General features: G+C 60.0%; 78 protein-coding genes and 2 pseudogenes. 42 read left to right on the forward strand and 38 right to left on the reverse strand.

The features are described 5' to 3' along the window. From ACDZ94_RS14560 to ACDZ94_RS14570, 3 genes are all read left to right on the forward strand, one after another. The coding region (locus ACDZ94_RS14560) for an RHS repeat-associated core domain-containing protein (protein ID WP_432750356.1) at positions 1-2,790 on the forward strand (2,790 nt) is incomplete at its 5' end. A gap of 1 nt (position 2,791) precedes the next feature. Further along, positions 2,792-3,205: a hypothetical protein gene (locus ACDZ94_RS14565; RefSeq protein ID WP_407017705.1), complete on the forward strand. Its 414-nt coding sequence runs from the start codon at positions 2,792-2,794 to the stop codon at positions 3,203-3,205. Next, on the forward strand, positions 3,189-3,596 hold the full coding sequence (locus tag ACDZ94_RS14570; RefSeq protein WP_407017706.1) for a hypothetical protein: 408 nt from the start codon (positions 3,189-3,191) through the stop codon (positions 3,594-3,596). The genes ACDZ94_RS14565 and ACDZ94_RS14570 overlap by 17 nt, the downstream gene beginning before the upstream one ends. Before the next feature lie 49 nt (positions 3,597-3,645). Here ACDZ94_RS14570 and hemB read toward each other — a convergent pair whose 3' ends face one another. From hemB to ACDZ94_RS14585, 3 genes are all read right to left on the reverse strand, one after another. Continuing rightward, positions 3,646-4,620, reverse strand: coding sequence for a porphobilinogen synthase (gene hemB, locus ACDZ94_RS14575; RefSeq protein WP_053255439.1), 975 nt, complete (start codon positions 4,618-4,620; stop codon positions 3,646-3,648). A gap of 131 nt (positions 4,621-4,751) precedes the next feature. Then, on the reverse strand, positions 4,752-5,594 hold the full coding sequence (locus ACDZ94_RS14580; RefSeq protein ID WP_221294390.1) for a PhzF family phenazine biosynthesis protein: 843 nt from the start codon (positions 5,592-5,594) through the stop codon (positions 4,752-4,754). A gap of 3 nt (positions 5,595-5,597) precedes the next feature. Further along, positions 5,598-6,296 carry a glutathione S-transferase N-terminal domain-containing protein gene (locus ACDZ94_RS14585; protein ID WP_064451767.1) on the reverse strand — a complete coding sequence of 233 codons (699 nt, stop codon included), beginning with the start codon at positions 6,294-6,296 and terminating at the stop codon, positions 5,598-5,600. Between the two features lie 251 nt (positions 6,297-6,547). Here ACDZ94_RS14585 and ACDZ94_RS14590 point away from each other — a divergent pair, with 251 nt between their 5' ends. Next, on the forward strand, positions 6,548-7,249 hold the full coding sequence (locus tag ACDZ94_RS14590) for a hypothetical protein (protein ID WP_064451766.1): 702 nt from the start codon (positions 6,548-6,550) through the stop codon (positions 7,247-7,249). A 58-nt stretch (positions 7,250-7,307) separates the two neighbouring features. Continuing rightward, complete coding sequence (locus tag ACDZ94_RS14595) at positions 7,308-8,363, forward strand: permease (RefSeq protein ID WP_064451765.1); 1,056 nt, start codon at positions 7,308-7,310, stop codon at positions 8,361-8,363. A gap of 128 nt (positions 8,364-8,491) precedes the next feature. Here ACDZ94_RS14595 and mnmH read toward each other — a convergent pair whose 3' ends face one another. The 4 genes from mnmH to ACDZ94_RS14615 all read right to left on the reverse strand — a co-directional run bounded on the left by mnmH (position 8,492) and on the right by ACDZ94_RS14615 (position 11,752). Next, positions 8,492-9,595 (reverse strand): tRNA 2-selenouridine(34) synthase MnmH, encoded by a 1,104-nt coding sequence (gene mnmH / locus ACDZ94_RS14600; protein ID WP_432750357.1) that lies wholly within the window; start codon positions 9,593-9,595, stop codon positions 8,492-8,494. Continuing rightward, positions 9,595-10,629: a selenide, water dikinase SelD gene (selD, locus tag ACDZ94_RS14605; RefSeq protein WP_432750358.1), complete on the reverse strand. Its 1,035-nt coding sequence runs from the start codon at positions 10,627-10,629 to the stop codon at positions 9,595-9,597. The genes mnmH and selD overlap by 1 nt, the downstream gene beginning before the upstream one ends. A 93-nt stretch (positions 10,630-10,722) precedes the next feature. Then, positions 10,723-11,472, reverse strand: coding sequence for a TerC family protein (locus ACDZ94_RS14610; RefSeq protein ID WP_128592216.1), 750 nt, complete (start codon positions 11,470-11,472; stop codon positions 10,723-10,725). Between the two features lie 28 nt (positions 11,473-11,500). Next, positions 11,501-11,752 carry a hypothetical protein gene (locus tag ACDZ94_RS14615; protein WP_128592218.1) on the reverse strand — a complete coding sequence of 84 codons (252 nt, stop codon included), beginning with the start codon at positions 11,750-11,752 and terminating at the stop codon, positions 11,501-11,503. Positions 11,753-11,886: 134 nt separating this feature from the next. Between ACDZ94_RS14615 and nhaR the strand changes: the two genes are divergently transcribed. Beyond that, complete coding sequence (gene nhaR, locus ACDZ94_RS14620) at positions 11,887-12,789, forward strand: transcriptional activator NhaR (protein WP_069552542.1); 903 nt, start codon at positions 11,887-11,889, stop codon at positions 12,787-12,789. Between the two features lie 4 nt (positions 12,790-12,793). Here nhaR and ACDZ94_RS14625 read toward each other — a convergent pair whose 3' ends face one another. Beyond that, positions 12,794-13,951: an MFS transporter gene (locus tag ACDZ94_RS14625; RefSeq protein ID WP_432750359.1), complete on the reverse strand. Its 1,158-nt coding sequence runs from the start codon at positions 13,949-13,951 to the stop codon at positions 12,794-12,796. A gap of 241 nt (positions 13,952-14,192) precedes the next feature. On the opposite strand from ACDZ94_RS14625, the gene sstT reads away from it, so the two are divergent. Continuing rightward, positions 14,193-15,413 (forward strand): serine/threonine transporter SstT, encoded by a 1,221-nt coding sequence (sstT, locus tag ACDZ94_RS14630; RefSeq protein WP_064451759.1) that lies wholly within the window; start codon positions 14,193-14,195, stop codon positions 15,411-15,413. 69 nt (positions 15,414-15,482) lie between these two features. Here sstT and ACDZ94_RS14635 read toward each other — a convergent pair whose 3' ends face one another. After that, positions 15,483-15,992, reverse strand: a complete 510-nt coding sequence (locus ACDZ94_RS14635) for a DUF1993 domain-containing protein (protein WP_053255427.1) — start codon at positions 15,990-15,992, stop codon at positions 15,483-15,485. A gap of 125 nt (positions 15,993-16,117) precedes the next feature. Here ACDZ94_RS14635 and ACDZ94_RS14640 point away from each other — a divergent pair, with 125 nt between their 5' ends. After that, positions 16,118-16,768 (forward strand): YceH family protein, encoded by a 651-nt coding sequence (locus ACDZ94_RS14640; RefSeq protein WP_432750360.1) that lies wholly within the window; start codon positions 16,118-16,120, stop codon positions 16,766-16,768. A 116-nt stretch (positions 16,769-16,884) separates the two neighbouring features. Here ACDZ94_RS14640 and ACDZ94_RS14645 read toward each other — a convergent pair whose 3' ends face one another. Then, positions 16,885-17,703, reverse strand: coding sequence for a shikimate 5-dehydrogenase (locus tag ACDZ94_RS14645; RefSeq protein WP_432750361.1), 819 nt, complete (start codon positions 17,701-17,703; stop codon positions 16,885-16,887). A 156-nt stretch (positions 17,704-17,859) separates the two neighbouring features. Between ACDZ94_RS14645 and ACDZ94_RS14650 the strand changes: the two genes are divergently transcribed. From ACDZ94_RS14650 to ACDZ94_RS14660, 3 genes are all read left to right on the forward strand, one after another. Then, the gene (locus tag ACDZ94_RS14650; protein ID WP_053255424.1) at positions 17,860-18,213 is read left to right on the forward strand and encodes a hypothetical protein; all 354 of its coding nucleotides are present in this window, start codon (positions 17,860-17,862) and stop codon (positions 18,211-18,213) included. A gap of 232 nt (positions 18,214-18,445) precedes the next feature. Next, positions 18,446-18,640 carry a hypothetical protein gene (locus tag ACDZ94_RS14655; RefSeq protein ID WP_053255423.1) on the forward strand — a complete coding sequence of 65 codons (195 nt, stop codon included), beginning with the start codon at positions 18,446-18,448 and terminating at the stop codon, positions 18,638-18,640. Between the two features lie 91 nt (positions 18,641-18,731). Next, positions 18,732-18,914 (forward strand): hypothetical protein, encoded by a 183-nt coding sequence (locus ACDZ94_RS14660; RefSeq protein WP_053255422.1) that lies wholly within the window; start codon positions 18,732-18,734, stop codon positions 18,912-18,914. Positions 18,915-18,933: 19 nt separating this feature from the next. Here the strand turns inward: ACDZ94_RS14660 and ACDZ94_RS14665 are convergent, their stop codons facing one another. Then, entirely contained in the window at positions 18,934-20,001 is a 1,068-nt protein-coding gene (locus ACDZ94_RS14665) for an AI-2E family transporter (protein ID WP_064451756.1), read from the reverse strand. Positions 20,002-20,358: 357 nt separating this feature from the next. Between ACDZ94_RS14665 and yegQ the strand changes: the two genes are divergently transcribed. Next, on the forward strand, positions 20,359-21,672 hold the full coding sequence (gene yegQ, locus ACDZ94_RS14670) for a tRNA 5-hydroxyuridine modification protein YegQ (protein ID WP_262667504.1): 1,314 nt from the start codon (positions 20,359-20,361) through the stop codon (positions 21,670-21,672). A 55-nt stretch (positions 21,673-21,727) separates the two neighbouring features. Here yegQ and ACDZ94_RS14675 read toward each other — a convergent pair whose 3' ends face one another. The 3 genes and pseudogenes from ACDZ94_RS14675 to ACDZ94_RS14685 all read right to left on the reverse strand — a co-directional run bounded on the left by ACDZ94_RS14675 (position 21,728) and on the right by ACDZ94_RS14685 (position 24,829). After that, positions 21,728-22,549 carry a methyl-accepting chemotaxis protein gene (locus ACDZ94_RS14675; protein ID WP_407017731.1) on the reverse strand — a complete coding sequence of 274 codons (822 nt, stop codon included), beginning with the start codon at positions 22,547-22,549 and terminating at the stop codon, positions 21,728-21,730. Positions 22,550-22,633: 84 nt separating this feature from the next. Further along, positions 22,634-23,407, reverse strand: a pseudogene (locus ACDZ94_RS14680) (cache domain-containing protein); the annotation flags it as partial. Between the two features lie 102 nt (positions 23,408-23,509). Then, on the reverse strand, positions 23,510-24,829 hold the full coding sequence (locus tag ACDZ94_RS14685; RefSeq protein WP_432751503.1) for a Na+/H+ antiporter family protein: 1,320 nt from the start codon (positions 24,827-24,829) through the stop codon (positions 23,510-23,512). Positions 24,830-26,257: 1,428 nt separating this feature from the next. Here ACDZ94_RS14685 and ACDZ94_RS14690 point away from each other — a divergent pair. Beyond that, positions 26,258-26,314: pseudogene (locus ACDZ94_RS14690) on the forward strand (hypothetical protein); the annotation flags it as partial. A 201-nt stretch (positions 26,315-26,515) separates the two neighbouring features. Continuing rightward, positions 26,516-27,220 carry a methyl-accepting chemotaxis protein gene (locus tag ACDZ94_RS14695; RefSeq protein ID WP_432751504.1) on the forward strand — a complete coding sequence of 235 codons (705 nt, stop codon included), beginning with the start codon at positions 26,516-26,518 and terminating at the stop codon, positions 27,218-27,220. 78 nt (positions 27,221-27,298) lie between these two features. Here the strand turns inward: ACDZ94_RS14695 and ACDZ94_RS14700 are convergent, their stop codons facing one another. Genes ACDZ94_RS14700 through ACDZ94_RS14710 form a run of 3 tightly spaced genes read right to left on the reverse strand, consistent with a single transcriptional unit; the run spans position 27,299 to position 29,606 of the window. Further along, entirely contained in the window at positions 27,299-28,618 is a 1,320-nt protein-coding gene (locus tag ACDZ94_RS14700; RefSeq protein ID WP_128591680.1) for a sensor histidine kinase, read from the reverse strand. Continuing rightward, positions 28,615-29,283: a response regulator transcription factor gene (locus ACDZ94_RS14705; RefSeq protein ID WP_064451750.1), complete on the reverse strand. Its 669-nt coding sequence runs from the start codon at positions 29,281-29,283 to the stop codon at positions 28,615-28,617. The genes ACDZ94_RS14700 and ACDZ94_RS14705 overlap by 4 nt, the downstream gene beginning before the upstream one ends. Further along, complete coding sequence (locus ACDZ94_RS14710; protein ID WP_064451749.1) at positions 29,283-29,606, reverse strand: PepSY domain-containing protein; 324 nt, start codon at positions 29,604-29,606, stop codon at positions 29,283-29,285. The genes ACDZ94_RS14705 and ACDZ94_RS14710 overlap by 1 nt, the downstream gene beginning before the upstream one ends. Positions 29,607-29,866: 260 nt before the next feature. Here ACDZ94_RS14710 and ACDZ94_RS14715 point away from each other — a divergent pair, with 260 nt between their 5' ends. Next, positions 29,867-30,946, forward strand: coding sequence for a patatin-like phospholipase family protein (locus tag ACDZ94_RS14715; protein WP_064451748.1), 1,080 nt, complete (start codon positions 29,867-29,869; stop codon positions 30,944-30,946). A 215-nt stretch (positions 30,947-31,161) separates the two neighbouring features. On the opposite strand, the gene ACDZ94_RS14720 is transcribed toward ACDZ94_RS14715, so the two are convergent. Continuing rightward, positions 31,162-32,754 carry an SGNH/GDSL hydrolase family protein gene (locus ACDZ94_RS14720; protein WP_221294385.1) on the reverse strand — a complete coding sequence of 531 codons (1,593 nt, stop codon included), beginning with the start codon at positions 32,752-32,754 and terminating at the stop codon, positions 31,162-31,164. Between the two features lie 205 nt (positions 32,755-32,959). Beyond that, on the reverse strand, positions 32,960-34,537 hold the full coding sequence (locus tag ACDZ94_RS14725) for an SGNH/GDSL hydrolase family protein (RefSeq protein WP_432750362.1): 1,578 nt from the start codon (positions 34,535-34,537) through the stop codon (positions 32,960-32,962). Between the two features lie 88 nt (positions 34,538-34,625). Between ACDZ94_RS14725 and ACDZ94_RS14730 the strand changes: the two genes are divergently transcribed. The 7 genes from ACDZ94_RS14730 (at position 34,626) to codA (ending at position 39,274) form a co-directional block, all read left to right on the forward strand. Then, complete coding sequence (locus tag ACDZ94_RS14730) at positions 34,626-34,733, forward strand: AlpA family phage regulatory protein (RefSeq protein ID WP_237140897.1); 108 nt, start codon at positions 34,626-34,628, stop codon at positions 34,731-34,733. Between the two features lie 63 nt (positions 34,734-34,796). Further along, on the forward strand, positions 34,797-35,153 hold the full coding sequence (gene queD / locus ACDZ94_RS14735) for a 6-carboxytetrahydropterin synthase QueD (protein WP_003190259.1): 357 nt from the start codon (positions 34,797-34,799) through the stop codon (positions 35,151-35,153). A gap of 67 nt (positions 35,154-35,220) precedes the next feature. Further along, entirely contained in the window at positions 35,221-35,394 is a 174-nt protein-coding gene (locus ACDZ94_RS14740; RefSeq protein WP_221294382.1) for a helix-turn-helix transcriptional regulator, read from the forward strand. 25 nt (positions 35,395-35,419) lie between these two features. Continuing rightward, positions 35,420-35,860: a GNAT family N-acetyltransferase gene (locus ACDZ94_RS14745; RefSeq protein ID WP_221294381.1), complete on the forward strand. Its 441-nt coding sequence runs from the start codon at positions 35,420-35,422 to the stop codon at positions 35,858-35,860. Positions 35,861-35,869: 9 nt separating this feature from the next. Further along, positions 35,870-36,493: an NUDIX hydrolase gene (locus tag ACDZ94_RS14750; RefSeq protein ID WP_064451743.1), complete on the forward strand. Its 624-nt coding sequence runs from the start codon at positions 35,870-35,872 to the stop codon at positions 36,491-36,493. A 157-nt stretch (positions 36,494-36,650) separates the two neighbouring features. Further along, entirely contained in the window at positions 36,651-37,919 is a 1,269-nt protein-coding gene (gene codB / locus ACDZ94_RS14755; RefSeq protein ID WP_432750363.1) for a cytosine permease, read from the forward strand. Between the two features lie 119 nt (positions 37,920-38,038). Beyond that, positions 38,039-39,274 carry a cytosine deaminase gene (gene codA / locus ACDZ94_RS14760; RefSeq protein ID WP_432750364.1) on the forward strand — a complete coding sequence of 412 codons (1,236 nt, stop codon included), beginning with the start codon at positions 38,039-38,041 and terminating at the stop codon, positions 39,272-39,274. 9 nt (positions 39,275-39,283) lie between these two features. Here codA and ACDZ94_RS14765 read toward each other — a convergent pair whose 3' ends face one another. The 5 genes from ACDZ94_RS14765 to ACDZ94_RS14785 form a co-directional block, all read right to left on the reverse strand. Further along, complete coding sequence (locus ACDZ94_RS14765) at positions 39,284-41,440, reverse strand: lipase family protein (RefSeq protein ID WP_432750365.1); 2,157 nt, start codon at positions 41,438-41,440, stop codon at positions 39,284-39,286. A gap of 14 nt (positions 41,441-41,454) precedes the next feature. Beyond that, entirely contained in the window at positions 41,455-42,237 is a 783-nt protein-coding gene (locus ACDZ94_RS14770) for a hypothetical protein (RefSeq protein ID WP_432750366.1), read from the reverse strand. Next, complete coding sequence (locus ACDZ94_RS14775) at positions 42,230-43,066, reverse strand: DUF4123 domain-containing protein (RefSeq protein WP_432750367.1); 837 nt, start codon at positions 43,064-43,066, stop codon at positions 42,230-42,232. Before ACDZ94_RS14775 ends, ACDZ94_RS14770 begins: the two co-directional genes overlap by 8 nt. Beyond that, positions 43,066-45,084: a type VI secretion system tip protein TssI/VgrG gene (gene tssI, locus ACDZ94_RS14780; RefSeq protein ID WP_432750368.1), complete on the reverse strand. Its 2,019-nt coding sequence runs from the start codon at positions 45,082-45,084 to the stop codon at positions 43,066-43,068. Before tssI ends, ACDZ94_RS14775 begins: the two co-directional genes overlap by 1 nt. Positions 45,085-45,385: 301 nt before the next feature. Next, positions 45,386-46,372, reverse strand: a complete 987-nt coding sequence (locus tag ACDZ94_RS14785; RefSeq protein ID WP_432750369.1) for a diaminopimelate epimerase — start codon at positions 46,370-46,372, stop codon at positions 45,386-45,388. A gap of 358 nt (positions 46,373-46,730) precedes the next feature. Here ACDZ94_RS14785 and ACDZ94_RS14790 point away from each other — a divergent pair, with 358 nt between their 5' ends. Continuing rightward, positions 46,731-47,882, forward strand: a complete 1,152-nt coding sequence (locus ACDZ94_RS14790; RefSeq protein ID WP_432750370.1) for an MFS transporter — start codon at positions 46,731-46,733, stop codon at positions 47,880-47,882. A 26-nt stretch (positions 47,883-47,908) separates the two neighbouring features. Here the strand turns inward: ACDZ94_RS14790 and ACDZ94_RS14795 are convergent, their stop codons facing one another. The 6 genes from ACDZ94_RS14795 to ACDZ94_RS14820 all read right to left on the reverse strand — a co-directional run bounded on the left by ACDZ94_RS14795 (position 47,909) and on the right by ACDZ94_RS14820 (position 53,502). Beyond that, the gene (locus ACDZ94_RS14795) at positions 47,909-48,457 is read right to left on the reverse strand and encodes a hypothetical protein (protein ID WP_064451735.1); all 549 of its coding nucleotides are present in this window, start codon (positions 48,455-48,457) and stop codon (positions 47,909-47,911) included. Between the two features lies 1 nt (position 48,458). Beyond that, on the reverse strand, positions 48,459-48,821 hold the full coding sequence (locus ACDZ94_RS14800) for a hypothetical protein (protein WP_156526268.1): 363 nt from the start codon (positions 48,819-48,821) through the stop codon (positions 48,459-48,461). A 127-nt stretch (positions 48,822-48,948) separates the two neighbouring features. Continuing rightward, entirely contained in the window at positions 48,949-49,326 is a 378-nt protein-coding gene (locus ACDZ94_RS14805) for a hypothetical protein (protein ID WP_237140896.1), read from the reverse strand. A 180-nt stretch (positions 49,327-49,506) separates the two neighbouring features. Then, positions 49,507-51,927: a TonB-dependent siderophore receptor gene (locus ACDZ94_RS14810; RefSeq protein ID WP_432750371.1), complete on the reverse strand. Its 2,421-nt coding sequence runs from the start codon at positions 51,925-51,927 to the stop codon at positions 49,507-49,509. 97 nt (positions 51,928-52,024) lie between these two features. Next, positions 52,025-52,978 (reverse strand): FecR family protein, encoded by a 954-nt coding sequence (locus tag ACDZ94_RS14815; protein WP_432750372.1) that lies wholly within the window; start codon positions 52,976-52,978, stop codon positions 52,025-52,027. A gap of 23 nt (positions 52,979-53,001) precedes the next feature. Next, positions 53,002-53,502 (reverse strand): sigma-70 family RNA polymerase sigma factor, encoded by a 501-nt coding sequence (locus ACDZ94_RS14820; protein ID WP_064451733.1) that lies wholly within the window; start codon positions 53,500-53,502, stop codon positions 53,002-53,004. 145 nt (positions 53,503-53,647) lie between these two features. On the opposite strand from ACDZ94_RS14820, the gene ACDZ94_RS14825 reads away from it, so the two are divergent. The 3 genes from ACDZ94_RS14825 to ACDZ94_RS14835 all read left to right on the forward strand — a co-directional run bounded on the left by ACDZ94_RS14825 (position 53,648) and on the right by ACDZ94_RS14835 (position 57,331). Beyond that, positions 53,648-54,448 (forward strand): glucose 1-dehydrogenase, encoded by an 801-nt coding sequence (locus ACDZ94_RS14825; protein WP_064451732.1) that lies wholly within the window; start codon positions 53,648-53,650, stop codon positions 54,446-54,448. Further along, entirely contained in the window at positions 54,441-56,267 is a 1,827-nt protein-coding gene (locus ACDZ94_RS14830) for a glycoside hydrolase family 15 protein (protein ID WP_064451731.1), read from the forward strand. The genes ACDZ94_RS14825 and ACDZ94_RS14830 overlap by 8 nt, the downstream gene beginning before the upstream one ends. A gap of 158 nt (positions 56,268-56,425) precedes the next feature. After that, positions 56,426-57,331: an alpha/beta fold hydrolase gene (locus tag ACDZ94_RS14835; protein WP_432750373.1), complete on the forward strand. Its 906-nt coding sequence runs from the start codon at positions 56,426-56,428 to the stop codon at positions 57,329-57,331. 156 nt (positions 57,332-57,487) lie between these two features. Here ACDZ94_RS14835 and ACDZ94_RS14840 read toward each other — a convergent pair whose 3' ends face one another. Then, positions 57,488-58,456: a GlxA family transcriptional regulator gene (locus ACDZ94_RS14840; RefSeq protein WP_064451729.1), complete on the reverse strand. Its 969-nt coding sequence runs from the start codon at positions 58,454-58,456 to the stop codon at positions 57,488-57,490. Positions 58,457-58,550: 94 nt separating this feature from the next. On the opposite strand from ACDZ94_RS14840, the gene inhA reads away from it, so the two are divergent. The 13 genes from inhA (at position 58,551) to ACDZ94_RS14905 (ending at position 75,303) form a co-directional block, all read left to right on the forward strand. Beyond that, positions 58,551-59,231: an isonitrile hydratase gene (gene inhA, locus ACDZ94_RS14845; protein ID WP_262667487.1), complete on the forward strand. Its 681-nt coding sequence runs from the start codon at positions 58,551-58,553 to the stop codon at positions 59,229-59,231. Between the two features lie 708 nt (positions 59,232-59,939). Then, complete coding sequence (locus tag ACDZ94_RS14850; RefSeq protein WP_064451727.1) at positions 59,940-61,379, forward strand: undecaprenyl-phosphate glucose phosphotransferase; 1,440 nt, start codon at positions 59,940-59,942, stop codon at positions 61,377-61,379. Beyond that, positions 61,379-62,839 carry a mannose-1-phosphate guanylyltransferase/mannose-6-phosphate isomerase gene (locus ACDZ94_RS14855; RefSeq protein WP_064451726.1) on the forward strand — a complete coding sequence of 487 codons (1,461 nt, stop codon included), beginning with the start codon at positions 61,379-61,381 and terminating at the stop codon, positions 62,837-62,839. The genes ACDZ94_RS14850 and ACDZ94_RS14855 overlap by 1 nt, the downstream gene beginning before the upstream one ends. Position 62,840: 1 nt before the next feature. Next, a complete protein-coding gene (locus tag ACDZ94_RS14860; protein WP_407017723.1) occupies positions 62,841-63,752 on the forward strand; it encodes a glycosyltransferase family 2 protein in 912 nt (303 codons plus the stop codon). Between the two features lie 29 nt (positions 63,753-63,781). Further along, positions 63,782-64,561 (forward strand): polysaccharide biosynthesis/export family protein, encoded by a 780-nt coding sequence (locus ACDZ94_RS14865; protein ID WP_064451724.1) that lies wholly within the window; start codon positions 63,782-63,784, stop codon positions 64,559-64,561. A gap of 14 nt (positions 64,562-64,575) precedes the next feature. After that, on the forward strand, positions 64,576-66,567 hold the full coding sequence (locus tag ACDZ94_RS14870; RefSeq protein WP_259762779.1) for a GumC family protein: 1,992 nt from the start codon (positions 64,576-64,578) through the stop codon (positions 66,565-66,567). Continuing rightward, positions 66,567-67,757: a glycosyltransferase gene (locus ACDZ94_RS14875; protein WP_432750374.1), complete on the forward strand. Its 1,191-nt coding sequence runs from the start codon at positions 66,567-66,569 to the stop codon at positions 67,755-67,757. The genes ACDZ94_RS14870 and ACDZ94_RS14875 overlap by 1 nt, the downstream gene beginning before the upstream one ends. Further along, complete coding sequence (locus ACDZ94_RS14880; RefSeq protein WP_432750375.1) at positions 67,747-69,075, forward strand: beta-galactosidase; 1,329 nt, start codon at positions 67,747-67,749, stop codon at positions 69,073-69,075. The genes ACDZ94_RS14875 and ACDZ94_RS14880 overlap by 11 nt, the downstream gene beginning before the upstream one ends. An 8-nt stretch (positions 69,076-69,083) precedes the next feature. Beyond that, complete coding sequence (locus ACDZ94_RS14885; RefSeq protein WP_432750376.1) at positions 69,084-70,301, forward strand: glycosyltransferase family 4 protein; 1,218 nt, start codon at positions 69,084-69,086, stop codon at positions 70,299-70,301. After that, positions 70,292-71,395 carry a glycosyltransferase family 4 protein gene (locus ACDZ94_RS14890; RefSeq protein WP_432750377.1) on the forward strand — a complete coding sequence of 368 codons (1,104 nt, stop codon included), beginning with the start codon at positions 70,292-70,294 and terminating at the stop codon, positions 71,393-71,395. Before ACDZ94_RS14885 ends, ACDZ94_RS14890 begins: the two co-directional genes overlap by 10 nt. Further along, entirely contained in the window at positions 71,392-72,825 is a 1,434-nt protein-coding gene (locus tag ACDZ94_RS14895; protein WP_064451718.1) for an O-antigen ligase family protein, read from the forward strand. Before ACDZ94_RS14890 ends, ACDZ94_RS14895 begins: the two co-directional genes overlap by 4 nt. Before the next feature lie 2 nt (positions 72,826-72,827). Beyond that, a complete protein-coding gene (locus tag ACDZ94_RS14900; RefSeq protein WP_432750378.1) occupies positions 72,828-74,237 on the forward strand; it encodes a lipid II flippase MurJ in 1,410 nt (469 codons plus the stop codon). 43 nt (positions 74,238-74,280) lie between these two features. Beyond that, positions 74,281-75,303, forward strand: a complete 1,023-nt coding sequence (locus ACDZ94_RS14905) for an acyltransferase family protein (protein ID WP_432750379.1) — start codon at positions 74,281-74,283, stop codon at positions 75,301-75,303. A gap of 120 nt (positions 75,304-75,423) precedes the next feature. Here ACDZ94_RS14905 and ACDZ94_RS14910 read toward each other — a convergent pair whose 3' ends face one another. From ACDZ94_RS14910 to ACDZ94_RS14925, 4 genes are all read right to left on the reverse strand, one after another. After that, a complete protein-coding gene (locus ACDZ94_RS14910; RefSeq protein ID WP_432750380.1) occupies positions 75,424-76,008 on the reverse strand; it encodes a DUF4174 domain-containing protein in 585 nt (194 codons plus the stop codon). A 164-nt stretch (positions 76,009-76,172) separates the two neighbouring features. Further along, a complete protein-coding gene (locus ACDZ94_RS14915) occupies positions 76,173-76,805 on the reverse strand; it encodes a glutathione S-transferase N-terminal domain-containing protein (protein WP_064451714.1) in 633 nt (210 codons plus the stop codon). A gap of 13 nt (positions 76,806-76,818) precedes the next feature. Then, on the reverse strand, positions 76,819-77,397 hold the full coding sequence (locus tag ACDZ94_RS14920; protein WP_064451713.1) for a GNAT family N-acetyltransferase: 579 nt from the start codon (positions 77,395-77,397) through the stop codon (positions 76,819-76,821). A gap of 71 nt (positions 77,398-77,468) precedes the next feature. Further along, positions 77,469-79,826, reverse strand: a complete 2,358-nt coding sequence (locus tag ACDZ94_RS14925; protein ID WP_432750381.1) for a DNA polymerase II — start codon at positions 79,824-79,826, stop codon at positions 77,469-77,471. 217 nt (positions 79,827-80,043) lie between these two features. Here ACDZ94_RS14925 and ACDZ94_RS14930 point away from each other — a divergent pair, with 217 nt between their 5' ends. Continuing rightward, a complete protein-coding gene (locus ACDZ94_RS14930; protein WP_432750382.1) occupies positions 80,044-82,278 on the forward strand; it encodes a TonB-dependent receptor in 2,235 nt (744 codons plus the stop codon). A gap of 176 nt (positions 82,279-82,454) precedes the next feature. On the opposite strand, the gene ACDZ94_RS14935 is transcribed toward ACDZ94_RS14930, so the two are convergent. Continuing rightward, positions 82,455-82,922, reverse strand: coding sequence for an SRPBCC family protein (locus tag ACDZ94_RS14935; protein ID WP_221294365.1), 468 nt, complete (start codon positions 82,920-82,922; stop codon positions 82,455-82,457). A 99-nt stretch (positions 82,923-83,021) separates the two neighbouring features. Between ACDZ94_RS14935 and ACDZ94_RS14940 the strand changes: the two genes are divergently transcribed. Continuing rightward, a complete protein-coding gene (locus ACDZ94_RS14940; protein ID WP_128591727.1) occupies positions 83,022-83,423 on the forward strand; it encodes a GFA family protein in 402 nt (133 codons plus the stop codon). A 1-nt stretch (position 83,424) separates the two neighbouring features. On the opposite strand, the gene mrdA is transcribed toward ACDZ94_RS14940, so the two are convergent. Beyond that, positions 83,425-85,317, reverse strand: a complete 1,893-nt coding sequence (mrdA, locus tag ACDZ94_RS14945; protein WP_064451708.1) for a penicillin-binding protein 2 — start codon at positions 85,315-85,317, stop codon at positions 83,425-83,427. Positions 85,318-85,451: 134 nt separating this feature from the next. Beyond that, positions 85,452-86,867 carry an aldehyde dehydrogenase family protein gene (locus ACDZ94_RS14950; protein WP_432750383.1) on the reverse strand — a complete coding sequence of 472 codons (1,416 nt, stop codon included), beginning with the start codon at positions 86,865-86,867 and terminating at the stop codon, positions 85,452-85,454. Positions 86,868-86,969: 102 nt separating this feature from the next. On the opposite strand from ACDZ94_RS14950, the gene ACDZ94_RS14955 reads away from it, so the two are divergent. Beyond that, entirely contained in the window at positions 86,970-87,860 is an 891-nt protein-coding gene (locus ACDZ94_RS14955; protein ID WP_262667473.1) for a LysR family transcriptional regulator, read from the forward strand. Positions 87,861-87,984 lie beyond the last annotated feature (124 nt).

Below are 87,984 nucleotides of genomic sequence, written 5' to 3' on the forward strand. Positions count from 1 at the left end.
CGCTGTGTCCGGCACTGGGCCAGCTTTTCGCAGATGGACACGCGGTATGCGTGGGATGACAACGGCCGGGTCACGGTTCAGAACGCTGATGGCAGTCGGGAAGTTTACGTCCACGATCAGCGGGCGCGGCTGGTGCAGCGCATTGATCCCGACGGTGCCGAGCACTTCAAATCCTACGATGACAAGGGCCGACTGACGGTCGAGCAGGACCCGTTGGGCGCGGTGACGGCGTATCAGTACGACGACGCCGGACGTTTGGTGGCGTTGTTTCCTGGGGAGGATGAGCCGACTTCCTACGAGCACGATAACGGGCTCGTACGGGTTGTACGGCGTGGTGAGGCGGTCTGGAAGTATGAGCGCAACGACCAGGGCGACGTCATTCGCAAGACCGATCCCGACGGCCACATTACGGACTACAGCTACAACAAATACGGGCAACTGACCGGGATTTGGTATCCGGATAACAGTTGTCACCGGCTGGTCTGGAATGAACGTGGTCAGTTGCTTGAGGAGCAGCTGCCGAATGGCGGTATCAAGCGCTATCGCTATGACGATCTTGGGCGCAAGGTTGCGCACGAGGATGAACAGGGCGCGCTGATTCAGTATCAGTGGGACAGCATGGGCCGATTGACTCGTGTGGTGTTGCCAGGCGGCGCGACGCGGGAATACAGCTACAACCCCTACGGAAAAATCACCGCCGAACGCAATGAATTAGGCCACCTCACTCGCTACGAATACGCCGACGGCCTGCACCTGATCAGCCGCCGTATCAATGCCGACGGCAGCCAGGTCAACTACCGCTACGACAACGTACGGTTGCTGCTGACCGCCATCGAAAACGAAGTCGGCGAAACCTACCAGCTCGATTACCACCCCAATGGCCTGATCCAGCAGGAAATCGGTTTTGACGGCCAGCGTACCGCCTACGCCTACGACCTCAATGGCAACCTGCTCGAGAAAACCGAATATGGTGATGACGGTAGTCAGCTCGTCACCGGCTACGAGCGAGACCACGCTGGCCGCCTTGTACGAAAAACCCTGCCCGACGGCAACCTTGTTGACTACGCCTACGACCGCCAAGGCAACCTTCTCAGCGTCGACGACGGCCACTGGGCGCTAGCCTACGAATACGACAGCCAAAACCGCCTCACCGCCGACCACCAAGGCTGGGGCACCTTGCGCTACGGTTACGACGCCTGCGGCCAGCTGCAAAACCTGCGTCTGCCGGACAACAACCGCCTCACCTTCAACCACGACAAAGGCGGCCACCTTTCCACCGTTGAACTGAATGATGAAACGCTCACGTCTCACCTGTTCAAAACCGGTCGCGAGCACCAGCGCCAACAAGGCCAGCTCCTCAGCAACTACCACTACGACGAGCAAAACCGCCTGCACACCCATGCTGTCAGCCAACAGCAACACACCCTCTACCAGCGCCAATACGACTACGACAAAACCGGCAACCTCACCCGCCTGCTCGATACCCGTAAAGGCCAACACGACTACCACTACGATCCCCTCGCCCGCCTGACCCGGGCCGATCACTCGCAAGGCGTGCAAGAACGCTTCGGCCACGACCCGGCAGGCAACCTGCTAATGCAGGATCGACCCGGCCCGGACATCGTGGCGGGGAATCGGTTGATGATCCAGGGCGATCATCATTACGACTATGACGCCTTCGGCAACCTGATCCGTCAGCGACGTGGCAAGGGCCATCAACTCGTTACTGAATACCGCTACGACTGCCAGCATCGGCTGATCGGCATTACCCAGCCGAACGGGAAAACCGCCAGCTATCGTTATGACCCGTTTGGGCGACGGATCAGCAAAACCGTCGACGACATAACGACAGAGTTTTTTTGGCAAGGCGACAAGCTGATTGCCGAGCATCACGCGGATCGCCATCGCAGCTACATCTACGAACCGGACAGTTTTAGGCCTCTGGCAATGCTGGAAGGCTTTGGTCCAAAAGACACCCAGCCCTTCCACTACCAACTCGATCATCTAGGCACACCGCAGGAGCTGACCGCGCCTGACGGTGAAATCGTCTGGTCGGCGCACTACCGCGCCTACGGTGAGATTGCCCGACTCGACATAGATAAAGTCGACAACCCGCTGCGCTTTCAGGGCCAATATTTCGATGCGGAAAGCGGGCTGCACTACAACCGCCATCGCTACTACAATCCGGATAGTGGTCGTTACCTGACGCCTGACCCGGTGAAGCTAGCGGGCGGGATCAACGCGTACCAGTACGTGCCCAACCCGACGGGGTGGATAGATCCGCTAGGCTTGAATACATGCCCTGGTGGAGACGGGTGTAAACCCGCAGACACGCCTGATGAGCCTTCGGCAAAAGCAAAAATTTACAAAAGCGAACCCGAACCACCGAAAACGAGCGATGAAGAGGAGTATTTATTTCGAGGGGATAGAAAACATCCACAAGAAGCCTTTAAAACTGGCTTTAAGAGTAAGGGAGAAAGCAATGACCTTTATCTGCACGCTCTAAACAGCAACGATCCACCAAGTAACTTTATAAGCACCTCTCCATCGAGGCTCACCGCTATAGATTTTGCAACCGGATACGGCACAAGAAAAGGTTATTTATACGTTATAAAAAGCATACCTGGTCATGACGTAAACTTAGAACTCGGTAAAATGACGCCATTCTCTAACGAGAAAGAATTCGCAGTCCATCACAAAATACACCCAGAGGACATTTTGGGCATGACACCTGTAAAGCGCGACGGAAGCTATGTAGGATACTCAATCCCAAATCCGAATAGGAAATAGTATGAATACGCAAACAATAAAGGTAATTATCGACAACAAAAGTTCGGAAGTCACCGTAAGATATGATCTCAAAAAACTTTCGATGACATTTTCCGAAGCTAACAACTTCAAGAAGACCTACAGGGGAAAGGACATCTATACTTGTTTAGCAAAAGTTAGAGCGGATTTCCCGCATATAGTATTCCTTTGTAAGGGCGCAAAAATAAACGTCATGCCCTCAAGGATGGCATCTCAAATGAGCGCCGGGCTTGTTGCATATGAAATGACACTAGGCAAACAAGCATCACGAGACGACATCGTCCATCTATTTGATTATGAAGAAAACAACCTAACAAACAACCCACAAGAACAGGTGGATTTCTTCAAAAACTGGCTAAAATCATTAGGTGCGGAGGACTATGAAAAATTCAGCTAAGTCAATTTCCAAAAAGAATATCTTCATCATCAACAACGGTATACGTGAAAATGCAGTAATCGAATATGAAGGAGGCAAGCCGACACTTCACCTACTGCTAAACGATGAAACACGAAAAAGCTACACAGCACTGGACCTGTATGATTGCTTCGGCTTATTGAGGGCAGACTTAAAAGATATAACGTTTTTATGCAAAGGCGCAAAAATTAACGTCCACACATCAGGTATGTCTTCACATATGTCAAATGGACTTATCGCTTATGAATTGACAATGGGGCAGGCAAACACTGAACTTGTGCATATCTTTGCGTTAGAGGAAAACAATCTCACCAACGATATACAGGAACAACACGACTTCTGCCAACGCTGGTCTGAATCGGTGCAGGTGTAGCTTGGAGCACCTGTGACGAGTCCCCCCGCCACAGGACCACGGACCGGAATCAGATCCCGGCCAACGCCAAATCCATCGCAAAATACGTAAAGATCAAATCCGCCCCCGCACGCTTGATCGACCCCAACGTCTCCCGCACCACACGCGCCTCATCAATCGCGCCCGCCTGGGCACCAAATTTGATCATCGCGTACTCACCACTCACCTGATAGGCCGCCACCGGCAAGCGCGAGGCTTCGCGAATGTCGCGGATGATGTCGAGGTAGGCACCGGCAGGCTTGACCATCAGCGCGTCCGCGCCCTCTTGCTCGTCCAGCAGCGATTCGCGCACGGCTTCGCGGCGGTTCATCGGGTTCATCTGGTAGCTTTTACGGTCGCCCTTGAGGGCGCTGCCACCGGCTTCGCGGAACGGGCCGTAGAGGGCCGAGGCGAATTTGGTGGAGTAGGCCATGATCGGAATATGGGTGAAGCCGGCGTCGTCCAGGGCGCGGCGAATCGCCTGGACCTGGCCGTCCATCGCTGCCGAAGGGGCGATCACATCGGCGCCGGCACGGGCTGCGGCCACGGCTTGCTTGCCGAGGTTGACCAACGTCGCGTCGTTGTCGACATGAGCACCGTGCATCACGCCGCAGTGGCCATGGTCGGTGTATTCGCAAAAGCAGGTGTCGGACATCACGATCATTTCCGGCACGGCGTCCTTGATGATCGAGGACATGCGCGAAACCAGGCCGCGTTCTTTCCAGGTGTCGCTGCCGTTGGCATCCAGGTGGTGGGACACACCAAAGGTCATCACCGATTTGATCCCGGCACGGGCAAAACGCTCGATCTCACCGGCCAGTTTCTTCTCTGGGATTCGCACCACACCCGGCATGCTGGTGATCGGTACGAAGTCGTCGATTTCTTCTTCGACGAAAATCGGCAACACCAGGTCGTTGAGGGTGAATTCGGTTTCCTGGAACAAGCCACGCAGCTCCGGGGAGCGGCGCAGGCGACGTGGGCGGGCTTGGGGGAACTGGCTGGTCATGGTTTTCCTGACTGGATGCTAAAACAGTAGAGGCAATAATCTTTGGGGCCAAAGCTTATGCCCCCAGGCCCCGGCAGTACAAACGCCAAGGGGCCAACAGTGTATTGCGCGGCCCGTAACAATTCATTGATCTAGAGCTGTACACGCCCTTCGATGCATACCGCTACCGCGCCGCCGATCCAGATTTCATCGCCGCGATGCTCGACGCGAATACGCCCGGCGCGCCCCATGGCAGTGCCTTGACTGACCACGTAACGGCTCGGCGCAAGGCCTTCACTGCGCAACCATTGGGCAAGACCGGCATTCAGGCTACCGGTGGCCGGGTCTTCCGGGGCACCATCGCCGGCGATAAAAGCGCGGACTTCGAAGTGCGTGTCGACATCGTCGCGCGCCGGGTCACACGGCGCGATGACGCCAATGGCCAACCCGTGCAGTTGCGCGTAATCCGGCTGCAAGCCCAGCACCTGGTCACGATCGGCCAGCATCAGCGCCAGCCAGCCCGCGCCATTGTCCACCCATTGGCTGCGCACAATGGCCTCGGGCGCCAGACCCAGCGCCAGGCGCACGCGCTCCAGCACAGGGGCCTCTACCGCGCCGGAACGCAATAACGGCGGCGCAATAAACGCCAACTCATCGCCCTCACGACGGACACGCACCAAGCCGATTTCGCACTCCTGGATGATCTCCTCGCCTTTCGGCATGCCGCCCGCTTGCAGCCAGGCATGGCAGCTGCCCAGCGTCGGGTGCCCGGCGAACGGCAGCTCGTTGAGCGTGGTAAAGATTCTCACCCGATAATCCGCCCGCGAATCACGCGGCGTCAGCAAAAACGTGGTTTCGCTGAGATTGGTCCAGTTGGCGAAGTCGGCCATTTGCTGGTCGGTAAGGCTGTCAGCGCCCAGCACTACGGCCAACGGGTTACCTTTGAGTGAGACGCTGCTGAATACATCCAGCTGCTTGAAATCGAAAGTCGGCATGCTTCAACTCGGTATGTTCAGGCCGCGGATCACCGCAGGGCGCGCAACAAAGCCGTCCAGCGCGCGCAGCACGTTAGGAAAATCGGCGATGCCCACCAGGTCGCCGGACTCGTAGAAGCCAATCAAGTTACGAATCCACGGGAACGTGGCGATGTCCGCGATGCTGTATTCGTCGCCCATGATCCAGGTGCGGCCCAGCAGGTGTTTTTCCAGCACGCCCAGCAAACGCCGAGACTCGGCGGCGTAGCGATCGCGCGGGCGTTTATCTTCGTATTCCTTGCCGGCGAATTTATTGAAGAACCCGACTTGGCCGAACATCGGGCCGATGCCCGCCATCTGAAACATCAGCCACTGAAGGGTTTCGTAGCGGGTGGCCGGGTCTTCGGAGAGCAACTGGCTGGTTTTTTCCGCCAGGTAAATCAGAATCGCGCCGGACTCGAACAACGCCAGCGGCTGACCGCTCGGGCCATTGGGATCGATGATCGCGGGGATTTTGTTGTTGGGGTTCAGGGACAGAAACTCAGGTGACATCTGGTCCTGGGTCTCGAAACTGACCTTGTGCGCTTCATAAGGCAGGCCCAGTTCTTCGAGCATGATCGACACTTTGACGCCGTTGGGCGTGGGCAACGAATACAGCTGCAAGCGTTCAGGGTGTTGGGCGGGCCATTTGCTGTTGATCGGGAAAGCGGCGAGTGCATTCATCGGAAAGTCCCCAGGCGGAAAGTCCTCATAATAACCACTGGCTCGGCGTCCTGCATGGGTCATGATTGCGCAACATAGCCGCGCTAATCTCGCGTGCTGACGAACCAAAGAGCGGATAAACACTCTTAAGTGCGCCATCAGGGTGAACGGAGACACTCGTTACAACGACACGGAAAACCGCAGGACGCCGGATGCGTCACTGGCGCCGGGCCTGTACGACTTAACCCCAAGCACGAAGACTCGACACTACAATGACAATCAAGCCTCTGTGCCTTGCTAAACGCCTTAAACGCTATTCATACATCATGTTGCCGCTGCTTCTGGTCGGCGGCGCAATCGGCCTGACGCTGGAGTCGCGGACCAGCCGCGCCGAACCGGTGGATGGCGTACAAACCCTGGTCTTCCTGCGTCACGGTGAAAAACCGGTCGGCGGCCTCGGCCAGCTCAACTGCCAGGGCCTGAATCGCGCGATGAACCTGGCGAGCGTATTGCCGGAAAAATTCGGCAAGGCCAATTACGTATTCGCCGCCAACCCGACACGCAACGTCGAGGAAGGTGAACACGACAATTCCTACAGCTACATTCGGCCGCTGATGACCATCAGCCCCAGCGCCATCAAGCTCGGCCTGCCGGTGAATATCAAGTTCTCAGCCAATGACACCAGCGCCCTCGCTGACGAGTTGGTCGAAGACAAGTACCACAACGCGATCATCTACACCGCCTGGTCCCATGGCTATCTGCCGGAGCTGATCAACAAGGTGGCCAGTGAAGCCTCGGGGGAAAAACACACCATCACTGAGGATTGGTCGGGCGATGACTACGACACGCTCTATGTCCTGACCTTGACCTGGCATAACGGCAAAGCGTCGCTGCTGAGCCGCAATTACAAGCAAGGCCTGAATAACGGCCAGCAGACATGCCCGGACGCAACTCAAGTCAGCGCAGATATCTGAAGCCTGGGCGCCACAGGCGTATGATGCCCCGCTATTGAACCATCTGCGGATCTGCACCATGCCCAACCTCATCTCCCACCAGCCCAACCGGGGCTGGTCCTTCTGGTGGAAACCAGCGCTGTTCGTGCTGGTGGCCTGCATAGGCCTCTACTACGTGAAGTGGTCGCCCTACTACCTCAAGGCGTTCGTGGCGGCGGATAACCACAGCATCGGCGCCTCGATTCTGAATGACCAGCAAAGCTCGCCACTGGCAGCGGCGCTGGCCTATGCCCAGGTATATTTCCTGGCGATCTGGAAGGCCGCCGTGCTGGCGGTCATCCTGGGCTCGCTGCTGCAAGTGTTGATTCCCCGCGACTGGTTGCTGCGCCTGTTCGGCCGCGCCGGGCTGGGTTCGACCGTGCGTGGCGGGCTGTTCGCCTTGCCGGGAATGATGTGCAGTTGCTGCGCGGCCCCGGTGGCGGCCGGCATGCGCCGTCAGCAGGTGTCGGTGGGCGCGGCCCTGGCCTTCTGGATCGCCAACCCGGTATTGAACCCGGCAACCCTGGTGTTCATGGGTTTTGTGCTGGGCTGGGGCTTTACCGCATTGCGGCTGGTCGCAGGTATTGTGCTGGTGGTCGGCGTGTCCCTGGTGGCGCAGCGGATTGCCCGGCCCGACCAAGTGCCTGAAGCCGCACTGGATGCGGTGGCCGACGTCAGCCAGGTCGAGTCGCAGCCGTTCCTGAGCCGTTGGTTACGCACCCTGTGGCAATTGTTCTGGAGCACGATCCCGATCTATATCGTCGCCGTGCTGGTGCTGGGTGCTGCGCGGGTCTGGCTGTTCCCCCATATTGACGGGGCCATGGCCAACAGCCTGATGTGGCTGGTGCCGCTGGCGATCGTCGGCACGCTGTTCGTGATTCCTACCGCCGCCGAGATCCCAATCGTACAAACCATGATGACCCTGGGCATGGGCACCGGGCCGGCCGTGGCCTTGCTGATGACCCTGCCCAGCGTGAGCCTGCCGTCACTGTTGATGCTGCGCAAGGATTTCGATGCGCGCGTGCTGGTGACGGTGGCCGGGCTGACCATGCTGATGGGCGTGGTGTGTGGGTTGATCGGGGCGGTCCTTCTTTAGATTTCTGGCGACATTGAGGGCCCTTTCACGAGCAAGCCCGCTCCCACATCCAACCGGGCTCATCCTGTAGGATTGCGATCGAAATGTGGGAGCGGGCTTGCTCGCGAAGAGGCCCTCAAACCCACCGATTATTCTCGCCTGGCACTCCGCTCGCGCAAATACTCCACCACCGCGCCCTGCTCCCCCGCGAACTCGATCCGTGCGCCTTTGCTTTCACGCTGGAAGGCGTACATCGGGTCGTAATACTCACGCAGCAACCCTTCGATCCACACCCGGTGCAAGTCCACCGCACCGCTGCGGGCCTGTTCAGCCAAAGCGTCCTGCAAAACAGCCTGCAAGCGCTGGAAGCGCTCGCCGCCCAGGCGTTTGTGGATATTGGCCAGGCTCTGGGTCAGGCGCTCGGCAAACAGCGCCGGGCCATTTTCTCCAAACACCTGGATAAACTCGGCGCACAGGTCGACCACGTAATCACGCAAGATCCTTTCGACCCGGCCTTCAACGCTGTCTTCCAGCCACACCATCGGGAACGCCTGCATGCCTTTGTACAATGGCAATGGCAGCGCACAGCTGCCGATCATGCGGCTCTCATCCTCAACGACAAATTGCTCGATACCCGCCGAGCGTTTTTTCAGCAGGTCCACCGCCAGGCGGTTTTCGAAGTCGATGTTGGACGGTTGTGTCGTGGCGCGCTTGCCGAAGCTGGAACCGCGATGGTTGGCGTGCCCCTCAAGGTCCAGGGCGTTATGCAACTGGCCAAGCACCTCGGTTTTACCCGTGCCGGTCATGCCGCCCAGCAATACGAAATCACACTCGGCGGTCGCTTGCTCCACGGTATCCAACAAAAAGGTACGCATGGCCTTGTAGCCACCGCCGACGCGGGGATACTCGATACCGGCTTCAGTCTTCAACCATTGCTGCACGATCTGCGAGCGCAGCCCGCCGCGAAAGCAGTACAAGTAACCGTCAGGATTGGCCTTGGCGAACTGCGCCCACTGTTCGATACGCTCGGCCTTGATTGCCCCCGAGACCAGCTCATGCCCCAGCACAATCGCGGCTTGCTGGCCCTGCTGTTTGTAACAGGTGCCGACCCGCTGGCGCTCGTCGTCAGTCATCAACGGCAGGTTGATCACCCCGGGAAACGCGCCCTTGATGAATTCGATCGGCGCGCGGGTATCCATCATCGGCCGGTCGTTGAGGAAGATGTCGCGGTAGTTGGTGATGTCGGTTGCCATCAAAACACCTCTACCGCGTGTGTCTGTCGCTCAACCAGTTCACCGATCGGCTCCAGGCTCAGGCCCAGCTCGGCGGCCACCGCGTGGAACTCAGCGTCACCTTCGGCGGTAACGGCGATCAGCAGGCCGCCACTGGTCTGCGGGTCGCACAGCACGCGTTTGTGCAGCTCCTGCAAGCGCCCGAGTTTGCTCGAGTAGCTGTCGAAGTTGCGCAAGGTGCCACCGGGCATGCAGCCCTGATCCAGGTAATCCTCGATCCCTGCAAGGCGTGGGACTTTTTCGTACTCGATGCGGGCCGTGAGACCACTGCCGTCAGCCATTTCCACCAGGTGGCCCAACAGGCCGAAACCGGTGACATCCGTCATGGCCGTGACGCCGGCCAACTTACCGAAGCGGCTGCCAGGTTTATTGAGTGTGCACATCCAGTCACGGGCCACGCCGACATCCGCCTCGCGCAATTTGCCCTTCTTCTCGGCAGTGGTGAGGATGCCGATGCCCAGCGGTTTGGTCAGGTACAGTTTGCAGCCGGCGGTAGCGGTGTCGTTGCGTTTCATATGGCGCTTTTGCACGATGCCGGTCACGGCCAGGCCGAAAATCGGCTCCGGGGCATCAATGGAGTGGCCACCCGCCAGCGGGATACCGGCGGCATCGCACACCGAACGGCCGCCACGGATCACTTCGCGGGCAACCTCCGGCGCCAGCACATTCACCGGCCAGCCCAGAATGGCAATGGCCATCAACGGGTCGCCCCCCATGGCGTAGATGTCGCTGATCGCGTTGGTGGCGGCAATGCGGCCGAAGTCAAAGGGGTCATCGACGATCGGCATGAAAAAGTCAGTGGTGGAAACCACACCGCGTTCGTCGTCGATGGCGTACACCGCCGCATCGTCGCGTGAGGTATTGCCGACCCACAGATTGGGGTCGAGGTTCTGCGCGCCGCTGCCGGCGAGGATCACTTCCAGCACCTGGGGCGAAATCTTGCAGCCGCAACCCGCGCCGTGGCTGTACTGGGTGAGGCGAATCGGCTCGTTCATGGTGGACCTCAAGGTAACAAGTGGGCGGATTCTATCAGACAGCAAAAAGCCGGCTGGACTCTTGGGAGTTCAGCCGGCTTTTGGGTTTAGCCGTTACTGCCGGGCAGCGAGCAAACGCTTATGGCGATTGCGCCGCGCGATGTTCAGGCACTCGATCACCGCCGAGAACGCCATGGCCGCGTACACGTAGCCTTTTGGCACGTGAGCGCCGAAGCCTTCAGCGATCAACGTCATGCCGATCATGATCAGGAAGCCCAGGGCCAGCATCACGACCGTCGGGTTGTCGTTGATGAACTTGGCCAGTGGTTCAGCCGCCACCAGCATCACGATAACCGAGGTCACCACGGCAATGATCATGATCGGCAAATGCTCGGTCATGCCCACGGCGGTGATGATGCTGTCGATGGAGAACACCAGGTCGAGCAGCAGGATCTGACCAATCGCCGCGGCAAAGCCGATGGTCACCACATTGCCGGTGGTCGCCTTTTCTTCCGGCTCAGGGTCCATGCTGTGATGGATCTCGGTAGTCGCCTTCCACACCAGGAACAGGCCACCGGCGATCAGGATCATGTCTTTCCACGAAAACGCCTGGCCGAAGATCTCAAATACCGGGGCCGTCAACTGCACGATAAACGCGATAGTGCTCAACAGGCCCAGGCGCAACACCAGCGCCATGCTGATACCGATACGCCGCGCCTTGGCTCGGTGCTTTTCAGGCAATTTGTTGGTGAGGATCGAGATAAAGATCAGGTTATCGATGCCCAGCACGATTTCCATGACGATCAAGGTGGCCAGTGCCACCCAGGCGGTGGGGCTGGCGGCCAGTTGTAAAAGGTAGTCCATAGGTCAGTCCTGACGTTGTGCTGGGGAATTAGGCTTCTTTGTTGCTCGTTTCAGGCTCTTTTTCTTGCTGATCAGCCTTTTTTTGCGGACTGATCAGGCCTTGCGTCGCCTCACTCAATGCCTGCTCGGCGGCTTTGTGGGTGTCATCGATGGCTTGTTTGGCCGACTCGGTGGCCTTGCCCAGCACTTGCTGGGCGCTTTTTTCGACCTGATCACACCCGCTGATCATCACCAATGAAAGCGCAAGTAAGGCCGCCGCGCCCAGGGAATTGAGTTGCATGCTGTATTCCTCGTTAGAACCAGTGGGTCCAAATAGTGGCCCCTCGATAGCGAGGCATTCTATGCAGCTGAACAGTTCAGGAAAATTCGTATTTTTCTCGCGTATACTTCGATTTTTACGAAGTGTAGACGACGATGCTCAATTATCGACAGCTGCATTATTTCTGGGTGGTGGCCAAGACCGGCAGCATCGTGCGCGCCTGTGAGCAATTGAACCTTACGCCCCAGACCATCAGCGGGCAGATCAGCCTGCTGGAGCAGACCTTCGGTATTGCACTGTTTCAGCGTGTCGGCCGCCAGCTTGAACTCACCGAAGCCGGGCGCCAGGCGTTGCCCTACGCTGAGCAAATGTTCCAGACCGGCAACGAACTGGAGGCGATGTTGCGCGCGCAGCCCAATGAACAGCAGATCCTGTTCAGGGTCGGCGTGGCGGATGTGGTGCCCAAATCCATCGTTTACCGGCTGATTGCACCTACGATGGAGCTGAGCGAACAAATCCGTATCACCTGCCGCGAGGACAAACTCGAACGTTTACTGGCAGACCTGGCGATCCAGCGTCTCGACCTGGTGATCTCCGACAGCCCCATGCCCACTCACCTGGACATCAAAGGCTACAGCCAGAAACTGGGGGAATGTGGCATCAGCTTTTTCGCCACCCAGGCGTTGGCCGACCAGTACGGTGGCGATTTCCCACAATGCCTGCAGGGGGCGCCATTATTGATTCCGGGGGCCGAGACAGTGGTGCGCAGCCGCTTGCAACGCTGGTTCGCCGAGCAGCAGATTCAACCAAAGATCATCGGTGAGTTCGATGACAGTGCATTAATGCAGGCGTTTGGCCAATCGGGCAGCGGAATCTTTATCGCCCCCAGCGTGATTGCCGACGAGGTAGTGCGCCAGTACGGGGTGGCGCTGATCGGCCAGACCGATGCGGTGACCGAGTCGTTCTATGCGATCTCGGTGGAGCGCAAGGTCAAGCACCCCGGCATCGTGGCGATTACCGAAGGTGCCCGACGCGAGTTGTTTACCGCCCTGCCCTGACGACTCAGGCGTTGGATGCGACCGGTTGCCTGGCGGTCATCAGCCACAACGCCAGCAAGATCGACACCAGGATAAACCCGGACGCCGCAAAGCCCAGGCTGCCAAGGCCGAGGGTGTCGATCACATGCCCACCGACCATTGCCCCCAGGCCAATGCCCAGGTTGGCCCCGGCGATATTCAACGACGCCGCAAACGCTGGCGCATGGGGCGCGGCCTTCATCAACCGCACGTGGCTGACCAGGAACATCGCCGCCTGGGTCACGCCCCACACGGCCATCGCCGCCGCGAGGCCGACAGTGGAGTGAATCGCCGGGACCAACGCCACCATGCCCGCGATCATGAACCCACAGAACACCATGGATGCGATCAATGGGTGGCGATCCACTGCGCGCCCGCCGAGTGAATTGCCGATCAGGCCCACCGCGCCAAACCCCATCAGGCACCAGCCCACCAGTGTGCCGTCGAACCCGGCCAGGCGCTCAAGGATGTCTGCCAGGTAGGTATAAGCGGTGAACATGCCGCTGAACACCAGCACTGACAGCAGGATATGACCCTGCATCAACGGGTTGCGCAGGATCTTGAATTGCGAGCGCAGCGTCACCTGGTCGTTCTTCGGCTGGGTCACCGGCAAGTAGATGAACAGCAGCAACGCCTTGGCCAACGCTACGACCGCCAGTATGGCAAACGCGGTACGCCAGCCGAACATGTCGGAAATCAACGTGCCGACCGGAATGCCGAACACCGTGGCACAGACGATGCCGAAGCCGATTTTTTCGATGGCTCGCCCGGCGTATTCGGGGCCAACAATGTCCACCGCGGTTTCGCTGGCCAAGGCCCAGAACACCGGTAACCCCAGCGCCGGTATCAGCCGCGCGAACGCCATCACCCAAATATTCGGCGCCAGCGCCGCCACGGTATTGGCCACGCCGAACATGATCAGGATGCTGATAAACAAGCGCTTGCGTGGGAAGCGCGCGCAGTACGCCGTCAGAAACGGACCGAACGCCGCCACGGTAAAGGCGAACAAGGTCACCAACAATCCCGCCTGGGACACGCTGACATTCAGGTCCCGGGCAATCGACGGCAGCAGGCCCACGATGACGAATTCTGTGGTCAATACAGTAAAGCCGGCGGCCGACAGCAGCAGGATGGGAAACAACATGAAAACTCCAGAAACGACGACATCAACGACAGCCCGAAGGGCTCGCTGACGGAGAGGAAAGATGAGAGAGGAGAATATTAACAGAGTATGTCTGGATTTTGCCAAAGCCTGCGGGTGTGGGTGACGCAATGCCGCACCGAACGGGACGCTTCCTACAGCATGTTAGACTCCGCACCTACTGCCTACAGCACTTTCCGCCTGCAATGCTGCGTTCTATTAAAAAAACTAGAGACAACTGTTTATGACTGCTGCCCCTTCCCTGTTGCAACGACTTCTGCGCGTTAGCCTGGTCACCCAAATTGTCTTCGGCTTGATTGCCGGGATCCTGTTGGCCCTGTGGATGCCCGAGGCTGCCCGCGCCACCGGCTTTATCGGCAAGGTGTTCGTCACCGCCCTGAAGGCCGTCGCACCGATCCTGGTGTTCGTGCTGGTCATGGCCTCGATCGCCAACCATAAACACGGCCAGGAAACCCATATCAAGCCGATCCTGTTCCTGTACCTGCTCGGCACCTTTGCGGCTGCCGTCGTGGCGGTGGTTGCCAGTACGCTGTTCCCGTCGTCCCTGGTGCTTGCCACCCATGACGTCGCGGTAAGCGCTCCCGGCGGCATCGGCGAGGTGTTGCAAAGCCTGCTGTTGAGCGTGGTGGATAACCCGGTGAGCGCACTGATGAATGCCAACTTTATCGGCATTCTGGCGTGGGCCATCGGCATGGGCATCGCGATTCGCCATGCTGGCGAAACCACCCGCACCGTGCTCGACGACCTGTCCAACGGCGTGACGCTGATCGTGCGCGTGGTGATTCGCTTCGCGCCGCTGGGGATCTTCGGCCTGGTGGCCTCGACCCTGGCCACCTCGGGTTTTGGTGCCCTGCTCGGCTACGCTCACCTGCTGGTGGTGTTGATCGGCTGCATGCTGTTCGTGGCATTGGTGGTCAACCCGGCCATCGTGTTCTGGAAGCTGCGCCGTAACCCCTACCCACTGGTGCTGATGTGCCTGCGTGAGAGCGGCATCACCGCTTTCTTCACCCGCAGTTCGGCGGCAAATATCCCGGTAAACCTGGCGTTGAGCAAACGCCTGGGCCTGCATGAAGACACCTATTCGGTATCGATCCCACTGGGCGCCACCATCAATATGGCCGGTGCCGCGATCACCATCACCGTGCTGACCCTGGCGGCCGTGCATACCCTGGGGATTGCCGTCGACCTGCCGACCGCCGTGTTGCTCAGCGTGGTGGCGGCAGTGTGTGCCTGCGGGGCGTCGGGCGTGGCCGGTGGCTCGTTGCTGTTGATTCCCCTGGCGTGCAGCCTGTTCGGTATTCCCAGCGAGATCGCCATGCAGGTAGTCGCCGTAGGCTTCATCATTGGTGTGTTGCAGGATTCGGCGGAAACCGCGCTCAATTCGTCCACCGATGTGCTGTTTACCGCCGCCGCGTGCCTGGGCCAGGAAGAACAGCCGGCTTAACCCTCAGGCGAAAAAAAGCCCGGGGCGGTTCGTTGCAGAACCGCCCCGGGCTTTTTTGTACCTGGGTGCTTAGAACGCGCCCATGTAATCGCGCTTGCCCACTTCTACGCCGTTGTGACGCAGCAAGGCGTAAGCGGTGGTGACGTGGAAGAAGAACTGCGGCAGGCCGTAGGTCAGCAGGTAGGACTGGCCGCTGAAGCGCTTCTCTTTCGGGGTGCCTGGGCGGGTGATGATCTCGATGCCTTCTTTGCCATCGATTTGCTCGGGCTTGATGGTGTCGACAAACGCCAGCACCTTGGCGATCAGCGCTTGCAGGTCGGCAAAGGTCACTTCGCTGTCTTCGTACTTCGGCACTTCAATCTCGGCCAGGCGTGCGGAAACGCCCTTGGCGAAGTCGACGGCGATCTGCACCTGGCGCACCAGCTGGAACATATCCGGGAACAGGCGCGCTTGCAGCAGTGCATTGGGCTCGATGTTCTTGGCGGTGGCATGGGCTTCGGCTTTGTTCAGCACATCGCTCAGGGCGTTGAGCATTTGCTTGAAGACCGGGATGGAGGCGGCGTACAGGGAAATAGTCATGACAGTCTCGCGGTGATGGCAGGGTGTGTAAGCAGCGGCGATTATAGACATGCCAGCCGCGTGTGCAGCTTGTCTTTTATTTTTTCAGGATTAGGCTAGGGGACTCACTGCATAGGGAAAGCGCGATGACCGCCGAGCACGCCACCGACACCCCAGAACCGCGCCTGAACAGCACGGAAATTCGCATCCTGGGCTGCCTGATCGAAAAACAGGCGACCAACCCGGAAACCTACCCCCTGACCCTTAATGCATTGGTGCTGGCCTGCAACCAGAAAACCAGCCGCGAGCCGGTGACGAACCTCAGCCAAGGCCAAGTCGGGCAAAGCCTGCGCGCGCTGGAAGGCCAAGGCTTTACACGCCTGGTCATGGGCAGCCGGGCCGACCGCTGGGAGCATCGCGTGGACAAGGCACTGGAGCTGGTGCCGGCCCAGGTGATACTGATCGGGCTGCTGTTTCTGCGCGGGCCGCAGACGGTCAATGAACTGCTGACCCGCAGCGGACGCATGCATGATTTTGAAGATGCCGAGCAGGTTGTACACCAGCTGGAGCGTTTGATTGCGCGCGAGCTGGCGCTGTTGGTGCCGCGTCAGGCGGGGCAACGGGAAGATCGTTATACCCATGCGCTGGGCGATCCGGCGGATATTGAAGTGATTCTGTCGGCGCGGGGTAATCCGGTGGAGCGGTCGGCCGGTGCCGTCTCTTCGGATCGTATCGAAGAACTTGAAGCCCGGATTGCAGCGCTGGAAGAGCGCCTTTCGCAGCTGGAACAGGCTTAACACGGTCAACAGGTGGGAGCTGGCTTGCCTGCGATGCAGACACCTCGGTACATCAGGTACACCGGGGTGACGCTATCGCAGGCAAGCCAGCGCCCACATGGGTTCTTCAGTGTTCTCTAGGCTCGGGCAAACGCCACGGCTTTTTCAAACTGCGCCTGCGTCGGCCGCACGCCGGTGTACAGCACAAACTGCTCCAACGCCTGGATCGCGATCACTTCCAGCCCGGTAATCACCCGCTTGCCCTGGGCACGCCCGCGCACAATCAGCGGCGTTTCGGCGGGGATCGCCACCACATCAAAGACGGTGTCCGCGGCATCCACTGCGCCAGCCTCAAAGGCTAACTGGTCGGCCTCCGCCCCGCCGGTCATGCCAATCGGCGTCACGTTGACCAACATCTGCGGGCGCAACTCACCCAATTGCGCTTGCCACTCATACCCCAGACCTTGTGCCAACGCCCGGCCTGCCGCCTCATTGCGCGCCACAATCACGCCGTTGGCATAACCACCGTCGCGCAAGGCACTGGCCACGGCCTTGGCCATGCCGCCGCTGCCACGCAGGGCAAAGGTCGCGTCTTTTGGCACTGCGTGTTTTTTCAGCAGCTGTTCGATAGCAATGTAGTCAGTGTTATAGGCCTTGAGATGGCCGTTGGTGTTGACGATGGTGTTGAGGGAAGTGATGGCCTTGACCGACTCATCCAGCTCGTCGACCAAGGCGATACTGGCTTCCTTGAACGGCATGGACACACCGCAACCACGGATGCCCAGCGCCCTAATACCACCGATCGCGCCGGGCAAATCCTGGCTGCTGAACGCTTTATAATAAAAATTCAAACCCAACTGTTCGTACAGATGGTTATGGAAACGCAAGCCAAAATTCCCAGGGCGCGCCGACAATGACATACACAGCTGGGTGTCCTTGTTGGGGTGCATCTGCATGGGTAACTCCTTTGAGTAAGCAATTCGGTACAGACCTTACACAACCTTTACCTATCGGCCGTGCTGTTTTTCAGAAATACGTTGTCTTAAAAGTATCCCCGCGACAATCCTTGAGTCTATTGATTGCAGACCACAAGCGCAGGGGCTAACCGAGGAATGACCATGATTCGTAAAATCCCCAAAATCGCCTTGCTTATCGGCGCACTCGCTATGGCAGGCCAAGCCTCCGCCCACGGTGGTGGTTGGGGTGGCCCGGCCGTATTGGGTGCTTTGGTCGGCGCAGCCGTAGTGGGCTCCGTGGTTGCCAGCCAATCCCAGCCGGTCTACGTGCAGCAACCGGTGTATGTCCAGCCGCAACCGGTTTACGCCGCGCCGCCGCCGGTCTACTACGCACCGCCACCACCGGTGTATGTGCAACAACAGGTTTACTACCGTCCGGCGCCGGTCTACTACGGCCCACCGCGCGGCTATTACGGCCCTCCCCACGGCTATTATGGTCGCGGCTGGTAACACGCAATTGAGATGACAGGTACAGGCCTCGCCTACACGCGGGGCCTTTTTTTGCCTGAAAAGTCCGGATTCATCCTGCCAAGGTCGCTCTGAGGACAATGGTCGACGCGTAATCGCACATGATTATGGCCAATGACCCCTTGCTCGAACGCGCCTCGCGCTGTCATGTTTGTGTCACGAAACACTCCCACTATCGACACTGTCCACCCAATAACAACAAGGACGACTGACCATGCCCACGCAAAACCCGCATCGAACCGCTGGCCTGTGTACGTCCAGCAAGGTCTACAGCGCACTGACCGAACTCAAGCACCTTGAGGGCCACCGCAGCGCAAAATTCCTGTCGCTGCTGGCGGAAAACCTGGTGCGTAAAGGCCTGCTCAGTGAACAGGAAGTGGTTTCCATGCTCGATCAAGTGGTGGATTGACGCCTGGCGTTAATGTCGACTATCGAGCCAGGTGATTTTTCCTACGGGCAAACAGCCAGTATGGTGACCTCCATAGCAATTGGAGGTACCTATGCCCACTGTTCAGATCATGTCCGTCATCGGCAGCGCAGTCCCCGCCCCTCTTCGTGAGCACGGGTTGCTTGCCTGTTGGTATCTGGTGCGCGATGGCGAGCCCATCAGCGGCCCGCTCACCTCGTTGTCCGCCGCCGAAAAACAGCTGCAGCAAGCGTCGAACTTCAGACTCCACGCATGAGCCTCACGCTCTGTAACGTCTAGGGCAACGGCAGCTTGACCCGTGGCTTGCTTTCCACGAACAGCGCCCAACTGGACATAAACAGCGCCGCTACCAGCGGACCGATCACAAACCCGTTCAGGCCAAACACAGACAGGCCGCCCAAGGTCGAGATCAGGATCAGGTAATCCGGCATCTTGGTGTCCTTACCCACCAGGATCGGGCGCAGCACATTGTCCACCAACCCAATCACGAAAACGCCGAACAGTCCCAGCACTACGCCCTGCCAGATCGAACCGCTCAACAGGAAGTAGGCAGCCACCGGCGCCCATACAATTCCTGCGCCGACCGCCGGCAACAGCGAAAGAAACGCCATCAGCACCGCCCAGAGCAACGCACTGGGAATGTCCAGAAACCAGAAAATCAAACCACCCAGCGCACCTTGGGTCACGGCCACCAGTACGTTGCCCTTGACCGTCGCGCGCACCACCCGGTTGAACTTGAGCTGCAACCGACGCTTTTGCGGCTCGGCCAGCGGCACCGCCGTGCGTACCTTGCGCACCAGTTCCGGGCCGTCGCGCAGCAGGAAAAACAGCAGATACAGCATGATGAAAAAGCTCACCAGGAAATCAAACGTACCCTGGCCGAAGCTGAATGCCTGGGTCGCAAAGAACTGGCTGCCCTGCATTGCACTCTTGACGATTTTTTCTCGCAGGCCTTCCAGGTTGCCCATGCCAAAGCGGTCAAGCAGGTGCTGGAAATAAGGCGGCAGCACGTTTTTGAACTGCTCGATATACCCCGCCACATCCAGTTTTCCGCTCTCGATATTTTTATAGAGCGTCGCGCCCTCTTGCACCAGCAGCACGCTGGTAATGATCACCGGCAGAATCGCAATGATCAGGCACACCGTCAGGGTGGCCAGGGATGTCAGGTTGCGGTTCCAGCCAAACCGCAGCTGCAGGCGCCGCTGCATAGGGGCAAAGATAATGCCGAGGATCACCGCCCAGAACACCGCGCCGTAGAACGGCAGCAATATCCAGATAAAGGCGATGGTGACCAGGGCCAGCAACAACAGCAGGGTTTTGAATTGCAGGTTCGTTTGGTTCATGTCCGGTCCATGTCAGAAAGCAAAGGGCCTTCGTAAGCCCTGTTGCTTAGTCCGCTGCGAAACCTGGGAGTGCCCTTGTTTATAGAACGAGCATAGACCGCATCGCTCGATGGCTTGAAGTATCCGACCGCGCCTCACTCAACAGAGCGCGTATTGCGTGGTGTGTACGCCGATGACCACCAGGCCATCCTTTTCGTAGCGCTGCGCCGAGGTCTTTACACACGGCCTGGAAGCCCTTGAGGTGTCGCGCGCGTGTCGCGAACCCGCTGGCGATACAAAGTCAGCAAAAGGACGATCTGGGTCAATAAAGCCCGCTGCTGGCTCCTTTACCCTCGCGACCTTTTGCGACTTGAGCCCATGCCCCCTGTGATCGCCCCCGAGCTGCTCGCCCCCGCCGGCACCCTGAAAAACATGCGCTATGCCTTCGCCTACGGCGCCGATGCGGTCTACGCCGGCCAGCCGCGCTACAGCCTGCGAGTGCGCAACAATGAGTTCGACCACGCCAACCTGGCACTCGGCATCCACGAAGCCCACGCGCTGGGCAAACGCTTCTACGTGGTGGTGAACATTGCGCCGCACAACGCCAAGCTGAAGACCTTCCTCAAAGACCTGGCCCCCGTCATCGCCATGGGCCCGGATGCGCTGATCATGTCCGACCCGGGGCTGATCATGCTGGTGCGACGCCACTTCCCCTTGATGCCCGTTCACTTGTCGGTGCAAGCCAATACGGTGAATTGGGCCAGTGTGGAGTTCTGGCAGCAGCAAGGCATCTGCCGGGTGATTCTGTCGCGGGAGCTGTCACTGGAAGAGATCGGCGAAATCCGCCAGCACGTGCCGGCCATGGAGCTGGAAGTGTTTGTGCACGGCGCCTTGTGCATGGCCTATTCCGGGCGCTGCCTGCTTTCCGGGTATATGAACAAACGCGACGCCAATCAAGGCACCTGCACCAATGCCTGCCGTTGGAAATACCAGGCGGTGCCGGCGATGGAAAACGCCACCGGCGATATCGTCCAGGCGTTTCAGCCTACGCTGGGTATTGGTACGCCGACCGATCAGGTGTTTCTGCTACAAGAAACCCACCGCCCGGATGAACAGATGCCCGCGTTCGAGGATGAGCACGGCACCTACATCATGAACGCCAAGGACCTGCGCGCGGTGCAGCATGTGGAACGCCTGGCCCACATGGGCGTGCATTCGCTGAAGATCGAAGGCCGTACCAAATCCCACTTCTACTGCGCGCGCACCACCCAGGTGTATCGCAAAGCCATTGATGATGCGGTGGCCGGCCGAGCCTTTGACCGTAACCTGATGACCGATCTGGAGTCCCTGGCGCAACGCGGCTACACCGAAGGCTTTTTGCGCCGTCATGTGCATGACGAATACCAGAACTACCAGAACGGCAGCTCGGTATCGGAACGTCAGCAGTTTGTCGGGGAATTGACCGGCGAGCGCCGGGGCGAGCTGGCCGAGGTCAAGGTGAAGAACCGCTTTGCCGTGGGTCATCACCTGGAACTGATGACCCCCGCCGGTAACTTTCACTTTGACCTGGCCACGCTGCACAACGCCAAGGGCGAAGCCATCGAGGTGGCGCCGGGGGATGGGCACACCGTTTATGTACCGCTGCCGGCGCAGATGGACCTGCAATTTGGCTTGCTGATGCGGGATATCTGACAGGGCGCCGGCTTGGTTTTAATGCCAAACAACCCTGCCTCCAAGCCAGGTCTGGTTAGATCCGGAACTGACCGACAAGCTGCCCCAACCGCTGGCCGAGGTCTGCCAGGCTACGAGAGGTCTGGGCGCCCAGTTGGGTTTCATCGGCCACGCTGTCCACCGCCACGGCGATTTGATGCACGCTGCGGTTGATCTCTTCGGCCACGGCGGTCTGTTCTTCCGCCGCGCTGGCAATCTGCGCGTTCATGGAATTAATCGTGCCGATCAACTGGGCCATGGTGTCCAGCGACGCCCCGGCTTCGTTGGCCCGGGCCGAGGTACCGTCGCCCGCATCGCTGGAGCGGCGCATCGACTCCACGGCGGCTTCGGTGCCTTTTTGCAGGCGGTCGATCATGCCCTGGATTTCCTGGGTGCTGGTCTGGGTGCGACTGGCCAGGGCACGGACCTCGTCGGCGACCACGGCAAAACCACGCCCGGCCTCGCCGGCCCGTGCGGCTTCGATGGCGGCGTTGAGTGCCAGCAGGTTGGTCTGCTCGGCAATCGAGCGGATCACGCCAAGCACGCTGACAATCGACGACACGTCCTGTTGCAGGCTGTCGAGGGACACGCCGCTGCTGCGAATATCGTTCACCAGCGCATGGATCTGCGCGATGCTGCCGTCCACCACACGCTTGGCGGCCTGGCCTTCCACGTCAGTTTGCTGCGCCGCCACGGAAGCACCCTGCGCACTGCGCGCGACTTCTTGCGCAGCGGATGACATCTGGTTGATCGCGGTGGCGACCTGATCGGTTTCGTGACGCTGGCGCTCCATGGCCTGCTCGGAACGCTGGGCCTGGTCCGATACCTGACTCACCAGGCCGGTGAGTTGCGCAGTCATCTCGGTGATCTGGCGCACCAGGCCGTGGATCTTGTCGACAAAACGGTTGAATGCGCCGGCCAGATCGCCCAGTTCGTCCTGGCTGGTAATGGCCAGGCGGCGGGTCAAGTCGCCCTCGCCCGCAGCGATATCGTCGAGGTTGGCTTTCATCAGGTTCAGCGGGCGCAGGATGGTATTGGCCGTCACCATACCCACGGCGGCAATCACCAACAGCACCACCACGGCCACGCCGAGAATGCTCAGCAGTACGCCTTCCATGCGTTTCTCGACCTTGGCCTCGACCACCGCCACCTGGCCTTCGATGCCGTCGAGGTTGACCGACGTACCAATCACCATGTCCCACTTCGGCAGGTACTCGGTGTAACCCAGCTTGGGCACCAATTCGGTCTGCCCCGGCTGGGTCGAGCTGTATTGCAGGTAGTGGGTGCCGTCTTTGCCGACCTTGACCAGGTCGCGGTTTACGTAGACCCCGTTGGGGTCGCGGTTATCCTTGAAGCTCTTGCCGACGCCGTCCGGGCTGTTGCCCTTGAACAGGCGAATGGTCTCGGAGTCGTAGCCGAAGAAGTAGCCGTCCTTGCCGTAGGTGGTGTTGGACAGCAATTTGACCACCTCAGCCCGCGCGGCGGTGTCGCCAGGCGCGGCGGCATCGTAGAGCGGCTTGATGGTGGTCATGGCCACTTCCACATAACTTTTCAGCGTGGTCTTGGCGTCGTTGAGCAGGCGCTGGCGGGTTTCATCTACCTCATTGCGCGCCTGGCCCTGCAGAATCCACACGGTGGTCAGGCTGATGACCACGGCAAACAACAACACCGGCACTACAGCGAGGGACAGGACTTTGGCCTTCAAGCTCAGACGCATGGCTTTTCTCTCTTATTCGTGGCGACTTGAGAGGTTAACGGCCAACCGAGAAATATCTGTAGGCCCCAGGTATGCGTGGCCAGCGCCTCCATTTGTGGGTTATCAGAGGGTCATGGCAGCCAGCCAGCCAAATGCCAATAAAGGGATGTTGTAGTGCAGGAACGTCGGCACCACCGTGTCCCAGATATGGTGGTGCTGGCCGTCGATGTTCAGGCCGGAGGTCGGGCCGAGAGTCGAGTCCGATGCAGGCGAACCGGCGTCACCCAGCGCACCGGCCGTGCCGACAATGCACACGATGGCCAGCGGGCTGAAGCCCAGTTGCACGCAGAGCGGTACGAAAATCGCGGCAAGAATCGGCACCGTGGAAAACGACGAACCGATGCCCATGGTCACCAGCAACCCCACCAGCAGCATCAGCAACGCGCCCACCCCACGGCTATGGCCGATGAATGCCGCCGATGCTTCCACCAGCGAACGCACGTCACCGGTGGCCTTGAGCACTTCGGCAAACCCCGAGGAGGCGATCATGATGAAGCCGATCATCGCCATCATTTTCATGCCTTCGGTAAACAGGTCGTCGGTTTCACGCCAGCGCACAATGCCCGACACCGAGAAGATCAGGAAGCCGGCCAGGGCGCCGATAATCATCGAGTCCAGCCACAGTTGAATGATGAACGCCGAAGCAATCGCCAGCCCGGCCACCAGCAAGGTCAGCGGGTTGTACTGCACCGCCACTTGCTCGACCCGCTCGATTTTTTCCAGGTCGTACACACGCTTTTTGCGATAGCTGACAAACGCCGCCACCAGCAGGCCGACCACCATGCCTAACGCAGGCAGGCCCATGGCGTGGGTGACGTTGACCTGGCTGATATCCACGCCGCTCTTGGCCACGTTGGCCAGCAGGATCTGGTTGAGGAAGATGTTGCCGAAGCCCACCGGCAGGAACATATAAGGCGTGATCAGGCCGAAGGTCATCACGCAAGCGATCAGGCGGCGGTCCAGTTGCAGCTTGGTCAGCACGTATAACAGTGGCGGCACCAGCAGCGGGATAAACGCGATGTGGATCGGCAAGATGTTCTGCGAAGCAATCGCTACCACCCACAACAGGCCGATCAACAGCCATTTGACGTGGCTGCCGCCGGTAGCTTCCTGACGATCGACCAACAGCAGCGCCTTATCCGCCAAGGCATGAGCCAAGCCGGACTTGGCAATCGCCACGGCGAAAGCGCCGAGCAAAGCGTAGGACAGCGCCACGGTCGCGCCGCCGCCCAAACCACCGTTGAATGCCTTGAGCGTGGCCTCGATGCCCAGGCCACCGGTCAAGCCACCCACCAGGGCGCCGACAATGATGGCGATGACCACATGCACGCGGGACAAGCTGAGCACCAGCATGGTGCCGACCGCGGCGATGACTGCGTTAATCATGGTTACCTCAAGACAGAAACATAAAAACAGGCATGCCCGCGCCCGTGCGGCCATTGGGTGGCGCCAGCGTGCAGGCTTTAAGAGGTCTTATTAGAGGGCGCGCACTTTGCAGCAGCCGGGCGCGCATGTCAAAAAACGGCGTCGTTTTTCAGCTTTCAATTGAACGTTTAAACAATAAAGAAACCGAAAAAGCGGCCGATAGCCTGACTCTCTGTGTTTTCAGGTTAAGGATGCTCCTCGATGTCCCTCAGACAGCTCTCCATACAATGGAAAATCACCCTGCTCGCCGGCCTGTGCCTGCTGGGAATCGTGACCCTGCTGGTGGGTCTGTCGCTGTATCGCATGGAGCAGAGCTCGCAACAGGTCAAAGCCTCCAGCATGCAGATGCTCGACGAATCCGCCCAGGCCCGCATCGAGGCGCAAGGTGAAGGACAGGCGCTGGGGATTCGCCAGCAATTCATGGATGCCTTCCAGTACGGCCATGGTTTTTCACGCCAGGTGCTGTTTTTGCGCGAACAGGCTGAAAAACGCTTTCTCGACGCCTTCGACACGCGCGAAGACCTGACCCGCCAGGTCAAGGCCGCGCTGCAGGCCAACCCGGATTTGCTCGGTTTGTCGCTGGTGTTCGAAGCCAATGCGCTGGACGGCAAGGATGAGTTGTTCGCCAACCAGGCGGAACTGGGCAGCAACGACAGGGGCCGATTCGCTCTCTACTGGTCGCAGCCGACACCCGGCAAACTGACCTCCATGGCACTGCCCGAAAGCGACATGTCCGACACCAGCACAGGCCCCAGCGGCGAGAAAGCCAACGCCTGGTTCACCTGCCCGCGCACCACCCTGAAACCCTGCGTCATCGAACCCTACTTTTATATGATCGACGGGCAAAACGTGCTGATGACCAGCATCGTCTTCCCACTGATGGTCAATGGCAAAGTCATCGCCTCGCTGTCGGCGGACATCAACCTCAACAGCCTGCAGGCCGTTAGCCAACAGGCCAGCCAGAAGCTGTATGACGGCCAGACCCAAGTCAGCATCCTCAGCCCCACTGGTTTGCTCGCAGGCTACAGCCCGGACGCCAGCAAACTCAGCCAGCGCCTGGACAAGGTCGACCCTGCCAGCGGTGCGCAATTGATCAACGCACTGGCCAGCAGCACGCAGACCCGCAGCCTGCGCGCCGACCACCAACTCAAGGTGCTGGCGCCCTTCACACCGATTCCCGGCGGCAAACCGTGGGGCGTGTTGCTGGATGTGCCGGAAAAAGTCCTGGTGGGCCCGGCCGAAACACTCAAGACGCAGCTGGACGCCGATAACGCCCGTGGCACCTTGCTGGAACTGAGCCTGGGCCTGCTGGCTGCAGTGATTGGCTTGATCCTGGTGTGGCTGATGGCTCGCAGCGTGACCCGACCGATCCTCGGAGTGGCACGCATGCTGGAAGACATCGCCAGCGGCGAAGGCGACCTGACCCGCCGCCTGGCCTATGACAAGAAGGATGAGCTGGGGCAACTGGCCGGCTGGTTCAACCGCTTCCTCGACAAGCTGCAACCGATTATTGCTCAGGTGAAACGCTCGGTGCAGGACGCCCGTGGCACCGCCGACAAGTCCGCCGCGATTGCCAGCGAAACCAGCGCCGGCATGGAGCAGCAATACCGCCAGGTCGATCAGGTGGCGACCGCCTCCCATGAAATGAGTGCCACCGCCCAGGACGTGGCCCGCAGCGCCGCCCAAGCGGCACAGGCTGCGCGCGACGCCGACCAGGCCACCCGTGAAGGGTTGACTGTGATCGACCGCACCACCACCAACATCGGCAACCTGGCGGCGGATATGAGTACGGCCATGGCCCAGGTCGAAGGCCTGGCAGCCAATAGCGAGAAAATCGGTTCGGTGCTGGAAGTGATTCGCGGGATTGCCGAGCAGACCAACCTGCTGGCGCTCAACGCCGCCATTGAAGCCGCGCGCGCCGGTGAGGCCGGCCGTGGTTTTGCCGTGGTCGCCGACGAGGTCCGCAACCTGGCGCGACGCACCCAGGAGTCGGTGGAAGAAACCCGCCTGGTGATCGAGCATCTGCAAAGCGGCACCACCGAGGTGGTCAGTTCCATGGGCAACAGCTATCGCCAGGCCCAGGGCAGTGTCGAGCAGGTCGGCCAGGCGGTCACCGCCCTGCGCCAGATCGGCGATGCCGTCACGGTGATCAGCGACATGAACCTGCAAATCGCCAGCGCCGCCGAAGAGCAAAGCGCGGTGGCCGAAGAGATCAACAGCAATGTCGCGACGATTCGAGATGTGACCGAGTCGTTGTCGGAACAAGCGAATGAATCGGCACGGGTGAGCCAGGCGTTGAACAGCCTGGCGAATCAGCAGCAGGGGCTGATGGATCAGTTCCGCGTATAAGCGAATGGCACAAACCCTGGGCCCGATGAAGGGCCCCTGTGGGAGAACGCCCCCTCCCACAGGTTGACCTGCATTGTGTCAGCTTTGGCGTTTGGGCAACTCGACGAGCACTTTTAGCCCACCCTGCTCACTCTCCTGCAATTGCAACACCCCGCCCCACACCTCGACGATATCCCGCACGATCCCAAGGCCCAGGCCATGGCCGTCGACCTGTTCATCCAGGCGGGTGCCACGGCTGAACACCTGGTCGCGCTGGGCCTGTGGAATGCCCGGGCCGTCGTCTTCGACCGCCAGCAGATAGCTGTGCGCGGTTTCGCTGACACTCAAGCGTATTTCGGCGTCCGCCCATTTACAGGCGTTGTCCAGCAGGTTGCCCAACAACTCCAGCAGATCTTCGCGGTCCCAGGGCAGTTGCAGGCCGGGCACAACGCGGTAGCTCAAATCCAGGTGTTCGCCGTGAATCATGTTCAACGTGGCCAGCAGGCCGGGCAGTTCCTTTTCGCAATCAAACAAGGTCCCCGGCAGCGTTTCACCGGCAAGACGGGCACGGTTGAGTTCGCGGTTGAGGCGTTGTTGCACCTGCTCAAGCTGGTCGCGCAGCAACTTGCTCAGGTGCGGGTGGTCTTTGAGCACCTCGCTCGACGCCGCACTCAACAACACCGCCAACGGGGTTTTCAGCGCATGGCCGAGGTTGCCCAAGGCATTGCGCGAACGCTTGAGGCTGTCTTCGGTGTGGGCCAACAGGTGGTTGATCTGCGCCACCAGCGGCTCGAGCTCCAGCGGCACTTGGGTATCAAGTTGCGAACGCTGGCCCTGTTGCAGTTGGGCGATCTGCTCGCGGGCGGTTTCCAGCGGCCGCAAGGCACGACGCACGGTAACCCGTTGCAGGATCAACACCAGTAACAGCGCCGCCAGCCCAAGCACCAGACCAATCTGGCGCATCAGGCGGAAGCTTTCCCGCACAGGCGTGTAGTCCTGGGCCACGCTGATGGAAATCGACTGGCCGAAGCGCTTGTAGTCCGAACGCAACACCAGCAGTTGCTGGCCTTCCGGCCCCAATTGCAGGTTACCCTTGAGCCCGGCCTCGGGCAGGCGTGGCAGTTCCTGGTCCCAGAGCGAGCGTGAACGCCAGTGCGCGTCGGCAAAATCAATGCGGAAATAGTGCCCGGAAAACGGTCGCTGATAAGCCGGTGACAGGCGTTGCTCATCCAGTTGCACACCGTTCGGCCCGCGCACCAGCGCCACCAGCAAATTCTCGCTGTCGTTGCGCAACCCAGCGTCCAGATAACGCTGCAAACCGGCCTCGAACAGCCACAAACTGGTCTGCGCGAGCACCACGCCCACCACCACCATCACGCTGATCAGCCCCAGGCTCAGGCGCCGCTGAATCGACCTCATGCCGGGGCGGCGCCAAACCGGTAACCCTGGCCGCGCCGGGTTTCAATCACGCTGCGCCCCAGTTTGCGGCGCAGGTGGTTGACGTGCACCTCCAATACATTGGAGTCACGCTCGGTCTCACCGTCATACAAGTGCTCGGCCAAGTGGCTTTTCGACAGAATCTGTTCCGGGTGCAGCATGAAGTAGCGCAGCAGGCGGAATTCGGCGGCCGTCAGTTGGATTTCGTCACCCTCACGCAGCACACACTGGCGCCCTTCATCCAAGTGCAAGCCGGCCGCTTGCAACGTAGGCTGGTTGGCTTGGCCATGGGAGCGGCGCAACAGGGCCTGGATGCGCAAGTGCAGTTCTTCGGGGTGAAAGGGTTTGCTCAGGTAGTCGTCGGCGCCGGCCTTGAGCCCTTCGATACGCTCGGCCCATGAATCGCGTGCGGTCAGCACCAGCACTGGGGTGGCCAGGGCGGCTGCGCGCCACTGCGCCAGCACTTCCAGTCCGGGCAGCCCCGGCAAGCCGAGGTCGAGGATGATCAAGTCATAGGGTTCGCTGCGGCCTTGATAGGCTGCGTCGCGCCCATCCGCCAGCCAGTCGACGGCGTAACCCTGGCGCTGCAGGCCCGCCACCAGTTCATCGGCCAGCGGCACATTGTCTTCCACCAGAAGCAGGCGCATCAGTCGTCTTCCTTATCTTTGAGCAACTCACCAGTGCTGGCGTCGAGCTCGATTTCACGCACCACGCCTTCGACGGTCAACAGCTCGATTTCATAGATATAGCGCACCGGCCGCTCCTTGTGCTCTTCAAGCTCGGCATCCAGCAGTTTGGCGCCCGGGTAGCGCTCGAACGCCGGGCCCAACAAGTGCTCCAGCGGGGCGATCACGCCCTTCTGGCGCAGGCGCAAGGCTTCGTCCTGACCAAGGTCATGGGCCGACAGGCTTGAGCTGGTCAGTATCAATACCAGCACCACCTGCCTGCCTGCGCATAGATTTACCTTCATTGCGTGTCCTGATGTTCCTGAGGGCGGCCCGGTTAGGGGCTTGGGCCAAATAGGCGATGGGGACAATGATACGGGCGGCGAACCGACCCGTGAGGGTTTTCACGTAAGCCTGCGTTTCTGGATGAATGTCCTACGCGACCCACGTTAACCCTGGCAACTTAACTGAAACTGAATTGCCACCATGGCAATTTGAGCCAAGCGCTTTTCCCTCATCGTGCCAGATTTTCTATACTGGCTCATTCGCGTCAAAAGAGACCGGTATGACAGCCATCCACATCAAGTTTCCCGCCCTGACTCTCAAGGCCGGCAAACGCGCCTATACGCGCATTCGCGAACAAGGCCTCGCGCCGGCAGACGTCGGTATCCTCCCCGGCGCGGCCGGGGGCCCCAAAGCCCTTGGTATTCAGGGCCTGGACCTGGCGCTGTTCGGCGATTGGCTGCCACGCGCGCCGCGCGAACGCGCACTCATCGGCGCGTCCATCGGCTCCTGGCGGTTTGCCAGCGCGTGCCTGCCCGACCCGGTGCAAGGCCTGCTCGACCTCGGCCGCCTGTACAACGAACAGCGTTTTGCCAAAGGTGTGACCATGGCCGAGGTCAGCCACAGCTGCCAGCGCATGCTCGATGATCTGCTGGCCGGCCGCGATGCTCGGGTGCTGGACAACCCCGACTACCGCCTGAACATCATGGTGGTCAAAAGCCACGGCCTGCTCGCCGATGACCACCGTGGGCGGTTGGGCCTGGGCCTGTCGTCGGTGATTGCCGACAACCTGCGGGGCCGCGCACGGCTGTCGCGGCATTTCGAGCGGCTGATCATCCACGATCCACGCCAGGCGCCGCCGGTGCATCCGCTTAAGGATTTCCCGTCGCGCTTCCTTAACCTGGAACTGGGCAACCTGCGCCAGGCACTGCTCGCCTCCGGCTCAATCCCCATGGTGATGCAAGGCGTGCGCGACCTGCCCGGCGCAGGCGCCGGCACTTACCGTGACGGCGGCCTGCTGGACTACCACCTCGACCTGCCCTACCACGGCGATGACATCGTGCTGTACCCGCACTTTACCGACCGGGTCATCCCCGGCTGGTTCGACAAGGGCCTGCCATGGCGACGCAGCAATCAACAGGGTTTGCAGGATGTATTGCTGCTGGCGCCGTCCAAGGACTACCTGGCCCGCCTGCCCTACGGCAAATTGCCGGACCGCAGTGATTTCAAGCGCTTCATGGGCGATGACCCGAGCCGCAACAAATACTGGCAAACCGCGATGAGCGAGAGCCAACGGTTGGGGGATGAGTTTCTTGAGTGGGCGGACAACGGCAAATTGGGCGAGCACTTGCAGGCCCTTTAACGCAACAGCGATCTCCTGACCGTGAGCGGTATCCTCGCCGCGCGTTCAGCCTGTTGTTGAATCGCCCCACCCTTAAAATTTCGCCGCAAAATGTAAGATTGCCAGCGTTCGAGCTTCACGCGCTATTCAGACGTCAGGCAGACGCGTATCACGCCCCAAAGCGGATGGGTCGGCGCACTGAATGCGCGCCGACCCATATTGCCAAGCGTCGAGCGTCAGTGACTGGCTTGAGTCGAGGCTGGCACGCCGCCCCTTGGCTGCGACCGGATATGCTGCAGCAGAGGATTCAACGCACCGCCCCAAATAACCGCATTAGCGAGTTTGGTAGGGTGGTTGATGGTGTTTCCACCCACGCTGCCGGGGTTGGTACCGAAATCCCCTAATCCATATATTTCAATATCACTTAAATCGGGGGCACCGTGAGCCTCGGGAACTCCCAAATTCGCTATCCAATTGGAAATGGTGCCCTCTGCGCCTGACACCACCAAGCCGACTTTACCGAAGCGCAGGTTGTTGAAGTCATACACGGAAATAACGTTAACGCCATTCAAATACACCTCGTGCTTCGCCCCGCGAACCGTCACTTTCACGCTGACCGAAGTTCCATCCGGTATGGGTGCGTAAACCGCTGACCGACCAATCACGGTGCCGCCCCAGTAAAGCAGAACCTGGTTGGCTGTCACTTGCGCCGTGTACTGACTCAGGCCTGAGCCCATAGACCGATAGCGAATACCGCCTATTTGTCCAGACCAACTGGGCATCGTGAAAGTAGCCGACAAACTGACATCCTGGCACGCCCTGTCGAACATCGCAGCGCCACGCCCCTTCAGGGTGTATTGCTCAGGCGAACCGGATACCGCGAATGTAGTGCCTGTTTCCGGACTCCAGCCGGTGGGGTAGCTCGCAAGGTTATCGTCGCGAATAAAACTAAGCTTATCCACATCGACGCCTGCGCGGTGAAGATTGAACAATCGGTTAATATCCAGGACGGTCAGATTTCGAACTTTCGCAACATCCCGCGCTGCGTCAGCCGCGACTTGAACCTGCTCTTGATGCCCAAAAGCAACGGACGGTAACGCGGCAGGCGCAATAGCAGTAGAAGGGACTTTTGACCAGGTATTCTGATAATCAAGTGACTTGAAATAATAGTCGGCGTTTACACTACTGCTTCCCGTAAGATCATTGGCACCAAACATATAAATCACGAGGTCAGGAGCAAAGTCCTTAACGTGGTCAGCCCAGCTCTTTCCCTCAACGGAGCCGCCGGGCCATTGACGCGTGACCTCCCTTCCCGGCTCCCTGTAGAAACCCGTCATCGGATTTTCGACAGCGCCCGCCTCCCCTATGTAATTACGGTTTGAGTACATCCCCATCCCGCGTCCAGCCAGGCTGAAATTACCAAAGGTGAAAGCAATGTCGGGATTCTGCTCGCGGGCCAATCGCATCAAGGTAGCCACGACGGAGTTTTCGTAAAGCCCGTCAACATCACCCTGGGAAATAGAGTCGCCGACAACGGCGATTTTAACTGCGCCCTCTTTAATAGCAGCGTCAAGCCGCTCCAGATTGCCCACGTTGGACAGCGTTGAGAAATCATCCGGCGCATTCTGGTTGCTCGGGAGGCTCGGAGCGCTAACGGAAATAGCGGGAGCGGCTAGCGTCGCGTCGTTTTGGGTGGGTGCGACCGCGCCAGCAAGATCCGCCCCAAATACGTATTGACCGGAACCAAAGAGGTTGAGTGGGACGCTAATGAAAAAAGCAATCAAGAAAATCAGTGGTTTCGTTCTGTAGTGCACAGGGTAAGCAGACACGTCGTGACACGCCAATTCAATAGAGAATTTTAATTCTACTGAATTCCACTTAATTTGTCGCAAAGGTGCATACCGAACGCCGAAACCTTTACTGAAGTGATGTTGAACTAAACAGCGCAGGTTTCTTCACCGTAACAGCCACGCTGTTATCGGGTTTCTTAATACGCTGAACTCAACGTCCTTCACCAGCGAATAATCTCTGCGCTCACTGCCTTGACTCTTTTTGCACTCGGATGTGCTCCGTCAGCGCCGAGAAAGATCCCGCCCAGCAGACGCTGTTGGCCAGCTTGGTTGGATGGTTGATACCGTTCCCTTCCGGCGTGTGATTGTGGGTGGCGCAGGCATCACCGCCGTAGAGGTCGAGATCACTCAGCTGCGGTACGCCATTCGCGCAGTAGTTACCTTTGTCTACGATAAATTCAGTCAGGGTTCCAGTGCCGCCGATGATCGCCACCCCGTGACTGCCACGGCGCAGATAGTTGTAGTCATGGACACTCAGTTGCAGCACATCGTTGACATATACCCTGTGCAGCGCGCCGCGAACATCAACCTGCAACACAACCTTTGAGCCGGACGCGATTTCACCAATGGCCTTGTAGCCAATGGTGGTTGCGCCCCAACAAAGAGCCAGAAAGCCCGACGAGACGTGCGCGCTGTATTGGTGTGCAGCCGAGCCCTTCGACCGATAACGCAGGGCGCAGGTCGTAAACACCCAGTTGGGGCAGCTAAACGTAGCCTTGATCATGATGTCCAGCGACTGCGCGTGATGCAGTGCCGACCCGGTGCCGCTCATTGAGCTCGCGTCCGCATTTGCCAGTGACAGCGTGGAGCCATCCTCGACATGCCAGCCGGTTGGATATCCGGCGAAGTTGTCATCACGCGTGTAGTGGAGGTTGTCGACGTCAAAGCCGGAACGCAGCAGGTTGAATGCCCGGTTGATATCGACCAGCGTCAGGTTCAGTTCCCGGGCCACGCCGCGTACGCCATCAGCGGCGATTTGAGCCTCTTCCTGGTATCCCGCTGAAACGGCCGGCAGGGCGGTGGTGGATACCCCAATAGACGGAGCCTTGGGGAAATGGCTAATCAGCCCGACCACATACTTAAGTGCGGTCGTGTTCCCGACACTCGAGCCGGACAAATCGTTAGCACCGTGCATGACCATGACAAAGTCGGGAGCGAAATCCTTGAGGTGCGCCATCCACGACTTACCGACGACGGATCCTCCCGGCCACTGGTCAGTCATGGGAGCGCCGTCAGGGCGATAAAACCCGGTACTGAGGTTTTCCGGGTAGGGCTGCCCCACGTACGTCTCGGTTGCCAGTGCTCCGATACCTCGGCCTGACAGGCTGAAGTTGCCCACTACAAAGTTGATTGCAGGGTTCTGCTCGCGCAAAGCCCGCATGACCGTTGCCACAACCGAGTGCTCATAAAGGCCGTCGCGATCGCCTTCGACAATCGAATCGCCCGCAAAAGCTATGCGTACGGTGCCCTCGGAAATAGCAGCGTTGAGCCGGTCCAAGTTGCCCAGGTTGGAGAATATCTCGAAATCGGCAGCGGTCGGTTGCGGCTCTGTGCGGTCGGGGCGATCCACCGGCGCCAGTGCGAGACCAACGGTTTCAGGCGCGTACTCAAGGGCCGACGTTTCCTGCACCGGGGCGCCGTCTTGCGCCGCTTTCATGCCTGCCCAGCGCTTCAGGGTCTTACTCAGCCTTGCACGCCAGGTACGGTCTGAACGATCGCTCGCGCCATTCGGCTCGACAGAGTTTCTGTTGGTAAAGGCCATGGTTGCCCCCGAGGCAAAAAAAACGCTCAGTGGCGAGCCTTGAAACGGTTGGTATTATGCGGGTTTATCGGCGACCAGGAAGAGCGCGTTGCCAAAACAGGTTAGAATAGGCCCCAACTCGGTCGCCTGGCGCCAGTCGGCAAGCGCCGAATGGATGGCCTCAATCGCGCCCAGCGACGACCTATCAGTACATTGATCAGTGCATCTAAAACTGACAATCACTTCAAACCCACGCAACACAAGCCCTACAGGTCACACCGTGGAAATCTTCAAAGAGTTTACCTTCGAGTCCGCCCACCGCCTGCCCCACGTACCGGAAGGCCATAAATGCGGGCGCCTGCACGGGCATTCGTTCAAAGTGGCGATCCACCTGAGCGGCGACCTGGATCCCCATACCGGCTGGATTCGCGACTTCTCGGAGATCAAGGCGATTTTCAAGCCGCTCTATGAACGCCTCGACCACAACTACCTCAATGACATCCCCGGCCTGGAAAACCCGACCAGCGAAGTGCTGGCCAAGTGGATCTGGAATGAGCTCAAACCCCTGCTGCCGGAACTCAGTGCAATTCGTATCCATGAGACCTGCACCAGTGGTTGTATCTATCGCGGTGAATAAGCGATGAAGTGCTGAAGAACCACCTGCGGGTGGTTTTTTTATGCCTGGGAAGCACGCTTGATGCGGCATGTACCCGAATCCCATGGGTGTGGCCACTCATGGGAGGCGTCTGGGTGTATCGCGCCAAATCGTCAATGCGATCGAAACCGGTCGCCATGATCCGAGCTTGCCTCTGGCGTTCAAGATCTCCAAGGTGTTCGAATGCCGTATCGAGGCGTTCTTCGAGGCGCCGAAGGGCTGATCCATTTTGACAGGAGCACACTGCAATGCTGCGCCCCGCCACTGTTGCTGATGTTGCGACCATCGAGGCCATCGTCCAGGCCGCCTATTCGCCTTACATCGAACGGATCGGCCGCAAGCCCGGGCCGATGCTTGAGGACTACCGCCAGCAGGTCGAGGCAGGGCACGTGCATGTGCTGGACAACGCCGGGCGGGTCCAGGGTTTTATCATCTTGCTCAACGCCGATAACCACCTGCTGTTGGAAAACCTGGCCGTCGCCCCAGATGCCCAGGGCCTGGGATTGGGACGTCAGTTGATGGACTTTGCCGAGCACAAGGCACTCGCTGCGGGTTACGCAACCATCCGCCTCTACACCCATGTAGCGATGACTGAAAACATCACGTTGTACACCCGCCGCGGCTATGTGGAAACCCATCGCATCGAGGAACACGGCCTGCACCGTGTGTACATGACAAAGCGCCTTTAGGAGAACCTCATGGAAAACATCTGGCTGGCACAGGCCAAGCGCCTACAGGCACTGGCGTCCACAGGGCTGCACTTTTGCACCGACGATTTCGAACGTGAGCGCCTTGAAGAAATTGCGCAGATTGCTCACAGCATGCTGGCGCAACTGGCGGATGTGCCGTTGGAACGCATCACCGGGCTGGTGTCGGATTTTGCCAAGCGTTATTCAACGCCGATGGTTGAAGTGCGCGGTGCGGTGATCGATGGCGACCGGATTCTGCTGGTGCGCGAATTGACTGATGGTTGCTGGGCGCTGCCTGGTGGTTATGCCGATATCGGTTTATCGGCGGCGGAAAACATCGTCAAGGAAATCCGCGAGGAAGCCGGGCTAAGCGTGACGGCACGCGCGCTGTATAGCGTCACTCACAAGGCCAAGGGCCTCTATCGCCCGGACGTGCGGGACTTCTACAAGCTGTATTTCCTCTGCGAACGGGTGGACCAACTGGCGCCGATGCCCGGTTTCGAGACCACTGAAGTGGGCTTTTTTACCTTGGACGACCTGCCGCCGCTGTCCCGTGGGCGCACCATCGAAAGCGATCTCGAAGCAGCCTTTGCGTTTCATCGCGGCGAGGTCACCCAGACGCTGTTCGACTGATCCAATGTGTATCACCGCTGCACTGCTTTCGTGCCCGACCGGGCACAACGACCATGCAATGAGACGATACGCGCCTGTTTGGCTCCACATACACTGCGCTGCCGGTTTGGCACGCGCAGTGCAATAGCCCTGCGTCAGTCATCCAGGGAGCAAGGCCATGACGCAGCAAGAACCGGGCAACGATTACCCCCTCAGCGAAGTGCCGATGCATGCGCGCAAGGGCCTGGCGTCTACCGCCATGGTGCTGTTGGGGTTTACGTTTTTTACCGCGACCATGTTTGCCGGCGGCAAGCTGGGCGTAGCATTCAGTTTCACCGAGATGCTCGGTGTCGTGGCCCTGGGTAACCTGTTGCTGGGTATTTACGCGGCAAGCCTGGGTTACATCGCCTTCAAAAGCGGCTTGAACTCGGTGCTGATGGGGCGTTTCTGCTTTGGCGAGGTGGGCAGCAAGCTCAGTGACTTGATCCTTGGCTTCACTCAGATTGGCTGGTACGCCTGGGGCACTGCCACCGCCGCTGTGGTGCTGGGCAAGTATTTCGAATTGGGCCAAGGCTCGTTGCTGGCATTGATGGTGCTGTTTGGCCTGGTGTTCTGCGCCACGGCCTATGTGGGCTATCGCGGGCTGGAGATTCTGTCCTACATCGCGGTGCCGGCCATGGGCATTTTACTGTTTCTGTCGATAGGGGTCGCCACCCTCAAAGTCGGCGGCCTGGACGGCCTGTTGGCGGTGGTGCCGACAGGCGAGCTGGATTTGTCCACCGCGATTACGCTGGTGTTCGGCACCTTTGTCAGCGGCGCGACACAGGCCACCAACTGGACGCGGTTTTCTCGTTCGGCCAAAGTCGCGGTGCTGGCGAGCCTGATCGGCTTCTTTATCGGCAATGGTTTGATGGTGTTGATCGGGGCCTATGGCGCCATCGTCTATCAGCAGCCGGACGTGGTCGAAGTCTTGCTGCTGCAAGGTTTCGCGATGGCGGCGATGGCCATGTTGCTGCTCAACATCTGGAGCACCCAGGACAACACCATCTACAATTTCGCCGTCGCAGGCTGCAATTTGCTGCGCACCCGCAGGCGCAAGACCGTGACCCTGGCCGGCGCGGTAATCGGCACCCTGCTGGCGTTGCTCGGCATGTACGACCTGCTGGTGCCCTACTTGATTCTGCTGGGCACCGTGATCCCGCCGATTGGCGGGGTGATCATGGCGGACTTCTTCTACCGTTATCGCGGCCAATATCCGCGCCTGGCCGAGGCCCGCCTGCCAGCCTTCAATTGGCCTGGGCTGGTAGCGTATGCCGTGGGCACCATGCTGGCGTTCCACTCGCCGTGGGTGGCACCGTTGGTGGGGATTGTTGCCGCGTCCTTGACCTACATTGGGCTGAGCGCAGTGCTGCGCGTACGGGCACCGCTGGCTGATGCACGGGGATGAGTCTGGCAGGCGTCTTGGGAATGGTAACCTTATGGCCGACGCGCCAGGCCGTACATCACAACAGCCCGGATAATCTGGCGTTGTCTGCCTGATTGTCATTAGCCAAGAGGAACTTGCCCATGCATATCATCAACGCCCGCCTGCGCAACCGTGAAGGCCTGCATGATCTGCACCTGGAACACGGCCGGATCGCCAGCATCACGCCACAAACCGTGGCGCCAACTTTAAGGGCAGACGACCTGGACGCCGCCGGCAACCTGGTGATACCGCCCTTCGTCGAGCCGCATATCCACCTTGATGCCACCCTCACCGCCGGCGAACCGCGCTGGAATATGAGTGGCACATTGTTCGAGGGCATTGAATGCTGGGGCGAGCGCAAAGCCACCATCACCCAGGAAGACACCAAGACCCGCGCCAAGCAAACGATCCAGGGCCTGGCCGCTCACGGCATCCAGCATGTTCGCACCCATGTCGACGTCACCGACCCCGACCTCACCGCACTGAAAGCCATGCTGGAAGTCCGCGAAGAAAGCACGCACCTGATCGACCTTCAAATCGTCGCCTTCCCGCAGGAGGGCATCGAATCCTACCGCAATGGCCGCGAACTGATGCAGGAAGCCATCCGCCTGGGCGCCGACGTGGTCGGTGGTATCCCCCACTTTGAATACACCCGCGACCAAGGCGTGAGTTCGGTGAAGTTTCTCATGGACCTGGCCGAACGTACCGGCTGCCTGGTAGACGTGCATTGCGACGAAACCGATGACCCGCACTCGCGTTTTCTCGAGGTTCTTGCCGAAGAAGCCCGCAGCCGCGACATGGGCACACGCGTCACCGCCAGCCACACCACGGCCATGGGTTCCTACGACAACGCTTATTGCGCCAAGCTGTTTCGCCTGTTGGGGCACTCAAAAATCAGCTTCGTCTCCTGCCCCACCGAAAGCATCCACCTGCAAGGTCGCTTCGACAGTTTTCCGAAACGCCGCGGCGTCACCCGCGTCAACGAACTGCTCGAGGCCGGCATGAACGTCTGCTTCGGTCAGGACTCCATCGTCGACCCGTGGTACCCGCTGGGTAATGGCAACATCCTGCGTGTGCTGGAAGCCGGTTTGCACATCTGCCACATGCTCGGTTACCGCAACCTGCAAAGCGCCCTGGACCTGGTGACCGACAACAGCGCCAAGGCCATGGCCTTGGGTGACCGGTACGGCCTGGAGCCCGGGCGCCCGGCCAATCTGTTGATCCTCTCGGCAGACAGCGACTACGAGGTGATCCGCAGCCAGGGCCTGCCGCTCTACTCGATCCGTAATGGCGAGGTGCTGATGAAGCGGCAACCGGCGCAGGTCGAGTTCTTGTAAAACCGACCACTAGACGATCGAGTCGATATCCAACGGTTGCGGGTTCAACGGGCTGCTTTGAATGGGCGCAGGAATACTGGCGATTTGCGCTAATTCACGGTTTTCCCGGTGGCTGAACCAACGTTTCAGGCTGGGCTGCAACTGGCTGGATTGAGCGTGACTTCCATACACGTCACGCGCTTCCAGGCGGCGCCAACGCAAGGATTCCAGACGGCGACGGCTGGTGTGCAGGCGGTCAATTTCTGCGTTGAGCGCCTGGTTGTGTTCATGTCCATAGCCGCGCTGGTTCGCAGGGCGGCGACGCTCAAGTTCGCGGTTCTTGTTGCGCAACTGTCGAGTCATGGTTTCGAGCGCAAGGTCGAGTAACTCAAACTCTCTTGGCGTGACCAAAGGCCCCTGGCTATCCAGGGTTTGTTGCCAGCGACGCAAGGTGGCCCAGGCTGCCGGGATGTAGCTGGCGGTCATGAAATGCTGGTTCGCCTGGAACAGTTGTTTCAACAGGTTGTCGCGGCCCGGCATATCGCCATGCAGTTGCAACGCGCGGTTACAGCCGGCCTCCAGGATGGATTCACAGCCGGGCGTCCATAACACCGAGGAGTGCGTACCGTCCGGCAGTTTGATCGGCATGAAGTGCTGTTGTTCGCCGTGATGCTGGTAAGGATTGCCCCCCACGCGTACCAGGCCTGCCGCAAACAGCAGGCCGCCTGCTGCGGGAGCACTGAAGAGCGTGACGGCGCCCGGGACCCACAGTTTGGCGGTGGTGTTCATCCACGTGGCGGGGACACTGGGGACCGGGTCGTTGTGGTTGACGATGCGATGGTGGATCAGGGATGAGGCACCGTCAGCGAATTCCGAATCGGCGGCGCGGGGCGCGCCATAGGTGTAGAGGAGGATGTTGTACTGCGACCCGGGAACTCGGCGCAGCCCTTCTGCCAGCAGCAAAGCGATGGCGCCTCCCAGGCTGTGGCCGCAAATCACAATACGCTGGCCGCTGTGGAACAGGTCGAGGTAGTGCAAAACGAAATCTCGCATCGCTCGATAGGCTTGGTAAAAGCCTTCATGGGCTTTGCCAACACCTTCGAAAAATGGCACTTGGTGGGCATTTGCGTCTCGTAGTGCGTCGGCACCGCTGGCGGTACCTCGCACAGCGATCAGGATCACTTCATTGTGATGACTGATAAACGCCTGAGTATCCGTGCCGTGTGCTTCATCATCAAAAAAGTGCACGCGTGCCGGGTGCTCCTGTGCCTCGCCAAGCTCCTGACGGTTCTGGGGGTACAGCTCCGGATCGAAGGGCACAATCTCAAAACGATGAGAGTATGGAACCTCCTCATATAAGGGGTAGAAACGCTGAACCTGCTCACGGTCTATCTTCCAGGCTTGCTGAAACCCCGATAGTTTTTCTGCAAATACATTCCCAACGCTGGGGTCCAGAGGGAAGCTGACTTGATCCACCGGCTGCTTTGGAGGTTCCTGGCCAAAATCGCAATAACTCAACGTGGACATCAGCGCCAGTTGGTAAAGGTTCAGGGCACAAAACCGATCATCGATGGATAAGATCGGGCGCAGGGCACGCAAAGGTCGCACTTCAAGAACAGTGTGCAGGTTAGGGAACAGAACGACGCCTGACAAAGTGGGCTGGGGCGGCCCGAATCCCAGCTCGGCCATCATTTTTAGCGCATGGCGTTGAGGTTGATATGTTCTGGGCGCTAACGGCGGCAGGTGGGCGACATGCCGGACCAGGTCGCGCACTTCAACCTGATAAAACCGGTCAGCGTGGTGCTGTGCAGGATTACCCTCAATGCGTTGGCCATCAGCGGCGGAAAAGCGTGTTTTTTCGGCGCGGATTTGAAGTTCGGTGATAGGTAACTTGTAAGCTCTACGCGTACTCAATTCAAGATACGGCTGCTGCTCCCCAGAATATAGCCCCTCCAGAATAAGAACGATGGGACCACAGTAAAACCCTTGTAGCTTGGCGTATCCCTCCCCAGTCAACCTTCCGTTGTACTGATGACCTGCACTGTCGCGAATCGTGTATGCGAGTCCGCCGTAAGCCTCCCCACTGCCCGTTTCATCGACCAGACAAAAGCTCGCCCAATGCCCTTTCAACGCGCAAACAGGCATCTTGCTATTGAAAAAAGGTTGCTTCCATGCTTCCTGCCTCATCAATCAACTCCTTGTTAATTGCACGTTGGATAGACATCGCAAGTACGTCCATCCGGCATCGTTATGGGTTTAAATTCCTGAATATTGCGGCCGCAAACTCCGACCAAATCTTCAAAGCTTTTCCCCCGGCAGCGTTTCCAACCGCCCGGTACCGCTATCCACCGTCTGTCAAAAGCAGGCTCCTCCTCTTCTGTAACCGTAAGCGTCAGCCTTAGTTTTTTTCCAGCTAACGGATCTCTTTGTACAACACCACCCGCAAGCGATTTCTGCCGCTGGCCCATTGTGTCCAACGATCTGCATTGCATGATTTTCCTGATCACATGCATGGGGCCTACCGTCCTGAAAAACCACTGACATTGCCCAGGCAATTCCTGTACACCTAACTCCGGCATCCCCGCCACCCCCTCACTTTCTATAGGGTCGGCAAAGTAGATAGTCCCAAAATCCCCACCAACATCAGTGTCTCGCACGCCCCACTTCGCATAAAAGCTGAACTCCACGCTCTGCAGCACCGAAGGGCATCCCTCGATGGTTTCAGTCAACGGCAAGTCATAGCTCACCCGTTCGGCCTCTGGTTTGTATTGAGCAATAAAGATCTTGCGTTCAGGCCGTTTGCCTCGACGTTGCGGCAACGTGCAAAGTTGCCCTCTGGCGGGCCTATAGTTAGCCGCGCCGATGAATCGAAATTGCTTCGGTAAATCCACCTCCAGCGTAAAGCGATCAACCGGCCCCACCGCACACCCCGACAGCCATCCCATTCCAAGCGCAACCCAAACGCTGTGTATCAACCTACTCATGCGTATCTCCCAACCTTCGCCACTGCTCCACCACCCGTTCAAAATGATCACCTGGCGCCTCGCCCACCATCGGCTGCCAGCGAATCACGCTGCTTTGCGTCGCCTCTTCCAACCTGTGCACGACCAAAAATTCGAGCTGCTGCGGCTCCCGCCATTGCCAGGCACGGGCTTGTTGCAGCACTTGGTCCAGCCAGACCCGGGGGTCTTGGAATTCAACCAGCGCGGCGAGGCTTTCGCTGTGTTCGGTCAGCAGGTAGCGCAGGATATTGGCGTTCAGGATGACTTCGGCCTGGGGGTTGGGCGTGTTCAACCAAGGTGCAGGTACAGGGACCGAATACTCGCCGGGCGCCGGGTTTTCGCTCTGGCACCAATGGCCGTCGTGCCAATAGCACACACTGATCAGTGGGCCGAGGAACGCTGGCCAATGCTCGTTCGGCAGATGGGCCAGAGCGCGGGCCAAGGTACGGTTATCTTGAAAGCGATACAGGGTCTGGCTTCCAACCGCCCCTACTACCAGGCGGTCGCGCCAGTGTCGGACCACGCCAGACAGGTCATCGTCGGACAGGCTGCCCAGCCAGCCCCAGTTCGCCTCTGGATACTGCAACAGGTCGACCAGCGCGGGCTCACCCACCTGCTCCAGCAGCAGAATAACGGGACCTGCCGCTGCCAGCTCGGCCACGGCTGTTTCACCGTACAGGCTGCAATACTGCGACAGATTGCGGCCCGCCAAGAGCGATTGGCGTGCGTCGTGGTTACCGTCAAGGATCAAGCACAGTCGGTGCCCCGCCTGGTGCTGTTGGGCCATCCACTGGCCTGGCTCACTCGGCATCACGCGGCCCTCTGCGTGACAGTGCAACGGCCTTCGCGGCATTGCTCACACACCGGGCAGAAGTCCGCGCCCAACTGTCGGGCCATGTCCAGAATGGCGCCCTGCGCCGCCGAGATATTCGGTACACCCACTGCCCACAAAGGGTTCGCTGGCCGGGTCACGGGAGGCAAGCCACCGACGGTAATTGGCCTGCTGCTGAAAATGCCACCCGCCTGGATCAGCAGGTGCTCGCCCCCGGCCTTGAAACTCAGATGCGCACCCGCCTCGATGACCAGGCTGGCGCCTGCCTTGAGGTAGATCTGCTGCCCAGCCTCGATGACCATGGACTGACCAATATGTGTCTGGCTGTCATCTTGCACGTGCAAATGATCGCTCGCTTTGAGCTCGACCTTGCGATCACCCGCAATGGATCGATACTCCCCGCTTTCCAACTGAACCGTGCTTAACCCCCGAATGATTTCACGGCGCTCTCCGGCCACCTCCAAGCGGCTGTCATGGCCCACCCGTTGCTCCAGATCGCGTTGGGCGCGCAGGTAGATGAGTTCCTCGCCGTGGCGGTCTTCAAGGTGCAACTCATTGGCACCCGCGCCGCCCTGGGAACTGCGGCTGCGCAACACACTGCGCGTCTTGTGTTGCGGCAAAGGATAAGCAGGCATGTGCAATGCATTGGGCAAGCAACCGTTGATCAACGGCTGGTCGGGATCGCCCTCCAGGAAAGTCACCAATACCTCCATGCCCACGCGCGGAATCAGCATTGCGCCAAAGCCATCTCCCGCCCAACCGGATGCCACCCGCACCCAACAACTGCTTTTGTCGTCGGTGTTGTCCAGGCGGTCCCAATGAAAACGCACCTTCACCCGGCCATAGGCGTCGCAATGCACCTCCTCGCCTGCCGGCCCCGTCACAGTGGCGGTTTGGCTGCATTGGATGGTCGGCTTCGGGTGTTTGAGGGGCGGCCTGTGCGCTGCGCGCCAGGGTGTTGCGGTGAATCGGTTGCGATACCCCTGGAATGTGTCAGCCGCAAACACCGCTTCCTCCAGCACCTGCGGTTGATAGCCCTCATGGCGCACCGAGGTGAGCAACCACAAGTCGTTGCAGGCAGGATCGGGGTGTTCACACAGCTCAAGAAAATGGCCGCTGCTTAACGCCGGTTGATCGCTCTTGCCCAGTGCGCGATGACGGTCGCTTTGATGTCGCTCCAAGCCACGACGCGCCAATTGCCGGCCCCGCGCATGAGCGGTGAAACCGGCGGGATAACGATAGTCTTCGAGGGGTTGCGCCGATGCAGGGCCGGCCGTGTCTTGCAGACGCAGCGACGGATGCTGGAAGTCGTGATCGCGAAGCACCATTTGCCGAGTGCGGGTTTCCAGGCACAGGTCGAAACGCCGGATCGCTCTCGCTTCGCCTGCCAGCTCGCCCGTCGAGCAAAAGCGCTGCGCCGCCAAGCGCCGAAACACAGTCTGGTCATCACCGAACACCAGCAGATGATTGTTCGGGCTGTGGCGAAAATGGTAATGAATGCCCTCCTCCTCACACAACCGCTGGATAAAGTGCAGATCGGTTTCCGCGTACTGCACGCAGAACGTGCGTGGCGGGTAGACCACAGGGCCGAGTTCGAAGGCATAGGCGTCGGCAAAGATGCCATGGTGCTCAAGGACCGCCGCAATGATCTGCGGCACGCTGCGTTGTTGGAAAATCCGCTGGTCGCGCCGATGGGCAAGACACGCCAGGCGGGGGGCCAGAGTGAGATGGTACCGGGTGAGTCGAACGCCCGGGTCATACCGGCCGGCCGCGTAGACCTGCCCGTGCAGCCCGGCATCGGCTTCGCCGAAGTCCAGGTAGGCGGGCTGGTGGAGCAGCGCCTCCAGATCCAGGGAGGGATTTTCACTGACTAATTGCAGTTTAATGAAAAAGGGTTGATCAACGACTTCGCGGCCTTTGAACGCCAGCACCTGAAAGTCGTTGTTTATTTCTGGAAGTATCAATTTGAAACGTGAAACAGCAAACGTATCAACCATCCGCAAGTTACCCATCATCAATGATTTGATTGAAAGGCTTTCTCCCTTCGGATGCTGATTTAACTGCCGGGAAAAAGCGCCTGAATGCGTTGAAGCTTAGCGATTCCAGGCGAAAAGAGGCCCTTAAAAGATAAAAAAGAAGTTTCGTACGGTGTAGCCGGAAGTGTCTTTTACAAAATAAGACAAACGATTAGTTACCCTCCTCCAACAACGAGAACACTCCCACACTAACTCTACAAAATTACCTAACAGACAAGGAAACAGCTGGCACTTATTAAAGATATCAGCTGCACTTCCAAATTCAGGTTTGCGGGCGTGCAGCCCCGAACAAACTGACGCTAAGCAGCGTTTCACCCTGACTCTGCAACCGTACTGGCGCCGTGCCACCCGGCATGACCACCGCCACGTCCCCTGCCTCGACCCAGCCCGCCCGCCACGCTGCGCATGCCACCGCGCTAGCGCTGGTCCCGGAGGACGCGGTAGGCCCCTCACCCCGCTCAAACACGCGTGCGATAAGCTGATTGCCTGTAGACCGAGCGGCCCATTGCAGATTAACCCCGGCCAAACATGGTTGGCCGCGCCCGGCTGGTGGCGCAAAAGCAATCGCCTGCAACGGCTCAAACAGTGAGGGGTGGAGCATCGACTGATTGTCAGGTAACACCGAGGTTTGCTCGACGAGCGTGACGCAATGGGGATTACCGACACGGACAAACTGGCTTTGTGCCCAGTGCCGGTTGATCGCCGCCAGCGCGTCGACGTGACTGAATTCGCGCGCGCCCATGGCAACCGAATCGATACCGCAAGCACCCACCGCTGCTGGCCCAAACTCCGGCTGTCCCAGGGCCAGCCAGAATCCTGCAAGCTGTTCGTAGACCGCAGGTTCCACATAGGTCGCAAGGGGTGATGCGGTATCCGCGTTGTCGTGATGCACCCGCAACTCACAGCCTTGAGTCATCAAGCCTTGATCAGTGAGTGACTGAGAAAAAATCGTCAGTCCATTACCACTGCGCTCGGCAAGTGAGCCGTCCGTATTGACGATCAGTACGTCAAACGGCGGCGCCGACTGGAAGGGCCCGACCAATAAACCATCGCAGCGGTGTGCCTTGGCATCCGCTGCACGCGGCAACGCGCCCCATCCACATTCAGACGCGATAGCCGACGAAGCCCAATCCTTGCGTGTGTTCGCGGCCAGGTCGGCGCGCTCGGGCACGTCAATGCCTCGGTTGCGCAAATAGCCCGGACAGACCACGCCATAGATATTGCCCCGTGCGTCGTAGAACAGGGTCATATCGCTACCTGACTGAAAATCTTCATCGGCTCATCCGTCCAATTGCATACACACTTGGCGGCAGCGTATTACAGAACGGTCGTCCCGTGGGAAGTGAGCTGGAAGGTGGTAATCCAACGCAAGATAGCTGGGGTTCGTCCATTCTCGCGCAGATTACGCACCTTCCAGACCACCGCCTGAAGACTCGATAGCCTTTGTGTGGTCGCGGCCCTTGAGTGCGTTCCAAGGCTATAAAAATAAATTCCCCACCTGCGCGCCAATCCCCATCGCCAAGGGAACCCGGCTCGCTCGACAGGGCCTGATGTGCAAGGATGTCGCGCCGGACATCGTTCGTTGAACGCAAAACCAAGGATTTTTCATGACTGCCATCCCCACCCCAGCGCCCGTGGTTCCCGGGCGGCTGGAGCAAATGTCGACCCGTATCGCCTTTTTCATCGCCGGCTTCGGCATCGCAGCCTGGGCGCCGCTGGTGCCGTATGCCAAAGCGCGCGCAAATCTCAATGACGGCACACTGGGCCTGTTGCTGTTGTGCCTGGGGGTTGGGTCGATTATCGCCATGCCCGTCGCGGGCGCCCTGGCCTCACGCTATGGCTGCCGACGCGTACTGACGGCCGGCACCCTCATGATCTGCCTCGCGCTGCCAATGCTCGCCACAGTCAGTTCGATTCCATTGCTGATGGCCGCGCTGTTCCTGTTTGGCGCAGGCCTGGGCAGCGTGGATTCGACGGTCAACCTGCAAGCGGTAATCGTTGAGCGCGCCAGTGGCAAAACCATGATGTCGGGCTTCCACGGTTTATTCAGCCTGGGCGGCATTGTCGGCGCGGCGGGCGTGGCCGGGTTGCTGGGGCTGGGCCTGTCGCCGCTGCAGGCAACACTCGTGGTGATCGTCATCATGGCGGCGGCACTGCTCAAAGCCGGACCACACCTGTTGCCCTACGGCAGTGAAAGCTCGGGCCCGGCGTTTGCTGTACCGCACGGTGTGGTGCTGTTTATCGGCTGCCTGTGTTTCATCGTATTTCTGGCCGAAGGTGCGGTGCTGGATTGGAGCGCAGTGTTCCTCAGCGCCGAGCGCGGCCTCGATGAAGCCTATGCCGGCCTGGGTTATGCGGCGTTCGCCTTGACCATGACTGCGGGGCGCCTGACTGGTGATGCCATCGTTCGACGTCTGGGCGCCACCCGGGTGATCGTGATTGGCGGCACGCTGGCCACTGCCGGCATGTTGCTCGCTACGTTATTCCCGGCCTGGGAAACTGCATTGCTGGGGTATGCGTTGGTAGGTGCCGGTTGTTCGAATATCGTGCCGGTGCTGTACACCGCCGTCGGTAAACAGAAGGTCATGCCGGAACATATCGCGGTGCCGGCCATCACCACCCTGGGGTATGCCGGCATTCTCGCCGGCCCTGCAGTCATCGGCTTTATCGCTCACGGCAGCAGCTTGAGCACCGCCTTTGTGCTGATTGCAATGCTGCTGGCCGGCGTGGCTATCAGCGGCAAAATTCTCAAGGTGTAAACCGCTCACCGCACAAGGCCAGGGGGTTACCTGGCTTTGTGTGTCGCGTACTGCTCCAGCCAGCGCTCCAGGCTTTTGTTGCAAAGCCATCCCTCGTGCCTGGGGCGACCAAACATACGCGTGTTATTGGCGCGCTCCAATGAGCGTAGTAAACCCGGGCGCTCAATGATGTTTTTTGCCGTGTACACGCAGTGTTCGCTGTACTTCTTCCTGGGTAACCCAGTGGCGGCCTCCAGAATGGGCATGCCCCGTGAATCGGTGTCGTCGGGGTCATTCATCACGGTTTCAAGCAGTGCAATGTCCAGATATTCAACGGTTTCAAAAAACACCGTGCGGTCTTTGGACGTGTCCCTCAATGGTTTGAAATAGCCTTGTAAAGCCTGCACGACCTCGGTGTTGCCCTGGCCATGAAAAGGGTCCTGGCTGAAGGCGCTGGAGGAGCTGTTGCCCCGTAATGCGGCGGCGGCGGCGTTCAAGCTGTCGCGGGTGATATACCCCGTGCAATCGATGATCGCGTCGTTCAGCGACGGGCGATTGAGAATTTCCCTGATCACCAGAATCATACGGTCCCGCACATTACTCTCCCGTCAACGCTTGCGCTGCGATCTGGCGCAGCGACGACTGCGTCAAGCGACCTTCTTTCAAGAACGCATGCAGGTCGCCAAAGTGTCTCTCCAACTCGCCCGCCAATTGGCTATCCGTCGAGGTCGGACCGGGAGGTGTGGTGTTCGCGCGAGCAGTGGGTGCATTCTGCAGCGTCTGGTGGCGCAGCGAAGACAGGCCTGCGCGCAACAACGCAGGCCGTCGTACCGGCACATCCGGCGTTGCGTATTGCGCGTCGCAAGGAGGATGAAAAACGGGTGGCGGCGAAACCCAACGGGCCTCTGGCCCGCCCATCGTCGTTGGCTGCCCGCACGGTATTGCACCATCAATCTTCATACGTCATCTCCCACCTGTTGCAGATCTGTACTTGCCTGAAAGTCACCATTAAGGTGCCCCCAATCATCGAATTGATGCCTGGGCAGCAAGCAGCGGATATGTGGTTAGTGGCGTGCAATAGTTCCGGTCAACGGGCGAATACCCATAACAGCATGTAAAAAGACCCTGAGACGCCGGTTAAAGCTGGCCTTTGCCCACGCCACCAGGCGGCGAGGCCATTGGTCAGCGCGGCCCACATGCAATGGGCTTGCCTCAACCCCTTGGCATCCGGCTGGCTTGCATGCCCCGGCGCAAGCAGGCCACGGATAAAATCATCGGCGACTGGGGCCTGGAATTTGCGCTGGCCCACAAAGGCTTTCACTCGCAGCGCTTCGGTGGCGTGCACCTTGCGCAGCGCTGCTGATGCCCCGTCCACGTTTACCGATGTTGAGCGAGCAAGGATATGCCGGCAGTGGAAGGCGCCACGGCCAGCGGATTGGCCGGATTGAAACAAAGTTGAAGTCATGTCTGGGCCCTGGCTCAGCGTCTGAAAAGCGACCAGTACGATCAAATCCTCTGGTTATAGGCTGTGTGGCAAACGCGCGAAAACAGTTCCTGCGCAGGCCGTACGCAAGTGGGTAGCCGCTGGGTAAACAGGCAAAAAAATCGCAGCCCGTGAGCTGCGATGTTTCATTTCAACGGCCGGTCAGAACCCGACGCTTGCCTGTACGAAGAACGTACGCGGCTCGCCAAGGTACAAGCCGGAATTGTTGTCACTGGAGCGTGTGTAGTGCTGCTGGTCGAAGACGTTTTTCACACCCACACCCAGTTTAAGGTTCGACAGTTGCGCACCGAAGTCATACCCGCTGCGCACGTTAACCGACACATAACCCGCGATATCCCCGTATTGGCCATCGGCGGTGCCTTGGGTAATGTAAGTGGTGCCGGTGCCTGGCGCGCGTTGACCGGACTGGGCATAGACGTCCAGGTTATGGGTCCAGTGGTTGATGTCGTAACGCAGGCCCAGTGTCGCCACTTCACGAGAGTACAGCGGCAGGTCGCGGCCCTTGAACGGTACATCGCCTTCGGAGGTGGCCTTGGTGTAGGTGAAACCGGCGCTGGCGGTCAGGCCGTCGAGGCGTGGGTCCAGGTGCGACAGGTCATAGTGGGCCGAGGTTTCGATACCCTGGTGTTTGGTGGCACCCAGATTGGTCCAGCCCACGTCATTGCTGACGTATTGCAGCTCATCCGAGAAGTCGATGTAGAACAGCGTCACTTCGCCGCCCCAGACGCTGTCGTTGTAGCGCGTACCGATTTCGTAGGTCTTGGCTTTTTCCGGGTTCAGGCCGTTGGCGGTCTGGTCACCGTTACCGCCCTGCCCGAGTTGGAAGTATTGCAGGCTACCGAAGGACGTTTCGTAGTTGGCGAACAGTTTCCAGGCGTCGGAGACGTGGTACATCACGCTCAGGGCCGGTAGCGGCTCGTTGTTGCTGACCTCGCGATTTTTCTCCTGGGTGCGCACACCGTTCAAGGCGACTACCGGGCGGTCGTGCCAAGTGGTCTTGATGTCTTCGAAGCGAATGCCCGGGGTAATGGTCCACTTGCCGATATCGATTTTGTTATCGATATAGAAGGCGTTGGCCTCGGTGCCGCCGGTGCGGTCCTGGTAGACGTGCCCGTCGTTCTGGCCGCCCGGCGTCGGTACGTTGTTGACCAGGTTGAGGCTGGTGGCCTGCTCGTGCATGCCTTCCTTGAGGTAGCGATAACCCAGACTGACTTCCTGGGTGCTCGGCCCCACGTCGAACACGTGGGACACCCGTGGCTCGATGCCGAAGGTGTAGTAGGTGCGCGGGTAGGAGCTGATGGTCTTCAGGTCGCGGTTGGCGATGTTGCTGCCGCGGAAACTGTCGGAGTAGTAAGTCAGCACTTCGGCCTGGGTACGGTCGTCGATCTGACGGATGTACTTGAAGGACACGTCCTTGCGCCGGCCGCTGAAGCTGTCCCAGTCACGCACCGACTGGTACGGGTTGGCGCGGAACTGCTGCTGGGTCAGGCCGCCGGGCATATCGGCGCTGGCGTCGTAGTAGTGGAAGTTCAGCGAGAAATCGTCTTGATCGGTCGGTGCCCAGTGGGTCTTGAAGATCACATCGTCGATGTCGTTGCTGTTGTTACTGCTGCGATAGCCATCACCCTTGACCCCGGAATACAGCAGCGCTGCGCCGATACCGTTGTCCGCGGTGCCGCCGACGAAGGCGTTTTCAATGTGTTTCCAACCGCCGTGGGCCGAAGTTTCCAGGGTGGTGCCGACGTCGCCGGAGAATTTTTCCGGGATGGCGCGGGTCACGAAGTTGATCACACCGCCGACGTTCTGTGGCCCATAACGCACGGAGCCGGCCCCGCGCACCACGTCGATGCTGTCCAGGTTGCCGGCGGAAATCGGTGCCATCGACAGTTGTGGCTGGCCATACGGGGCGAATGCCGCCGGCACGCCATCGATCAGTACGGTGGAGCGTGGCGACAGGCGCGAGGTCAGGCCGCGAACGCCTACGTTCAGGGAAATGTCGCTGCCGCCGGTGCCGTTGGCTTCCTGCACCTGTACGCCAGGCACGCGGCGCAATACGTCACCGACGTTCATCGCGCCCTGCTCCACCATTGCTTCGCGGCGGATCACCGTCCGCGCGCCGGGGTGGTTCTGCACCACTTCGGCATTGGCGTCGCCCAGCCAGTCGCCGACCACCTTGATGTCGGTGACGCCCAACTCCAGCGGCGAGCCGGCTTCCCCGGTGCCGTTGCTCTGCGGGCGCAGGGTCACGGAGCCCGCGTCCATCTGATAATCCAGGCCGCTGCCGTGCAGCAATTGGCCCAGTGCTTGTTCGGGCGAGACATTGCCATCTACCGCAGGGGCTTGTTTGCCCGCAACCATCTCAGGGCTGAAAAACACTTGCAGGGACGTTTGCTGGCCCAACTGGCTCAAGGCTGCGCCCAACGGCTGGGCCCGAATATGGATGCCATCGGCAGCGTAGGCTGCAGGCAACGCGGCGCTGACAGCCAGTGCCAGGGCGAGTGGAGCCCAGCAGGCGATTTTAGTGTTGCTCACTTTATTGTTGTACACGGCGAGTTTTTTCACGTCGAACCTAGTCCTGTGATCGCAAGAGTGCGCGACTGTTAATGCAAACCAGTTGCAGTTGCAGAAGAAGACGTAGAACTCGAAAAAAACCTGAATCTCAGCGTGAAATAATTTCTTGACTGCCATCCGGCAAGGCGCGCACCGCGACCGGCAGGATGTGCGGCAAGGCTTTGAGCAAGGCGTCGGTGTCGCTGGACTTGAACACGCTGGTCAGGCGCAGGTTGCTGACCGCAGCGGTATTGACCCGCAACGGTTGCTCGCGGTAGCGCGATACCTCCCGCACCACTTCGCCGAGGGTGGCGTTGTTGAACACCAACTTGCCGGTGCGCCAGGCCGTCAGCTCATCGGCATTCACCGCATACGCCGCTGCAACTTGCCCTCGAGGATCAACATGCGTGCCCCGCCCCGCCGTAAGCGTGACGATTTGATCCGACGAGCGCCCCTGTACCTTGACCGTGCCGGCCTCGACCACCACGCGGGTCTGGTCGTCATCGCGGCGCACATCAAAACGCGTGCCGGTGACCGTCACCCGCCCGGCCCCGGCAGCGACAATAAAGGGACGGCGGGTGTCATGTTCGACGCTGAACATGGCTTCGCCCTGTTTCAGCTCGACACCGCGCCGGCCCTTTTCGTAGTGCACCGCGACGACGCTGCGGCTGTTGAGGTCCATCATCGAACCGTCGGGCAAGGCCACCTGACGATGCTCGCCCGGGCGAGTGCTGAACTCGGCGCTGTAGGGTTTGGTGTGATCAAGCGCGCTGAATAGTCCCAACCCCAAGGCAGCGGCGACCACGCTGGCGGCGATACCATAACGCAAGATTGCCCGGCGCTCGGGGCGCTCGACCGGCTCATCGCACAGGGCCTGCAAACGGGCCTTGGGCAACAGGTCGGTGGCGCTCCACACGCCTTGCAGCAGGTCAAATTCGTATTGGTGCTCCGGGCATTCATTGCGCCAGGCGTCGAAACGTTGGCGCTCTTCGACGCTCAACTCGGCGTCTTGCAGGCGTACAAACCATTGCGCGGCTTCGTCGCGAGAACGGTTATCCATCATGGAAGATCCTGTTTCAAGGCGGGTCATGGGGCCATCGCATCCAGGCGGTCACGCAGATGCCGCAGGGTGCGGATCATATACTTTTCCACCATGTTTTTTGAAAGCCCCAGGCGTACGGCGATTTCCTGCTGGGTGAGACCCTCGATCTTCTGCCAGATGAAAATCCTGCGGCAGTTGACGGGCAACTCGGCCAAGGCCCGCTCGATGGAGTCCGCCAACTGGATCGCGTGCATGAAATGCTCCGGGTCGCCGCTGTGAGGCGAACGCTGATCAAAGGTTTCCAGCGCCAGCGCTTCACGGCGGTCTTCGCGGCGGTAAGCGTCTACGGCGATATTGCGCGCTGTTTGATGCAGATAAGCGCGCGGTTGCTCAACCTCGGTCGAACGCGACTCGAGCACCCGCACGAAAGTGTCGTGGGCCAGATCTTCGGCCTGCTGACGGTTTTTCAGGCGACGTGTCCAGGTTCCGATCAACTCTTCGTAATGCTCGAAAAAGCCTGTTCTGCGGGGCGGCTGAGGAATCATCGCGAGAGCACCGGGGAGGCGGGGCGTGAATAGTAATGCTTCCTATTAAGTGGGGCAATTGATTCCCGGCGTGCAGGTGCCGGGTGAACTTGTGCCCCGTCGCGTCAGTCAGCAGAAAGGACTCTCATAAAACGGTGGGTGGGCGATGCAGATTTCATTGCAACAACAAGTGGCCCTGGTCACCGGCGCCAGTTCCGGCATTGGTGCTGGCGCCGCCAAGGCCCTGGCTGAAGCCGGGGCGGCCGTGGTGCTCAATTACAATTCCCAGGCGGCACCCGCCGAAGCCCTCGCCGCTCAGATCAACGCCGACGGCGGCCGAGCGGTGGCCATCGGTGGTGATGTGTCAAAAGAGGCCGACGTGGAACGCCTGTTCGCCCAGACCCTCGACGCCTTCGGCCACCTGGACATTCTGGTCGCCAACTCCGGTTTGCAAAAAGACGCCAACCTGGTGGACATGACCCTCGACGACTGGAACACCGTGATCGGCGTGAACCTCACCGGCCAGTTCCTGTGCGCCCGCGCCGCCGTGCGTATCTTCAATCGCCAAGGCGTGCGCGAAGGCGTGTCGCGAGCGGCCGGCAAAATCATTCACATGAGTTCGGTGCATCAAATCATCCCGTGGGCCGGGCACGTGAATTACGCGGCCTCAAAAGGCGGGGTCGAGATGCTGATGCGTACCCTTGCCCAGGAAGTCAGCGAGCAGCGCATACGGATCAATGGCATTGCACCGGGTGCGATTCGTACGGCGATCAACCGTGCGGCCACGGAAGGCGCGGCGCAAAAGGAGTTATTGAAGCTGATTCCTTATGGCCGGGTCGGCGACGTGGAGGACGTGGCCAATGCGGTGGTCTGGCTGGCGAGTGACGCCTCCGATTACGTGGTCGGCAGCACCCTGTTCATCGATGGCGGCATGAGCCTTTATCCGGAGTTTCGTGGCAATGGTTGATTTCAAGAACGAACCCCAAAGCGCCATTGATGCCCACGGCATCATCGGTGATATGCGCAGTGCAGCGCTGGTCAATGACACCGGCAGTATCGACTTTTTCTGCTGGCCGGAATTTGACAGCCCGTCGATCTTTTGCTCGCTGCTGGACACACCTGAGGCCGGGGCTTTCCAGCTCACTCCCGACCTGCCCAACGCCCGCCGCGAGCAAATCTACCTGCCCGACACCAACGTGCTGCAAACCCGGTGGCTGAGCGATGAGGCGGTGGTGGAAATCACCGACCTGCTGGCGGTCACCGAAGAAATCGACGACCTGCCGCTGTTGATCCGCCGGGTGCGCGTTGTCAGCGGCAAGGCCACGATCCACCTGCGCTGCGCCGTGCGTCATGACTATGCCCGCTCGGCAACGCACGCCGCGGCCGACAAGGGCGGCGTGCTGTTCACTGCCGACGGCCAGCCTGGCCTGCGCCTGGTCGGCAGCCACCCGTTAAGCCTCGACGATCATTCGGCAGTCGCCAGCTTTACCCTGACCCAGGAAGAAGGCGCCGAATTTGTATTGGGCGGCGAGGACGATCCGCGCGTGACCAACCACTGTACCGACCTGTACCTGGAGCGAACCTTGAAGTTCTGGCGCGGCTGGATCGCGCAGTCGAATTACCGCGGGCGCTGGCGCGAAATGGTCAATCGCTCGGCGCTGGCCCTCAAGCTGCTGACCTCACGCAAACACGGCGCCATCATCGCCGCCGCCACCTTCGGCCTGCCGGAAACACCCGGCGGCGAACGCAACTGGGACTACCGCTACACGTGGATCCGCGACGCCTCGTTTACCGTCTACGCGTTCATGCGCCTGGGCTTTATCGAGGAAGCCAACAGCTACATGCGCTGGCTCAAAGGCCGGGTCAGTGACTGCTGCGGCCAGCCGACCAAAATCAACATCCTCTATGGCATTGACGGTCGCCAGGAACTGCCGGAAACCGAGCTGGACCACTTCAGCGGGCATGGCGGCGCCAAGCCTGTGCGCGTCGGCAATGAGGCCTTCGACCAGATCCAGCTGGATATCTACGGCGAGCTGATGGACGCGGTGTACCTGGTTAACAAATACGGTGAAGCCATCTCCCACGAAGGCTGGAAACACACGGTGGAAGTCGCCGACCAGGTTTGCGAAATCTGGAATCAGAAGGACGTCGGCATCTGGGAAATGCGCGGCGAGCAGCATCACTTCCTGCACTCACGCCTGATGTGCTGGGTGGCGCTGGACCGCGCAATCCGCCTGGCCTCCAAGCGCTCGCTGCCCGCCCCGTTCGCACGCTGGGACCAGACACGGCAGGCGATTTATGCCGATATCTGGAGCAACTTCTGGAATGAAGAACGCGGGCACTTTGTGCAACATATCGGCAGCACCGCCCTCGATGGCTCGATGTTGCTGATGCCGCTGGTGCGCTTCGTCGCGGCCACTGACCCACGCTGGCTGTCGACACTGGAGGCGATCCAGAAAAGCCTGGTGCGCGACGGCATGGTTTATCGCTACCGCAACGACGACAGCCAGATTGACGGCTTGCAAGGCACCGAAGGCGCGTTCGCCGCCTGCTCGTTCTGGTACGTCGAGTGCCTGGCGCGGGCCGGTCAAGTCGAAAAAGCCCACCTGGAATTCGAACAACTGCTGCGCTACGCCAACCCCCTGGGTTTGTACGCCGAGGAGTTCGACAGCCAGGCCCGGCATCTGGGCAATACACCCCAGGCGCTGAGCCACTTGGCGCTGATCAGCGCAGCGACCTTTCTGGACCGCAAACTCAGCGGGGAGAAGACCGTCTGGCAACCCTGACCGGGACGCCACCAGGGAACCCCAGCCGGTGCTGAAAAACGCCGGCCTGCTGGCTACCCATCCCGGCGAGCAAGACTATTGCCCTCAAGTACATGCCGCATCGTCATTCGGTATCGGCTAGAGTTCCAGCACCTTCGGCCACCTCGTTCGAGCGCATCATGAACACATCCGCCCCGCTACTTTACGTGCGCACTTCCATGCTCGATGTGGCCTATGAAGCCCACGGCCCCGACGACGGTGAACCGGTTATCCTGTTGCATGGTTTCCCCTACGACCCACGCGGCTACGATGACATTGCGCCGGCCCTGGCCGAGCGCGGGTGCCGGGTGTTAGTGCCCTACCTGCGTGGCTATGGCCCGACGCGGTTTATCGATGAGCAGGTGATGCGTTCCGGCCAACAGGCGGCGTTGGCCAAGGACCTGCTGGATTTCATGGATGCGCTGTCTATCCAGCGCGCGACCCTGGCGGGCTATGACTGGGGTGGGCGCGCCGCCTGTATTGTCGCGGCGCTGTGGCCGGAGCGGGTGCGCGGGTTGGTGACCGGGGATGGCTATAACATTCAGGATATCGCCCAGTCGCCCACGCCGAGCGCACCGCAGACTGAGCATAGGCTGTGGTACCAGTTCTACTTTCACACCCCGCGCGGCGTAGACGGTCTGACCGCCAATCGTCGTGAGCTCTGTGAGTTATTGTGGCAGCTGTGGTCACCGACCTGGGCCGAAGGTCCGGCTCTGTATGGCCAGACCGCGCCGTCGTTTGATAACCCGGATTTTGTCGAGGTGGTGATTCACTCCTACCGCCATCGTTTCATGTACGTCCCCGGCGACCCCACGCTGGAGTTCATCGAGCGGGCCCTGGCACTGCAGCCGCCGATTTCGGTACCGAGCATTTCGTTGTGCGGCGCCGATGATGGCGTGGGCCCGGCCCCGGTAGAGGATGAAGATGTGGAACATTTCACCGGCGTTTATCGGCGCGAAGTCTTGCCCGGCGTCGGTCACAATATTCCTCAGGAAGCACCTCAGGCGACCCTTGCAGCAATCTGCGAATTACTTGATCGGACGTGACGTCAGCGTGCAGCCGCGACCCTGACACTGAAGACGTTACCCTGCCCTGCCCTGGCAACAGGCCTGGGCGAAACGAATTATTTCATCTTCTGAAAGCGCCGGCGCTGAAGGCGGTGCAATAACACATCACCTGGGTTCAAACCGGTACGTTTTCATTCAGGCCGGTTGGCAGAAGCGCTCGCGATAGGCCTGGGGTGTGACGTCCAGAGCCCGCAGAAAACTGCGTCGCAGGGTCTCCTCGCAACCGAAACCACACTGCACGGCGATGCGTTTGATCGAGGCTGTGCTGTCGGCCAACTGCCGGCGCGCGGCGTCAACGCGTATCAACTCGACCGCACGCGCCGGGGTTTGCCCGGTTTCAGCGCGATAGTGGCGTACAAAACTGCGTTCGCTCATACCCGCCTGGGCCGCCAGTGTGGGAATGTTCAGATCGAGGCTGAGGTTTTCGGCGATCCAGACGTGCAAATCGGCGAAGCGACTGTCACCTTTTTGCAGGGACAAGGCCGCGCTGAATTGGGATTGGCCACCCGGACGCTTGAGAAACACCACCAGATGCCGCGCCACTTCCAGGGCAACGGCCCGGCCGAGGTCTTCCTCCACCAGGGCCAGGCACAGGTCGATGCCGGCCGTTACACCGGCAGAGGTCCACACCGCGCCTTGCTGGATGAAAATCGGGTTGGACTCCACCGTCAGCAAAGGGTATTTGCGCGCCAGTTCGTCACAGCGAGTCCAGTGGGTGGCCACCCGACAGCCATCGAGCAAGCCGCTGGCGGCCAGCAAAAAAGCGCCGGTGCATACCGAGGTCATGCGCCGGGTGTGCTGGGCTTTTTGCTTCACCCACCCCACCAACTCGGCGTCTTCGGCGGCACCGTACACACCCCAGCCACCGGCGATCACCAATGTGTCGCACGGCGTGTCGGCTGCGGGCAGAGGCTCGGCCAACAGCGCCAAGCCAGCCGAGGTAATCACCGGCGTCGTCTGCGCGGCGATCACCGAGGCCGCGTAAGGCAACGGCAAACCGCGCTGACGCGCCAGGTCGTTGGTCGAGGCGAACACCTGCAACGGCCCGGTCACGTCGAGTACCTGTGCGTTATCAAAAGCGAGTACGTGGATTATTCGAGTCATGGTTGGCGTAATTGGTGGGCTTAATGGCGTATACGCCAAAGCCTAGGCCTCTAGAGTGAAGCCGTCTACCTCCCCCGTAATCGGAGCTTCACTCATGACCTTGCAGATCGGTTTTCTCTTGTTTCCCGGTATCCAGCAACTGGACCTCACCGGTCCCTATGACGTGCTGGGCTCGCTGCCGGATGTGGAGTTGCACCTGCTGTGGAAAGACCTGGCGCCGGTCACTTCCAGCACCGGGCTGGTGTTCACCCCGACCATGACCTATGCCGATTGCCCGCGCCTGGATGTGATTTGCGTGCCCGGCGGAGCCGGTGTCGGCGCGCTGATGGAGGACCCGCACACCCTGGACTTCCTCAAGGACCAGGCACAGACCGCGCGCTACGTGACGTCGGTATGCACCGGTTCGCTGGTACTCGGCGCGGCGGGTTTGCTGCGCGGTCGCAAGGCCACCACGCATTGGGCTTACCACGACCTGCTCGCTCCGCTCGGCGCGATCCCGGTGCAGGCGCGGGTGGTGCGTGACGGTAACCTGTTTACCGGTGGCGGCATCACCGCCGGGATCGACTTCGCCCTGACGCTGGCCGCCGAGTTGTACAGCGAGGACGTCGCGCAACGGGTGCAACTACAGATCGAATACGCACCGGCGCCACCCTTCGACGCGGGCAGCCCGGAAACCGCCCCCAAGCACGTTCTGGAGGAAGCCAACAAGCGCACAGCGGAGTCGCATCGGGTACGTGCCGAGGTTGTGGCACGCGCCGCTGCACGGCTGCGCTGACCTACCCTGCCCCGCTGGACGCGACATCAGCGCCCGGCCCATTAATGGGGCTTGGCGCTGCGCGTAGCGCTCAAAGAAATGGCTGAATGCCTGAAGTCGATCATTTCTTCCACGTCATCCGCCCGAGAGCGCGACCGGTAAAGTAGTCAAATGGATACAAACAAAAAATTGCGCTGATACTTTTTTAATAAAAACGCCGTGGTCGGCGCCAGCTGCCTTTTGGACAACTTTATAACAAGGCACACGATTTTTACGCGTGCGTTTGAAAGGCCGCTCATACCCGCTCGAACGCCATTTTCAGGGCACTTGGGCCGCCTTTCAAAACCCTCCTTGTCCCTCTTTCCTACCTCCATTCAAAAAAGGTTTTCCCGCACGGCAGGAAAATTCTCACATTTGTTTCTACACTCAAAATCACACCCTAGGACCGAGTGAACCGACAAGGAAAGTCAACAAAATGACACACAAAAAGACTAAACAAGGTGTCTACGGCAGCCCATCCGAAAAAAAGTCAACTTATTGACAAGGTCAGAAAAAAGGCGTTTTCTCTCACTGACAAAGCCAATAACCGGAAAACTCCTTTAGCCACTGCCCCCACGCATTTCCTTCGTTTTGGAAGGGAAAGGCTTGCGTTTTACCCAGAGTTGCCATCGTTCGCCTGCCCTCAAAAGCAGCGAACAGAAAGCCTGGAGTGCAATGAGGGATGTTTTTATGCGAGAAAAGTCGTCAGTCGTAAGCCTGTTTCTAACCCGTGCGGGTTTTGTTGAGTTCTTTGTGGTTTTCGTCAAATTGGTACACGGCCTGACTGCTATCTTGCCACCGCTGGTCCTGGTATTTTTCTTCGACACAATGGACCCCCAATTGCGCCCCCATTTCCTCGGCCTGCTGCTGTTTTTTGCAGTGCTGAGCGTGATTCTTTTCCATGCACTGGGGATCTATTCAGAAGAGTTGTTCAGCAATCGTCTGCGCCTGCGGACCAGCATCGTGGCCTGGTCCTCCGCGTTCTGCATCTTGCTGTTCATGTACCAGATCCTGCAGTTTTTCCCGCAATTGACTCCGCGCAACCTGGTGGCCTGGTACTTCGCCAGCCTCGGGCTGTTCTGCCTTGAGCGCCTGGTGATGCTGCGCCTGTATCGCAACCTGATGCGTAAAGGCAAATACCTGCAACGCACGGTGATCCTGGGCTTCACTGACACGGCCGTGCACGTCGCCGACCACCTGCAACGCAATGGCGATATCCGTTCCGGCCTGATCGGTTTCATCGACGACCGTACCGAGCGCATTCCCAAGGAATTGAGCCACCTGCCCCTACTGGGCAATACCCGCGACCTGGAAAAGCTGATCCGTGCCGAACAGGTCAACCAAGTGATGATCTGCCTGCCCTGGGCCGCCGAAAAACGCATCCACGGGCTGGTCAATCGCCTGCGCCAGATGTCGGTGAACGTGATGCTGGTGCCCGACATGGCCGCCTTGCGCTATGGCCACAGCCGCATCACCGACGTGGGCGGCATTTTGATGTTCAACACCTCGCAGTTACCGCTGCGCGGCTGGTCGCCGTTCATCAAGCGCTGTGAAGACTTGCTGCTGGCCAGCCTGGCCTTGGTGGCGCTGTCGCCGGTGATGCTGCTGACGGCGATCGCAATCAAGCTCGACTCCAAGGGCCCGGTGCTGTTTCGCCAGAACCGGTTCGGCTACAACGACAACGAGATTCGCGTGTTCAAGTTCCGCTCGATGTTCACCGACCAGAGTGACTTCACCGCCGAGCAACAGACCACCCGCAAAGACCCGCGCATCACACGTGTGGGCCGCATCATTCGCAAGACCAGCATCGACGAGCTGCCGCAGTTGTTCAATGTGCTGCTGGGCAATATGTCCATGGTCGGCCCGCGTCCCCACGCCACAGCAACCAAGGCCGCGGGTATTCCGTTCGAAGTCGCGGTGAGCGAGTACAGTTCGCGGCATCGGGTCAAGCCGGGCATCACCGGCTGGGCGCAGATCAACGGCTACCGGGGTGAAACCGATACCCTGATCAAGATCCAGAAACGTGTCGAGTACGACCTGGAGTACATCTCCAAGTGGTCGGTGTGGTTTGACTTGTACATCGTCTTCATGACGGTCCCGGCCGTCCTCTCCACCAAGGAAGTCTATTGATGAATACCCTCAACGGATTAATTCCCTGCATCATTTCCGGTGGTTCGGGCACACGGCTGTGGCCGGTCTCCCGGCAGAACATGCCCAAGCCTTTCATGCGCATGCGCGATGGCCAGAGCCTGTTGCAAAAAACTTTCCAGCGCGCCGCTAAACTGCCCGGCGTGGAAAGCGTGCTCACGGTGACCAACCGCGACCTGCTGTTTCGCACCCTGGATGACTACCGCGTGGTCAACAAGGCCCACCTGCCCCTGGACCTGTTGCTGGAACCATTCGGCCGCAACACGGCGGCGGCCATCGCTGTGGCGGCGCTGCACGTGCAAGAGCATTTCGGCGATCAGGCGCAGTTGCTGGTGATGCCCGCCGACCATTTGATTCTCAATGAGGTCGCGTTCGCCGAAGCGGTCACCCAAGCCCGCGACCTGGCCGAAGCCGGCTACCTGGTCACCTTCGGCATCAAGCCCGACCACCCGGAAACCGGTTTCGGCTACATCGAAAAAGGCGAAGCACTGGGCGACGGCTTCCGGGTCAAACGCTTTGTCGAGAAACCTGACCTGGCCACCGCGCAAGGCTACCTCGACGGCGGCAAGCACCTGTGGAACGCCGGCATGTTCTGCTTCAAGGCCAGCACCCTGGTGGACGAACTCGCCGCCCACGCCCCCGACGTGCTGACAGCGGCCAAAGCGGCACTGGAACACAGCCATGACCTGCAAAACAAAACCTCGCGCCAGCGTGAACTGGACCCTGACGCTTTCGGCAGCGCGCCGGATATATCCATCGACGTGGCGTTAATGGAGAAGTCCAAGCAAGTCGCCGTCGTGCCCTGCGACATTGGCTGGAGCGACATCGGTTCCTGGGAGGCGCTGCGCCAACTCACGCCCAGCGATGCGCATGGCAACCAGGTCAACGGTGAAGCGATTTTGCATGACGTGCACAACTGCTACATCGACTCGCCCAAGCGCGTATTGGGCGCCGTGGGCATACACGACCTGATCATCGTCGACACCCCCGATGCGCTGCTGATCGCCGACGCCCACCGCAGCCAGGACGTGCGCTTTATTGTCGCGGAACTCAAGCGTCAGAATCATCCGGCGTACAGCCTGCACCGCACCGTCACGCGGCCGTGGGGCACCTACACCGTGCTGGAGGAAAGCAGCCGGTTCAAGATCAAGCGCATCGTGGTCAAGCCCCAGGCGTCGCTGTCGTTGCAAATGCACCATCACCGCAGCGAGCACTGGGTGGTGGTCAGCGGCGCCGCACAGATCACCAATGGCGACCGCGAATTTCTGATCAATGCCAACGAGTCCACCTACATTCCGGCCGGGCACAAGCACCGCCTGACCAACCCCGGCATCATCGACCTGGTGATGATCGAGGTGCAAAGCGGCGAGTACCTGGGCGAAGACGACATCGTGCGTTTTGATGACATCTATGGGCGTGCACCCGCAGAAGTGAAAAAGTGACATGCGCACCTCGTTGATCATCCCGACCCGCAACGCGTCCAGTCACCTGGCGCGGCTGCTGCCTGCGCTGAAAATGCAGACCCTGCAACCGGACGAGATGCTGGTAGTCGACAGCGCCTCCAGCGATGACACCGTGGCACGGTTTCGCGACTTCGGCGCCCGGGTCGAGGTGATCGACGCCCGAGACTTCAACCACGGCGGCACGCGCCGCTGGGCCAGTGAACAGGTGGACGGTGATGCGCTGATCATGATGACCCAGGACGCGATCCCCGACAGCCCCGAGACCTTTGCCAACCTGCTTGACGAATTGCAGCAAGACCCGCGCAGCGGCGTGGCGTACGGCCGGCAATTGCCACACCCCGGCGCCGGTGTGCTGGGCGCGCAGTCGCGACATTTCAACTACCCGGCCCAGAGTCGCAGCAAGAGCATGGCCGATGCACCGCAGTTGGGCATCAAGACCTGCTTCAGCTCTGATTCGTTTTGCGTATACCGACGCAGCGCATTGCAGGCAGTCGGCGGCTTCCCCGCCGATGTGATCGGCAGCGAAGACGCCTACGTCGCTGCGCGCATGCTCCTCCAGGGCTACACCGTGCGCTACGCCGCCACCGCGCGGGTGTATCACTCCCACGATTACCGACTCATGGATGAGTTTCACCGCTACTTCGACATTGGCGTGTTCTACGGTCGCGAGCCGTGGATTCGCCAGGCCTTTGGCGACGCTGGCGGTGAAGGTAAACGCTATGTACTGGCTGAGCTCGCGGCCTTGCGCGCAGCCGGTGCATTGCACCGCGTACCCGAAGTACTGGTGCGCAGCGCGTTCAAGTTGCTCGGCTATCGGCTGGGCCATCTGGAACGCCGGCTCCCCCTCGCCCTCAAGCGGCGCATCAGCATGTTCCCCGGTTATTGGAGGTGAGCATCATGACCCACAGGAAGTCCCCCTTGATGAAAAGAACCTTGCTCGTCCTGGCCATGATGGCGTTGGCCGCCTGCAATACGCCCGCACGCATCGTCCCTCCGGACGACAAGACCATCGAAGACGGCAAGCGCGCCCTCGACCAGCTTGCACAGCTACCAGTGGCCGTAGAGCGTATCCGCGTCGGCGACCAACTGCGTATCGTACGGGATGCCGGGGAGATGCCGACCTTGTCCGCGTTCAACGTCAGCACGATCTATGAGCTGACGCTGTACACGGTGCAAACGGACGGCAAGATCAACTATCCGTTCCTGGGCCCGATCCAGGTAGCCGGTCGCCAACCCTCGGAACTGGCCAGCGAGCTGACCAAAAAGCTGGCGCCGGTGTACCGCGAGCCACGGGTGACGGTGAACATCAACCAGGCACCGGCTAACTCGGTGATCGTCGGCGGCGCGGTGAATAACCCGACTGCGGTGCAGATCGGCACGGCCAACACCCTGGAGCAAGCCATTGTCGGTGCTGGCGGGGTGAACCCCTCGGGCGATGCGAGCATGGTTGCACTGCTGCGTGAAGACGCCCAGGGCGCCTATCACGCCTATTTCCTGGATTTCAGCCAATACCTCAAACCCGGCCCCAACGGGCGTAAATCGGTGCGCCTGCAACGCGGGGATGTGGTGTTCGTGCCTAAATCCAACGTGGGCGAGCGTATCCAAGGGGTGGACACCTACTTGAACCAACTGATCCCGTTCACCAAGTCGATCGGGGTTGGCTACAACTACACGCGAACCAGCAGCAGTTCCAGTAACTAAAGGAGCGACATCCCATGATCGAGATCCGTTCTTTTCGTGATCTTCTGCGCCTGTTCTTCATCTTCCGGCAAGAGTTCAAACTGGCCGCCATCGCGGCGCTGGTGATCATCCTGCTGGGTGCATTTTTGCTGCCGGCCAAGTACGAATCCACCGCTCGCCTGCTGGTCAAGCCGGGGCGTGATTCAACCTTGCCGATCGAGATCAGCAACCGCCAGGCGCTGGTGATGCCCAGCACCCAGCGCGACCCGATTGTCGACGAGGAGCGCTTACTGACCGGGCGCCCGATCGTGCGCACCGTCGCCGAGCATTATCTGGAACTTATCGAAAACGCGCCGCCACCCGAAGGCTTCTGGAAGCGCACCAAGCACTACGTCAAGGCCGGCGTGGGTGCGGTGTTCGATGGCATTCGCGTGGTACTCGAAACCGTAGGCATTGTGGAAAAAACCACGCCGGTGGAGCGCCTGGCCGCGAGCCTGGAAAAGAACTTTGAGGTCAGCCACGCCGCAGGTTCCACGGTGATGGATATCAGCTTCAGGTGGGGCGACCCGGAAATTGCCCAGGCCGTGGTCAAGGACTGGATCGAGACCTATATCACCGAACGTACCCAGGCGCTGGGTCGCAAGAGCCTGTACGCGTTCTATGAAGGCCAGGTGAACACCAGCGCCACCGAGATCAAGAGCTATAAAGAGCAGATCCTCAAGCACTTGAATGAGATCGGCGCGGCGAGCATCACCGATCGCCTGGAAGACTTGTCCGAACGCATCAACGTGCTGCGCGGCGAGACCTTCAACACCACCCGCCTGATCGCCTCGTCCGACAGTGCGCTGCAGAGCACACGCGATCAACTGAAATCCCAACCCAAGGAAGTCACCACCGTACGCCAGATCGCGCTGAACCCGCAGCAGCAGGATTTGCGTCGCCTGCTGAACCAGAAGCTGCTGGAAAAAGCCGACATGATGCGCACCTACACCGACAACGCGCCGCCGGTCAAAGCCCTGGATGCGTCGATTCGTGCGATGCAAGCCCAGGTCGCCAGTGAAAGCAACACGGTGCAATCCTCCGAAAACCGTGCGCCTAACACCCTGGAAATCCACCTGCAGCGCGTGCTGCTGGACGAGTCGAGCAACAACCTGGCGCTGCGCACCCAGCTTGTACAGCAGCAAAAACAACTGGTGAATCTCGAAGCCCAACGCAAAGATGCCATGGAGATCGAACCGGAACTGGCGCGTCTCGCGCGCGAGCTAAGCGCTACCGAACGCAACTACGCGCTGTACGTGGACAACCTGGAAAAATCACGCATCGACCGTGAACTGGACAAGAGCCAGATCAGCAATATTGCGGTGATCGAAGAAGCCACCCTGAACCCGGGCCGCATCTTCCCAAAAACCCTGGTGATGCTGCTACTGGCGATTCCGTTTGCCATCGTTGTCGGCTTGCTGGTGATTTACCTGTGCTACCTGCTGGACCAGCGTATTCACGACGGCGGCCTGGTGGAGCGCAAGTTCGGTCTGCCACTGTGGACCACGTTGCCGGAGCTGGACACGAGCACTGCGCAAAGTACCAACGCGTTCAATGCGAGTATTTACCGGCTGTATGGGTTACTGCAGTTGGACCGTATTGCCGAGCGAGGCATGACCCTGGGGCTGACCTCGGCACGTCATGGTGAAGGGGTGACCTTCGTGGTCGAGCAACTGCGCCAATTGCTGCAGGAAAACGGCATTGCCGTGCGGGTCGGCGGCGTGGAACCTGCTGCACCTGGCGAACTGGTGCTGCTGGATGCCTCGGCGCTGCTGGATAACCGCGATGCCTTTATCAACCTGCGCCGTGCCGACTTGATCGCCTTGGTGGTGGAAGCGCAGAAAAGCACGGTGCCGGTGGTGGAACACGCGCTGTCGATCCTCAACACGGCGTTCGGCAAGGTGGATGGCATCATCATCAACCGACGCAAATTTGAAGTGCCGGCCAAGGTGCTTAAAACGATCGCCAAGTACCGGGGAGCGTTCTGATGCGCATCGCCTTGCTTGCGCCTTTGCCACCGGAAAAAAATGGCATCGCCGACTATGCGAACCATTTCAAGACGGCATTGGAGCAACTGGGCGTGACGGTGGCGACACCGTTGAGCGGCGCGGAAGGCACTACCGAAGCAATCAAGCAGGCTATCGCCGCATTCGACTGGCACAGCGTGGACCTGGTCCACGCCGAACTGGGTGGCGGCCGGCTTGGGGAGTTCCTGGCCCTGCGCGAGTTGCGCAAGGCTTACCCCAGGCTGCCGCTGACCGCCACCGTGCATGATCCGGAACGCATGGTGTGGCGGCGCGAGCACCTGCCCTTCCCGCTGAACCTGCTGCAACGTTTGCCAAGCCCATTGCCGCAGGCGGCCGTGGTGCTGGCCGATCCACTCACCTTGCGCGAAGAACGCCATGTTGCCCAAGGCCTGACGCGGCTGATTACCCTCACCCGCCTCGGCGCCGACTGCCTGAGCCAGCGCATGCACCTGCCGGCCGGCAAAGTGGCAGTTATCAACCACGCCAACCTGGCGATTGCACCAGCACCCTTGCCGCCGCTGGACACCTTGCACTTGCTGTATTTCGGCTTTATCTACCGTGGCAAAGGCATTGAAGACCTGTTGCAGGCCCTGGCCGATGTCTTCAAGCAAGCCCCCGAATTACGTGACCGTGTGCGCCTGACCCTGGCCGGTGGCACGGCCGCCGAAATGGCGTTTGGCGCGGGCGGCAACTACCTGGAGCAGTTGAACAGCCAGATCGCCGAACTCGGCCTGGCGGGCTCCATCGACTGGCGGCTGAACTTGCCGGCCAGCGAGATTGCCCAAACCATCCAGGCGCACCATGTGATGGTACTGCCGTACCGCGAGTCGAAGAAGCTCGGCCTGCTCGGGCGCCAACGCGGCACCAGCGGCGCACTGTCCTGGGCCGCCGCATGTGGGCGCGGGGCTATCACGTCGGATGCGCGGGCGTTTGCCGAAGAAGTCGCCAGCGGCAATGGCGCGATCTATCCCCAAGGCGATGTGACAGCGTTGAGCGAACAACTCTTGCGCCTGGCGCGTGCACCGACATTGGCGCGCGAATGGGCCGAGCGTGCCGGGGAAATTGGGCGTGAACGCCTGTGGCCGTTGACCGCGCAGAAGTTCAAGCTACTTTTCGAGCAGGCGATTGCGGGAGCCCCTTATGGCGCGTAAACGGGCTTATCTCGCTATCCTCGCGGTGGTTGCCGCACTCGGCCTGACTGCCTTTATGTGGGGGCGCCAGGCCGACGCCGAGAACCATGTCCTCAAGGGCAACAAGGTGGTGGTGTGGAAGGACTTCCTGGGGGTGAACGCGCAGTTCCTGTGGTTCAGCCCCACGCTGTATCAGTTGCAGATCGACCGCCTCAAGGCCTTGGGCCTGCAATGGGTACGCCTGGATTTGCATTGGGATCAACTGGAACCAGCAGAGGGCCAGTATCAGATTGCAACCCTTGATCAGTTGGTGGGCAAGCTGCAAGACAACCAGCTCAAATCGGTGTTCTACCTGGTGGGCTCGGCGCCCTTCATCACCACCGCACCAGCCGGCGCGCCGTATCAGGACCAGTATCCGCCCAAGGACCCGAACGTCTTCGCCAACCGCATGGCACTGCTGTCGCAACGCTACCCCAGCGTGGATGCCTGGCAGGTCTGGAATGAGCCCAACTTGCTGGGGTTTTGGCGCCCGGCAGCTGACCCGGCAGGCTACGCCAGCCTGTTGACCGCCACCGCCGCGGCATTGCGAACTGTGGATGCGAACAAACCCGTAGTGGCTGCCGGCATGGCGTTCTTCAGCGAAATGCCCAACGGCCAGACCATGCTCGCGGCCCTCAGCGCGCTGGGTGTGACGAGCTTGAACACGGTCATTTCCTATCACCCTTACACCCAACTGCCCGAAGGCAATGACCCGGCGAACCTGGACTTTATCGCCAAGACCACCGCACTCAACCAGACCCTGCGCGCCGGCGGTGTAAAAACCCTGTGGAGCACCGAATGGGGCTGGTCGACCTACCCCGGGCCGAAAGACGCCCAGGACCTCATTACCTTGCAGGGCCAGGCCGATTACGTGGTGCGCCGCGTGGCGCTGATGAGCGCGATGGATTTCGACAAGATCTTCCTGTTCACCCTGAGCGACCTGGATCAACGCGCCAGCGTGCGCGACCAGTCTTACGGTTTACTCGACATCGACGCCAACCCCAAGCCGGTCTACACCGCCTTGAAGAATTTCCTCGACGTGAGTGGGCCACAACTCACGCCCGGCGACCCGCCCACTGCCGACCAATTGCCCGACGGCCTGTTCAGCATCGGCTGGACCCGCGCCGATGGCCACAAGCTGTGGTTTTTCTGGTCGGCCCAGGGCGGTAACGCACACTTGCCCAACCTCACCAGCGCCACCCTGTACGACCCGTTGCGCGGCACGCAAACGCCGGTGAGTGGCACGAATGGGCTGACCGTTCCGGTCAAGTCGAACCTGCAAATTCTGTTATGGGATTGAAGCCCGCCATGCGCATTTTATGGATCCTGCCCTACTCGCCCTGGCCCGCCACCAGCGGCGGCAAGACGCGCCAGTTCCACCTGCTGCGCAGCCTGGCTGCGCGTGGGCATCGGATCACCTTGCTGCTGCATGACAAGCACCCGGTGTCGCTGACTGACCGCCAGGTGCTGGAAGCCTTCCTCGAGCAATTGATCGTACTGCCACGCCGCCCGCTGCGCAGCCTGAAAACCCTGGTGGCCGGGCTGTTTGCGCCCTACCCGCTGCTGGCCAGTGTGAATGGCTTGTCGGGCGCGCTGCAGGACACTTTCAATCAATTGCTCAAAGAGCACTGGGACGTGGTGCAGATCGAGCACACGTATGCCTTCCAGCCTTATGAAGACGCCCTGGCACGCAAATCCCAGCCTTTCGTGCTGACGGAGCACAATGTTGAATCGGCGCTGGGCGCGGCCACTTACGATCGCCTGCCCCGGTGGGCGCTGCCGTTCATTCGCTACGATCAATGGCGCTACGCGCGCTGGGAACGCCGCGTGATGCGCCAGGCCGCGCAGGTGGTGGCGGTCACCGAAAGCGATGCACAGGTGCTGACCAGGATCGCCGGCAAACCGGTGCCGGTAGTCGTCAATGGCGTGGACTGTGATCACTTTGCCGCCGCTCACCCCGACCCATCGGCGCGCCGAGTGTTGTTCCTCGGCAACTATGAATATGCGCCCAATGTGGACGCCATCGAATGGGCCCTGGATGAAATCCTGCCCAGGGTCTGGGAGCACTGCCCGGATGCGCGCATGAGTGTGTGCGGTTTCGGCATGCCCGACAGTTGGCGTGAACGCTGGAAGGACCCGCGTATCGAGTGGCAAGGGTTCGTGCCGAACCTGTTGAACCTGCAGTCGAGCTGTTCGGTGTTTCTGGCGCCCTTGCGCCATGGCGGCGGTTCCAAATTGAAAGTGCTGGAAGCGCTGGCCGCCGGGTTGCCTTTGGCGAGCACCGAACAAGGCGTGTCGGGCCTGGATCTGGTGGAGGGCCTGGATTACCTCGGCGGGCAAACCGCCGAAAGCCTGGCGGACGCCGTGGTACGCCTGCTGCAATTTCCCGAAGCCGCCACGCCGATGGGTGAAGCGGGCCGTGCGTATGTGCGCCGGGCCCATGACTGGAGTGTCGCCGCCAGCCAACTGGAGCAGGTGTATGCAAGCCTGTCGCCGCTCAGTCAAAAGGAACCCGCATGCGTGTAGGCCTGGATTACCGCACCGTCGGCACCTCACCGCAATCGGGGATCAGTCGCCAGGTGTACGCGCTGGAAAATGCCCTGCGCACGCTGCCGGATGTCGAGGTTGAACGGTTCACCGTCGCCCCCCTCGGCGATGAAACCCGCTTGCAGGCCCACTGCCCGACCTGGGGCTGCGCGAAGACGGCCATGCACCAACCGCAGAATCGCCTGCGGTTCGAGGCTGGTTTTCTGCCACATGCGTTACGTGAGCAGCACATCGACCTGTACATCAGCACGTTCAATATGGGCCTGCCGCTCCCCCCCAAGCCGAAGGGTTTGCGTACCGTGGTGCTGTTGCATGACCTGTTCCAGATCACCCTGAACAACTACCACGCCAACCGTTTGAAGGCGCTGATCTACAAGACCAGCGATCGACTCTCGATCGCCTATGCAGTGCACAGCGCAGATCGGGTATGGACGCCCTCGCAGTACAGCGCCGATGAAACCGCGCGGCTGTTTCCCAAGGCGGCGGGCAAGATTCGCGTATTGCCTAATCAAGTGGAGGGTTTTGTCGAACTGGCTGCGGACCTGTCGGCGCACCAGTTGCCGGAACATTACTGGCTGCTGGTCGGCACCCGTGAGTTGCGCAAGAACGTGCCGTTTCTGGTGGACGCCTGGCAGCAGGCACGTCGCCTGTCTCCCGCCGTACCCGAGTTGGTGCTGGTAGGCAGCCTCGAACATCTGCCCGAAGCCCAGCGCAGCCTGCCGGGTATTCGCGCCCTGAGTGGTGTGTCAGATGCACAATTGCACGGGCTGTACCGCAAGGCCTCGCGCCTGTGGCAGCCGTCCTATGCTGAAGGTTTTGGCTTACCGGTAATTGAAGCCCTCAGCGTCGGCACGCCGGTGGCGGTGGCCAGCGGCACGTCGCTGGATGAAATCACGCCGCCTTCGGCCCCGCGCTTTTCGCCCAGCGACGCACCCGCGCTGGTGCAATTGATGGTCGAGCTGGTGGGGCGCCCTACCGAAGATTCTCCCGAACAACGCAAGCTGTGGGCACAACGTTTCAACCACCAGGCTTATCGTCGACGTCTGGCCGAACTGATCGAGGAATTGAAATGAGACTCCCCCTGGCAAGCCTCGTCGCCATCCTCTTGGGCCTGTTGTTCGGCGCACTCGCCTTGATGCTGTCACCGGCCAAGGCCTTCCTCGCCGTGATCGGTCTGGCGGCTGCGGTAACCATCCTGCGCTTCCCGTTCTGGGGCTTGTTGCTGTTCGCCGGGGTCGCGACCTTTATGCCGTATTCGACCGTCAACCTGGGCATTCGCAGTACGGTGAGCGAAGCCGTCCTCGCGCTGACCTGGGGGGCGGTGGTGTGGCACAGTTTTCTGTCGCGCGTGCCTGATACACCCCGCCTGTCACGGCGCCCCACCGACCAGGCGCTGTTGTGGCTGATGCTGTTCAGCGTGTTCCCGTTTATCGTCGGCCAGGTCAGCATCCACGCCGACAGCAGCGGCACGGCCAACTGGCTGCGCTGGTTGCTGAACCTCTCGGGCGTGTTCCTTTGCGCCAAGTTGCTGACCGGCTACAAGCAACGCGAATCGCTGGTCATCGCCCTGCTGCTGGGCACGCTGACGATGCTGGTGCTGTCGATTGCAGTGTTTGTGCGCACCCGCTCGGGGGCGGGCATTGCGCCGATCCTGGCGGTGTTCAATTACGGCAACTTCGACATGTTGAAATTCGGCCTGGAGGCGATGGCGTCGCGCATGGGCTCGCCGTGGATGCACCCGAACGCCATCGGCGGAATCATGGCGCTGCTGCTGCCCCTGGCGTTCTGCTATGGCATGACCGAACAAGGCTGGAAGCGCGCGCTGGGCCTGGGCGTGGCGTGCCTGGGCGCTGCGGCCTTGCTGCTGGCGAGTAGCCGTGGCGCGATGGTCAGCCTGGCGCTGGTGCTGATGTGGATGGCGACACGCCGTGTGCCGTACACCGGGCGTCTGTTGATGATCGGCGCCGCGCTGACGGTGGCGCTGGTGATGGCTTATCCACCGTTACAGGACCGCCTGGCGACGATCTTTTCGTCGGACAACGCCAGTACCGAAGTGCGCGTCGATGAATACCGCATGTTCCCGCAGGCGGTGGCGGCGTATCCGTTCGGCATTGGCTTCAAGGTCGACCCACCGGTGCCGGGCACTCTGTTGCTGGGGATCTCCAACCTGTGGCTGAACCTCATCTACAAGATCGGCATTGTCGGCATGCTGCTGTTTGTCGCCGTCACCGTGCGCTGGTGGCGTGAGGCGCGCCCGGAAAAAGGCCCGATCCGCCTGACCAAGGACAACGCGCTGTGGCTGGGCAGCACTGCCGGGATTCTCTCGGCGCTGGTCAGCGGTTTGTTTGACCACTACTTCAGCTTTGCGGTGGTGATGGTGGCGCTGTTCTGGCTGATGGTGGGCCTCAATGTGCTGGAGGCGCGCCGACTGTTTCCGGCACGCCTGCCGCAGCTCAAGACCGTGGCTTACCGCAAGCCGATCCTTGACGGCGCGCGGCCTTAACCATGCTCGGTTCTGCCGTCTGGCTGACGCTTGCGACCTTGCTTGGCCTGTGCCTCGGGTTTGCCCGCGAGTGGTTGCTGGTTGCCGCCTGGGGCGCGGGCGAACGCAGCGATGCGTTCCTGATCGCGCTGTTTTTGCCCGAGGCGTTGCGCATGTCGCTGGCCGGTGGCGTATTGAGCGCCGCCGCGCTGCCGCTGTACTTGGAACGCAAGGACGCTGAACGCCTGGATTGGCTGGCGGTGCTGTTCCCGGCGCTGATGCTGATCGCGCTGGTCACCAGCCTGTTGCTGACGCTGTTGGCGCCATGGCTGGTGCAATTACTCGGGCCAGGGTTGGCGGCCAGCGCGACGGCGCTTGCCGGTAGCAACTTACAGATCGTGGCCTGGTGCGTGCCGGGGTTGATGCTGCATGCACTGTTCAGTATTCCGTTGCAGGCCAGTGAGCGGTTTGTGCTGGCGGGCCTGGGTTCGCTGCTGTTCAACCTGCCGCCGGTGACGTACCTCGCCCTGGCGGGCACCGCGACTGAACCGCACACCCTCGCCTTGGCGTGTGTGGCCGGGAGTCTGTTGATGCCACTGGCACTGCTGCCGTCGATCTGGCGTCAGGGCTGGCGGCCGTGGCGCTGGCAGTTGTCGTTCACGCCGTTGCGGGAACTGGGCCAACGCATCGGGCCGCTGCTGTTAAGCAATGGTGCCAGCCAGGGGTTGGCGTTGATCGAGCGCCTGGTGGCATCGCTGCTCGGCGAAGGCGCCGTGACGTGGGTCAACCTCGCCCGCAAGCTGATGAACCTGCCGCTGATTGCACTGATGAGCCTCAACCAAGTGTTGCTGGGCATGATGAGCCGACGCCAGGGCGATGAGCGCCTGGCCTTGCTCAAACGCGGCCTGGAAACCGCCAGCGTACTCACGTTGCCTGCCGGCGTTGGCCTGGTGGCAGCAGCACCCAGCCTGGTGGCGTTGTTGCTGCCCAAGCAATCGGCCGACTCGCCGTTGCCGCTGCTGCTGGCGTGGTTTGCCGTGCCGCTCGTATTCGGCGCGTGGAACGCGTTGCTGGCGCGTTATGCCTATGCCGCCGGCGACACGCGCCAGCCGTTGCGTTGCGAGTTGCTGGGTAGCCTGGTCAATGTGCTGTTGCTCGGCGCCCTGCCCTTTGTGTTTGGCCTGGCGGGTATTCCATTGGCCGCCTTGGCGGGCGTGATTTGCACCGCATTGCTGCTGATGCAGCGACAGTCGTTGCTCGACGCCCTGCCCTGGGCGCGGCAATGGCTGCTCAGTGCAGGGCTGATGAGCCTGGCAGCGCTGGCGCTGTTTCGAATTCAAGGCGTGTGGCTGCAACTGGGGCTGAGTACCCTGGCCGGCGCCGTGGTGTTGTTGAGTATGGGGCTATGGCTGAAGCCGTGGCGCAAGGCATGAACGAGCAATTGGGGGTGGTCACTTGAAACATCGTTGGATTCAGATGGATATTGCCAAAGGCATCGGCATCCTGATGATCGTGTATGGCCACAGCTGGTTTGTCGCTAACTCGCCGGACGTGCTGTATCCGATCATCGCCTCGTTCATATTGCCGTTGTTCTTTTTCCTGTCCGGGGTGTTCTTCAAGCCCGAGCAACCTTTTGTGGAAATGGCGATACGCAAGGCCGACGGCCTGCTCAAGCCGTTTTTCTTCACCATGCTGGTGTACGTGATCGTGCGCGCGGTGTTGCGCTGGCAACCGCTGCTGCCGGATATCGGCGGTGTGCTGTACGCCTCGGTGGACACAATTCCGTGGCAGGCCCTGTGGTTTTTGCCGCATTTCTGGGTGGCGATTCTGTTCAGTTGGTTGATGCTGCGACTGATCCAGCGTCTGAAACTGTCACTGCCGGTGAGCTGCCTGCTGATAGTGGTGCAACTGTTAATCGGTATTTGGGTATTGCCGTGGTTCTGGCAAATACCGGTGACCGTCGGCGGGCACACCTGGACGCTGCCCGGCCTCCCGTTCAGCCTTGAAGTCACCTTGATCAGCAGCACCTATTTCATCTACGGCTACCTGTTGCGCGACTGGCTGCGCAGGCATGAGGGCTCGCTGCTGACGGTGGTGATTGCGGTGGCATTGTTCGCCGCAGTGTTCCTCTACAGCCACGCCACCATGGACCTGGCACAACGGCGCTACGACCACTGGTTGTGGACCAGCCTGCTGGCGGTGATCGGCGTGTACGCGTGCTGGGCATTGGCGCGGGTGCTGATGGTGTCGGCCGTGATCACGCGGGCGATGACGTATATCGGCCAGTCGACCCTGATCCTGTTGATCTTCCATGGGGAAATCCAGCACAAGACCGTCGACCTGATGGAGCGCCTGGGTCTGCATCCCTTCCTGGCCGCATGCCTGGGCCTGGTGGTGGCGGTGGTCGTGCCGTTGCTGATCGGGGAAGTGATCAAGCGAGTGGCGTTCTTGCGGTTTTTCTACTTTCCGTTTCCGGTGCGTAAAGCCCCAAAAATTTGAAAAGGCTGCGACACACTTGTAGCAGCGGACTTGCCCACGATAGCGATGGGTCATTCAAAGGTGTATTGACTGACACTGCGTCATCGCGGGCAAGCCCGCTCCCACAGGGGTTAGGTATTTTCAATCATCCAGTTGTTGCGCGGCAGGCTTGTTGCCGGGTTTTGCGGGCTTGGCCGCTTTGGCGCCCTTGGCTGGAGCAGCTGCGGCAGGCTCCGGCTCGGCAGGCGCGGCAAGGTCTTTTTCAGCCTGCGGCATCTGGTCGATCGCGCTGAAAAACGCCTTCAGATCGAGGGTATCCGGTGGCACGGTTTTCTCGACTTTCTTTTCGCCGTCCTTCCCCACCAGGATCACTTTGGTGCCGCTGCCGGCGCCCAACTTGAGGGCGCGGATCAGCGCGTTGGTTTCAGGCGGCGTGAGCTTTTTGTTGTCCTTCGCGTCCTTGGCGAACTTCTCCCCTTCGGCACCGATACTGCCGAACTTGACGGTGTAGAAGACCATGCTGCGCTCTTCAAAGGACTGCTTGTTGGCAGGCTCGTCCATCTGTTTCTTGAGGGTGGCCAGCGTTTCGTTGCCGGAATCCAGCTCCACCACTACCAGCGGGCGGGACTTGCCCAAGTCCTGCTTGAGCGGGTTGATATCATCCGCGGCCAACAGCGGCCCCGTAAAAGCCATCAAGGTAGCCAGGGTCAGCGACCGGATGAGCATGCGCACCTCCTTTGAATTCCATGCAGGGTTCTTGAGTTTCATGTCTGCGACAGTCAAATTCAAGGATGATTCCTACACCACGTTAAGAAGCGTAGGTCAGGACGCCCGCTACGCAAGGGGTTGGGTGGGGGCAACGGTCATTGTTTCTTCTGATTGCGGAAACATTACGAGACGTCCCATTCCGGCCAATGTCGCGCAAAGACGGGCGCCACGATGGGGTCGGTGTCCACCTGCACCAGTGTCTGGGCAAAGCCTGGCGCCAAGTTGCCCAACACCTCGCGCGCCTCGTCCCAGCGCGACACCGCTGCGGCCATGATGCCCAGTGCATTCGGCACGGCGTTCGGGGCGAACAACTGGTCGGCAAACTGTTCGGCGAAGACCACCCACGCATGATGCAGATAGCGACGCGTACCGGTGATCAATTGCGCCTGCACCGCTTCATCCGCATTGCCCAGCCAGCGCTGCGGATAGTCGATGATGCCGATTGCCGAGTAGCAATTGGCAGCGATGTACAGCAGGCCACGCAGGATCTGCGCGCGGTTGCCGGCCAGCAGGTCGGAAGCGGGAAACTCCAGGCCCAGGTGGATCAGGATGGCGGCGCTTTCGGTCAGCACCTGCCCATCGGGGGTGACCAGGGTCGGTATCTGTTTGAGCGGGTTGATCCGTGCAAGGGCTTCGCTGCCCTCGCTGTAGTCCCAGGAACTGGCGTCGATCCGTCGCCACGGCACCGCGCAACGCTGCAAGGCGATTTCGATCATGCAGGAGCCGGATTCATCAATGCCGTAGAGCGTGTACATGAGTGCTTCCTCCTTATCGCAGCAGCTTGGCCTGCAAATTGGCCTTCACCTGCGACCATTCCGAATCGATGATGCTGAAGCGCACCGAGTTGCGCTTGCGCCCGTCGGGCATGATGCGTTCGTGGCGCACAATGCCTTCTTGCACGGCACCCAGACGCAGGATGGCGGCGCGGGATTTTTCGTTGAGTTCATCCGTGGTGAACTGCACCCGCACACACTCCAGCACTTCGAAGGCGTAGGTCAGCAGCAGCAATTTGGATTCGGTGTTGACCGAGGTTTTTTGCGTCGATTGCGCCAAGAAGGTATGGCCGATCTCGAGCTTGCGGTTAACCCGGTCGACCTTCCAGAAGCGTGTACTGCCGAGCACCTGGCCGCCGTCGCGACGCACAATGGCGAACGGGATCATGGTGCCGGCCTCACGCCCGGCGATGGCGAGGTCGATGTACTTGGCGACGGTTTCGGGGCCCGGCACGTGGGTAACGTTGAGGTTCCAAAGCTCGCCGTCGGCGGCAGCCTCGACCAGTGCAGCCGCATGTTCACGTTGCAGGGGTTGAAGTTCGACCGTAGTGCCGGTCAGAGTGATCTGGTTCATGGAGAGGCGCGCCGTCCGAGGGGTCTTTAGAGGCCAAGAGTGCAGGCTCTCACGGCCTCCAGGCAAGCGTTTTAGAACAGGCCCATTTGCCCGCCGACCAAGGTGCCGAAATCATCATTCACGAACGGCAGGATCGCATCGGCCACCGGCTGCAATTGACGGGTAACGTAGTGGTCGTAGTCGATGGGTGCCTGCCGCACCTCCAGCGGTTCCGGGCCGTTGACGCTGATCACGTAGCTGATCCAGCCACCCCGCTGGTACTGACGTGGGCGCCCAAGACGGTCGTTGTATTCATCCGCCAGGCGCGCAGCGCGCACATGAGGCGGGACATTGCGCTCGTAGTCATCCAGTTGACGCCGCAGGCGTTTGCGGTAGATCAGCAGGTCGTCGAGTTCGCCGCTCAACGTTCGACGCACATAGTCGCGCACATAGTCTTGATGGGGCTGGCGATGGAAGATGCGCTGGTAGAGTTCCTGCTGGAATTGCCGGGCCAGGGGCGACCAGTCGCTGCGCACGGTTTCCAGGCCTTTGTAGACCATTTCTTCGCTGCCATCGGCGCGCACGACCAAGCCGGCGTAACGCTTTTTACTGCCCTCCTCCGCGCCGCGAATGGTCGGCATGAGGAAGCGGCTGAAGTGGGTTTCGTATTGCAGTTCCAGGGCACTTTGCAGGCCGAACTCATTGAGCAAATGCGCACGCCACCACGCATTGACGTACTGCACCAATTCCTGGCCGATACGGCTGGCGTCCTCTTGGGAATGGGCGCCGCCCAGCCAAACGAAAGTGGAGTCGGTATCGCCGTAGATCACCTCATAACCCCTGGCCTCAACCAGCTCCCGTGTCTGGCGCATGATCTGGTGACCACGCAGGGTGATTGAGGACGCCAGCCGGGTGTCGAAGAACCGACAGCCGCTGGAACCGAGTACGCCATAGAACGCGTTCATGATGATTTTCAGGGCTTGGGACAGTGGCGCGTTGTGTTCGCGCTTGGCCACTTCGCGCCCTTCGGAAACGCGTGCAACGATGGACGGCAAACAGTGCCGGCTACGCGAGAAACGCGCACCGCGAAAGCCTTCCACCGATTCGCTGTCATCGGGGTGCTTGAGGCCCTCAATCAGACCGACCGGGTCAATCAGGAAACTGCGGATGATCGACGGGTAGAGGCTTTTGTAATCCAGCACCAGCACCGATTCGTAGAGGCCGGGCCGCGAGTCCATGACAAACCCGCCGGGGCTGGCCTGGGGTGGTTTGTCGCCAAGGTTCGGTGCGACAAAGCCCTGGCGGTGCATCAATGGCATGTACAGATGGGTGAACGCGGCGACGGAGCCGCCGTTGCGGTCGGCCGGCAGCCCGGTGACGCTGGCCCGTTCCAGCAGGAACTTGAGCAGCTCGGTCTTCTCGAAAATCCGCGTGACCAACTCGCAGTCCTTGAGGTTGTAGCGCGCCAGGGCGGGCTTGTCCTCGGCGAACATGCGGTTGATTTCATCCATGCGCTGGTAAGGCGTGGAGATGTCCTTGCCTTCGCCAAGCAGGGTTTGCGCGACGTTTTCAAGGCTGAAGGATTCGAAGCTCCAGGTAGCCGAACGCAGGGCTTCGATGCCGTCGATAATCAGGCGCCCAGCGGCTGCCGCAAAATAGTGATTGCGGCTGCCATGTTCGCGCCAGGCCATGGCTTCACCGCCACGGCCCAGCAGCAAGGGCACGTTGAGGCGCTGGGCATGTTCGTGGAGTACACGCAGGTCGAACTGCACCACATTCCAGCCGATGATCGCGTCGGGGTCATGGGTGGCGAGCCACGCGTTGAGGCGTTCGAGCAATTGCGCGCGGGTGTCGCAGTAGTCGAGCTTGAAGTCGACGGCATCGGTCTTGTTCGGCGGACCGAGCATGTATACCTGGCGCTCGCCGCAGCCTTCGAGGGCAATGGAATACAGCTCGCCCTGGGCAGTGGTCTCGATGTCCAAAGACACCAGTTTCAGCGGCGGGCGGTACTCGGGCGCGGGTTTCATGTGTGCGTCGAGCAGCGTGCCATTCACGTCCGGTGTACCACCGAACCACACCGGGGCGGTGATGAAGCGCTCCATCATGTAGCGCTCGGGCGGGCGCACGTCGCCTTCGTATACATCAACTCCCGCAGCGCGCAGGCGTTTTTCCAGGTCCATCATTTGGCGGTGCTGGCGGGTGTAGAGGCCCAGGACCTGTCGATGGTGGAAATCGCACAGCTGCAACGGGCGCAACTCGATATCGCGCTCGCCCTTGAGCAGCCAATCCAGATGCTTGCGATGGGCCTCGGGGATAAACATGACCGAGGTTTGCATGGGGAGACGGATGCACCGCGGCCCGAGGTCCGTGGCCAGCCAGAAACTGACCTCCGTGCCCGCCGGGGTGTCGCGCCAATGCCGGGTCAGGACAAAACCCTGCTGTAAATCCACCGTACCGCACCTCAGGAATCGCTTTCAGGGCGTGATTCTACTCGGCATCCGGCCAAACGCGGCACGTTAACGCGCGCCCAGACTGCAATCCCACAAATTTGTTGCAGAATATTAATAACAATCACTATCATTTGCACCGGAGTCGTATCCGCGCAGCGAGGAAGCGCAACGTTGTTGCCCTTTTCCTCACATTGACGGTTCGCCGTCAGGATCGACCATGCCCACTTGCAGCCGACTTTCTGTACCGTTTCGCCCGACCCTGCTCGCCCTTTGCTGTTCTCTGAGCCTCACCGCTCATGCTGCATCCCCAGTCACCCCGCAGGATGCGAACAACCGTCAGGACGGCAACACACTGGAATTGGGCGCCACCAACATCAATGCCGAGGCGCCTGCGCCGAACGCCCTGCCCCCGGTTTACGCTGGCGGCCAGGTTGCACGCGGTGGCCAATTGGGAGTGCTGGGCAACCAGGACATCATGGATGTGCCGTTCAGCATGTCCTCCTATACCGAGAAATTGATTCGCGACCAGCAAGCGCAAACCGTCGGCGATGTGTTGCTCAATGATGCGTCGGTGCGCCAGGCATCGGGCTACGCAAACCAGGCCCAGGCTTTCGTGATTCGCGGCTTGCCACTCAATGGCGACGATATTTCGTTCAACGGCTTGTACGGCATCCTGCCGCGCCAGATCATGTCCACCGACTCCCTGGAACGGGTTGAAGTGTTCAAGGGCCCCAATGCCTTTATCAACGGTGTCACGCCCGGCGGCTCAGGCATTGGCGGCGGCGTAAACCTGCAACCCAAGCGCGCCGATGATCTGCCGCTGCGCCGTTTCAGCACGGATATCAGCAGTGATGGGCGGATGGGTGAACACCTCGACATCGGCCAGCGCTTTGGCGAGGACAACCGCTTTGGTGCGCGGGTGAACCTGTCCCAGCGTGAAGGCGATACTGCGGTCGACGATGAGAACCAGCGTTCGAAGCTGTTCTCCGTCGGGCTGGATTACCGCGGTGATGCACTGCGTTTGTCGGGCGACTTTGTTTATCAGAAGCAGCAAGTCAATGGCGGCCGCAATACGGTGTTGCTCGGCAATGGGCTGACCCATATCCCGAACGCCCCGTCCGCCGACACCAACTACGCGCCGAACTGGGGCACCACCAGCCTTGAAGATACCTTCGGCATGTTGCGTGGCGAGTACGACCTCAACGACAACTGGACCGCCTATGTCGCTGGCGGCGCCAAGCACACCAACGAGATCGGGCGTTACTCGTCAGTTACCCTGAACGACGCATTGGGTAATGCCACCGTCAGTGGTTCGAACATCGCTCACCAGGAAGACAACACCAGCCTGATGGCCGGCCTGAACGGCAAGTTCCAGACAGGATCTGTCAGCCACAAATTGAACCTGGGCTTGACCGGCATCTGGACCCAGGCACGCAACGCGTTTGACTTTGCCTCCGGCAGCCAGGCGACCAACCTCTATAATCCAGCCGACGTGGCCGCGCCGGCCAAGGGCGGCTACACCGCCGGCAGTGACCTGAACGACCCTGGCATCACCGCCAAGACATTCGCTCGCAGCGCGGCAGTGTCAGACACCTTGGGGTTCATGGATGACCGCTTGCTGTTCACTGCCGGTCTGCGCCGCCAGGAACTGGTGGTTCAGGGCTATGCATACGGCACAGGCACGCGCACCGCCAACTACGCCAAGGGCATCACCACGCCGGTGTATGGCCTGGTATTCAAACCCTGGGACCACGTTTCGTTCTATGCCAACCACATCGAGGGCCTGGCTTCCGGGCCGACTGCACCGACCACGTTCGGCAACGCCACCGTGACCAACGCCAACCAGACCTTTGCACCGGCTAGTTCGAAACAGACCGAGGCCGGCGTCAAGCTTGATATGGGCACGTACGGGGCGACCTTGGGTGTCTACCGAATCGAGCAACCGACTCAGGGCTACTCTCAACTGAACGCAGATCAAAGCGCGACCTTTGTGTTCCAGGGCGAGCAAGTCAACAAGGGCGTAGAACTGAGCGTCTTCGGTGAACCGGTCAGCGGCCTGCGCCTGCTGGGCGGCGCGACCGTTATTCACACCGAAGTCAACGGCACGCAAAACGGCGCCAACGACGGCAACCGTGCCATCGGCGTGCCGACGTTCCAGCTCAACGCTGGCGTGGACTGGGATGTGCCCGGCCTGCAAGGCGTGACCGTGAACGGACGTATGTTGCGCACCGGCGGCCAGTACGCCGATGCGGCCAACAACCTGAGCCTGCCGACCTGGAACCGCTTCGACGTGGGGGCTCGCTACAACTTCAAGGTGGCCCAGCGCGATGTGACGGTGGGCGCCACCGTGGAAAACGTGGCGAATACCAAGTATTGGGAGTCGGCGTTGGGCGGCTATCTGACCCAGGGTGATCCGCGAGTAGCCAAGTTGTCGGCGACGGTTGATTTCTAAAACCGTTACAACCGGGTGGGCCAGCGGATTGGCGCATCGCTGACCCACCACCCGATACAGGTGCAATTGATGACTACCCACATCGACCTGAAAAAAAACCGGTCACCCGGCCAATCACCACGGTTCTCGAAGACTGATTGCAACGAAGGCGGGCATCCTCGGGATGCCCGTTTGGGTCAGGCGCGACGGGCCTGGCCGAGATAGGTTTCGATGTTGCTCATTTGCTCATCCCAGCCACGGGAATTCATCTTGAACGCTTTCTGGCGTCGGGCCTCGGGCACCGCGTCAAAGCCTGATTCGACCACCCGCAGCAGGATGCCGGGCGCGCGATCCTCGATGGTGAATTCGACCAGGGTCGGCGTTTCCTTGTCGTAGTGCACGTCCTTCTCCACCGCGTAAGGATGCCACCAGAAAGAGAACAGGGTTTGTGGCAGGACGCGTTCGATCCTGGCCTTCCACACGACATGTTCGTAGCCAGGGTAGGTTATCGGCGCCTCAATGGTTTCCCCAGCGGCAAAGGTTTTACCCTTGAGGGCGATGCCGAACCAGCTGCCGAACTGCTCGGCATCGGTGAGTGCTTCCCAGACCTGTTTGCGTGACGCGTTGAGCAGGACCTTTCGTTCGATGCGATCTAATACGTGCATAAGTCACCTCCTCCATTGACAGTAGGCGACATCGACCAATGCGCAACCTTGGGTTGTGCGCGATGATGATGACCCTATCCTTGATCCGACAATACGTTTATGACTGACCCGTTGAATGGAAGTTGCTTCTGCAAAGCAGTGCGCTATCAAATTGACAGCCTGGATATGCCCATCAGCCACTGCCATTGCGACAGCTGCCGTAAGGTGCATGCAGCCGCTTTTGTGACCACGGCCGGGGTGATGCGTGAGCACTTTCGCTGGACGCAGGGTGAAGAACTGCTGTCGGCTTTTGAGTCATCGCCGGGTAAATTCAGGCATTTCTGCTCGCGCTGCGGCTCACACCTGGTGGCAGAGCGCGGGCATCAGCCCCATGTGATTGTGCGGGTGGCGACACTGGATGATGATCCGGGTGTCCGGCCCACCTCGCACATCTGGACAGCCCATGATGTGCCCTGGCTGGCTTATGAAAGCCTGGAACAATGGGACGAGTGGAAGGCCTGACTTAGACGTGCGGGTCACCTGGCGCTTTGGCCGGCGTCGCATATTGCGGCTTCAGGTGGCCTTCTTGATCGAGCAGCCAGGCGTCCATGATTTGCCGCACCACAGGGCCTGCCACGCGGCCACCGGCCTCGCCGTTCTCAATCATCACCGAGATCACGATTTTCGGGTGTTCAGCCGGCGCGAAGCCAACGAACAGGGCGTTGTCACGATGGCGCTCAAGGGTCTTGTTACGGTTGTAGCGCTCACCTTGCTTGATTGCCACCACCTGCGCGGTACCACTCTTGCCGGCAATCCGGTATTGGGCGCCAAGCGCCGCCGCACGAGCGATACCACGCGGGTCGTGCATCACCAGTTGCATGCCGTGGTTGACCTGTTCCCAATCACGCGGATCTTTCAGAACCACGTTAGGCATCGGGTTTTCGTCCACGGGCGGCACGCCATTGATGGTCTTGGCCAAGTGCGGCCGGTTCCATACACCTTTGTTGGCGATCAACGCAGTGGCCTGCGCCAGCTGCAAAGGCGTGACCTGCATGTAACCCTGGCCAATGCCGAGGATTACGGTTTCGCCCGGGAACCAGGGTTGACGCCGTGTCGCACGCTTCCAGGCCTGGGAAGGCATCAAGCCGGCCGACTCTTCGAACATATCCAGTGAGACTTTTTGACCCAGACCGAATTCGGCCAGGTAGTCGTGCAGGCGGTCAATCCCCAGTTTGTGAGCCAGGTCGTAAAAGTAGGTGTCATTGGAGCGCATGATGGCCGCGTCCATGTCCACCCAGCCATCGCCGCTGTGGTTCCAGTTGCGGTATTTGTGGTCAAAATCGGGCAACTGGTAGTAACCGGGGTCGAACACTCGTGTTTGCGCGGTCACCACACCACTGTCTAGACCCGCGATGGCCACTTCCGGTTTGATCGTCGAACCGGGCGCGTAAAGCCCGCGCAGTACGCGGTTGAACAGCGGCCGGTCAATGGAGTCGTGCAGCGCAGCGTATTCCTTGAAGCTGATGCCGGTGACGAACAGGTTCGGGTCAAAGCTCGGCTTGCTGACCATGGCCAGCACTTCGCCGGTTTGCGGGTCAAGGGCGACGACCGAACCACGGCGATCGCCCAAGGCTTCTTCGGCGGCTTCCTGGAGTTTGACATCGAGGCTCAGGACGATGTTTTTGCCGGGGATCGGATCGGTGTGCTTGAGCACGCGTAATACGCGGCCCTGGGCATTGGTCTCGACCTCTTCATAGCCGACATGGCCGTGCAGTTCGGACTCGTAGAAGCGCTCGATACCGGTCTTGCCGATAGACTGGGTGCCACGGTACTCCACCGAATCGAGCGCCTTGGATTCTTTTTCATTGATCCGGCCGACGTAGCCAATCGAATGGGCGAAATGCGCACCCAGCGGATAATGACGCACGAATTGCGGCTCGACGTCGACACCGGGCAGGCGGAACTCGTTAACAGCCAATACGGCGATCTGTTCTTCGGTCAATTCGTAGAACAACGTAACGGGCACGAAAGGATGGCGGGCCTGCTTCAGCGCTTTGTCGAACACCGCGCGATCTTCTGCCGGCAAATGCAGCAGGTTGACGATGGCGTCCAATTCGCCCTTAAGGTCAGTGGTGCGCTCGCGAGTGATAATTAGGTTATAGCTGGGGCGGTTGTCAGCCAGAACCACGCCATTACGGTCATAAATCAGGCCGCGAGTTGGCGTAATCGGCAATACGTGGACGCGGTTGTTTTCAGAAATCGTCGAGTGGTAGTCGTACTGCACAACCTGCAGGAAATACATGCGCCCGACCAGGGCGCAAGTAATGCCAATTACCAACAGCGCGCAGGCGAACAAACGCTTGTTGACCAGACGGTTTTCTTTTTCGTGATCCTTGATCGGTATCGGTTCAGGCATTTCTACAGCATCTCGTTGAAGAAGGTCGACGCCGCGTCCTGCGGATGACAGATCAATCCTTGTGAAAATGTGCTGCACCATACCAAAAATGCAGAAACACTTTGCATCGATTTCCCCAACGGCATGCTGTTTTGTCAGGAGAGGACAGATTTTGGCTCCAGAAAGGCCTCCAAACCGAAAGTGCCATACTCACGGCCGATGCCTGATTGTTTAAAGCCACCAAAGGGTGCACGGGGCTCGTGGGCCAGGGTGTTGATTAACACGCGACCGGCATCGATGCGAGCAGCCAACGCGTGAGCCCTCGGTAGATCGGATGACAGAATGTAAGCCTGGAGACCGTAGGGCGTGTCATTGGCAATCGCCAGCGCGTCCTCCTCGTCGCTGTAAGTGATGATCGATAGCACAGGACCGAAAATCTCCTCACGGGCAATGGTCATCTGGTTTGTGACACGACTGAATACGGTGGGCCTGACAAACCAGCCGGCACCGAGGTCATCAGGCAAACCAAGACCGCCCGCCAGTAAATGCGCGCCCTCTTTGATGCCGATCTGAATATATCGCTGAACCCGCTGCCACTGCTTGAGACTGACCATCGGGCCGATACTCGTGTCGCTGTCATTGGGGTCGCCCGCGCGGATAGCGACCATTTCCTCGACGATCAGCGCTTCTACTTCAGCCAAGCGGTGGGCCGGCACAAGCATGCGGGTACCGGCAATACACGCCTGGCCACTGTTCATGAATCCGGCTTGAAGTGCCATGGGTATGGCCTTTTTCAGATCGGCATCATCGAGTATCAATACCGGCGACTTACCACCCAACTCCAGTGTGATGCGCTTCAGCGTTTGCGCCCCAGCCATCAGGATCTGTTTGCCTACAGCGGTAGAGCCAGTGAATGAGACTTTGGCAATGTCGGGGTGCGCACTCAGCACGGTTCCAACGGTTTCACCACGCCCGGTGACAATATTGAATACACCGGGTGGCAAGCCTGCCTCGTGCAGAGCGCGCGTGACAATAGATGTCTGGATGGCGCTCATTTCACTCGGCTTGATCACTGTTGTACAACCGGCCGCCAATGCTGCGGCCAGCTTGCCGCAGATGAAGCCGGCATTGCTGTTCCAGGGGGTGATGAGCCCGGCAATACCCAGAGGCTGCATCGTCACATCAGCGATGCCGATGCGTCGCGTGAAGTCGTAGTCAGCAAGCACGGCCGCCGCGTCCAGAAGCACACTTGCTGCATGCTTGGCCATCCACCGTGCACGGGATACCGGGGCGCCGTACTCCTCGATGATGGCGCCTGTAAGTTCCGTCTCTATGGCTGCGACCGCGGCATGCATACACTTCAGATAATCGACACGCGCGGATTTTGTCGTGCGTGAAAACTCGGGAAATGCCTGTTTTGCGGCGCTGACCGCGTTGTTTGCATCTTGCTCATCAGCCAGGCGAACCTGACCAATACACTGGGCGGTCGCTGGGTTGAACAGGTCAAAAAGCTGTTCGCCGTGGGGCGTAACAAATTGGCCATTGATGTAGATCTGGTCGACCTGATGCATGGAGCCTCCGAGGGCACTCAGTTGGTATGCCTTACGGTAAGCCACTATGATTGACCTGATAATCCGCACAACGCCGCATGACTTGATGAGCGATCCAGGACAATGAACACATCCGGACTGAATGAACTGGAAGCGGTGCTGGCCGTTGCGCGACATCGCAGTTTCAGGGCAGCGGCGACCGAGCTGAATGTATCGACATCAGCGCTCAGCCACTCAATCGCCACACTTGAAGCGCGGATGGGCGTTCGACTGTTTCATCGTACGACGCGAAGTGTGTCGCTGACAGAAATAGGGACAGAGTTTGTCAGCACGATCACACCCGCCCTTTCGACTATCCGTGTGGCGCTTGAACAAGCGGGCAATAGTCAGGCGGCGCCGAGTGGCACATTACGGCTTAATACTTCAGCAGGTGCCGCCAAGCAGGTAATGCCGCTGCTGCTGGAGTACATGCGGCGTTATCCGCTGATGAAAGTGGATATCGTCACTGAAGGTCGGCTGGTGGATATTGTGGCTCAAGGGTTTGACGCGGGTATTCGTCTTGGCGATAGCGTTCCACAAGACATGATCGCGATTGATATCAGCCCGCCTCAGAGGTTTGCCGTATTGGGTAGCCCAGCCTACTTTGCAAGGCACCCTGCCCCTTTGAACCCTTTGGATCTAAGCGCTCATGAATGTATCCGTAGCCGGATGCCAAGTGGCTCAATCTATCGCTGGGAGTTTGAGCGCCACGGCGAAACTATTGCAGTTGACGTACGAGGCGCGCTGACACTTGATAATCCAACGTTGATGCTTCAGGCAGCCAGAGCTGGAATGGGATTAACGTATCTAACGGAATGGAATGCCTCTGTAGACCTGGCGAAGGGGACGTTGGTGCGGGCGCTCGAAGAATGGACACCCCCTTTCGACGCTTTACGCCTCTACTACTCGGGAAGACGCCATGTACCGGCCGGTCTGAGAGCACTGATTGAGCTGATCAAGCAGCAAGGATTTTAGGAAAAGCCGTAGCGCTTCACTTTTCGACCGCCCAAAACAAAACCCCTGTCTGCGTTAGCAAACAGGGGTTTCGGAATTTAATCTTGACGATGACCTACTCTCACATGGGGAAACCCCACACTAC

This window comes from Pseudomonas sp. UBT, assembly GCF_050915955.1.
Lineage (GTDB): Bacteria > Pseudomonadota > Gammaproteobacteria > Pseudomonadales > Pseudomonadaceae > Aquipseudomonas > Aquipseudomonas antarctica_A.

What these genes read in the sequence shown, in the direction of transcription:
- ACDZ94_RS14565 (WP_407017705.1), top strand. Translation starts at nt 2,792, where the DNA reads ATGAATACGCAAACAATAAAGGTAATTATCGACAACAAAAGTTCGGAA.
- ACDZ94_RS14570 (WP_407017706.1), top strand. Translation starts at nt 3,189, where the DNA reads ATGAAAAATTCAGCTAAGTCAATTTCCAAAAAGAATATCTTCATCATC.
- hemB (WP_053255439.1), bottom strand. Translation starts at nt 4,620, where the DNA reads ATGACCAGCCAGTTCCCCCAAGCCCGCCCACGTCGCCTGCGCCGCTCC.
- ACDZ94_RS14580 (WP_221294390.1), bottom strand. Translation starts at nt 5,594, where the DNA reads ATGCCGACTTTCGATTTCAAGCAGCTGGATGTATTCAGCAGCGTCTCA.
- ACDZ94_RS14585 (WP_064451767.1), bottom strand. Translation starts at nt 6,296, where the DNA reads ATGAATGCACTCGCCGCTTTCCCGATCAACAGCAAATGGCCCGCCCAA.
- ACDZ94_RS14590 (WP_064451766.1), top strand. Translation starts at nt 6,548, where the DNA reads ATGACAATCAAGCCTCTGTGCCTTGCTAAACGCCTTAAACGCTATTCA.
- ACDZ94_RS14595 (WP_064451765.1), top strand. Translation starts at nt 7,308, where the DNA reads ATGCCCAACCTCATCTCCCACCAGCCCAACCGGGGCTGGTCCTTCTGG.
- mnmH (WP_432750357.1), bottom strand. Translation starts at nt 9,595, where the DNA reads ATGGCAACCGACATCACCAACTACCGCGACATCTTCCTCAACGACCGG.
- selD (WP_432750358.1), bottom strand. Translation starts at nt 10,629, where the DNA reads ATGAACGAGCCGATTCGCCTCACCCAGTACAGCCACGGCGCGGGTTGC.
- ACDZ94_RS14610 (WP_128592216.1), bottom strand. Translation starts at nt 11,472, where the DNA reads ATGGACTACCTTTTACAACTGGCCGCCAGCCCCACCGCCTGGGTGGCA.
- ACDZ94_RS14615 (WP_128592218.1), bottom strand. Translation starts at nt 11,752, where the DNA reads ATGCAACTCAATTCCCTGGGCGCGGCGGCCTTACTTGCGCTTTCATTG.
- nhaR (WP_069552542.1), top strand. Translation starts at nt 11,887, where the DNA reads ATGCTCAATTATCGACAGCTGCATTATTTCTGGGTGGTGGCCAAGACC.
- ACDZ94_RS14625 (WP_432750359.1), bottom strand. Translation starts at nt 13,951, where the DNA reads ATGTTGTTTCCCATCCTGCTGCTGTCGGCCGCCGGCTTTACTGTATTG.
- sstT (WP_064451759.1), top strand. Translation starts at nt 14,193, where the DNA reads ATGACTGCTGCCCCTTCCCTGTTGCAACGACTTCTGCGCGTTAGCCTG.
- ACDZ94_RS14635 (WP_053255427.1), bottom strand. Translation starts at nt 15,992, where the DNA reads ATGACTATTTCCCTGTACGCCGCCTCCATCCCGGTCTTCAAGCAAATG.
- ACDZ94_RS14640 (WP_432750360.1), top strand. Translation starts at nt 16,118, where the DNA reads ATGACCGCCGAGCACGCCACCGACACCCCAGAACCGCGCCTGAACAGC.
- ACDZ94_RS14645 (WP_432750361.1), bottom strand. Translation starts at nt 17,703, where the DNA reads ATGCAGATGCACCCCAACAAGGACACCCAGCTGTGTATGTCATTGTCG.
- ACDZ94_RS14650 (WP_053255424.1), top strand. Translation starts at nt 17,860, where the DNA reads ATGACCATGATTCGTAAAATCCCCAAAATCGCCTTGCTTATCGGCGCA.
- ACDZ94_RS14655 (WP_053255423.1), top strand. Translation starts at nt 18,446, where the DNA reads ATGCCCACGCAAAACCCGCATCGAACCGCTGGCCTGTGTACGTCCAGC.
- ACDZ94_RS14660 (WP_053255422.1), top strand. Translation starts at nt 18,732, where the DNA reads ATGCCCACTGTTCAGATCATGTCCGTCATCGGCAGCGCAGTCCCCGCC.
- ACDZ94_RS14665 (WP_064451756.1), bottom strand. Translation starts at nt 20,001, where the DNA reads ATGAACCAAACGAACCTGCAATTCAAAACCCTGCTGTTGTTGCTGGCC.
- yegQ (WP_262667504.1), top strand. Translation starts at nt 20,359, where the DNA reads ATGCCCCCTGTGATCGCCCCCGAGCTGCTCGCCCCCGCCGGCACCCTG.
- ACDZ94_RS14675 (WP_407017731.1), bottom strand. Translation starts at nt 22,549, where the DNA reads ATGACTGCGCAACTCACCGGCCTGGTGAGTCAGGTATCGGACCAGGCC.
- ACDZ94_RS14695 (WP_432751504.1), top strand. Translation starts at nt 26,516, where the DNA reads ATGAGTGCCACCGCCCAGGACGTGGCCCGCAGCGCCGCCCAAGCGGCA.
- ACDZ94_RS14700 (WP_128591680.1), bottom strand. Translation starts at nt 28,618, where the DNA reads ATGAGGTCGATTCAGCGGCGCCTGAGCCTGGGGCTGATCAGCGTGATG.
- ACDZ94_RS14705 (WP_064451750.1), bottom strand. Translation starts at nt 29,283, where the DNA reads ATGCGCCTGCTTCTGGTGGAAGACAATGTGCCGCTGGCCGATGAACTG.
- ACDZ94_RS14710 (WP_064451749.1), bottom strand. Translation starts at nt 29,606, where the DNA reads ATGAAGGTAAATCTATGCGCAGGCAGGCAGGTGGTGCTGGTATTGATA.
- ACDZ94_RS14715 (WP_064451748.1), top strand. Translation starts at nt 29,867, where the DNA reads ATGACAGCCATCCACATCAAGTTTCCCGCCCTGACTCTCAAGGCCGGC.
- ACDZ94_RS14725 (WP_432750362.1), bottom strand. Translation starts at nt 34,537, where the DNA reads ATGGCCTTTACCAACAGAAACTCTGTCGAGCCGAATGGCGCGAGCGAT.
- ACDZ94_RS14740 (WP_221294382.1), top strand. Translation starts at nt 35,221, where the DNA reads ATGTACCCGAATCCCATGGGTGTGGCCACTCATGGGAGGCGTCTGGGT.
- ACDZ94_RS14745 (WP_221294381.1), top strand. Translation starts at nt 35,420, where the DNA reads ATGCTGCGCCCCGCCACTGTTGCTGATGTTGCGACCATCGAGGCCATC.
- ACDZ94_RS14750 (WP_064451743.1), top strand. Translation starts at nt 35,870, where the DNA reads ATGGAAAACATCTGGCTGGCACAGGCCAAGCGCCTACAGGCACTGGCG.
- codB (WP_432750363.1), top strand. Translation starts at nt 36,651, where the DNA reads ATGACGCAGCAAGAACCGGGCAACGATTACCCCCTCAGCGAAGTGCCG.
- codA (WP_432750364.1), top strand. Translation starts at nt 38,039, where the DNA reads ATGCATATCATCAACGCCCGCCTGCGCAACCGTGAAGGCCTGCATGAT.
- ACDZ94_RS14765 (WP_432750365.1), bottom strand. Translation starts at nt 41,440, where the DNA reads ATGAGGCAGGAAGCATGGAAGCAACCTTTTTTCAATAGCAAGATGCCT.
- ACDZ94_RS14770 (WP_432750366.1), bottom strand. Translation starts at nt 42,237, where the DNA reads ATGAGTAGGTTGATACACAGCGTTTGGGTTGCGCTTGGAATGGGATGG.
- ACDZ94_RS14775 (WP_432750367.1), bottom strand. Translation starts at nt 43,066, where the DNA reads ATGCCGAGTGAGCCAGGCCAGTGGATGGCCCAACAGCACCAGGCGGGG.
- tssI (WP_432750368.1), bottom strand. Translation starts at nt 45,084, where the DNA reads ATGGTTGATACGTTTGCTGTTTCACGTTTCAAATTGATACTTCCAGAA.
- ACDZ94_RS14785 (WP_432750369.1), bottom strand. Translation starts at nt 46,372, where the DNA reads ATGACCCTGTTCTACGACGCACGGGGCAATATCTATGGCGTGGTCTGT.
- ACDZ94_RS14790 (WP_432750370.1), top strand. Translation starts at nt 46,731, where the DNA reads ATGACTGCCATCCCCACCCCAGCGCCCGTGGTTCCCGGGCGGCTGGAG.
- ACDZ94_RS14800 (WP_156526268.1), bottom strand. Translation starts at nt 48,821, where the DNA reads ATGAAGATTGATGGTGCAATACCGTGCGGGCAGCCAACGACGATGGGC.
- ACDZ94_RS14805 (WP_237140896.1), bottom strand. Translation starts at nt 49,326, where the DNA reads ATGACTTCAACTTTGTTTCAATCCGGCCAATCCGCTGGCCGTGGCGCC.
- ACDZ94_RS14815 (WP_432750372.1), bottom strand. Translation starts at nt 52,978, where the DNA reads ATGATGGATAACCGTTCTCGCGACGAAGCCGCGCAATGGTTTGTACGC.
- ACDZ94_RS14820 (WP_064451733.1), bottom strand. Translation starts at nt 53,502, where the DNA reads ATGATTCCTCAGCCGCCCCGCAGAACAGGCTTTTTCGAGCATTACGAA.
- ACDZ94_RS14825 (WP_064451732.1), top strand. Translation starts at nt 53,648, where the DNA reads ATGCAGATTTCATTGCAACAACAAGTGGCCCTGGTCACCGGCGCCAGT.
- ACDZ94_RS14830 (WP_064451731.1), top strand. Translation starts at nt 54,441, where the DNA reads ATGGTTGATTTCAAGAACGAACCCCAAAGCGCCATTGATGCCCACGGC.
- ACDZ94_RS14835 (WP_432750373.1), top strand. Translation starts at nt 56,426, where the DNA reads ATGAACACATCCGCCCCGCTACTTTACGTGCGCACTTCCATGCTCGAT.
- ACDZ94_RS14840 (WP_064451729.1), bottom strand. Translation starts at nt 58,456, where the DNA reads ATGACTCGAATAATCCACGTACTCGCTTTTGATAACGCACAGGTACTC.
- inhA (WP_262667487.1), top strand. Translation starts at nt 58,551, where the DNA reads ATGACCTTGCAGATCGGTTTTCTCTTGTTTCCCGGTATCCAGCAACTG.
- ACDZ94_RS14850 (WP_064451727.1), top strand. Translation starts at nt 59,940, where the DNA reads ATGCGAGAAAAGTCGTCAGTCGTAAGCCTGTTTCTAACCCGTGCGGGT.
- ACDZ94_RS14855 (WP_064451726.1), top strand. Translation starts at nt 61,379, where the DNA reads ATGAATACCCTCAACGGATTAATTCCCTGCATCATTTCCGGTGGTTCG.
- ACDZ94_RS14860 (WP_407017723.1), top strand. Translation starts at nt 62,841, where the DNA reads ATGCGCACCTCGTTGATCATCCCGACCCGCAACGCGTCCAGTCACCTG.
- ACDZ94_RS14865 (WP_064451724.1), top strand. Translation starts at nt 63,782, where the DNA reads ATGAAAAGAACCTTGCTCGTCCTGGCCATGATGGCGTTGGCCGCCTGC.
- ACDZ94_RS14870 (WP_259762779.1), top strand. Translation starts at nt 64,576, where the DNA reads ATGATCGAGATCCGTTCTTTTCGTGATCTTCTGCGCCTGTTCTTCATC.
- ACDZ94_RS14875 (WP_432750374.1), top strand. Translation starts at nt 66,567, where the DNA reads ATGCGCATCGCCTTGCTTGCGCCTTTGCCACCGGAAAAAAATGGCATC.
- ACDZ94_RS14880 (WP_432750375.1), top strand. Translation starts at nt 67,747, where the DNA reads ATGGCGCGTAAACGGGCTTATCTCGCTATCCTCGCGGTGGTTGCCGCA.
- ACDZ94_RS14885 (WP_432750376.1), top strand. Translation starts at nt 69,084, where the DNA reads ATGCGCATTTTATGGATCCTGCCCTACTCGCCCTGGCCCGCCACCAGC.
- ACDZ94_RS14890 (WP_432750377.1), top strand. Translation starts at nt 70,292, where the DNA reads ATGCGTGTAGGCCTGGATTACCGCACCGTCGGCACCTCACCGCAATCG.
- ACDZ94_RS14895 (WP_064451718.1), top strand. Translation starts at nt 71,392, where the DNA reads ATGAGACTCCCCCTGGCAAGCCTCGTCGCCATCCTCTTGGGCCTGTTG.
- ACDZ94_RS14900 (WP_432750378.1), top strand. Translation starts at nt 72,828, where the DNA reads ATGCTCGGTTCTGCCGTCTGGCTGACGCTTGCGACCTTGCTTGGCCTG.
- ACDZ94_RS14905 (WP_432750379.1), top strand. Translation starts at nt 74,281, where the DNA reads ATGGATATTGCCAAAGGCATCGGCATCCTGATGATCGTGTATGGCCAC.
- ACDZ94_RS14910 (WP_432750380.1), bottom strand. Translation starts at nt 76,008, where the DNA reads ATGCTCATCCGGTCGCTGACCCTGGCTACCTTGATGGCTTTTACGGGG.
- ACDZ94_RS14915 (WP_064451714.1), bottom strand. Translation starts at nt 76,805, where the DNA reads ATGTACACGCTCTACGGCATTGATGAATCCGGCTCCTGCATGATCGAA.
- ACDZ94_RS14920 (WP_064451713.1), bottom strand. Translation starts at nt 77,397, where the DNA reads ATGAACCAGATCACTCTGACCGGCACTACGGTCGAACTTCAACCCCTG.
- ACDZ94_RS14930 (WP_432750382.1), top strand. Translation starts at nt 80,044, where the DNA reads ATGCCCACTTGCAGCCGACTTTCTGTACCGTTTCGCCCGACCCTGCTC.
- ACDZ94_RS14935 (WP_221294365.1), bottom strand. Translation starts at nt 82,922, where the DNA reads ATGCACGTATTAGATCGCATCGAACGAAAGGTCCTGCTCAACGCGTCA.
- ACDZ94_RS14940 (WP_128591727.1), top strand. Translation starts at nt 83,022, where the DNA reads ATGACTGACCCGTTGAATGGAAGTTGCTTCTGCAAAGCAGTGCGCTAT.
- mrdA (WP_064451708.1), bottom strand. Translation starts at nt 85,317, where the DNA reads ATGCCTGAACCGATACCGATCAAGGATCACGAAAAAGAAAACCGTCTG.
- ACDZ94_RS14950 (WP_432750383.1), bottom strand. Translation starts at nt 86,867, where the DNA reads ATGCATCAGGTCGACCAGATCTACATCAATGGCCAATTTGTTACGCCC.
- ACDZ94_RS14955 (WP_262667473.1), top strand. Translation starts at nt 86,970, where the DNA reads ATGAACACATCCGGACTGAATGAACTGGAAGCGGTGCTGGCCGTTGCG.